The following is a 98064-nucleotide window of genomic DNA, read 5'->3' on the forward strand; positions in this document are numbered from 1 at the left end:
GCGCGCGTCCAAGACCGGGGTGGCCGCGCCGCCCGCCTTCCACGAAGCCCCCGGCCGCCATGGGCGACCAGAGCCTCCACCTCCGTGAAAAGCCGGCGACGCGCCCCGACGGGTCAGCCCATCTTGCAGCCGGTGGCGGGGTCGGCCAACGCCTTCTCCGCCACGCCCAGCACCACCTCCTGCCCGCCCTTGACCTGGCGCAGGTAGACGTCCTGCACCGGATTGTGGGCCTTGGACAGGGTGAAGGTACCGCGCGGGCTCTTGATCACCGCCTTTTCCATGGCGGCGATCAGGTCGGCCTTGGCCGCTGTATCGCCCTTGACGGTGCCCATGCCCTGGAACAGCAGTTGGGCGGCGTCGTAGCCCTGCACCGCGTAGACATCGGCCTCCTTGGAGAACGCCTTGCGGTAGGCGGCGCGGAACGTCTTGTTCTCGGGGGTGTCCAGCGCGTCGGCATAGTGCAGCGTGGTCAGCACGCCCTCGGCCGCCTCGCCCTGCTCCTTCAGCACGCCGTCGGTCAGGAAGCCCGGCCCCATCAGCGGAATGGATTTCAGCCCGGCGGCCGCGTAGTCCTTGACGAACTTCAGGGCGCCCGAACCGGCGAAGAACACGAAGACGCCGTCCGGCTTCAGCGCGGCGATCTCGGTCAGGTTGGCCTGGAACTCCTCCTGCGGGAAGGGAACCAGAATTTGCTTGGCGATCTTGCCGCCCGCCTTGACGAATCCCTGCTCGAAGCCGTTCACCGCCTCTTCGCCCGCCGCGTATTTCCACGACATGGTGACCACGTTCTTGAGGCCGCGCTCCATGGCGACCTTGGCCATGGGATAAGCGGTCTGCCAGTTGGTGAACGAGGTGCGGAAGATGTTCGGCGCGCACAAGGGGCCGGTGGCGGCACCGGCGCCGGCATTGGCGATCACCGTGATGGTGCCGGTTTCCCGCACCACCTTGACCATGCCCATGGCCACGCCCGAGTGGACCGGGCCGACCACGAAGTCGACGTTCTCGCCGGTGACCAGCTTGTTGGTATTCTCGGGGCCCTTGGCGGGATTGGACTCGTCGTCCACGGCGATGAACTGGATATCGCGGCCGCCCAGCTTGCCGCCGCGCTCCTCGAGCGCCAGCTTGAAACCGTTGGTGATGGCCTCGCCCAGCCCGGCATAGGTGCCGGAATAGGGCAGCAGGAAGCCGACCCTGACCTTGGCGGTGTTGCCGATGGCGAAGCGCGTCGGCACGAAGCCGCCGGCGCCCGCGGCCACCAGCGCACCGGTCCGCAGCATAGCGCGGCGGGAAATACCCTTCATATCCTTCATGACAATCCTCCCAGGCTTTCAGGCATGGTCCGTTCCGTCGTCTTGTTCAGGGTTTACGGCTGTCCCCGGCCGGAAGCCCCACTTTCGCCCTTTCCGCTCCACCGGAACGGGCGACATCGCATCGGATACGGATCCACTTAAATCGGCATCCTAATGCGCATTTCGTCCGAATGCAATCTTGCCCCCGGAGCGGAGTTGATCTTGGCCGGCGACCGGTCCACCATTCGCCCGACATCTGGTCAGACCAAGGAGCCCGCGCCGTGACCGCTCATCTCTTCGAGCTTGCCCTTCCCACCGTCGCCGTCAAGGGGGAAGCGGCGCTTTACCCGGTCCGCCGCGTCTTTTGCGTCGGCCGCAACTATGCCGGCCACGCCCGCGAGATGGGCAGCGACCCGAATCGCGAGCCGCCGTTCTATTTCACCAAGCCGGCCGACGCGCTGGTTCCGGGTGGCGGCGACATCCCCTACCCGCCCGGCACCGCCAACCTCCACCACGAGGTGGAACTGGTGGTGGCGCTGTCGCGCCCCGTCTACAAGTGCACGGCCGAGGATGCCAAGTCGGCGGTGTTCGGCCACGCCATCGGCCTGGACATGACCCGGCGCGACCTGCAATTCGCCGCCCGCGACAAGGGGCGTCCGTGGTGCCTGGGCAAGGCGTTCGAATTCTCGGCCCCCATCTCCGCCCTGGTCCGCGCCGACGCGCCCAAGCTCAGGGGCCGCATCGCCCTGGAGGTCAACGGCCAGGTGCGCCAGAGCGGCGATATCGACGAGATGATCTGGTCGGTGCCGGAAGTGATCGCCCATCTGTCCCAGTACTACCATCTGGGGCCGGGCGATCTGATCTTCACCGGCACGCCCGAGGGCGTCGGCCCGGTGGTGGCCGGCGACCGTCTGCGCGGAACCATCGACGGACTGGGCGAACTCGAGGTCCGCATCACTCCAGAAGGCTGAGCGGCGCGCCTCAAATATGAGGCGGGCCGCTCCAGCGCCCGTTGAGGGCGCGGCCAAGGGCGCGGAGGCGCCCGCCCGGCGAGGGAAAATGATAAGGCCTATAGCGTGATGCACATTTTGGGCATCACGCTATAGAACCTAGGCCTCGGCCGACGAGTGCAGGGTGAAGTTGAAGGTCGTGCCCTTCTTGGGCTCGGACTCCACCCAGATGGTGCCGCCGAACCTGTGGACGATGCGCCGGCACAGCGCCAGGCCGATGCCGGTCCCGCCGGGGAAGCGGTTGGGCTCCAGGCGCTGGAAGATGATGAAGATCTTCTCGAAATAGGCCGGCTCGATGCCGATGCCGTTGTCGTGCACCGCGATACGCCACAGTCCCTTGGGCTCCAGCGTGGCGGTGATCTCGATCTGCGGCGGGGCATCGGGCTGGCGATAGATCAGGGCGTTTTCCATCAGGTTCTGGAACAGGCTTTCCGCCTGTCGCGCCTCGGCCAGAACCACGGGCAGCGTGTCCATCTTGATGGTGGCGCCCGACGCCTGGATATCCGGCCCCAGATTCGCCAGCACGGCCTCCACCACCGCGTTCAAATCCACCGGCACGAATTCCGGCGGCGAGCGCGACACGCGGGCATAGTCCAGCAGGTCGGGAATCATCGACGACATATGCTTGGCGCCGCCGACGATATAGCCGATGAATTCGTCGGCATCCTTGTCCAGGCGTCCCTCGTAGCGCCGCGCCAGCAATTGCGCGTAGCTGGCGATATTGCGCAGCGGCGTCTGCAGGTCATGGGACGCCACATAGGCGAACTGCTCGAGATCGGCGTTGGAGCGCGCCAGTTCCTCGGTCCGCCGTTCCAGCGCCCGCCAGGTGCGCAGCATGCCGATGCCGCCCAGGGAGGTGACGATGATGAAGGCGCCGGCCAGGACGATCACCTTGATGCCTTCCTTGCGCCACTCGCCCAGATAATCCTCGGTCGCCATGCCCACCAGGGTGATCAGCGGGTAGTTGGCGATGGGCTGGTACGAGAAGGTGCGCCGGATGTTGTCGGCACCGGCCACCGCCTCGTAGGTGCCGCCCTGGGGATGGGCGGTGATCCGGGCGGTGAAGGTCGGCGAGACCGTCGTCTGCCCCACATAGCCGGCGTGGGGAAAGCGGGCGAGCAGGTCGAAGTTGCGCGAGGCGTCGCCGCGCATCACCACGGTGCCCTGGGGTCCGACCTCCAGGTTGTTGAACTTTTGCTCGAACCACGCGATGGTCACCGGGGCGAAGACGATACCGCCGAAGCTGCCGTCGGACAGGGTCAGCCGGCGGGCGAAGATCAGCACCCACTTGTTGCTGATGCGCCCCAGAATCGGCGGCGAGATCACCAGCCCCAGCTTGGGATCGTCGCGCAGGCTGCTGAAGTATTCGCGGTCCGCCGTATTGATTCCGACCTGCGGCTCTTCCGAACCGGCGATCACATCGCCCGCCACGTTGGCCAGACGCAGGCTGTCGGTCATCTTCAGGCGGCCTTGCAGATGCTCCAGAAAGGCCTTCATCTCCGACCCGGCGAGAGCTCCGCCGGTGCGTTGAATCCGCGCCGCCTCGTCGGCAACGGAAAGCAGGGCGAGGTCGATCTGGTCGATATCGCCGGCGATGCTTTGGGAAACCAGGCGGTTGGTGTTGCGCGTCGTGACGGCCGCCCGGTCCTGGTACTGGCGGTAGCTGGCGTCCAGGGACATCCAGGCAAGGCCGAGAACCGAGGCGTTGACGAACAGCAGCAATGCCACCAGCCGCCAGCGCGACGCCTTGAATTTATTGAAATCGGCCTTTACCGCCGCCACTCCCGGCCCTCCTCCCCAGAAGGACAATAGCGTAGGGGAATCACCTTACCTTAAGCCAATAGGGCTTGCCCAGATATTCCAATACGCTCGCAACGTTAAATTCATGGCTGACAGCAACCCGGAATTCTTCCCTGAGGATAGTTGGCTCTAATATATAAGTAATCACCCGATCCCATCTTGCCCATCTTGGTTCAATTGCAAAAATCATTTGATGCCGCGAGACCTCGACGATAATGATGGCGGGGGCGAGGGACTAGCAAACGGGCAGCGGGTTATCATTCGATGGCATCACCGATCAGAGACGATCTTGAGGCGGCGCCGGAAGCTCTGCTGGAAGGCGCCTACTGCGCCAAGCTCGAGGATTTCTACTCCCCCGGGTCGCGCGATCTCATCGGCCGCTTCCTGACCAATTTCACGGAATCCCTGGTCATCACGCCGACGGAACTGGTGTTCTCGGCCAAGTACCAGAAGCGTCTCAGCGATACCGGCCGTATCATGATGAACGCCGTCGACAAGATCGCCACCCTGCAGGCCAAGACCAGGGGCGAGAGCGCGGCCCAGCGGCTGCGCGACCTCAACGCCCTGATCAGCGCCGGCATGAAGAAGGCGTGGGACGACGACAAGGACAAGCCGCCACCCGCCGTCACGCCGGAAAGCTTCTCCGCCTACTGTGCCGGCCTGAAGGGAAGTCCGGCGGAGAACAATTACGCGGCCAACCGTGCCCTGACCGAGATTCTGTTCTCCCATAAGGTATGGAAGGACAAGATCGCCGTCCTGGTGAAGATGTTCGCGCTGACCAAAGGCAAGGACGAGAACCGCCATGTCGAGCAGGTTCTGTCCGAATGCCTGAAGAGCGATCCGGCGCTGGACCAGATGCTGGGCCTGTGCGAGACGCTGGAGGAGCGCTGCAACGACCTCGCCGATCTTTGGAAGGGCGAGTGGAAGCAGCGCGATACCGCCCATCCGGTGGTCGAGACCATCGCCGCCATGATTTCCGACGGCTCGGCTCCCAATTGCAAGGCCTCGGTGGAATATTCCCTGCTGCGCACCCTGGCCAGCAAGATGCCGCTGCGCTCGGCCGAGCCCGAGATCGAGATTTTCGCCCTGTTCGACCTGTTCAAGCGCATGTGGATCGGGACCACCCTGATCGGCGGCGGCAAGGCGCTGATCTCGCTGGAACGCCGCCAGGCCCGCCACCTCAACAAGGAAGGCGTCACCGACCTGCTGCGCGAGCGCAAGGTGGTGGCCGACCGTTACGCCTTCCTGATGCAGTTGAGCACGGTGGCGGTGGGCCAGGGCAACCGGGCCATGCTGAAGACCTTCATCGAGCACTATTTCGGCGACAAGGATTTCATACCGCGCGTGGTGGCGGGCCAGGAGCCCCCGGTGCCCAAACTGCAGACCTTGACCGGCATCCACCGGACGATCAAGGCCTCGTGGCTGCCCGACGGCGACAAGGTGGCGTTCGCGGCCCAGGTGGAGGCGGCGCAAACCCAGTTGCTGAAGAATTCCCGCCTGTTCGAGCAGATCGACAAGAAGGGCGGCGGTCCGGCCCAGAAAGTCCTGACCCTGCTGGACCTCTCCCGCAAGGGAACCTTCATCGACGGCGGCAACATGGATGCGGTCCGCCAGATCCTGAACGGCTATCTGCGCGACGGCGGCTTCCTGACCGACTACCTGGGCACCGCCTCGGGAGAGGAACGGGACCGCAAGATGCTCCTGCTGACCAAGACCCTGGCCAGCATCGGCATCATGGTCTGAAGTCCCCTCACCCTCCCTTGGTCGCCTTGACCAGGGCCTTGAAGGGCAGCAGGACGCAGGCGTGGCGGCTCTTGTGCGGCCGTACCGGCAAAAAGACCGCCAGGGCGGGAAAGGCCGGATCGGCCCCCGTCTTCAGCATGCCCGAGACCTGATCGAGCAGTCGGGCGGCGTCATCGGCCTCCAGGCCGACCGCCCTTTCCTCCGCCAGCGCGGCGGCGGCCTTGCACAGCAGGCAGCCCTTGACCCGGTGGCCCGACGCCGTCACCCGGCCGCCCTCCAGCGCGACATCCAAACTGACCCGGTCGCCGCACAGGGGATTGTCGAGGGTAACGCTGGCATCGGCGCCGTCCAGCACCGCCGGTTCCCTGGCGGCCAGTTCCTTGATGGCCGCACCGTACAGATCATCACTCATCGCAGCACCTTCACCGCCTCGGCCAATCCCCGCAGCAGGGCGTCCACGTCATCCCGGTTGGTGTAAGGAGCCAGCGAGGCGCGCAAGGTCCCCTCCTCCAGCCCCAGCACGCTCATCAGCGGCCGGGCGCAATGGGCGCCGCCGCGCACCGCCACGCCGCGCTCGGCCAGCAGATGCGACAGGTCGTGGGGATGGCAGCCCTCCGCCGTGAAGGACACCACCGGCACGCGGGCCTCGAGGCCCAGCGGCCCGACGATCCTCACCCCCGCCATGGAACGCAGCCCATCCAACAGGTGCCAGGTCAGGGCCGCTTCCTGCTGATGCACCGCCTGCCAATCCAGGCCGCTCATCCAGTCCAGGGCGGCGGCCAGCCCCACCGCCTGGGCCACCGGCGGAGTACCCGCCTCGAAGCGGTGGGGCGGCTCGCCCCAGGTGAAATCATCGTCGCCCACCGTACCGACCATGCCGCCACCCACCACCAGCGGCGCCATGCCGTCGAGAATTTCCGCCCGCCCCCACAGCACCCCGATACCCGTGGGGCCATAGGCCTTGTGCCCGGCGAAGGCGTAAAGATCGGCTCCCAGGGCGCGGGGATCGACGCGGCCGTGCGGCACCATCTGGGCACCGTCCACCACCAGCCGGGCGCCCACTCCATGGGCCGCCTCGGCCAGCCGGGGCAGATCGCTGACCGCGCCGCTGACATTGGAGGCATGGGTCGCCACCACCACCTTGCAGCGCGGCGTGACCACGGCGCCGAGACCGGAGAGGTCCAGCCGCCCGTCCGGGGTGACCGGCAGCCAGCGCAGGCCGAAGCCCCGCTCCTTGGCCAGGGCCATCCACGGCAGGCAGGAGGAATGGTGTTCCAGCCGGCTGACCACCACCTCGTCGCCCGGCCCCAGAGTCCGCCCCAGCCCCCAGGCCGCCATGTTGAGCGCCAGGGTGCAGCCGGCGGTGAACACCACCTCCTCGGCCGGAGCGTTGAGGAAACGGCCCACCGCGGCACGGGCGCCGTCATAGGCGGCATCGGCGCGCTGGGCCATCTCGTGCAGGCCGCGCCGCACATTGGAACGGGCGGTGCGGTTGTGGTGGGTCACCGCCTCGGAGACCAGGCCCGGAATCTGCGCCATGGCGGCGCTGTCCAGGTAGTGGAAGCCCGGCCGGGCCAAGGCGGGAAAGGCTTCGCGAATGGTCTGGCTCATGTGTCTCCCCCCAATGCCCGCAAGGCCTCGGGCGTATCCACGTCGATCAGGATTCCGTCGTCGGCCACCACGACCTCGGCAACCGCCTCGGCATGCTCGGCGATCAGGCCCCTGGCGCCCTTGTCGCCGGTCAAGCCTTGGATTTCCGCAAAGTAGCGCCGCGCCAGCAGCACGGGATTGCCCCGCCGTCCCTGGAACACCGGGACGCAGATGCCATCCGGCCGGAACGCCGCCGCCAGGGCGGCCACGTGCCCGGCCGTTACCCTGGGCATATCGGCCAGCAGCACCATCACGCCCTCGGCCCCGGCGGGCAAGGCCGCCACTCCGGCCGCCAGGGACGAGGCCATCCCCCGCGAGGGATCGGGATTGACCACCCGGATCACCCCGGCCGGCAGATGGGGCTGCGCCTCCGGTCCGGTGACCACCAAAACCGGCGACAGGCCGCCGGCCAGGGCCGCCTCGATTGCGCGGTCGAGCATGGAGCGCCCTTCCACCCGCATCAGGCGCTTGTCGCCGCCCATGCGGCTGGCCCGTCCCGCCGCCAGCACCAACCCGGCCAGACTCATTCTTCGCCCTCCTGACCGAGGGCGCGGCGCGCCAGGACGGGGATCAGCGCGGCACGGTATTCGGCACTGGCATGCAGGTCGCGGCTGAGTTCGTCGGCGGGAACGCTCAGCCCCTCCAGGGCGGTCGGTGAATAATCCTGGGCCAAAGCCGTCTCGAAGTCCGTCAGGCGGAACGCATACGATGCCGCCCCGGTCACCGCCACCCGCACCCCCTCGTCCGTCTCGGCGACGAACACCCCGGCCACCGGATAGCCCGAGGCGGGATTGCGCACCTTGGCATAGCCGGCGCGGCGCGGCCGGGGATAGCTGACCGACACGATCAGTTCGCCGGGTTCCAGCGCCGTCTCGAACATGCCGAGGAAGAAATCGTCGGCGGCGATGATCCGCCGGTCGGTATGGATGTCCGCCCCCAGCCCCAGCACCCCCGCCGCGTGGTCGCTGGCCGGGTCGGCATTGGCCAGCGCCCCGCCCAGGGTTCCCATGTTACGGACCTGCAGATCGCCGATGGAGCCGGCCAGCCGGGCCAGGGCGGCAATCTCGCGGCACTCCGCCAAGGCCGCATGGGTGGTCGCCGCCCCCACCACCAGCCGGCCCGGCTCGATGTCGATTCCCGACAATTCCGGCAGGCGGGCCACGTCGATCAGGGCGGTGGGCTGGGCGAGGCGCAGCTTCAGGGCCGCCAGCAGGCTCTGGCCGCCGGCCAGATAGCGCCGCTCCAGGCCGTCATGGGCCGCCACGGCCTCGGCGAGACTTTGCGGACGGAGATAGTCGAAGGGAAACATCAGCCCTTCTCCCGGATAGTCTGGGCGATGGCCTCGACGATGGGGCGATAGCCGGTGCAGCGGCACAGATTGCCATCCAGGCCGTGACGGATGGCCGCCTCGTCGGGGCTGTCCAGGTGGGCGACCAGATCCAGGCCGCTCATCACCATGCCCGGCGTGCAGAAGCCGCATTGCAGGGCGTGGCGGTCGCGGAAGGCGGCCTGCAGCGGGTGCAGATTTTCGCCCCCATCCGCCCCCTCGGTGGCCACGCCCTCGATGGTCAGAACCCGGCGCCCGTCGGCCTGGGCCGCCAGGATCAGACAGGATTTGGCGGCGCGGCCGTCCAGATGGATGGTGCAGGCGCCGCACTGGCCGGTATCGCAGCCCACATGGGTGCCGGTCAGCCCGAAGCTTTCGCGCAGCAGCGTGACCAGCAGGGTGCGGGGCTCGATCTCCGCCTCCACCTTCCGGCCGTTCAGCATGAACGCGACGCGCATGGGCTCGCTCCTTTGATTTGCGCACCCGACGACGCTATCATCGGCATCGCTTCAAGGAAACCGGTCCCGATGCCCATTGCCGTTAAATCCTCTCTCGACGTGGTGTTCTGGATCTCCGATCAGGCGCTGAACGATCGCGAGTACATCCAGCCGCAGAAGCTGCACCGCCTGCTCTATCTGTCGCAGGCCTATTTCGCCGTGGCCTATCACGGCCGCAAGCTGATGCCCGCCACCTTCGTCACCGACGCCTTCGGGCCGGTGGAGCCGACGGTGTTCCACGCCCTGGCCTTCGGACGGCCGCACATGATCGAGGGCAACGCGCTCAGCGATCAGGTGCGCCATTTCCTCGACGGCATCTGGCGGCGCTACGGCCCCTACACCGCCGACCAGCTGACCAAGAAGATCGCCGAGCACGCCCCCGTCGCCCTGGCCATGGCCAAGGGCCAGAACGAGGAAATCCCCTTCGCCGACATGGTGAAGTACTATTCCGACGAGGCCGCCGCCCGCAACAAGCCGGCCTCGGCGGTGGATTCCATCGATCAGGTGCTCAAACCCCGCATGATGCGCTCCCAGAACGGCAAGCCGGTCACCGTCTCGGCCTGGAAGCCCAAGGCCGCTCCCGTGAAGAAAGACGAATGATCACGCGGCGCGCCCTGCTGTCCTCCGGCCTCGCCCTGGGGCTGGCCGCCTGCGCCGGCGAGCCGGCCCGCATGGCCCGTCCGCCCCGCCCCAAGGCCACCCCCGGCATGGTGGACGAGCCGGCCCTGGTCGGGCTCAACGCCATTATCGACCTGCACCACGCCAACGGGGTAAAGAGCTTCGCCGCCGCCCGCGAGGCCAGCGGCGTGCTGGCGGTGATCCACAAGGCCAGCGAAGGCGACTGGCAGGACCCCCGCTACGAGGAGCGCCGCGCCGAAGCCATGGGTGCCGGCCTGCTGTGGGGCGCCTACCATTTCGGCACCGGACAGCATCCCGGCCGCGCCCAGGCCCGGATGTTCCTGGCCGCCGCCCGGCCCGATCCCGCCACCCTGCTGGTTCTGGACCTGGAGCTGAATGAACGCGCCCCCGGCAACACCATGCGTCTCGATGCGGCCGAGGAGTTCGTGCGCGAAATCGCCGAAACCACCGGCCGCCTGCCGCTGCTCTATACCCATCCCGCCTGGGCCGACGGCGAGATCCTGCCCGGCCCCAGGGGAAGCGCCTCCCTGGGCGGGCCGATCCTTCCCGGCACGGCGCTGGCCGCCTGCGATCTGTGGCTGGCCGATTATCGCTACGAGCCGGAACTGCCCCGATCCTGGGAAACACGGGGTTGGCGCCTGTGGCAATATGCCGGCGACGACGCCAATACCGGCGGCCCCTTCCGCGACCGCGCCCGCGAGGTCAGAGGCGTCGACCGCTGCGACCGCTCGGTCTTCGCCGGCAGCCGGGAAGACCTTTACCGCTACTGGACCGCCATCGGCCGGGCGGGAGTCTAATCCCGCTTCCTGGCCGGGTTGTCGGTCTGGAACTGCCCGACGGTGACGAAACGGCAGCCCCTGGAGCCCAGATCGTCCAGCACGCCTCCCATGGCGGCGATGGTGCTGTCGTGGATGTCGTGGAACAGGAAGATGCCGTGCGCCCCTTGGCCCACCGGTAGGATGTTCCCCTCGATAGCGCTGACCGTGTGATAGCGCCAATCCTCGCTGTCGCGCGACCACAGCACCACTTCCAGCCCATCCTGGTGAGCGAGACTGACCAGGGCCGGATCATAGGCCCCGTAGGGCGGGCGGAAGTAACGGGGAGTGGCGCCCAGGCTCTTCAACTCGGCCAGGGTATCCTCGATCTCCTTGTGCCGGGCCGCCTCGTCCAGCTTGCGCATGTCGGGGTGGTCCCAGGAATGGTTCTCCACCTCGTGGCCCTCGGCCACCATGCGCCGGATCAGGTCGGGATAGCGGCGGGCATGCTGGCCCAGCACGAAAAAGGTCGCCTTGACCTTGTGGACCGCCAGCAGGTCGAGCAGGGATTCCGTATGCGGCCCCGGCCCGTCGTCGAAGGTGATGGCGCAATCCCCGGCCTTGGCCTTATCGCTGAAATCGAGAGCCGGCGGCCTGGCCGGAAGAGCGGCGACCTTGGGCTCGCTTCCGAAACTCAGCCATTTCGGCCAGGCGAGGGCCGCCTGGGGAACCAGCAGAATGCAAAAGGCAACGGCAAGTCGGCGCATGATCATCCCCGGAACTCCTCTTCCGGGAAACCTGATCATTTTCAAGCCTGTTGTCCAGCCCCGGCCCGGGTCGGCACCACCAGTTGGGTCTCCAGGGTCTGCACCGGCTCACCCGCCGCATCCAGGGTCTCGACCCGGAAACGGGCCAGCCCCAGGCCGGGCTTGGAGCGCATCTCGCGGGTCTCCACCACCTCGATGCGGGCGGTCAGCACGTCGCCGGGACGCACCGGCCGGTGCCATTTCAGGTAGTCCAGCCCGCTGCCGATGATGCCCAGCGGCAATCGCAACTCGCTGGTCACCATCAGGCGCATGGTGGCCGCCGCCGTATGCCAGCCCGAGGCCGCCAGTCCGGCAAAGAACGAGTCCCGGGCGGAATCCTCGTCCAGATGGAAATGCTGCGGGTCCCAGTCGGCGGCGAAGCCCTTGATGTCGGCCACCGTCACCTCGTAGGCCGGCGAGGAGAACACCCGTCCGGGTGTCAGGTCCTCGAGATAATGGGTCATGCCGCCGCTCCTTCCGCCACCGGCTGCGGCCCCAGCTTGCGCCCGATCATCAGCGACATGGCTGCCGCTACCAGACAGGCCAGGCCCGACAGCACGAAGGCCAGCCAGTAATCGCCGAGATCGGTGCGGATCATTCCGGCGGCGAAGGCGGCGGTGGCCGCCCCCAACTGGTGGGCGGCGAAAATCCAGCCGAACATCACGCCGGCCTTTTCCCGCCCGAAGGCCTGGGTGGTCAGCTTGACGGTGGGCGGCACGGTGGCGATCCAGTCCAGGCCGTAGAACACTGCGAACAGCCACAGCCCGAACACGTCCGGCCCGAAGGCGAGATCGAGGAAGATCAGCGACAGGCCGCGCAGGCCGTAATACCAGAACAGCAGCTTGCGCGAATCCCAGCGGTCCGACAGCCAGCCCGAAGCGGTGGTGCCGACGATGTCGAAGACTCCCATGGCGGCCAGCAACCCGGCGGCCTTGACCTCGGGAATGCCGTGATCGAAACAGGCCGAGATCAGGTGGGTGCCGATCAGGCCGTTGGTGGACAGGCCGCAGACGAAGAAGGTTCCCGCCAACAGCCAGAAATCCCGCGAGCGCATGCCTTCCCTCAGCGCCATGATCGCCGCCACCGCCGGATTGCCGGCCCGGATGGCCGGCGGCGGAGCGCTGGTGGCGCCCACCGGCCACAGCCCCAGGTCGGCGGGGCGGTCGCGCATGAACACCCAGATCACCGGAGCGAAGACGGCGGCGGCGGCGGCGATCAGCAGCACCGCCTCGCGCCAGCCCCAACGCTCGACCAGCATGGCCATCTGGGGCAGGAAGATCAGCTGGCCGGTGGCGGTGGCCGCCGACAGCAGCCCCATCACCGTGCCGCGATAGGCATCGAACCAGCGGGTCACCACCGTGGCACCCAGCACCAGGGCGATGGTGCCGGAACCGCCGCCCACCACCACGCCCCACAGCAGCACCATGTGCCAGGGCGTCCGCATCAAGGTGGTGGCCGCCACGCCGAGCGCCAGCACGCCCAGGGCCAGCGCCATGGTGCGGCGGATGCCGATACGGTCCATCACCGCCGCCGCGAACGGCGCCATCAGGCCGTAGAGCACCAGATTGACCGACACCGCGAAGGAAATGGTGGCGCGGCTCCAGCCGAATTCGGCCTCCACCGGCACCATCATCACGCCGGGCGCCGAGCGGATGCCCGCCGCCACCAGCAAGGTGACGAAGGTCAAACCGGCGGCGATCCAGCCGTAGTGCAGACGGGTGGGGCGGGCGGTCTCGGACATGGGCTTGCTCCGAAAATGAGGTAGACAAGTCTGTATCATTTGACTAATACAGACAGGTCTGTATCATGTCAACCGCAACAACCCACTGACCTCCGCCATAAGATGACCGAACCCGCCGATAAGCCCTGCGCCCGCGACCGCATCCTGGCCGCCGCCAACGACCTGTTCTACCGCGAAGGCATCCGCGCCATCGGTATCGACACGGTGATCGAGCGGGCCGGCGTCGCCAAGATGAGCCTGTACCGCGCCTTCCCCTCCAAGGACGACCTGATCGCCGCCTTCCTGGAGATGCGCGACAAGATGTACTGGGACTGGTGGGACTCGGTAATGGCCCGCCATCCCGACGAGCCGCGCCGTCAGTTGCGCGCCCTGTTCGAGGCGGTTGCCAAGCGCACCTCGGGCACCCAGTACCGCGGCTGCCCCTTCGTCAACATGTCGGTGGAGTTCCCCGACCACGCCCATCCCGGCCGCCACGTGGTGGCCCGCCACATGGAGGAGCTGCGAGGCCGCCTCTCGGCCCTGGTGGAGGGGCTGGGACTGGCTCAGCCCAAGCCGTTGACCGACCAGTTGATGCTGCTGCTGGAAGGCGCCTATTCCGCCGGCAACACCATGGGGGCCGACGGCCCCTCCGCCTCGGTGGCCGCGTGCGCCGAGATCATCATCCAAGCCCACCTCTCCCCTAGCCTTCAGAGGCCCGCATGACCCAGCCCCATCTCTTCCGGCCGCTTTCACTGCGCGGCCTCACCGTCCCCAACCGCGTGGCCGTCGCTCCCATGTGCCAGTACTCGGCCGTGAACGGCGTGCCCCAGGACTGGCACCTGATGCATTACGGCAGCCTGGCCGCCTCGGGCCCCGGCATGGTGGTGATCGAGGCCACCGGCGTGACGCCGGAAGGCCGTATCTCGCCCAACTGCCTCGGCCTTTATGACGACGCCACCGAGGCCGGGTTCACCCGGCTGGTCGCCGCCCTGAAAAGCTTCGGCGGCGGCGGCGCCATCGGCGTGCAATTGGCCCATGCCGGCCGCAAGGGCGGCTCCGCCCCGCCGTGGGAAGGCGGCAAGTTCTCGCCCGACGGCTGGCCGACCATTTCCGCCTCCGCCCTGCCCTTCGACGAGGGCTGGCCGGCCCCCAAGGCGGCGACCCGCGACGACCTTGATCACCTGAAGCAGGCCTTCGTCGATGCCGCCCGGCGCGCCTTGCGCGTCGGCTTCGACCTCATCGAGCTGCACTCGGCCCATGGCTATCTGCTGCACCAGTTCCTGTCGCCGCTGTCCAACCGGCGCGACGACGAATACGGCGGCAGCCTGGAAAACCGCATGCGCTTCCCCCTGGAGGTCATCCGGGCGGTCCGCGCCGTCTGGCCCGCCGACAAGCCGCTGGGCCTGCGCATCAGCGCCACCGACTGGGTCGAGGGCGGCTGGGACGCCGATCAGGCGGTGGTCTACGCCAAGGCCTTCAAGGAAGCCGGCATCGACTATGTCTGCGTCTCGTCGGGCGGGCTGGTGTCCTATGCCAAAATTCCCATCGGCCCCGGCTACCAGATCGATCTGGCGGCGCGCATCCGCCGCGAGGCGGGAGTTCCCACCCGCGCCGTCGGCCTGATCGCCACGCCGCAACAGGCCGAGGCCGCAATGGCCGACGGATCGGCCGACCTGATCGCCATCGGGCGCGGCTTCCTCGACAATCCCCGCTGGGTCTGGCATGCCGCCCAGGTGCTGGGGGCCGAGATGAGCTATCCGCCGCAATACCGGGCCGCCGGAGCGCGGGCCTGGCCGGGTCTCGCCCTGGCCCGTCCCACCCTGGCCGCCGAATAGGTAGAAACACGTCTTTTTACATATGCATTTTAGACGCGATCATTGATATTCCCTTCAAGAGGGATATTCTCCGCCCCGGACTTCTCCGGGACAGAGAGAATATTCTCTTGGAGTGGAATAGCGATTACGAGATGGGGCATCCCCGGTTGGATGCCGAACATCGGACCCTGTTCGAGGTGCTTGCCACCCTGTCGCGGGGATATTGCGACCACGATCTGGTCGATACCCAGATCAAGATCCTCGAGCATCACGTCGCGGCCCATTTCGCCCTGGAAGAGCGGATGATGGCGGAAACCAGCCATCCCCGCCTCGACCGGCACCGGGGCCTGCACGCGGAATTCCGCGATACCGTCGCCCGCCTTCGCGCCCATTGGCAGAAGGACGACGCTCCCAGCGTCCGGCAGGAAATCATCGTGGAACTGTCGGACTGGCTGGCCCGGCACATCATCGGCGCCGACCATGCCGACCTTCTGACGGAATCGGGCCCGTCCAGCGTCGGCTGAACGGGCCCGTTTCGGTCCTGGGGAAAGGGGGGACGACCTAACCCAGGACTTCCCTCATCTTGTCGTGGTCCAGTTCCTTTTCCCACTTGGAGACCACCACGGCGGCGACGCCGTTGCCGACGAAATTGGTCAGCGCCCGAGCCTCGGACATGAAGCGGTCGATACCCAGGATCAGCGCCAGACCGGCCACCGGCACCGAGGGAACCACCGCCAGGGTGGCGGCCAGGGTGATGAAGCCGGCACCGGTGACGCCCGACGCGCCCTTGGAGGTCAGCATGGCCACGCCGAGCAGGGTGATCTGCTGGGTGAAGGTCAGTTCGATGTCCAGGGCCTGGGCGACGAACAGGGCCGCCATGGTCAGGTAGATGTTGGTGCCGTCCAGATTGAAGGAATAGCCCGACGGAACCACCAGACCGACCACCGACTTGGAACAGCCCATGGCCTCCAGCTTCTTCATCAGCGGCACCAGGGCCGATTCCGAGGACGAGGTGCCGAGCACGGTCAGCAGCTCCTCCTTGATGTAGATGATGAACTTGAAGATGTTGAAGCCGACCAGCATGGCGACGATGCCCAGCACCACGGCCACGAACAGGAAACAGGTCAGGTAGAAGCTGCCCATCAGCGCCGCCAGCGGCTTCAGCGCGGCCACGCCGTACTTGCCGATGGTGAAGGCCATGGCGCCGCCGGCGCCCAGGGGGGCGACCTTCATGATGGTATTCATCATGGCGAAGAAGATGTGCGAGCATTCCTCGATGAACATGTGCACGCCCTGGCCGGCCCGCCCCATGCGGGTCATGGCATAGCCGAACAGGATCGCCACCAGCAGCACCTGCAGCAGGTCGCCGCCGCCGGTAAAGGCGTCCACCAGGGTCTTGGGGATGATGTGCAAGATGAAGTCGACGGTGCTCTGCTCGGTGGCGGCCTTGGCGTACTTGGCCACCGCCTTGGCGTCCAGGGCGGCCGGGTCGGCGTGGAAGCCGTCACCGGGCCGCAGGACGGTCATGACGATCAGACCGATGACCAGGGCGAAGGTGGATACCACCTCGAAGTACAGCAGCGCCTTGCCGCCGACCCGGCCGACCTTCTTCATGTCGCCGGCCCCGGCGATGCCCAGCACCACGGTACAGAAGATCACCGGGCTGATCAGCATCTTGACCAGCGAGATGAAACCGTCACCCAGGGGCTTCAGGCTGACGCCGGCATCCGGATAAAAATAGCCGAGGGTACCGCCGGCGAAGATGGCGAGCAGAACCCAGAAATACAGGTGACCGGTCAGGCGCTTCATCGGCTTGGTCCTCGATGGGGTGCGGTAACTACGGGGTTCCTACCCGTCCGGGGGTGTGACTGTCGATTGCGGATATCCGATGGTCAGTGGAGAAACCGCATAGTGCCTTGCAAAATTTTTCAGTTGCTCCCTCCCCCGGCTGCGGTTTTCCATGGGGAATTCCGCTGACCCAAGGATCCAAGCATTGCCCTCGTCCGCCCCGCCTGCCGCGTCCGCCATGTTGGGGCGAGTGGTCCTGCCCTTTGCGGCAGGGTATTTCCTGTCATACCTGTACCGGACGGTGAACGCGGTGCTGGCCCCCGAGATCGGCCGCGCCATCCATCTGGACGGCTCCGACATCGGCCTGATGACCGGCATCTACTTCATGACCTTCGCCGCCGCGCAATTGCCGCTGGGCATCCTGCTCGACCGCTTCGGCCCCCGCCGGGTGGAAAGCATCCTGCTGTGCTTCGCCGCCGCCGGCGCCTTCGTCTTCTCCCTGGCGGACTCGGTACCGGCCCTGGTGCTGGGCCGCGCCCTGGTCGGATTCGGCGTGTCGTCCTGCCTGATGGCGGCGCTGAAGGCCAACGTCCAGTTCTTTCCCCCGCCGCGCATTCCCCTGATGAACGGCACCATCCTGGGGGCCGGCGGACTGGGGGCCATCGCCGCCACCGCCCCGGTCCAGGCCGCACTGCACATGACCGACTGGCGCGGCGTCTATGCCGGCGTGGCGGTCCTGACCCTCGGCGCCGCCAGCTTCCTGTGGCTGACCGTCCCCGACCGTCCCCAGCCGGCCGGAGCCGGGGGATTGCGGGTCCAGATCGCCGAGGTGGCGGAAATCTACCGTGACCCCGGCTTCTGGCGGGTAGCGCCGGCCACCATGCTGTCCATGGGGGGCTTCATGTCCATTCAGGGGCTGTGGGCCGGGCCCTGGCTGCGCGACGTCGCCGGCTTCACCCCCGACCAAACCGCGACCGGCCTGACGGTGATGGCCGCTGCCATGGCTCTCGGCTATCTGTCGGTGGGCGCCATGGCGGAAAAGCTGGAAAAGGCGGGCATTCCCCCCGTCACCCAGGGCGCCATCGGTATGGGCCTGCATGTGGCCGCCCTGGGCGCCATGGCCATGGGCTGGAGCGCGGCTCCCCTGGCCCTGGCGGCGTTCTACGGCCTGACCGGCACGGCGTGCTCCATCAATTACGCCGTGCTGACCCGGCGCTTTCCCCTGCGGCTGGCCGGACGGGTCAACACCAGCCTCAACCTGACCATCTTCGTGGCCGCCTTCACCATCCAGTGGGGTCTGGGCGCCCTGATCGGCCTATGGGACAAGGTGGATGGACGCTGGCCGCCCGTCGCCTGGGCGGTGGGGCTGGGCGTGCCGACCCTCTTGACCCTGCTCGCCCTGATCTGGCAAATCCCCGCCTGCCGAGCGGAAAAGCCCTGATGCATTCCCAGACCATGAACCGGCGGGAGATAGCCGCCCTTGCCCTGTCGGCCCTGTTGCACCTGCTGGTCACCCTGGCCCTGCAGATAAGCGATCTGTCGGCCCTGCTGCCCCAGCGGGAGGAACGGACCATGGAGGTCGAGGTGGTGGCCGAGCCGCCCAAGCGCCCCCCCGTACCCCAGCCCCCGCCGCCGCCGCCGCCGCCACCGCCGGAGCCGCCGCCGCCGCCAAAGATCCAGCCGGCCCCCCAACCGCCCCTGCCGGTGCAGCGGCCGCAATTGCAATCCGCCCCCCTGGCGGAGAAGTCGACGGCGCCCCGCCCCTCCGCCCGGCCCGAGCCGGCCATGCCGACGCCGGGCCTGTCGTCGGATACCGGCCCGTTCTCGCATGCCGCCCCGGCGGCCGGCGACCTCGCTCAAAGCGCCCAGGACAAGGTTCTGGCCCAGGTACTGCGCATGTGGCACTTCAACGCTGCGTCGCTGCGGGGAAGCAACATCGTCTTGTCGGCGACCCTGGTCGTCAATCGCGACGGCACCCTGTCCGGCCCCATGCACAAGGACGCGCCGTGGAATCCCGATGCGGTGATCAAGGGCTATTCCACCCTGCCCGACGGCACCAACCGGCGGATGCTGGAAACCTTCCTGCTGGCGCTGCGCATGGCCCAGCCGCTGCAATTGCCGCCCGACGACGGCAAGCCCTGGCCCCGGCGCATGCTGCTGCGGTTCAAGCCGGGCGATCTTTGAGGGCGAATTCCATCCGCACCACCAACCCCGGCTGATTGTCGTCCAGCGACAGGCGGGCGCCGTGCAGCCGCGCCACCGCCTGGACCAGCGACAGTCCCAGACCGTTGCCCGGCGTCGAGCGGGTGGCGTCCAGGCGGACGAAACGTTCCAGCACGCTGTCGCGCGCCTCTTCCGGGATGCCGGGACCGCTGTCGGCCACCGACACCGTCACCGAGGCGGCGGCTCCCACCACGGAAACCGAGACCTCGCCGCCGGAAGGCGTGTACTTGACCGCGTTGTCGACCAGATTGGCCAGCGCCTGGAACAGCAGATGGCGGTCGACCGTCAAGGTCAGGCCGGTATCCGCCACGCAATGGAGACGGATGCCCTTCTCCTCGGCCAGGGGCTCGTAGAGTTCCACCACGTCGGCGGCCAGGGTGGCGGGGTCGATGCTCTCGAAGCGGTCGAGACGAGCCGCCGATTCGGCGTGGGAGATGGTCAGGATGGCGTTGAAGGTGGCCAGCAGATGGTCGGCCTCGGCCAGGGTTTCCTCCAGCGTGCGGCGGTAGCCGTCGCAATCGGGGGAGCCCAGCAGCGTCAGGTCGATGCGCGAGCGCAGGCGGTTGAGCGGCGTGCGCAGGTCGTGGGCGATGTTGTCCGAGACGGTGCGGATGCCCTCCAGCAGGCGCTCCAGTTCGTCCATCATCTCGTTGAAGCTCTCGGCCAGGGAATCGAACTCGTCGTCGGTCCCGGAAAGCTGCATGCGCTGGCTCATGTCGCCGCCGAAAATGCGCCGCGCCGTGCGGCTCATCTCCTCGACCCGCTGCAGCAGGTGGCGGCTGGTGAAGTAGCCGCCCACCACGCCCAGCAGGATGGTCAGCGCCAGACCCCAGCCCAGCGCCCGGTTGATGGCCGACTTCACCCGCTTGGCGTCGGCCAGCGAGCGCCCGACCAGCAGACGGTAGCCGTCGGCCAGTTCGTAGACATGGGCCAGCACCTCCACCCCCTGCCCCACGCTGCCCAGCGGCAGCAGGCGGAAGCGCACCCAGCCCAACTGGCTGGACACCTCGGCCGGCCAGGATTTGATGTTGCCGGCCAGGAGATGGCCCGAATGGCCCATCAGCAGGTAGGTGTTGCGGCCCTCGATGTCCTGGCGCATGCGGCTACCGATGATCTCGGCCAGACCGCCCAGCTCGCGCGAGTGATAGACCTCGGACAGGCCGGTGGCCTCGGCCTCCACCGTTTCCTGCACCTGCCACTCGATGAACATGGTGGTGCTCCACGACACCAGCGCCAGCAGCGCGATGGCGGAGACCGTGAAGATACCGAGATAGCTCAGCGCCAACCGGAACGTGGTGGTGCGGAGAAGGCTAGCGGGCCGCACGAAGGGTATATCCGGCGCCGCGAACCGTATGGATCAGCGGCAGATCGAAATCCTTGTCCACCTTCTGGCGCAACCGGCTGATGTGCACGTCGATCAGGTTGGTCTGGGGATCGAAATGATACTCCCAGACGTTTTCCAGCAGCATGGTGCGGGTCACCACCTGGCCGGCATGGCGCATGAGGTATTCCAGCAGCCGGAACTCGCGCGGCTGCAGGTCGATTTCCTGTCCGCCGCGCACCACCGTGCGGGCCAGCAGGTCCATCTCCAGATCCTCGACCTTGAGGCGGGTTTCCGGCTGGGCGGTGGACACCCGGCGCGACAGCGCCTCGATACGGGCCAACAATTCGGCGAAGGCGTAGGGCTTGACCAGATAGTCGTCGCCGCCGGCCTTGAGCCCCCTCACCCGGTCGTCCACCTTGCCCAGCGCCGACAGCACCAGGACCGGCGTGGTGTTGCCGGCGGCACGCAGCGCCTGGATGATGGCCAGACCGTCCAGGCCGGGCAGCATGCGGTCGATGATCATGGCGTCCCAGCGTTCGGAGGTGGCCAGGAACAGACCGTCGGTGCCGGTGGCGGCGTGGTCGACCACGTGGCCGGCCTCACGCAGGCCCTTGGCCATGTAGGCCGCCGCTTCGCTGTCGTCCTCGATCAGAAGGATGCGCATGTGTCCAATAACCTTGTTGTGCGGGGACCATACAATCAACGCCCCTCACGGAAAAGCCCCCGCGCCAGGGGGGAGGACGCGGGGGCCTTTTTCCGGTGTCCGGCAACGGGGGGACGCTGCCGGTCGTTTGACGGTGCCACTCGGGGGGACAAAGCGGCACGCCAGAGTCGGCGGGGAGTTCGAATTCCGCCGGGTTCGAGAGGCTTTGGCGAGGAGCGCAAACTTGCCGCCGACCACCGTCTCCAACCTGATGAAGCGGATCATGGCAGGCCCGAGGTTACCGCAGCATTTCGCCGCGATTAACCTTTGGTAACAATCGTCGAACCCATTCACCGCGCTCATGGCCGATATACCCAATCGACTGATTTGAATGAATAAAGCCACATTGACGAAGGGGAATTCCACCTTACATTCATTACTGGGGAAAGGCGTTCGAACGAAGCCTTCCCTGCGCGTGCCGCAAAGCGGGCGCGGGTGTATGCCGACCCCTTTCCAGGGCCACGGCGTCGAGCCGGCCATCGGCAGCCTTTCACCCGTCCCAGGCAAGGCGGCATGCGGACGCGCAACCTTCCGATGGAGGACTGCCATGAACCGCACGATGATTCCCAAGAGCCACATGCCGGTGGCCCCGCGTGAGGGGCGCATGGACCCGTTCTTCGCGCTTCAGCGCGGTATCAACCGCATGTTCGACGACCTCTGGCACGGCTTCGATGCGCCGACCGTTTTCGCCGGTCACCGCTTCCCCAGCCTGGAAGTGCGTGACGAGGAGAAGGCGGTGCGCGTCATCGCCGAACTGCCCGGCCTGGGCGCCGAGGATGTGGAATTGAGCCTGCATGACGGTATCCTCACCCTCAAGGGCGAGAAGAAGACCGAAACCGAGGAAAAGACCGACCACGGCGTGGTGTCCGAACGCTGGTTCGGCCACTTCGAACGCGCGGTGGCCGTGGGCGACGTGGACGAGACCGCCACCGAGGCCAAGTACGAGAACGGCGTGCTCACCGTCACCCTGCCCAAGGTCGAACGGCCGAAGGAAACGGGACGCAAGATCCCCATCGCCACCAAGTAGCGTCATCACGCGGGGCGCATTCCATCCGGGATGCGCCCCGCTTCCATGGGCCATCGCCATGCTGGACCGTCGATCATTACAAGACCAGTTGCGGCGCAACCGCCGCGACACAGGTCTCATCCTGATGGCGATGGCCCTGCTGATGTCCCTTGCCGGCTGGCTGCTGGCCGGCGGATCAGGCGTTGTCGCCGCCCTGGCGGCGGCCGGTCTGGCCCTGGCTGTCAACCCGCACAACTCCGTGGCCATGCTGCGGGCCCTGTACCGGGCGGTACCGTTGCCGGTAGCGGCGGCCCCCGGCCTGTGGCGGGGGCATGCGGAATTGTGCCGCCGGGCAGGATTGGCGGCGGTCCCCCCCCTTCTCATCATCCCGTCTCGCGCCATCCTCGCCCTGTCGACCGGCTGGGGCCGCCACTGCGCCGTCGCCCTGTCGGAGGGTGCGCTCGCCCTCCTTCCGCCAGACGAAGTGGTGGCAATCCTCGCCCACGAAATCGCCCATATCCGGGCAGGTGACCTCAAGCTGTTGCGGCTGGCCGACGCCGCCGGCCATCTCACCCATACCCTGGTAGCCGCCACCCTGATCCTGCTTGTCTTCTTCTGGCCTGATATGATGGCGGCGAATGCCTTGCCCGACCTTTGGGTGGTAGGTGCCCTGGTCCTGGCCCCCGTCGGCTGCGATCTGCTGCGCCTCAGTCTGTCGCGCACCCGCGAATTCGCCGCCGATGCCGGAGCGGCCGAGCTTTGCGGCTCTCCCGAAGCCCTAATTTCGGCCCTAACCCGCCTTAGCCGGGATCACGGCACCCTGTCGCCGCTCGGTTGGCTGCGGCTGGTCCGCACCCATCCTACCACCGAGGAGCGCATCGTCCGCCTGCGTAACCTGGCACCGCCGTCGTTCCGGCTGCCCGAGATCGTCGTCCTCGGCGGCCTGCCGTGGCTTCACCGGTAAGGTACGCAGACCGGCCACGCCCGGGTCGCACGCCCCTTTTCGGGCAATCTGTGGTAGTCTGTTTGCTTATCCGGTCCCGGAGCAAGGGGAGGTCTGCCATGTTGAGCCTGGAAGACTGTATCGCCTTCAGCGGATTGACGGCCGAGCAACTGGACGCCGTCGCCTGTCACGAGCATCTGCCTCTGATCATCGTCGCCGAGTGGGCGGAAACCGTCCTCGAGGCCGAGGAGGGCTGCATCAAGGTCGCCGCCATCCTGGCCGAGGAGGTGGAAGCCGCCGCCATCCATCACAAGGATCGCCGCGGCGAGTGGGCGCATGGGCTCGAGCAGTTCCGGCGCGAACACGCCATGATCTGATCGCCGTCAGCCGAACAGGTCGCCCTGGGCGGAGGGCTTGCCGGGCTCGGCGGTGATGGTGAACGGCCCGGCATGGGGCCGCAGCAGCGGCGCGACCGCGTCGAACGGCCGGGCACCGTCGATCCAGGCGGCCTCCGCCTCCGGGGGCAGCACCACCGGCATGCGGTCGTGCACCGCTGCCAGATCGTCGGCCGGCGCGCAGGTGACGATCACCACCCGCCGCCCGTCGCTCAGGCCCGCCAGGGCGAACAGGGGCTCGCCCGCCAGGGCCAGCCGGGTCTTCAGCCGGCCCCGCCCCGCCACCTGCCACTCCCACCACGCCGAGGCCGGGATCAGCACCCGCCCGCCGGCCAGCAGCGGCCGGAAGGTCGGCTTGACGGCCAGGGTCTCGGCCCGCGCATTGATCAGCAAAGCCGCCTGCCACTCCACCGTCAGCCCCCATGGCAGCAGGTCGCCGCCGTCTTTGCCGATCACCAGGACGGGATCGGTGGGGCGCCGCTCCGCCCCTAACGGCCAAGGCGGCGGAACGGTCAGGCCGAAGCGCCGCATCAGGGCGGCGGGATCGGCCTTCAGTTCGAAGCGGGAGCACATGGAGCGCCCTCGAACCGTCCGACGATGAGGAATTCCTTGTTGCCCTCGGGCCCCAGGATGGGACTTTCGGTGATGCCCTCCACCCGCCAGCCGGGCAAGCCGCCCAACCAGGCATGGATGCGCTCGCACACCTCGGCGTGCAGTTCGGGCTCGCGCACCACGCCGCCCTTGCCCACCCGCCCCTTGCCCACCTCGAATTGCGGCTTGATCAGCGCCGCCAGCCAGGCACCGGGGCGCACCAGGGCCAGGGCGGCGGGCAGCACCGTCTCCAGCCCGATGAAGCTGGCGTCGCACACCACCATGTCCACCGGCTCGGGAATCTGCTCCGCCGTCAGGTGGCGGGCATTGGTGCGCTCCAGCACCACCACGCGGGAATCGCTGCGCAGCTTCCAGGCCAATTGCCCGTGGCCGACATCCACGGCATAGACCCTGGCGGCCCCATGGGTCAGCAGCACGTCGGTGAAGCCGCCGGTCGAGGCGCCCACGTCGATGGCCACCTTACCCGCCGGATCGAGGGCGAAGGCCTCCAGCGCCTTGGCCAGCTTCAGGCCGCCGCGCGATACCCAGGGATGGTCCTGGCCCTTGAGCTCCAGGGCGCAATCCTCGGGCAACGCGGTACCCGGCTTGTCCACCCGCCGGTCGCCGCTATAGACCAGTCCGGCCATGACCAGGGCCTGCGCCCTGGCACGGCTCTCCACCAATCCCCGATCCACCAGTAATTGATCGACCCGCTTTTTTGCGCTCATACGCCGCCGTCCCATGCAAAAATCAGGGATGGAAATTGCCCCCCCTTTCCCCGAGAATACAGAAAATTTATATAAACTCGGGACGTCCTAGCCAGAATGACAACGTTGCTGTTCACGCACCCCGTCTGTCTGCAGCATGACACGGGCGATTATCACCCCGAATGCGCCGATCGCATCAAGGCCGTCCTCGCCGCCTTGGAGAGCGAGGAGTTCATGATGCTGCTGCGCGACGAGGCGCCGCACGCCACCATGGAACAACTGATGCGGGCTCATCCGCTCAGCCATATCGACTACGTGCTGGACTCGGTGCCCGACAACGACGGCCACCATCATCTGGACCCCGACACCATCCTGTCCCGCTATTCGGGCGAGGCGGCGTTGCGCTCCGCCGGGGCCGGCGTCGCGGCGGTGGACGCCGTGGCCAAGGGCGAGGTGCGCAACTGCTTCTGCGCCACCCGGCCGCCGGGCCACCATGCCGAGCGCGACAACGCCATGGGCTTCTGCTTCTTCAACAACGCCGCCATCGCGGCGCTGCACGCCCGCGAGGTTCACGGCTTCAAGCGGGTGGCCATCGTCGACATCGACGTGCATCACGGCAACGGCACCCAGCATATCCTGTGGGACGAACCGGGCATGCTCTATGCCTCCACCCATCAGGAACACGCCTATCCCAATACCGGTCTGGCCGACGAGACCGGCGGCAAGGGCATCATGGTCAACGTGCCGCTGCCGGCCGGCACCGGCTCCGACGACTACCGCATGGCGTTCTCCGACGTGCTGATGCCGCGCCTGCGCGAATACGCCCCCGATTTCCTGATCATCTCGGCCGGCTTCGACGCCCATGCCGCCGACCCCCTGGCCCATCTGCGGCTCACCACCGCCGATTTCGGCTGGGTGACCCGGCAGTTGCTGCAGGTGGCGGAGGAGACCGCCGGCAACCGGGTGGTTTCGCTGCTGGAAGGCGGCTACGACCTGCGTGCCCTGGCCGCCAGCGCCCGCGAGCACGTCCGCGCCCTGATGGGGCTGTAACCCCCATGGCCGCCATCCGTTACGTCACCGGCGTCGATTCGAACTATTTCCATATCCTGTTCCCGCTGTTCGCCTCGCTGGCCATCACCGATCCCGGCCTTAGACTCCATGTCTGCGATTACGGCCTGACCGAGCCGCAACGAGCGTTCCTGCGCCGCAAGGAGTTGTTGCTGGAGACGCCCTCCGACATGGTGGGCGTTCATCCCTGGCGCGCCAAGACCGCTCTCGGACGCTATGTGGCCGCCCTCGACTGGGATGTGATCGTCTGGATGGATGCGGACATGGTCGCCCTGGCGCCTATCGCCGGCGCGATGGAGGTCCAGGCGAAGGCCTTGCTGGACAGCGGCAAGCCGCTGGCGGCCTGCCTCGACCCCGCGACCGTCACCCAGATGCTGGCCATGATCCCGGCACCGCATTTCGAGGCCATGGCCCCGGCACATAACATCTTCCCCGGCACCCATTACCTCAATTCCGGCTTCTTCGCCTGCGCATCGCGGGAGTTTCTGGACGCCTGGGAGCGGCTGAGCCGCGGAATGCCCGATGAAGGCCTGTTCGACCAGAACGCCCTCAACCTGATGGCCCACTCGGCCGGATTTCAGTTGCTGACCAAGTCGGAATGGAACCTGTGCGCCGCCGACATCGCCGACGCCCGGATCGAGGCCGGAGACGGCCGCCCCCGCGTCAGCCATGCCGGATTTACCGCACGCATCCTGCACGCCACCTCGTTCCGCTCCGAGGACGTGACCAAGCGGACCGTCACCGTGACCGCCGGGGGCCGGGTATTCGAGGCGCTCATCAAGCTGGCCTGCCATTCCGAACTGATCAACTGGCAACTGGAGATGCTGCGCCGGGGGCTCGAGGCCGATGCCGCCCTGCTGGCCGAATGCGGCCTGGGAAGCCCCGACACGGGAGCGGCGGGCGACGCCGACGCCGAGGCCAAGGCGCATTTCCAGAAGGGCGGCGAACTGTTCCTGACGCGCCGCTTCGAAGCGGCGGCGGAGCAGTTCCGCGAAGTGCTGCGCCTCAAGCCCGATCATCCGCGCAGCCTTTACAATCTTGCCATGACCCTGATCGAGCTTAACCGCCGGACGGATGCCCTGCCCCTGCTGCGCCGGGCCGTCGGTATCGATCCTGACTACCGCGAGGCCTATTGCAACCTCGCCCTGCTGCTGAGGGAAACCGGTGCCCCGGAAGAGGCCGGACGGCTGGTGGCGGCCATGGCGGGCAGATGGCCCGACGACCCCGCCGTGGCTCGGATCGTGGATGGCTTTCAATCCGAAATGCAGACACGGAAGGAACTGGCCCTGCGCAGTCGATTGACCTCCGCCCTGGTCGATGACCTGGGAATGGAGGTGCGCGGCGGACCGTTTCGCGGCCAGCACCTGCGGCCGTCTTCGTGGTGGGGACACGACGGCGACCTGATCGCCAAGCTGCTCGGCAGCTATGAGGAGGAACTGCATCCGGCGGTGGAACGAGCCCTCGCCCGCCACCCCGACGTGGTGGTCAACGTGGGATGCGCCGAAGGCTACTACGCCGTGGGGCTGGCCCTTCGCCTGCCGGCGGCGACGGTCTTCGCCCACGATATTTCCGAGGAGGCCCTGGGGCTGTGCCGGGAGGCGGCGGACCTCAACGGCGTCGGATCTCGGCTCATCACCGCCGGTGCCTGCACCCACGCCATACTGCGCAGCCACCTTTCGGCCTCGGCTCAGGCGTTGGCGGTCATCGACTGCGAAGGCGCCGAACTGCAGTTGATCGACCCGGACGCCGTTCCCGAACTGCTTCGATGCGATCTGCTCATCGAATGTCACGACTTCGTCGATCGAAACATCACCCCCACCCTGATCCGCCGGTTGTCGCCCACCCACGAGGTGGAGATGATCCGGGAAACCCCGCGAAATCCGGAGAAGTACCGCGAGCTTGCGCGGCTGTCGCCGCACGAGGGAAGGCTCTTGCTGGACGAGGGGCGAGGGGTGGCCATGCATTGGCTGGCCTGCTGGGCCAAGACGGGAACCTGAGGGCCTCGGACCCAGGGTTCAAAAATTTCACGCCTGCCTTGCGGTATTTTCAAAACGTTCGCAGTGGCGCTTGCGTTCAGGAACACACGCCCGTAAACTTCCGCGCTTCGTTGGAAGACCCGATACAGGTTGTTAAATCACGAGTTCCCATGGCAGACATCCCGACCGACATCGCCGCCATGAGTTTCGAAGAGGCCCTGGCCGAATTGGACCTCATAGTGCGCCGCCTGGAGGAAGGCAAAGGCCGCCTTGATGATTCCATTGTCGCCTACGAGCGCGGCGCGCTGCTGAAGAAGCATTGCGAGGCCAAGTTGGAAGAGGCGCGAACCAAGGTCGAGCGGATCGTATCGGGTCCCGACGGCAGCGTGGCCCTTCAGGCCGCAGATAATGTGTGATCCTTGAAAATCGAGTGAACCATTGACTGATTCTCCCATGTCTCCGCGCCTCACCGAGGCTCTGACCATCGTCAGCCAGGCCGTCAATTCCGAGCTGGATCGTTTATTGCCGGTTTCCGAATCGCCGGATTCCAGGGTTCACGAGGCCATGCGCTACGCCACCCTGGACGGCGGCAAGCGGCTGCGCCCCTTCCTGGTGATGCAGTCGGCCAGCCTGTTCAACGTCGCCGAGAGCGCCGCCATCCGGGTGGCCTCGGCCATCGAGATGATCCACTGCTATTCGCTGGTCCACGACGACCTGCCCTGCATGGACGACGACGACCTGCGCCGCGGCCGCCCCACCTGCCACAAGGCCTTCGACGAGGCCACCGCCCTGCTGGCCGGCGACGCCCTGCTGACCAAGGCGTTCGAGGTTCTGGTCAACCCCGCCACCCACGCCGACCCGGCGGTGCGCTGCGAACTGGTGGCCGATCTGGCCCACGCCTCGGGCGGCCAGGGCATGGTCGGCGGCCAGATGATCGACCTGCAGGCCCATACCCTGGACCTGGATGTGGCCGGCATCACCCGCCTGCAGCAGCTGAAGACCGGCCGCCTGTTCTCGTTCTCGTGCGAGGCCGGCGCCGTCCTGGGCAAGGCCCATGGCGAGCTGCGGCTGGCGCTGCGCAATTACGCCCATGATTTGGGTCTGGCCTTCCAGATCGCCGACGACATCCTCGATGTCGAGGGTGACGTGGCCGAGGTGGGCAAGCGTCTCAACAAGGACGCCGATGCCGGCAAGGCGACCTTCGTGTCGCTGCTGGGCCTCGAACGCGCCAAATCCCAGGCGGACATGCTGGCCGAACAGGCCTGTCGCCATCTCGATCCCTTCGGCGACAAGGCCGATCTGATGCGGGACGTTGCCCGCTTCGTCGTTCGCCGCCGTTCGTGAGGTCCTAAGGAATGACTCCTCCCCCCGTCACCGGAAAGCCCAAGTCGTCCCTGCTCGACCGCGTGTCGAGTCCGGCCGACATCCGCGACTTCACCATCGAGGAGCTGGAACAGCTGACCTACGAGGTCCGCCAGGAAATGATCCAGTCGGTATCGTTCACCGGCGGCCATCTGGGGGCCGGCCTGGGCGTCGCCGAACTGACCGTGGCGCTGCACCACATCTTCGACACGCCGCGCGACCGGCTGATCTGGGACGTGGGCCATCAGGCCTATCCCCACAAGATCCTCACCGGGCGCCGTAGCCGCATGCGCACCATGCGCCAGGGCGGCGGCCTGTCGGGCTTCACCCGCCGGTCGGAGAGCGAATACGACCCCTTCGGCGCCGGCCACTCCTCCACCTCCATCTCGGCGGCGCTGGGCATGGCGGTGGCGCGCGATCTCAAGGGCGCCACCAACAACGTCATCGCGGTGATCGGCGACGGCGCCATGAGCGCCGGGCAGGCCTACGAGGCCATGAACAACGCCGGGGCGGCGGGCTCGCGCCTGATCGTCATCCTCAACGACAACGATATGTCCATTGCCCCGCCGGTCGGCGCGCTCTCCGCCCACCTGTCGCGCCTGCTGTCGTCGCCGTCCTACCATTCGCTCCGCCATCTGGTGAAGGATCTGGCCCACCTGCTGCCGCCTCCCCTCGAGCGGGCCATGGGCCGCGCCGAGGAATACGCCCGCGGCATGGTCTCCGGCGGCGGCACGCTGTTCGAGGAGCTGGGCTTCTATTACATCGGCCCCATCGACGGCCATAATTTCGAGCACCTGCTGCCGGTACTGAAGAACGTCCGCGATTCCGACGAGACCCGTCCGGTGCTGCTGCACGTGGTGACCAAGAAGGGCCGCGGCTATCCGCCGGCCGAGGCCGCCGCCGACAAGTATCACGGCGTCGGCCGCTTCGACGTGCTGACCGGCCAGTTGGAGAAGCCCAAGGCCAACGCGCCGTCCTATACCTCGGTGTTCTCCAAGGCGCTGATCGCCGAAGCCGAGGTGGACGACCGCGTCGTCGCCATCACCGCCGCCATGCCGGCGGGAACCGGCCTCGACAAGTTCGGTGACCGCTTCCCGGCGCGCACCTTCGACGTGGGCATCGCCGAACAGCATGCGGTGACCTTCGCCGGCGGTCTGGCCACCGAGGGCTTCAAGCCGTTCTGCGCCATCTATTCGTCGTTCCTGCAGCGCGCCTACGACCAGGTACAGCACGACGTGGTGCTGCAGCGTCTCCCCGTGCGCTTCGCCATCGACCGGGCCGGTCTGGTGGGCGCCGACGGCGCCACCCATGCCGGCTCCTACGACATGGCCTTCCTGGGCTGCCTGCCCGACATCGTCATCATGTGTCCGTCCGACGAGGCCGAACTGATGCACGCCGTCGCCACCGCCGTATCCATCGACGACCGCCCCTCGGCCTTCCGCTATCCGCGCGGCGAGGGTGTCGGCATCGAACTGCCCGAGCGCGGCTCGGTGATGCCCATCGGCAAGGGCCGCGTGATGCGCGAAGGCAACCGGGTCGCCATCCTGTCGCTGGGCACCCGTCTGGCCGAGGTTCTCAAGGCCGCCGACGAGCTGACGGCTCGCGGCCTCGCCCCCACCGTGGTGGATGCCCGCTTCATGAAGCCGCTGGACGAGGAACTGATTCTCCGTCTGGCGCGCGAGCATGAAGTGCTGATCACCGTCGAGGAGGGCTCGGTCGGCGGCTTCGGCAGCCATGTGCTGCACCTGCTGGCCTCCAAGGGTGCCCTGGATCGCGGCCTCAAGGTTCGCCCCCTGGCCTTGCCCGACGTCTTCGTCGAGCACGATGCCCCCCTGGTCCAGTACGAGAAGATCGGCCTCAACGCCTCGGGCATCGTGGCGACCGTGCTGACCGCCCTGGGCGAGACCCGCGCCGCGGTCAGCGCCTGACAATACACACAGTAAATTATGTGGTACGGCGGCGCCGCTCATTCTTGAGCGGCGCCGTTTTGTATATGGATTGAATTATCGTGAATCAGTGATATCATATATGAAATATTCGAGTTCTGAGGAATGTGTCATGGAATTGGAAAAGCTTCAGGAAAGCGCCCGCCGGGCCAGCGCATTGCTGAAGGCCATGAGCAACGAGCACCGTCTGATGATCCTCTGTCAGCTGCTTCCCGGTGAAAAATCGGTGGGCGAGCTGGAACGCATCATCGGCCTCAGCCAGTCGGCGCTGTCCCAGCATCTGGCCCGCCTGCGCCGCGACTCCCTGGTCACCACCAGACGGCAGGCCCAGACCATCTTCTATTCCCTGGCCGGTATCGAGGCCCGCGCGGTGATCGACACCCTGTACGGGCTTTATTGCAAGCCGGAAGGGGTGGCCTGCGCCGGCTGATATCGGGGGCTTTCTAGGCCCGCCGATACCGCCACACCCCGTCTTCCTCCAGAATCCGCACCACGGAGCCCAGCTTCATCAGATGATGGAGGTGGGCCAGGGTCTCGCCGGTGGCGAAGCCCAGTTGATGGGCGTCCAGCGGACGGGTGAACAGCACCCTCAGCACCTGCACCGCCGTTGACGGCTGGGCACAGGCCTCCAGGGTCTTGTCCAGGCGCCCGGCGTGATGGGCCTTGAGCTCGTCGATGCGGGTGTGCAGCCCCTGGAACGGCAGGCCGTGGGAGGGCAGCACCAGGGTCTCCTCGGGGAGCTGGCGCAGACGGTCCAGGGCATCGAGAAACAGGGACAGCGGCTCGGATTCCGGCTGCTGCGGCCAGACGCCGACGATGGGCGAGATGCGCGGCAGGACCTGATCGCCGGAGATCAGCAACCCGGCCTCCTCGCAATACAGGCAGGCATGCTCGGGGGAATGACCGCCGCCCTCGATCACCCGCCAGGCGCGCCCGCCGATGGATAAGGTATCGCCGTGACGGATGCCGATGACCCGCACCGGAATAATATCGATACGCGAGCGATAGGTGTTGCGCCGTTCCTTCACCCCTTCCAACTGCTCGGCATCCAGGCCGATGCGGGTGTAGTAATGCAGTTGGTTGGCAACGAAATCGGCACTGTCCTCCAGCCACAGCATGCGAGCGAACAGCCATTCGCGCATCATGGCGGTAAGGTCGACCCCCAGCCTCCCGCTCAGCCAGCCGGCGAGCCCCATGTGGTCGGGATGGAAGTGGGTGGCGATCAGCCGGTTGACCTTTACGCCCTTCAGCGGCCCGGCGAAAATCTCCTCCCACAGGGCCTTTGTAGCGTCGTTGCCCAGACCGGTATCGACCAGCACCACCCCGTCGCCATCGTCCAGAACCCACAGATTGATATGATCAAGGGCAAAGGGCAGCGGCATGCGAATCCACCGCACCCCCGGCGCCACCTCCAGCAATTGCGCGGTCGCCGGCGGTTCGGAAAAGGGATGGATCAGGGTCGAACGGCTCACGGCAAAGCTCTCCGGATTAATTCGGTAAGTCTTTGCATATTTGGTGCAATGCGGCAAGTTTCAAGCGGCTTTGTCGGTTATCACTATGGATGGCGGTGAAGCGATCCGGCTACCCGCTAATCCTCTGCCATGATCACCGGCAGGTTCATGGCTTTGACCAGCCGCTCCAGCCGGGCAAGGACGGCATCGGCATCGGGGTAGGTTCGGGACAGAACCAGATAGACGGGAATTCGGCCGATAACCCTAGATTCCAGGCCGTCGATCGGGCGGGCGGCCAGGACGGTGCGGGCATTGATCTCGTAGGACAGCAGGTAATCGGCCCGCTCCGCCGCCAGCATCCGAAAGGCGGCATCCAGCGTCTCGGCTTTTTCCAGGGTCACCCGATTGGCGGGGTTATTGAAATGATTGATCATGCCGCCATAGGTGAAACCATTGACGACGATCAGCGAATGCCCGGCCAGGTCTTCCTTGCTGGAAACCGGTGTCTTGCCGGCCAGGAAATAGACTCTCGGCTCCTGGATGACCACCGGCTCCGAACTGAACAGGCAGCACTCGTCCAGGGCCGGCATGCGGACCAGCATGGAAAAGTTGAAGCTGCCATCCTGCAGCCCCTTGAGAAGCCTCAGGGTCGGATAGGCCATGCCCTGCCAGGGTATGCCGGCCGCTGCGAACAATGAGCGCGCCACCCGGAACAGCGCCCCGTCGAGCCGGCCCTTGGCATTGGTATAGGCCATGGGCGGCGCTTCATTGAAAGCGGCAATAATTACGTTCGGATTGGCGGGGTCAGTCGGCTCGGCGGCTCCGGCGGGCGGCGCCCGGAGCGCCATCGCCAGAAGGAGCACCGCAAGCAGCATGGATGGACGCGGCATACCAACCATTTCAAAAAGGCCAACCCGCCAATTCATGAGTTATGTAGAAATACTATAATGTTAACCATGGTCTGTCGACGCCTGGTTAACCGCCGCCCCCTGCGGAAATACCCTTGTCTCCTGTCACGAAGCGGCATCTTCCCGTCAAGTTGACTTACAATTCATTCACAACTGAGTCTCGTATCCGAGACGCCTGATTTGCCATTGTAGCCATGGATGGAAGATCCATCCGCTCAAGCGGAGGCGATATCCATGTCCAGATCGGTCTATGACACCATACTGTCCGCCGTTTCCGCCGCCCGCCGGGCCGGGCTGGACAGTGCCGACCAGAGGATGGCGGCGCGGGTCGTCCTGTTGGCCAACGATACCGACCTGTCACCGGGCATCGCCCAATTGCTGGTCGATCAAATCTATCTCGATATCTGCCCGCCGGACGGTTCGGCCGCCCGGGTTCTGCCGTAGGGCCGCCATCCGCGAAAATGAGAACGGCCGGGCAGTTCCCTGCCCGGCCGCTCATTTCTCGCAATGGCCGAGGCCTTAGCGCCGCATGATGGCCGTGCCGGCATAGCGGGCGGCCGAGCCCAGCAACTCCTCGATGCGGATCAACTGGTTGTACTTGGCGATACGGTCGGAACGCGACAGCGAGCCGGTCTTGATCTGGCCGCAATTGGTGGCGACGGCCAGATCGGCGATGGTCGAGTCCTCGGTCTCGCCCGAACGATGGCTCATGACGGCGGTGTAGCCGGCCTTGTGGGCCATGTCGACGGCTTCCAGGGTCTCGGACAGGGTGCCGATCTGGTTGACCTTCACCAGGATGGAATTGGCCAGGCCCTTGTCGATGCCCATGGACAGGCGCTCGGGGTTGGTGACGAACAGATCGTCGCCCACCAGCTGCACCTTGGCGCCCAGGGCGTCGGTCAGCAGTTCCCAGCCCTCCAGATCGTCCTCGGCACAGCCATCCTCGATGGAGATGATCGGATAGGAGCCGACCAGCTTGGCGTAGAACTTGACCAGGCCCTTCTGGTCATAGGTCTTCTTGGCGCCCGCCATGACGTACTTGCCCTCCTTGAAGAATTCGGAGGAGGCACAGTCGAGCGCCAGCATGATGTCCTCGCCCGGCTTGTAACCGGCGCTCTCGATGGACTTCATGATGAAGTCGAGAGCCATCTCGGCGCTCTTCAGGTTGGGAGCGAAGCCGCCTTCGTCACCCACATTGGTGTTGTGGCCGGCGTCCTTCAGGGTCTTCTTGAGCGCGTGGAACACCTCGGCGCCCATGCGGATGGCCTCGGAGCACGACGAGGCGCCCACCGGCATGATCATGAATTCCTGGATGTCGATGGGGTTGTCGGCGTGCGCCCCGCCGTTGATGATGTTCATCATGGGCACCGGCAAGGTGGAGGCGAAGGCGCCGCCCACATAGCGGTAGAGCGGCAGGCCGGATTCCTCGGCGGCGGCCTTGGCGGCGGCCAGCGAGACGCCCAGGATGGCGTTGGCGCCCAGGCGGGCCTTGTTGGGGGTGCCGTCCAGATCGATCATGGTCTTGTCGAGCAGGATCTGGTCCTCGACATCCATGCCCGACAGGGCGTCGTAGATCTCGCCATTGACCGAATCACAGGCCTTCTGCACGCCCTTGCCGAGATAGCGCGTCTTGTCGCCATCGCGCAGCTCGCACGCCTCGTGAACGCCGGTGGAAGCACCCGACGGAACGGCCGCGCGGCCGATCACGCCGGTCTCCAGCACCACGTCGACCTCGACGGTGGGATTGCCACGCGAGTCGAGAATCTCGCGGCCATGGATATCGATAATGGCGGTCATCGGTACTCTCCCCTGGAACGACTGGGATCAGTCAATGGAAACGGGATGGCACTTGGCGGTGGCGTCGAGCTTCATCAACACCTCGATCAGCGCCGGCATATCCTTCATGGCGATCATGTTGGGGCCGTCGGACGGCGCATGATCGGGATCGGGATGGCATTCCACGAACACGCCGGCAACGCCGATGGCGACGGCGGCCCGCGCCAGGACGGGGGCGAAGCGGCGGTCGCCGCCCGACGAATTGCCCTGTCCGCCCGGCGCCTGCACGGCGTGGGTGGCGTCCATGATCACCGGCCAGCCGGTCCGCGCCATGATGGGCAGGCCGCGCATGTCGGTGACCAGGGTGTTGTAGCCGAAACTGGCGCCGCGCTCGGTCAGCAGGATGCGCGAGTTGCCGGTGCTTTCGATCTTGGCGGCCACGTTGGCCATGTCCCAGGGCGCCAGGAACTGGCCCTTCTTGACGTTGATGACCGCCCCCGAGCGTCCGGCGGCGACCAGCAGGTCGGTCTGGCGGCAGAGGAAGGCGGGAATCTGCAGCACGTCGGCCACCTTGGCGGCGATGGTGCACTGTTCCTCGGTATGGACGTCGGTCAGCACCGGCAGGCCCAGCTTGGCCTTGATCTCGGCGAAGATGGGAATGGCCTTGTCCAGCCCGACGCCTCGCTGGCCGGCCAGCGAGGTACGGTTGGCCTTGTCGAACGACGATTTGTAGATCAGCGAGACGCCCGCCTCGGCGGCGATGATCTTCAGCGCCTCGGCGCATTCCAGGGCATGCTCCCGGCTCTCCATCTGGCAAGGCCCGGCGATCAACACCAAAGGCAGGTCGTTGCCGAGAATGACATCGTCATTGACGGCAACGTGATGGAGCGCATTGGTCATGGCTGCAGCCTTTATACCAGGCGAGATTGGCGAACCGCCGCCGCGATAAAGCTGGTGAACAGCGGATGCGGATCGAAGGGCTTGGACTTCAGCTCGGGATGGAACTGGACGCCGACGAACCAGGGATGGTCGGGAATCTCGACGATCTCGGGCAGGACGCCGTCGGGCGACAGGCCGGAGAACGACAGGCCGGTCTTCTCCAGCGCGTCCTTGTAGTCCAGATTGACCTCGTAGCGATGGCGATGACGCTCGCTGATGCGCTCGGCGCCATAGATCTCGCGCACGCGCGATTCCGCCTTCAGGTGGCATTCATAGGCGCCGAGCCGCATGGAGCCGCCCAGGTCGCCGCCCACCTCACGCTTCTCGGTGGAGTTGCCGCGCACCCATTCGGTCATCAGGCCGACCACCGGGGCCTCGCACGGACCGAATTCGGTGGAGCTGGCCTGGGAGATGCCGGCCAGATTGCGGGCCGCCTCGATCACCGCCATCTGCATGCCGAAGCAGATGCCGAAATAGGGAACCTTGCGCTCGCGGGCGAAGCGCACCGCCTCGACCTTGCCGAAGGCGCCGCGCTCGCCGAAGCCGCCGGGCACCAGGATGCCGTCGCAGGGCTCCAGATGCTGGACCACGTCGCCCTGCTCGAAGATCTGGCTGTCGATCCAGTTGAGGTTGACCTTGACGTTGTTGGCGATGCCGCCGTGATGCAGCGCCTCGGCCAGGGACTTGTAGCTGTCCAGCAGGCTGATGTACTTGCCGACGATGGCGATGGTGACCTCGCCCTCGGGCTGGCGGATGCGATCGACGATGGTCGACCAGCGCTTGAGGTCCGGCATCGGCGCGTTCAGGCCGAAATGGCGGCAGACCACGGCGTCCATGCCCTGCTCGTGGTAGGAAATGGGCACCTGATAGATGGTGTCCACGTCCAGCGCCGGAATGACCGCATCGGGCGCCACGTTGCAGAACAGCGCGATCTTGCGGCGGTCGCCTTCGGGGATTTCGCGGTCGCAGCGGCACATCAGCATATCGGGCTGGATGCCCACCGACAGCAGTTCCTTGACCGAGTGCTGGGTCGGCTTGGTCTTCAGTTCGCCGGCCGACGGAATGTACGGCACCAGGGTCAGGTGCACGAACATGGTGCGCTCGCGCCCCAGCTCGTTGCCCAGCTGGCGGATGGCCTCCAGGAACGGCAGGCTTTCGATGTCGCCCACCGTGCCGCCGATCTCGCACAGACAGAAATCCTCGTCCGTCAGATCGCTTTTGACGAATTCCTTGATGGCGTCGGTGACGTGGGGAATCACCTGGACGGTGGCGCCCAGATAGTCGCCGCGCCGTTCCTTGGCGATCACGTTGGAATAGATGCGCCCGGTGGTGATGTTGTCGCTCTTGCGCGACGGCACGCCGGTGAAGCGCTCGTAATGCCCCAGGTCCAGGTCGGTCTCGGCACCGTCGTCGGTGACATAGACCTCGCCGTGCTGGTACGGGCTCATGGTGCCCGGGTCCACGTTCAGGTACGGGTCCAGCTTGCGCAGGCGGACCTTGAATCCGCGCGCCTGGAGCAGCGCCCCCAGCGCCGCCGAGGCCAGGCCCTTGCCAAGCGAGGAAACCACACCGCCGGTGATGAAGATGAAACGGGTCATCGGACTTTCGCCCTCGCTTTTCGTTTCCCCAAACGCCGTCCCCGCCCCTTGGCCGGGCGGCAACGCCCCCTTCAAATTTCGGTCTGCAGCGACCCTAGCGCGACAACGGCGCGCTAGGAGCGGCAGGCTCGGCCGGTACCGCCGGAGCGGCGGGAACGGCCGTGGTATTGTTCAGCTTGTCGAACGGTGAGCCGCCGCCGGTGCGCGAATTGGCCAGCAAGGCCAGCGCCAGGCTGGTCACGAAGAACGAGGTCGCCAGAATGGCGGTGGTCCGCGTCAGCAGATTGCCGGCCGCCCGGCCGGTCATCAGCCCGCCACCACCGCCGCCCCCGATACCAAGGGCCCCGCCCTCGCTCCGCTGCAGCAGGATGGCTCCCACCAGCGCCACGGCGAGGATCAGGTGAATAACGAGGATGATCGGAAAGACGTCCATGGAAGACCCACCGGAAAATTGGCCGCCCGCGACCGGGTCCCATACGGAACCGGCCTCGGGCGCGAAGGATTTGTTGCAGGCGTTTTTAGCCCCGGCGGCGGCGGAAGGCTAGTGCAAAGTTCCTAATGCCGCCGGTTATCCCCAGGCTGTTGTCAGCAGCTCTCGGCGATGGCCCAGAAATCCGCGACCTTGAGGGCCGCGCCGCCGATCAGGCCGCCGTCCACATCGGGCAGGGCCAGCAATTCCCTGGCGTTGTCAGGCTTCATGGAGCCGCCGTAGAGGATGCGCATCTTGCCGGCCTGCTCCGACCCGACCAGCTTGACCAGCTCGGCGCGGATGGCGGCATGCACTTCCTGCGCCTGGGCGGGAGTGGCGACGCGGCCGGTGCCGATGGCCCACACCGGCTCGTAGGCGATGACGGTGTTGGCGGCATTGGCGCCTTCGGGCAGCGAACCGTTCAACTGCGAGCGGTTGACCTCGATGGTCTGGCCGGCATCGCGCTGGGCCAGGGTCTCGCCGATACAGACGATGGCCACCAGCCCGGCGGCCTGGGCGGCGACCGCCTTGGCCTTGACCACCGCGTCGGTCTCGGCGTGGTCGGTGCGGCGCTCGGAATGGCCGACGATGGCGTACTTGCAGCCCAGATCGGCCAGCATGGCCGGCGAAGTGTCGCCGGTATGGGCGCCCGAGGTCTTGGCATGGCAATCCTGGCCGCCCACCGCCAGCTTGGAGCCGGCCAGCGCATCGGCGACGGGAGCGATCAGGGTGAAGGGCGGACAGACCAGCATGTCGCAATCGGGCGAGGCGGAAGCCAGCTTGTCGGCGAGCCCCTTGGCCAGGGCCAGACCGTCGGCCTTGAGGCCGTTCATCTTCCAGTTACCGGCGATCAGCTTGCGTCGAGTGGTCATGGCGGCGTCTCCCCTTGCCTGACGGAAATTGCTGCGGGCCATATACCACCAGAAAGGCTAGGGCTACAGGCCAAAAAACAGGGCGGAGCCGTTTCCGGCCCCGCCCCATGAATGTCGCCTCGGCCGCAGGCTCAGACCTGCGGGCTTTTGGCCAGATAGACGGCGCGTTTCTTGAGCGAGCACGAGAAGGACAGCATGAAGCGCAGCGCCTCCTGTGTTTCCCTCTGGGACAGCATGCGCATGGTGCCGAGCAGGCCGCCGCCGCCGCCGGGAATATTGCAGGAATCGATGGCGTCCTCCATGGCGCCCTTGGCCTCGTGGGCCAGGGTGGCGAGGTCCTCGGTTCCCAGATTGTTGGCCATGTGCTCGATGAAGGAGAAGGCGCGGTCCACCATGGAATCGGTGGCCGCCGAGCGCATGGCGTGCAGCATGAACAAAGCGTCGATCACCGTCTGCAGCGCGCCGGTGCGCTGCAGGGTGCCGACGGCGTCGAGCAGGCTGAGCAGGCCGTCCTTGACGTCGGGCTCGTTGAGCTTGTCCACCACCTCCAGCGCGTTGCCGGCCGTGCCGGTCAGGCGCTCGACCATGGAATCGGACAGGGCGTCGCGCACGCCTTGGACCAGACGGGCCATTTCGTTGGTGGAGGCGTCGACCTCGATCTTCGGGATCTCGTTCATGGCGCCCCTCCTAGAGCAGGCCGCGGGCCGACAGCCAGTACAGCCGGTTATAGGCCAGCTTGAACCAGTGGATCATCTGCGACGGCGGCCCGGGATTGGGCGGCGTGGTGTAGTTGAACCACACATAGGTGCCGCTGCCCAGTCCGGTCTCGACGAAGCAGAACACCTTGCCGTCGTATTCGCGGGCGAAGGTATTCTCCTGGCACAGCGACACCAGGTTGTCGATGGTGACGTCGGCCTCGAAATGGGCGGTGGACCCGGCCTTGGAGATCGGAATGTTGGTGGTGTCGCCGACCACGAAGACGTTGGCCGAGCCCTCGCGGTGCAGGGTCTTGGTGTTGGTCGGCACCCAGCCGCCCTTGCCCAGACCGGAATCGTCGATCACCTGGGCGCCCTGGTGGGGCGGTATGGTGATCAGCAGGTCGTAGGGAAGCTCGGAGCCTTCCATGGAGGTGATGGTCTTCTTCCCCGGATCGACGCTCTCGGTGTTGAAGAAGGTCTCGTACTTGATGCCCAGCTTCTCGAATTCCGGCTTGGCCCAATGGGCGACGGGCTCGAGGGCGTGCAGGCGGCCGATGGGATAGGTGTAGGTCAGCTCGGTCTTGTCCCACAGGCCCTTGGCCTTGAGGTAGTCATGCAGCATGAACGCCACCTCCAGCGGTGCCACCGGGCACTTGTGGGGAGCGTTGACGTTGATGACGATCTTGCCGCCCTTGAACTCGCTCAGCGCGGTGCGCAGCTTGCGGGCGCCGTCCAGGTCGTAGAACCAGTGGCCGCCCTCCTGCATGCCGGGGATGGTCTGCGGCATGATGCGCGAGCCGGTGGCCAGCACCAGATAGTCGTACTTGAAGGTGCGGCCGGCCTCGGTGGTGACCTGGTTCTTCTCGACGTCGATATTCTTGGCCGGATCGACGAAGAAGTTGACGCGCTTGTCCAGCACCTTGCGCTGGTCGCGGAACAGCTCGGCCTCGCGCATGCGGCCGAAGGGGATATACAGCAGACCCGGCTGGTACATATGGGTCTCGCTGGTGCCCAGCATGGTGATGTTGAGCGCGCCGGAACGCAGCTCGGTCCCCATCTGGCGACAGATACCATTGGCGACGATGGTGCCCGCAAGCCCCCCGCCGACGATCAGAATCGTCTTCGACATGAACTCCCTCCCTACGAGAGTATTGGTGTATCTATAGTTCACCTATGCCGTCTTTGCGGCACTTATCACGCCATCTTGGCGTTGATTTGGTGGGTAGTGTACGCCTATTTGGCCTTGCGCACCACGACGCTCCAATACCCGTCATGTTCCGAGGTTTCGACCACGGCGTGGCCGACCTTGGCGCACCAGGCGGGGATGTCCGAGGCCGACCCCTTGTCGGACGACCACACATCCACCTCGTCGCCGATGGACGCCAGCTTGAGAGCGGCGATCAGTTCCATCAGCGGACCCGGGCAAAAGGCGCCGCGGGCGTCGATCTTCTGGCGTTCGGCCATGGTGTTCTTCCTTTTTTAAAGATGTCAGCCAAATTGGAGCGCTAAATGGTGATGAGTTCGCCGCCCTCGGCATCGGCCAGGAACTTGGCAAGGCCCATGGGACCGTCGAACAGCCCCTCGGTCAGATGCGTCTCGCACTCCCAGTGCTTGAGATCGAGCACCAGGGAACAGGCCCACATCTTCATCTCGCCCAGCATCTTGCCCTGCTCGAACAACTCGATGGCGTCGGGGACCTTCTGGGTCATGAACATCTCATGGAAGTGGCCGCCGTGATAGCGTTCGGCCGGGCTCTTGCCCCGCTCGAAAGCCAGGACGGCGTTCATGGTGACGAACACCTCGACCGGCCGGTCGGAGACGGCGGCCACCGAGGCCACCATGGCGGCCAGCTGAATTTTCTCGTGCTCCCCAGAGCACAGCATCACGTAGAGCGGCTTGGACGACATGGGCTCCCCTGCGTTCTTATGGTTGGTGCCGGCTTATAAGAACCAGCTTACCTTCGATTTTTATTATATACACAGATTCCAGGGTTTTTCCGCAACAACATTTCGCCCCATTTACGGTCGATATGCCTTTCGGCGACGGCTGCCGAGAGGGGAAAAGCGGCAACCGGGGGGCCACTTCCATGTTGCGGCCCCCCGGCCCCCTCCTTATTATGCGCCCTGCCCAGGACGGCCGGTATCCGGCGCGTCCCAACATCTTTTTCGGACTCAGGCGCCTCCATGCTCGACGTATTCCGTACTGCTTCGAAGACCTGGGTCGTCAGGTTGCTGTTCGCCTTGCTGGCTCTGAGCTTCGTGGCCTGGGGCGCCGGCGACGTGGTGCGCGGCGGCGTGGGCCGCAGTCCGGCCATCGAGATCGGCCGCACCTCCATATCGGCCGCCGAGGTCATGGCCGAGTTCAAGCGCGAGGTCGAGCGCCTGCAGCCGCTGTTCGGCGGCAAGCTGACCGCCGAGGACGCCCGCAAGATGGGCATGCTCGACCGCACCATCGATTCGCTGATCGCCCGGACCCTGATCGACGAGGCGGCGCGCTCCCTGGGGCTGGCCGCCACCGACGAGACCATCCTGCGCCGCGTGGCCTCCAACCCGGCCTTCAAGGGACCGACCGGGCAGTTCGACCGCGACCTGTTCCGCTCGCGTCTCGCCCGGCTGGGTTATACCGAGGACAGCTTCATGAAGACCGAGCGCACCAACATGGTGCGCAACCAGATGGTGGAGACCGTCGCCGCCGGCATCGGCGCGCCCCAGGCGCTGACCGATCCGCTGCTGGCCTGGCGCGAGGAGCGCCGGGTGGCCGAGACCTTCGTGATCAAGGACGATTCCACCCCGCTGCCGCCCGCCCCCGAGGCGGCCCAGCTCGAGACCTATTACAAGGACAATGTCAGCCGCTTCATGGCGCCGGAATTCCGGGCGCTGACCGTGCTGCTGCTGCGTCCCTCCGACGTGACGGGCGGCGCCGACATCGACGAGGCCATGGTGCGCGAGGCCTATCAGCAGCGCATCGAGGAATTCTCCACGCCCGAGCGCCGCACCGTGTCGCAGATCGTCTTCGACGAACAGTCGTCGGCGGCCAAGGCCACCGACATGGTGACCGAGGGCAAGGATCTGGCGGCCGTCGCCAAGGCGCTCGGCGCCGAGATCATCGAGCTGGGCACCGTCGAAAAGGGTGACCTGCCCGAGGGGCTGGCCGAGGCGGTGTTCAAGCTGTCGGCCGGCGCCACCGGCCAGCCGGTCAAGACCGCGCTGGGCTGGCATGTGGTCAAGGTGACCCAGATTCAGGCCGGCCGCGTCCGACCCTTCGCCGAGGCCAAGGCTCAGCTGGAGCAGGACCTGCGCAAGGAAAAGGCCCTGGACGGCCTGTCCGAACTGGCCAACAAGGTGGAAGACGCCCTGGGGGGCGGCGCCTCCCTGGAAGAGGCGGCCAAGCGCCATAACCTCAAGACCGTGAAGATCGCGGCGGTGGATGCCCAGGGACGCGGCGCCAACGGCAAGCCGGTGGCCGACCTGCCCAAATCGGATCAGTTCCTCGACGTGGCCTTCCACACCGACCAGAACACCGAAAGCCCGCTGACCGAGGTGCCCAACAACGGCTACTTCCTGCTGCGCGTCGACGGTGTCACCCCGCCGGCCCCCAAGCCGCTGGCCGACATCAAGGCCGAAGTGGTCGCCACCTGGCAGGCCGAACGCCGCCAGGAACAGGCCCGCGACAAGGCCCAGAAGCTGGCCGAGCGCATCACGGCCGGTGAAAGCGCCGCCCAGGTGGCCCAGGCGGCCGGCGCCAAGCTGGAAACCGCCAAGCCCTTCACCCGCGAGCCGGCCGAGGGCTCTCCCCTGCCCGCCACCATCGTCGCCGAACTGTTCAAGGCGCAGCCGGGCGGCGTCGCCATCGCTCCGGTCCAGGGCGGCACCCTGGTGGCCCGCCTGACCAGCGTGGTGGCCTTCGACCTCGCCGCCAACCCGGCCGTGACCCAGGCGGCCCGCCAGCGCGTGTCGCAGGCCGTCGCCACCGACATCGCCGACCAGTACATCGCCGCCCTCAACGCCTCCATCGGCGTCAAGGTCGACCGTCCCCAGCTGACCCGCGAAGAGTAACAGCCTCATCATGACTCACCAGCCCGACTTCTCCGCCTTTGCCGAAGCTTACGACAGCGGCAAGCCCCAGGTGGTCTGGCGGGTTTTGGTGGCCGATCTGGAGACACCGGTCTCCGCCTTCCTGAAGCTGGCCAACGGCCAGCCCAACGCCTTCCTGCTGGAATCGGTGGAAGGCGGCGCGGTGCGCGGCCGCTACTCCATCCTGGGGATGAAGCCCGATCTCTTGTGGAAGTGCGTCGGCAACGAGGCATGGATCAACCGCAACGCCCGGTCCAAGACCGGCTCGTTCCAGCCCTGTCCGGTAGCGGCCGAATCGGGGGCCCTGGACAGCCTGCGCGCCCTGGTGGCGGAAAGCCGTATCGAGACGCCCGCCCACCTGCCCCCCATGTCGGCCGGCCTGATCGGCTATATGAGCTACGACATGGTGCGGCTGGCGGAAAAGCTGCCCGACGACAATCCCGATCCCATCAAGGTGCCGGACGGCATCTTCATGCGCCCGACCATCATGGCGGTGTTCGACAACGTCAATGGCACCCTGACCGCCGTGGCGCCGGTCTGGCCGCGGGCCGGCATGGATGCCCAGGCCGCCTGGGATTTGGCCTGGGAGCGCCTGGAACACATCGTGGAATCCCTGGAAAGCCCCCTGCCCCACACCTATGTGGGCTTTCCCCGCGACGAGCATCAGCCCATCCCGGTGCCCAGCGTCTCGCCCGAGCATTACTGCCGCATGGTGGAAAAGGCGCAGGAATACATCGCCGCCGGCGACATCTTCCAGGTGGTGCTGTCCCAGCGCCTGGCGGTGCCGTTCCGGCTGCCGCCCTTCTCGCTGTACCGCTCGCTGCGCCGGCTGAACCCCAGCCCGTTCCTGTTCTTCCTCGACCTGGGCGAGTTCCAGCTGGTGGGCTCCAGCCCGGAAATCCTGGTGCGCCTGCGTGACGACAAGGTCACCATCCGCCCCATCGCCGGCACGCGCCGCCGGGGCAAGACCGCCCTCGAGGACGAGGAGCTGGCCGCCGACCTGCTGGCCGATCCCAAGGAACTGGCCGAGCACCTGATGCTGCTGGATCTGGGCCGCAACGACGTGGGCCGGGTGGCCTCCATCGGCTCGGTCGAGGTCACCAAGAAGATGGCGGTGGAGTACTATTCCCACGTCATGCACATCGTCTCCAACGTCGAGGGCCGCATCCGCGAGGGCTGCGACGCCATGGACGCCCTGATGGCCGGTTTCCCGGCGGGCACCACCTCGGGCGCTCCCAAGATCAGGGCCATGGAGATCATCGACGAGCTGGAGACCGAGCGGCGCTCGTTCTATGCCGGCGCCATCGGCTATTTCGACGGCAACGGCAACATGGACACCTGCATCGCGCTTCGGACCACCCTGGTCAAGGACGGCACCATGTACGTCCAGGCCGGCGCCGGCATCGTCGCCGATTCGGTGCCGCTGTCCGAGCACGAGGAGTGCATGAACAAGGCCCGCGCCCTGGTCCGCGCCGCCGAGGACGCCATCGACTACACCTTGGTCAAGCAATAGAAAAGGCCGGGGCATTTACCCCGGCCCTTCTTTCGGCTTTTAAAGCCGGGTGCTTCAGCGCGCCCGCATGGGTTTGCCGCGCCGGGCCGCGATGAGTTCGGCCAGGACCGAGACGGCGATCTCGGCCGGGGTACGGGCACCGATATCGAAGCCCACCGGAGCGGCCATGCGCGAAAGCGCCGGCCCCAGGTCTTCCAGGCGCTGGCAGCGCTTGGCATGGGTCCGGGTGCTGCCCAGGGCGCCGATATAGAAAGCCTCCGAGCCCAGCGCCGCCCTCAGCGCCGCATCGTCGAGGCGCGGCACGTGGGTCAGGCTGACCACGGCGGTGCGGCGGTCCATGGTGATGCCGGCCAGCACCTCGTCGGGCTCGCCGCAGATCAGGGTGATGCCGGGAAAGCGCGCCTCGTCGGCGAAGGCCCGGCGGGGATCGACCACGGTGACGGCGAAACCCGCCTGCCGCGCCATGCCGGCCAGCACCTGGCTGATATGGACCGCCCCACCGATGATCAGGGTCCACGGCGCCTCGTGGGTCCGCACGAAAACGTCGTCCGCCACCACGCCGCAGGTTCCCTGCCGCAGATGGATCTGGGCGGCCACCAGCCGTGTCTCGTCCAGGGCGAGTGAACCGTCCACCCTCTCTTCGCCGAGCAGCGCCTGGGCGCCGGTGGCGAGGTCGAGGACCAGGGCGGTCGGCTGGCGCGAGGCCTGTTGCTTGACCGCCTCCTCCAGCAGATCGCGTTCGGGATTGAACACCGCCACCCGGATGTTGCCGCCGCAGGGCAGGCCCACCTGCCACGCCGTCTCGTCCTCGACACCGAAGGCCAGTTGCCGGGGCGCCTCGCCCGGTTCCAGCTCGCGGGCCTCGGAGATGACGGCGGATTCGACGCAGCCGCCCGACACCGAACCGGCGAAGGTACCGTCCGCGTCCACCGCCATGTAGGAGCCGATGGAGCGCGGCGCCGAGCCCCAGGTGGCCATGACCACGGCCATGACCACCCGGCGGCCTTCGTCCATCCATTTGAGCGCGGTGGCCAGCACCTCGCAATCATCGGCGGCCATGTCGGCGGGGTCGCACTTGATGGCGTCGAGGCACATGGCGTTTCTCCCTACTTGCCGCCCCAGAGGTCGTCCATCTGCTTGCGGGCGACCGCCAGCAGGACACGACGGCGGTATTTGACGCCCGCCACCGTGGTCTTCAGGACATTGGAGACCTTGCGCACCGCCTGGGTCAGGGCCTCGGCGGTCTCGTCGTTCCACGGGCGGCCCCACAGGGCGTCGGTGGGAACCATCAGCGGCGCCGAATTGGTGCCGGTGATGGCGACGCGCAGGCCGGCGATGGCGTTGCCGTCACGCTTGCACGCCACCGCCACTCCGGCCAGGGGGAAGTCGATGGCGTCGCGCACGCGGACCTTGGAATAGGCCGCCACCCAACCGGTGGCGGGCGGCACCACCACGGCGGCCAGGACCTCGCCCTGCTCCAGGGTCAGGTGCTCGGCCCCGCTCTCGCGGAACAGGTCGGCGATGGCGATCTGGCGCACGCCCTTGGCCCCGGCGATCTCGACCGAAGCGTTCAGCACCATCAGGGCCGGAGCCACGTCGCCGTGATAAGTGGCGTAGCAGCGGTCGGACTTGACCACCACGTGGCACTTGTCGCCCTCGTATTTGAGGCAGAAGCCGTTGCCGGACCGCCACCACTCGGACTGGTTATAGAATACGCAGCGCGTGTCCTGGCACAGATTGCCGCCCAGTGTCGCGGCGGCGCGGTGGCTGGGCCCCGCCACCAGGGAGGCGGCATGAGCCACCGCCGGCCAGGAGGCAAGGATGCGGGCATCCTCGGCAATGGCCTCGAGGGTGGCACCGGCGCCGATGCGCAACGTGCCGTCGGTTCCCACCGAGATGGCGGCAAAGCCGTTGATGCCGGTGAGATCCACCAGGGTCTCGGGCTTGCCCAGGCCACGGCGCAGGTTGGGCAGCAGGTCGGTACCGCCGGCCAGGGGCTCGCCCCCGGTGGCCAGGGCGGCCACCGCATCGTTCAGGGACGCGGGGCGAAGGGTGCGGAAATCGGGAAGGATGTTCATTCTGCGGCTTCCTTCGCGTCAAGCAGTTCGGTGATGGTCTCTGGGCTCAAGGGGAATTTGGTGGCGCGCACGCCCACCGCCTCGTAGACCGCCTCGTGCACCGCCGGCAGGAAGCCGGCCAGCATGCCCTCGGAGGCCTCCTTGGCGCCGAACGGCCCGTTGGGATCGATGCTTTCGACGATCATCACCTCGATATCCGGGCTCTCCGCCATGGTCGGCACCCGATAGTCCAGGATGTTGCCGTGCATCATCTTGCCGTCGTCCCAGCGGGTTTCCTCGGACAGGGCCTGGCCCATGCCCATCCACACGCCGCCCTGGGTCTGTCCTTCGACGGCCAGCGGGTTGAGCGCCTTGCCCACGTCCACGGCCACCCACACCTTGTGGGCGGTGACGCGGCCGGTAATCTCGTCGACGCTGGCCTCGACCACCTGGGCGGCATAGCAAAAGCCCATGGTGGCGCCGATGGCGCTGCCGCGGATCTTCTTGTCGCCCTGGAACTCGGTCGGGCAGGTATAGGTGCCCTTGACCGTGATGGTGCCGGTGTCGATCAGGGCGGCCTTGACCACGTCCTGGAAGGTCAGGCCGGGGTCCTGGCTGCCGGCCACCATGAACACCTCGTCGATGACCTCGATGTCCTCCTCGCGGGCGTCCAGCTTCTTGGCCGCCGCCTTGACCAGGACGGCCTTCAACTCCTCGGCCGCCGAGATGGAGGCGTTGCCCACCATGAAGGTGACGCGCGACGAGTAAGAGCCGTTGTCCTTGGGCGTCAGCGCGCTGTCGGCCGAGATCACCCGGATACGGTTTAATCGCACGCCCAGAACCTCGGCCGCCACCTGGGAGGCCATGGTGTTGGAGCCCTGGCCGATATCGGCGGCGCCGGTCAGCAGGGTGATGCCGCCGTCGAAGTCGAGCTTCAGGTTGACGGTGGCATGGGGCTCGCCGGTCCAGTGCTTGGGCGTCGAGGTGCCCGACACGAAGTGCGACAGCGCGATGCCCAGGCCGCGGCCCTTGGGCATCTTGCCCTTGCGCTCGGCCCAGCCGGAGGCGGCCTTGACCTTCTCCAGGCATTCCGGGACGCCGTAGCTCATGACCTTCTGGGCATAAAGCGTGGTGTAGGGAATCTTCTCGATCATATTGATCTGGCGAATCTTGAGCGAATCGATGCCCAGTTCCTCGGCCATCTCGGTCAACAGCGCCTCGAAGGCGGCGCGGGTATCGACCGTGCCGTGGCCGCGCATGGCGCCGCAGGGCGGCGTGTTGGTGTAGACGCGCCAGGCGTCGTGCTTGATGGCCGGGATGTGATACATGCCGTGCATCAGCGCGCCGGTATAAAGGATGGTGATGATGCCGTAGCCGGCATAGGCACCACCCGCCTGGGTGGCTTCCAGGGCCAGGGCGGCGATCTTGCCGTCCTTCTTCAGGCCAATCTTCATCTTCACTTCCGTCCACGGACGGCCGCGATGGGCGATGAAGGTCTCCTCGCGGGTCTGGATCAGGCGAACCGTGCCCTTGGACTTGCGGGCCAGCAGGCCGGCGATGATCTCGAAGTGCAGGGCCTCGGTGCGCGCCCCGAACCCGCCGCCCAGGAAGGGCTTGATCACCCGGATGCGGGCCGAGTCCATCTGCAGGCAGGCCGCCACCTTCAGATGCACGTAGTACGGCACCTGGGTGGTGGTGTTGAGCGTCAGCATGTCGCGGACCGGATCGTATTCGGCCAGCGTCGCGTTCAGCTCCATGTGGACGTGGTTGACCTCGGCGAAGGTGTAGACCTTCTCGCGGATCAGGTCGGCCTCGGCAAAGGCGGCCTCCACGTCGCCGAACTCGGCATGGACCTCGCGCAGGATGTTGTTGGGCTTGTCGTCGTGGAGCGCGACGGCGCCTTCCTTCATGGCCGCCTTGGGCGTCATGTAGGCGGGCAGCACCTCGTACTCGACCTTGATCAGGCCCAGCGCCTTTTCCGCGGTCAGTTCATCGACGGCCGCGACGGCGGCCACAGGATCGCCGCGATAGCGGACCTTGTCGCGGGCCAGCGGGTATTCGTTTTCGGCGATGGGGAGCACGCCGTAGGGGACCGGAGTTTCGGCCCCCGTGCAGACAGCGAACACGCCGTCCAGCGCCTCGGCCGCCGAGGTGTCGATGGAGACGATGCGCGCATGGGCCACGGGGCTCCTCAAGATGCGCCCCACCAGGGCGCCGGGGGCGGCGATGTCGGCGGTGTACTTGGCCTTGCCGGTCACCTTCTCGACGCCGTCGATCAGGGGGGTACGGGCGCCGACCGTGCCGTTCTTCGGGAATTTCGGGCTCATTCCGCCGCCTCCTGACAGGCGCAGCGCGCCTTGGCGGCCACTTCCACCGATTCGATGATCTTCACATAGCCGGTGCAGCGGCACAGATTGCCGGCCAGGGCGTCCTTGATCTGATCGCGGCTCGGATCGGGATTCTTGCGCAGCAGCGCCTCGGACGCCATCAGCATGCCCGGCGTACAGAAGCCGCACTGGGTGCCCAGCTTCTCGTGGAAGGCGGCCTGCAGCTTGGAGATGGTGCCCTGGGTCGCCAGGCTTTCCACCGTCTCCACCTTCTTGCCGGCCACCTGATGGGCCAGCGTCGAACAGGCAAGGCGCGGCCGGTCGTCCACCAGAACGGTACAGGCACCGCACTCGCCGCCGTCGCAGCCCTGCTTGGTGCCGGTGAGATTGCTCACCTCGCGCAGGTAGTCGAGCAGCAGCATGTTTTCGGGTACCAGATCCTCGCGGGCACGGCCGTTAAGGGTCAATCGCAGGATGCTTTTCAAGGTCTTCCTCCCTCGGAAGCTTTGGGTCTTGTTGTTAGTACAGACGCTTGAGCAGGCTGATCAGAAGGCGCCGGGCGTCCTCGGACAACCCGGCGGAAAAGTCGCGGTCCTGGCGGGCCACCGCCTCCTCGATGCGGTGGAGCGCCAGCTTGCCCTCGGCGGTCATGCGCAGATGGTAGGAGCGGCGGTCGTTGGGGGCGGCGTCGCGGCGGATCAGCCCCTTGTCCTCCAGGGCGTTGACCACCTTGACGATGGACGAGCGGTCCACCTCCATCACCTCGGCCAGGGCGCTCTGGGTCAGGCCGGAATTGTTGGCGATCACCTGCAGCATGCCGTAAAGGCCGGGCGTGATGCCCTCGGTGGCGGTGACGGTATGGGCGAAATGCTTGAAGGCCGCCACCTGGGCGCGGCGCAGGTGGAAACCCAGCTCGTCGGTCATGGGACCGAACGAGGTTCCCGTTCCCTCTTCCGTCTCGGCGATGTCGACCTGGCTGCCCGGCATGGCGATACCCTCATTCCATTTCCGGGCATTGTTGACCAGGTCAACGACTTTGGCAACAAGATTGTTTACCTAGCAAACAATCTTGTTGCCAAAGGCCGGCAGGCTCAAGGCACATGCCCGAGGACCGAGGGGCTTGGAAAAATCAGTTCACCCAGCCGCGCAGTTCCCCGATGCGCCGGCGGTGAGCATAGACGGTGCAGCGGTCGCCGCGCAGGAAGCCGCACAGCGTGATGCCCCGGCGCTCGGCCACCTCGACGGCCAGGGAGGTGGGGGCCGACACCGCCGCCACCAGTTGGAAGCGGGCCCGCGCCGCCTTGGTCACCATCTCCAGGCTGAGACGCGACGACAGCAGCACGCCGCAGGCCGAGGTATCGATGCCGTCCAGCAGGCAGCGGCCGATGACCTTGTCCAGGGCGTTGTGACGTCCCAGATCCTCGGCGCTGGCGACGATACGGCCCGCCCCGTCGAACACCGCCGCCGCATGGGCGCCGCCGGTGGCGGCGAACACCGTCTGGCGCCGGCCCATCTCGGCCATCAGGCGATGCAGGGTGGCGGTATCGACCACCATGCCCTCGCCCGCCTGCGGCAGGCCGGCGATCAGGTCCTCGATCCGCCCGCCCTCGCCGCACACTCCGCACGAGCTGTTCATGATCACGTCGCGGCGGCGGGTGCGCGGGCTGGCGGTTTCGGCCAGATAGGCGGTCACCACCTTGGCGTCGTCGGGGCAGAAGGCCACGGCGCGCAGGTCCGCCACCGTCTCGATGATGCCCTCGGTGAACAGGAAGCCCACCGCCATGGCCAGGGGCTCGGCGACGCCGGCCTCGCCCAGGATGCCGTCGGCCGGGGTATAGGCCATGGCCCGGGCGCCGCCGCCGGTGGGGGTCCACATCAGGGTATAGGTGCCCACCCCCTCGACGTTGATGGTCAGGGTGTCCTCGGTGATCACCGAGCACATTTCCTCGTCCACCACCGAACGGTCCAGGCGCACCGCCGCCACATGCGAGGTACCGTCGATGTGCTTGCTCATGACCGCCCTCCCAACGCCATGGGCAGACCGCGTCCGCGCACCGGGGCATGGGGGACCGAGGCCCCCCGGGTAAAAGCCGCGCGGGTGATCAGCAGCGCCTTGATCGCCCAGCCCGATACCGCCGCCAGCAGGCCGGCCAGCGGAGCGACCGGCAGACCGGCCAGGGCCGCGACCCACAGGGCCAGGGCCAGCCACTGCGCCCACCGCGCCGCCTGGGCCGGGGGCGAGGCGAAGATACCGAGCGCCCCCGAGGCGGCACCCGAGGCCACGAGGCCGCGCCGGTACAGCACCCAGGCCGCTTCCCGCGCCAGCCCGGCCGCCAGGGCCCAGGCCAGGACCACCGGAGTGGGCTCGGCGAGCAGGGCCAGCAGCCCCGCCCCCTCGGCCAGCCCGGTGGCGATGATCAGCGGGACGATCTCCGCCTGCTTCCAGGCGGGAATGCCGCGCGAGGCCTTGAGGATGCGCGACTGGCAGTACAGGAACCCGGCGGCCAGCCCCGCCGCCGGCAGCAGCAGGAGCGGATGGCCGAACAGCCAGTAGGCTCCGCCGGCCGCCATCAGCGGTCCGGCGACGATACCCTCGCGGGTCATCCACGAGGTCTGGGGGTGGAAGAACACGTTGAGCGCCCGCCAGGGCTTGCCGATCTCCAGCCACACCATGGCGAGGCCCAGCCCGATCAGGACCAGCCCGGCCAGTAGGATGAGGCGCAGATCGGCCCCGGTGGAAAGCGTCGCCACGGTGGCGGCCAGCACCAGACCGGTGCCGGCGCCGCCGCCGATGAAGTTGCCGGCGGCGCGCAGGTCCCAGCTCCGCTGCAGCCGGGCGGTGATCATCTGCCTCATGGCCGTCCTCCGTCCCACAGGTAATAGAATCCCGGTCCCGTGCCCTCGTCCTCGTGCTGGCGGAACCATTTGTTTTCGGCGATCAGCCGCGACACCGCGCTGTCCGGATCATCCTTGTCGCCGAAGCGCAGCGCCCCCGACAGGCAGGAATTGACGCAGGCCGGGGTGGCCTCGGGGTGAACGCCCGGCACCTTGCCCGCCGCGACCCCCGCGTCGATACGGTCGACGCAGAAAGTACATTTGGTAACGACGCCGATCTTCTGCTGGGCCAGACGGGCCTTTTCCTGGGAGATAGGGCCATCGCCATAGACGTATTCGGCGGAATCCACCTTGTAGCGGGCCTCGTAGGGGCACGAGACGGCGCAGTAGGAACAGCCGATGCAGATGTCGTAATCGATGGTGACGATGCCGTCGGCCCGCTTCTTGGTCGCGGTCGAGGGGCAGACCTCCATGCAGGGCGGCTCGTCGCAATGCTGGCAGCCGGTGGGCAGGAAGATGCGCCGCACGTCGGGATATTGCCCGGCCTCGATGTCGAGAACCTTGCGCCACTGCACGCCGGGCGGCGTGCCGTTGGTTTCCTTGCAGGCCGCCGTACAGGTCTGGCAGCCGACGCAGCGCCGAAGGTCGGCGACCATGACGTAGCGGGTCATGCCGCCTCTCCTTCCGACAGAGGACCGTCGACACGGCGCAGCGCCACCCGCACCACGTCGGCGCCCGAGCCGGTGGCGTCGGTCAGTTCCAGCGACATCTGGGTGATGGTGTTGAGCGACGGGAAGTTGAGGTCCTTGGCATAGGGCGTCTTCCAGTGCTGGAACTGGCCGGGAATGACCACCGTGTCGGGGCGGCAGCCCTGGACCAGGGCGGCGCGGCCGCGCGTATGGCCCACCACCGAGCTGACCTCCACCCAATCGCCGTGCTTGATGTCCAGCTTGGCCGCCGAGGTGGCATTGATGATCACCGAGCCGTGGCCGCGCAGATTGCCCGCCACCTCGTTCATCAGCGGGATGCCGGCGTTGTTGCCGGTGGTATAGGGCATGGTCTTGGTGGTGATGCCCCAGAACGGGAAGTCCTCGGCCGTGGCCCCCGCCCTCTCCACCGCCTTGACCCAGCGGCCGGGCACGTCGTGCCAGTGGGGGATTCCTTGGTATTCCTCCAACTGCTCGTCCCACCATTGGATTCCGGCCTCGTGCAGGCGGCGGCGCAGTTCCTCGCCCACCCGCATCAGGCGCTCCTGATAGGGCAACTCGTAGCGCAGGCCCTTTTCCACCATGGTGGCGTGCAGATACCAGTCCTCGCGGGCGAAGGGCTGCATGAAGAAGCCGTTCTCCTTCATCCAGTCCAGGCCATGCACCTCGGCTCCGCCGGTGGCGCCGGCGGTGGCCGCCTTGCACACCGCGTCCCAGATGGTGTCCACGTCGTGGACCTGATCCTCGGCCAGGGTGAAGTCGTAGTTCTCGCCCTTCAGCGGCACCAGGGCGAAGCCCTTGTTGAGGCCCCGGTTGTAGCTTTCCAGCAAGCCGACACGGCGCGACAGTTCGGTGGTGATCCAGGTGAAGTCACGGGATTCGCCGCGCGGCGCCACCGCCGGCTGGCGCAGGACGAAGCCCTGGTGCTCCCAGTGCTGTTCCACGAACTTGGAGCCGCCCGCCCGGATCAGCTGGGTGCTTTCCAGGTCGGTGGCCTCGGGCAGCAGAACGTCGGCCATGTGGTTGGTTTCGTCCATGGTGTAGGCGAAGCACACCACGAACGGCATCTTGGCCATGTTGCCGCTCAGTTGGACCGTGTCCCAGAACGACACGGCCGGATTGGTGCGATAGGCGATCCACACGTCGGGCGGCTCGGGCGGCTCCCAGCCCTCGGGGGCCTCCTTCAGGAACATCCAGGCCAGATGGGTCGGCCCCAGCGCCTGGGCCCAGCTGGAATCGCCGACGATGGGAATCAGGGTGGTGTGGGCGTTGCGGCCCTTGGGCTTCTCGGCCCAGCCGCCCTTCCTGGTCGAGTTCATCTGGGCGTTCATGAAGCCGTCCTCGCCGGGCTTCACGCTCTTCAGCCGGTTCTCGTAGGGGCGGTTGAGGCGCACCGTGGTGCCCAGCGTGCCGCCCGGCACCTCCAGCGCGCCCACCAGGGTGGCCAGCACGGTACGCGCCCAGCAGCACTCATAGGCGCCCCAGCCGTTGTTGACCGTCTTGCCCAGCGTCACCGCCACCGGGCGATAGGGCAGAACCTTGCCGTCCACCTCGGTGGTCTGGCCGACGCAGGCGTTGTCCAGGTATTCCAGCGCCACCTTGCGCACCACCCGGGCGGGGACGTCGCAAATGGTCTCGGCCCATTCCGGGGTATAGCCGCGCATGCCCTCGACCAGCATGGTGAAGGCCGGCCGGGCGGCAGCGTTCTCGCGCCGCGCCATCTCGCCGTCGGGCAGCTTGGCCACCGCGACGGGAACGGTGAAGGTCCCCTCCAGGGCGGGAACCGCGCCGGGATGGTCGTGGGGCACCGGTCCACCGGTCACGGTGTCCCACATCAGCGGCTCGCCCGTCGCCTCGTCGCGCAGGTACCAGCCCTCGTCATCCACCAGATAGGGAGACGCGGTGCGGTCGCGCAGGAAAGGCAGGTCCAGGGCGGTCCTCGGCGCCTCGTGCAGCATGACGTGCAGCATGGCGAACATGAAGGCCGGGTCGGTCTTGGGGCGGATGGGCACCCATTCGGCCGAACAGGCGCCGGTGGGCGACAGATGGGGTTCGACCTGCACCCGCTTGATGCCCCGGATGCGGGCATCAGCGTGGCGGCGCACGCCGCAGGGGCCGCCCGACACTTCCACGTTGGTGCCGAACGACACGATGAAATTGGCGTTGGGCGTGTCGGCCGCCACCGTGAAGGCGCGGTGCCAGTACTCGCCGTACAGGTGCTCGGAGTGGACGCATTTGACGCCCTGGCCCGAGCCGAAGCTGAAATCGATGGGTCCCCAGGCGGCCAGGAAGGCCGGGAAGGTTCCCATGTAATTGGCCGGCGTGCCGCCATGACCGAAGGTGGCGGCCAGACGCGGCATGCCCTGCTCGTTGAGCAACCCCTTCTCGCGCACGCCCCGCAGCTTCTCGGCCACGATGTCCAGGGCCTCGTTCCAGGTGACGGGGACGAAGCCCGGGTCCTCGTCGCGGCCCTTCTTGGGATTGGTCCGCTTCATGGGGGTGAGCACCCGGTGGGGATTGTAGGTCTTCTGCACCAGGCCGTAGGCCTTGACGCAGGGACGCCCGTCGGCGGGGTGGATGCCCTTGCCGGCGTGGTTGGGCTCCACCGCCACGGCGACGCCATCCTCAACCGTGACACACATCAGGTCGGGACCGGCGACGCAGTTGTAGCAGTAAGTCGGGACAGATTTGGTCTCGACGGACATGACGTTTCTCCTGATCCGACGCCGCAATCGCGGCGATGCTCCCCGGTCGCGCCCCCTCGACCTCCACGGCCGGCGAACTGCGTTTTTTAACGTCGTAATGCATTTTTTGACAGAAAGTCAAATTTTTTGCGTAACTTTGCACATCTAGACATAGGCGCCCTATGCCATCCGGATCGGCGATCAGGCGCAAAAACGCCATACGCACCGGCATGGCGGCCGGTGCGTATGGCGGTCAATCAGGACGGAAAAGAGGTCAGTCGGCCGATTGCAGCCCGCCGAAGCGGGTGTAATAGGCGGGATGGGCCTCGGGCACCGGGCCCTCGGCGGTTTCCAGCATGCCCATGACATGGGTCTCGGCCGCCGACTGGACCAGACGGTAGAGGTTGCGGCACAGCACCCGGGCCGAGGTTCCCGGCCAGTGGGCGGGCAGCAACTCGTCGGGCAGCATGGGGTCGCGCAGCAGGGCGCGGCGATAGCCGTGCATCAGCAGGGTGCGGACCACGAAGCACATCTGGGGGTCCAGTTCACCATTGCCGGACAGCGCCTGCCACAGGGGACGGAAGGTGTCGAGAAACTCGTTGTAGTCGGCGGCGAGGCGGTCCAGGTCCCAGCAGGTATGGATCAAATCGCGCAGCGCCTCGGGGGTCACCCAGTCCTCGGCGGCGGCGGTCATCATCACGGCGCGGTCCTGCACCCCGGCCTCGGCCAGGGCCTGACGGACCGCGCTCCGGTCGGGATCGGGATGGACCAGCACGCCGCTGGCCAACTGGCCGAAACCCAGCCAGCCCAGGTCGCGGCGCAGCGAATCGCGGCGCTCGGCGTCCATGCCGTCGATATTGGTCACCGCCAGGGTCCAGCGTCCGTCCCAGGGCTTGCCGTTGTAATGGTAGATACGGTTGTGGGCGGCCTCGAAGCGGCGGCGGCCCATCTCGGTCAGGCGGTAATAGCTGCGCCGGCCGATCTGCATGGAGGACAGCCACGCCTCCTTGGACAGGCGGAACACCGAGGTGCGCACGATCCGCTCGTTCAGCCCCAGGGGCTCGACCAGATTGATGACGCTGCCCAGCCAGGCGCTGCCGCCATGGTGGGAAATGGCGTCACCATAGACGGTAATGATCAGCGACTTCGCCTTGGGACGAAGACGCGCCAGAACCTGCCCTACGATTTCACCGATCCGTCGGTTCATGCCGCCTGCTTGAATGAAGAATAAGCCGCCCTTCCACGCGGCACATCCTAATGAAGCCGCGTTTTCGGGCAACCACGATTTTTCCGGCTCGGCAGGAAATTTCGGATAAGGACCGTCTTGGCCCGGAATTACATGTTGTCGCCCACGAAGATTCGGGCCTTGCGCAGAAAGACCGACACCTCGAGACCACGCCGCAGACCAAGCTTTTCCTTGGCATCGCGCGACAGTTCCGCCTCGACGGTGATGCCGCCGGCCAGTTCCAGCTCGGCCCGCACCACAGGGCCCAGCACGATCACCTGACTGACCCTGGCCTGGGGAAGATCGGGTGACAGTTCCAGAACCTCGACGTCATGGGGGCGGATGAAGGCGGTCCCAGGGCCGTCGGCCCGGCCCTCGCCGATATGCAGGCCGCCCACCTGGGCCTGACCGCCGGCCACCCGGCACGGCAGGGCGTTGACGTTGCCCAGGAAGCGATAGACGAAGGGCGTGGCCGGGCTGTCGTAGATTTCCGCGGGAGTGCCGATCTGTTCGATGCGGCCCTTGTTCATCACCACCACCTCGTCGGCCACTTCCAGGGCTTCCTCCTGGTCATGGGTGACGAACACGCCGGTCAGCCCCATCTCGTCGTGCAGATGACGCAGCCAGCGGCGCAGATCCTTGCGCACCTGGGCATCGAGGGCGCCGAACGGCTCGTCCAGCAGCAGCAGGCGCGGCTCCACCGCCAAGGCGCGGGCCAGGGCGACGCGCTGGCGCTGGCCGCCCGACAACTGGCTGGGATAACGCCCGGCCAGCCCCTCCAGTTGCACCAGTTCCAGCAGGGTATGGACCTTCTCGTTGATGGCCGCCACCGGGGGGCGGTCGGCGCCCTTCCGGACCTTCAGGCCGAAGGCGATGTTCTCGGCCACCGTCATGTGACGGAACAGGGCGTAATGCTGGAAGACGAAGCCCACCTTGCGGTCCCGCGTCCCCAGCCCGGTGGCATCGACGCCGCCCAGGCGGACACGCCCGTCGTCGGGCTGTTCCAGCCCGGCCAGGATACGCAGCAGCGTGGTCTTGCCCGAGCCCGACGGCCCCAGCAAGGCCACCAGCTTGCCCTGGGCCACCCGGAGCGACACCTGATCCAGCGCCGCGAACGAGCCGAAGCGCTTGGAGATATTCTCGACCTCGATCATGTCCGATCCTTCAATGCCCGCCCCTTCAATGTCCGATCGCGGCAAGTTCGTCGCGATGCCACCATTCGAGCGCCGATTTGACCGCCAAAGTGACAAGGGCCAGAACGGCGAGGAGAGAGGCGACCGCGAAAGCGCCGACGAAATCATATTCATTGTAGAGGATCTCCACATGCAGCGGCATGGTATTGGTGAGGCCCCGGATATGACCCGAAACCACGGAAACGGCGCCGAACTCGCCCATGGCCCGCGCGTTGCACAGCAAGACGCCGTACAGCAGGCCCCAGCGGACATTGGGCAGGGTCACCAGCCAGAAGGCGGCGAAGCCCGAGGCGCCCAGCGTCAGCGCCGCCTCCTCCTCCTCGCGCCCCTGCTCCTCCATCAGCGGAATCAGCTCGCGGGCCACGAAGGGGAAGGTGACGAAGATGGTGGCGAGCACGATGCCCGGCACCGCGAAGATGACCTTGAGATCGTGCTCGAGCAGCCAGGGGCCGAGCAGCCCCTGCAGACCGAACAGCAGCACGTAGACCAGCCCCGAGATCACCGGCGAGACCGAGAACGGCAACTCGATCAGCGAGACCAGCAGGCTCTTGCCGGAAAAGTCGAACTTGGCGATGGCCCAACTGGCCGCCAGGCCGAACACCACGTTGAGCGGCACGGCGATGGCGGCGACGATCAGCGTCAGACGGATGGACGACCAGGTATCGTCCCCCGCCAGGGCGCGGACATAGGCGCCCCAACCCTTGGCGAAGGCCTCGGCCAGCACGGCGACCAGGGGGGCCACCAGGAACAGGGCCAGGAAGGCCAGGGCCGCCAGGGTCAGCCCCCACCGCACCAAAGCCGGTTCACGGATCGCATTGGCGTTCATTGTTTCCGCCCCTCAATCGCCGGGCGCAAGCCTCCGGCCCGCTTGGCTTTCCTCTGCTTTCCCCCTCCGCTCCGCTCCGGGGTCGCTCCGGGCCGCTCAACGCGGCCGCGCTTCGGCTTCGCCTCGCTCATGCTCCCCCCATGCGCGCGCGGCGCCACTTCTGCAACAGATTGACCGCCAGCAGCAGGGAGAAGGAAATCCCCAGCATCACCGTGGCGATGGCGGTAGCGCCCACGTAATCGTACTGCTCCAGCTTGGTGACGATCAGCAGGGGCGCGATCTCGGATACGCCGGGCAGATTGCCGGCGATGAAGATCACCGAGCCATACTCGCCCACCGCTCGGGCCAGGGCCAGGGAAAAGCCGGTCAGCAGCGAGGGCAGGATGGACGGCAGGATCACCCGCAGGAAGGTTTGCACCCGGCCAGCCCCCAGCGAGGCGGCGGCCTCCTCCAGTTCCAGGTCCACGTCGTGCAGCACCGGCTCGACGGTACGCACCACGAAGGGCAGGCCGATGAACACCATGGCCACCACCACGCCCAGCGGCGTGAACGCCACCTTGACGCCGAGCGGCTCCAGCACCCGGCCCAGCCAGCCGTTGGGGGCGTAAAGGGCGGTCAGCGCGATGCCCGCCACGGCGGTGGGCAGGGCGAAGGGCAGATCGATGACCGCATCCACCAGCCGGCGGCCGGGAAAGGGATAACGCACCAAAACCCAGGCCACCAGCAGGCCGAACACCGTGTTGATCAGCGCGGCGGCCAGGGCGCCGCCGAACGACAGGCCGAGCGCCGACAGCACCCGGGAATCGGACAGGATGGCGCCCCACTGGACCCAGGTGGTACCCGCCGCCTTGATCACCAGGGCCGCCAGGGGCAACAGCACGACCAGCGACAGATAGGCCAGGGTGAGGCCCATGGTCGGGCCGAAGCCCGGAATGACGCTGGACACCCGGCACGGCAGGGAAAGTTTGAGGGCAAGAGGGTGAATCGGGACGGCCATTCCCCCGCCCCTACTTCTTCGCGGTGATGCGGTCGAACACGCCGCCGTCCGAGAAATGCTCGGTCTGGGCCTTGGTCCAGCCGCCGAACACGTCGTCGATGGTGAACAGCTTGACCGGGGCGAAAGCGCCGGCGGTCTTCTTCACCACCTCGGGGTCGCGGGGGCGATAGAAGTTGCGGGCAATGATCTCCTGGGCCTCGGGGGTATAGAGGAACTCGAGATAGGCCTGGGCCACGGCGCGGGTGCCGCGCTTGTCCACCACCTTGTCGACCACGGCCACCGGCGGCTCGGCCAGGATGGACAGCGAGGGAGTGACGATCTCGAAGCCCGAGCCGAACTCCTTCAGCGCCAGATGGGCCTCGTTCTCCCAGGCCAGCAGCACATCGCCCAGGCCGCGCTGGGCGAAGGTGACGGTGGAGCCGCGCGCCCCCGAATCCAGCACCGGAACGTTCCTGAACAGCGCCGCGACGAATTCCTGGGCCTTGGCCGCGTCGCCGTTGTTGCGGTCGAGCGCATAGCCCCAGGCGGCCAGATAGTTCCAGCGAGCCCCGCCCGAGGTCTTGGGATTGGGGGTGATCACCGAAACGCCCGGCTTGACCAGATCGCCCCAATCCTTGATCTGCTTGGGGTTGCCCTTCCTAACCAGGAACACGATGGTCGAGGTGTAGGGAGCGGAATTGTAGGACAGGCGCTTTTGCCAGCCGGCATCCAGCAGCTTGGCCTTATCGGCGATGGCGTCGATGTCGTAGGCCAGCGCCAGGGTGACCACGTCGGCTTCCAGGCCGTCGATCACCGAGCGGGCCTGCTTGCCCGAGCCGCCATGGGACTGGTTGATCTTCAGATCCTCGCCGCTTTTGGCCTTCCACTGGCGCACGAAGGTTTCGTTGAGCGCCTGGTACAGCTCGCGGGTCGGGTCATAGGACACGTTGAGCAGGGTCCGGCTCTCGGCCGCCTGAGCCCCCGGCATCAGGGCGGCCAGCCCCAGGGCCAGCATCACCGCGAACAGGGCCGCCAGCAGCAGACGCCGCGCTTCATCCTCATGAAAACCGATCATCGCACCCTCCAGCTCCACACAAAGGCAACGTGCTTCTTCCTTTAGTCCACTAATCTGTAGACTACTGGGATTATGGAGTCAAGCAGCCGAACGGGCGCCGGCGTTTCGATCACCGGGGGGATGCGGTCTTGGGTGCAATATCTGATCGGTGGCGGCCGGGCGGCTAAACCCCGGTATCCGCTCCCAGTTCAAGCAGAGCCTGCTGCTCGAACCGTCGGCAGACATCCTTCAACTCGGCGGAAGAGAGAAAGATGCCGAAGCCCATCAGGTCGTTGCGGATCTTCAGCATCAGGAATCCCTCGGTGGCCGAGGTGGAAACCCTGGCGAAATCGGCGTCGAGCAACAGCCGGAGGTAGTTCTGGCTGTCTTCGTCCGTCAGGTCGCAGGCCCATCCCGCCAGCAGGCGATTACGACGCGCCCTGATCCAGAACGCGGCCTCGTCCCGGTTCCGGTAGGCCGCCTGACTGGTCAGCCCCTTGGCGTAAAAGGTATCGAGAATTGCCACGTCGCCCCCTCGCCTATTCCGGCCGTTCCGACCGCAGTTTCTTGGTCTCGGACCGCTTGCCCTTACTCTCCAGACGGCGCTCCTTGGAGCCCTTGGTCGGTTTGGTCGGGCGGCGCTTAGGCGGCGGCTTGGCGGCTTCGCGGATCATCTCCACCAGCTTGGCCAGCGCCTCGGCCCGGTTGCGCTCCTGGCTGCGGTGGGTCTGGGCGGTGATGATGATCACACCGTCCTGGGTCAGACGGCCGCCCGCCAGCTTCTGCAGCCGCACGCTGACATCATCGGGCAGCGACGGCGAGCGCCGCGCGTCGAAGCGCAACTGGACCGCGCTGGAAACCTTGTTGACGTTCTGCCCACCGGGGCCGGAGGCCCGGACGAAGGTTTCCTCGATCTCGGATTCGTCGAGGCTGATGCGATTGGTGACGGGGATCATGGCCCCATATTGCGCCAGCCCCCGCCCACCGTCCAGGCCACGAAAAGCCGTACGGCAGCAACGGGATTGCCCGAACGAGCGCCACCCCCCAAAGACGGGCTGGATGGATAATGTTCCGCCCAGCCAGCGCACCACCGAAAAGAACAATAAATAATCATTGAGCTATATGTGCCCGTAATTTAGGCAATCGGCAAATTTCTATCAGAAGCAGTCTCAATTTTGCTCACATATCGCACATAAAAACCCCAACACGACACAATCACTCAACGGAAAAGTGATCACACACCTATCCACCACAGCAATCTCACCTGAGACACCCTTGTCATGTTATTCCATTACATCTTGCGTATAACGATTCAGGATAAATAAACATTTACATTCGACCACCCCATAATCAAGGTATGAGCAGCCAAGGATAGGACATCATGCCTCTGATCGAATGGAACTCTTCCCTCAGCATCGGCGTCGCCGCGCTGGATGCGGATCACCGCAAGCTGGCGGAACTGATCAACCATCTCCACGAGGAGCACGAAGCCAATCGCGGAGCCCAGGTGATCCGTGGGGTAATGGAGGGTTTCCGCCACCATCTGGCCACCCATCTCGAGCGCGAGGAAGCGCTGATGGCCAAGGCCGGCGCGGCCGATCTCGATGAACACCGCCAGAGCCACGACATGGCCCGTGCCCGCTTTGAAGAGTTGGCGGCAGGTCTGCGCGAGGACGAAGACTTCGCCGGCGAGGTGCTGGAATACATGAAGGCTTGGCTGATCAACCACATCGTCTGCCAGGACCTGAAGCTGCGGGAGGTGTTCCAGGCCAAGGGGCTGTGCGACGTCAAACTGGAGGACATGCCCGATTCCGGGGCATGGCAACGCTTGGCTGCCCGGCTGGACCGCTTCCGGGTCGGCACCCGCATCACCCTGCTGGCGCTGATTCCTGTGGCGCTGCTGGCCATGCAGATCATCAACCTGCTGAACACCGGCCTGGCCGACATCCGGGCCAAGGACAACCTGATCGCCACCGTCAATATCGGCGTGCGGGCCAGTTCACTGGTGCATGAACTGCAGAAGGAACGCGGCGGCTCGGCCCTGTTCCTGGGCAGCAAGGGGACCCAGTTCTCGGCCGAACTGGCCAGCCAGCGCACCGCCACCGATGCCGCCAGCGCCGGCTTCCGCCAATCCCTGGCAGGCAATCCGTCATCGCAGTTGCGTGACACCCTGAAGGCGTCCGAGACCGCCCTGGCCGGACTGGCCGACCTGCGCCGCGCCGTCGACGGCCAGACGTCGCCCCCGGCTCAGATGGTGGGAAACTACACCGCGATGGTCGACACCCTGATCGGACAGATCGAGGTCGTGACCCGTGCCGCCACCGAGGCCGACGTCACCCGCGATCTCGGGGCCTATGTCAACTTCATCAAGAGCAAGGAGCGCGCCGGGCGAGAGCGCGCCGTGGGCGCCGCCGGTTTCGCCGCCGGCCAATTTAGCCCCGAGCTGTACCAGAATTTCGTCGGCCTGATCGCCGAGCAACGGGCGTTCGACGACGCCTTCGCCGCCGGAATCGATCCCTCCTTCGCCAAGACGGTCCGCGACAAGGTTCGTGGCGAGGCGGTCGACAAGGTTGCCGAAATGCGCAAGGCCGCCCTGTCGAGCATCGGCAGCGGCTCCACCGCCGGCATCCGGGCACCGGACTGGTTCTCGGCCCAGACCGCCCGCATCGATCTGCTGAAGAGCGCCGAGGACGAGATGGCGGCCAAGATGACCCGCCAGGTGGCCGCCGAGCGCGAAGCCAATGCCGGCACCTTGGTCAATCTGGTGGTGATCTCGGTCGTCGCCATCATCACCATCGCCCTGTTCGCCATCGCCCTCAAATCATCGCTGGCGCCGCCACTGCTGCGCCTTACCCAGGTCATGCGCACCCTGGCCGAGGGCAACCGCACCATGAGCGTGCCCTCCACCGCCGCCCGCGACGAGATTGGCGAAATCGCCCGCGCCGTCCAATTCTTCAAGGAAAAGCTGATCGCCGCCGAATATCTGGGCAAGGACGGCTGGACCGAAAACAAGGCCCGCATCGCCGCCTTCGTGCGCAAGCAGCGGGCCATCGAGCAGTTCAATGGTCGCGTGCATGGCTTCCTCACCAGCCTGGCCGCCGCCTCCAATGAACTGCTGGCCTCGTCCGAGACCATGTCGGTCACCGCCACCCAGACCATCCAGCGCAGCGGCGAGGTCAATCAGGCGTCCGACCTGACCCGCGACCGGGTGCAGACCGCCGCCGCCGCCACCGAGGAGTTGTCGGCTTCCATCAACGAGATCGCCAGCCAGGTTTCCCGCACCGCCGAGGCCAGCAAGGCGGCGGCCGACGATGCCAACCGTACCAACGCAATGGTCTCCAGCCTGGCTGACGCCGCCCAGCGAATCGGCGAGGTGGTGAACCTGATCACCGACATCGCGTCGCAGACCAATCTGCTGGCCCTGAACGCCACCATCGAAGCGGCCAGGGCCGGCGAGGCCGGCAAGGGCTTCGCCGTGGTGGCGGGCGAGGTCAAGAATCTCGCCAACCAGACGGCGCGGGCCACGGACGAAATCACCCGCCAGATCTCCGCGATCCAGTCCGAGGCCAACACCTCGGCCAACGCCATGTCGGCCATCGTCCAGCGCATCGACGAGATCGACAGCATTGCCGCCATGGTGGCGGCGGCTGTGGAGGAGCAATCCGCCGCAACCGCCGAAATCAGCCGCAGCATGCAGGAGGTCTCCTCGGCCACCATCGAGGTGGGTCAGTCCATCAACGAGGTCAGCCAGGCCGCCGGCCAGACCGGCGACGCCGCCGTGGCGGTGAAGGACGCCTCGTCCGAACTGTCCAGCCAGGCCGAAAGCCTGAAGCAGGAGGTCAGTTCGTTCCTGGACGAGATGAGCGACCGCAAGGCGGGCTGACGCCCGATCCCAACGAGGCATCCTGGGCGCCGTCCGCCGTCCAGGATGCCGGAGCTGTCTCGCTATGACCTCTTGAACGTGCTGACGTTCTGACCGCCGGGGCCGGAGGAACGCACGAAGGTTTCCTCGATTTCTGCCTCGTCGAGGCTGATGCGGGAGGTGACGGGAATCATGCGGCCTTATACTGACAATTGCGACAACTCGTCCGCCGGGGCAGCGGAGATAGCGCCTAGCGGTGCTTCCGGGTGCGCTTGACCTCGTACATCCGCTCATCGGCGATGGCCATCAACGTCTCGAGTTCGGTGCCGTCCTCGGGGAAAGCGGCCACCCCGTAGGAGCAATCGAGGGGTAATGACCGCCCCTGGAAGTCGAAAGGAGTGCGCACCGTCTCGACCATGCGATCGACATAACTGGCGATGCCGTCGCGGCCGCAGATGCTGGTCAGGATCGCCGCGAACTCGTCGCCTCCCAGGCGGGCGACGGTGTCCGTCTCACGTGCGGCGGTGCGGATACGCCGCGCCGTCTCGCAGATGGCGGCATCCCCCGCACCGTGACCATACTGGTCGTTGATCGGCTTCAGCCCGTCCATGTCGAAATTGACGATGCCGAAACATCCCTGCTGCCGCCGCCGCGCCTCGGCCAAACGCTGACGCAGGCGATCATAGAACAGGGCACGGTTCGCCAGCCCGGTAAGGGCATCCTGGGTCGCCAGACGGTAAAGCTCTTCCTTTTCCATACGCGCCGAATGAAACATCTGAGCGGCCACCATCCCGGAAATCAGTTCCAGGACGCGATTATGCTGGGCGGAAAAGGCATGGGGCGTCGGCGAGGCAATTTTCAGAACGCCGATTGTCGTTCCCTCGTGGGAGAGCGGCGCCACCACCATGGAGCGCACTCCAACCCGACGACAGGCGTTGAGATCGACGCGAGGGTCGATCTCGACATCGTCGCATTGCAATATGCCCCCGGTCGCGATGCACAGCCCCGACAGGCTGGTGCCGGCATTCAGGCGCAGCCCCAATTGCGACTGGGCAATTCCCGCTGCGGCCCGGTAGACCATCTCGTCACCCTCGGCCAACTCGACGATCGCCCCCTTGGCTCCGGTCAGGTCCTGCAGCCGGTCGGCGACCAGGGTCATGACAGCGCCGAAATCCACCCCAAGACGGGAAATGTCGGTCTGGACCTTGATAATCTCCAAGAGGGTGTGCGACGGAAGCTCCGCCATCTGGTCCTTATCCGCCATTGCTTTCTCCGTACCCGCCATGTCAGCCACAGCATGACGGTGCCGCAATATATGGCAGCGGATCGGAGAATGGTTGGTCTTTTTCTCAGGCGCCCACATCCAGCCATGACGTCATGAATATGTTGACGTCCTGCCCACCGGGGCCGGAGGCGCGCACGAACGTCTCCTCGATTTCGCACCCGTCGAGACTGATGGAAGCGGTGACAACGATCATGGCCGGCAGTTTATCCCAGGGGAGCGCTCCCAGTAAGGTTTCGTCACCATATGCCATGATGCCGCGCATCCGTACATTTGCTATGGTTCTCGTCGGCTGATCGGAGCGGTACCGTACGGGGGTAGGATTTGAGCGCTACGCAGCCGGATTCCGACACGGTCACCTCCCTTGCCGAGGTCAAGGCCCGGGTCATACGCTACACCGCCGCGGGGCTGCTGACCTGGAGCCTTCTGCTTGGGGGATCGCTGGCCTGGAATATCGCCAAGCAGCGCGAGATCACCCTGGAACTGGCCACCAACACCGCCCTGGCCAATTTCAACAAGGACGTGGCCTACCGCCTTTGGGCCTCGTCCCACGGCGGCGTCTATGTGGAACCCACCGAGAAGACGCCCCCCAGCCCCTGGATGGCCCACCTGCCCGACCGCGACCTCGTCGCCAATGACGGGCGGCGCCTGACCCTGATGAATCCCGCCTACATGCTGCGCGAGATGATGCAGGACCATGCCGAGCTTTACGGCATCAAGGGGCGCATCGTCGGCATCGTCGCCCTCAATCCGGCCAATCTCGCCGATCCGTGGGAAGCCGAGGGCATCCGCCAGTTCGCCAACGGCAGCAAGGATCAGCTGATGGAGGTCTCCGACATCGACGGAGCCCCCTATATGCGCCTGTTCAAGCCGTTCCGCATGGAGGCCAGTTGCCAGAAATGCCACGGCCATCTCGGCTTCAAGGACGGCGAGGTGCGGGGCGGCATCGGCGTGTCGGTGCCGCTGGCCCCCTATCTGGCCGGCGAGGCCGGCGTGGTGCGGACCATGGAGACCACCCATGGCGCCCTATGGGTAATGGGGACGCTGGCCATCGGCTGGATCGCCCGGCGCGGCCATTCCCGGTCGGCTGCCAACACCAGGATGACCCTGGCCATCCGCGACAGCGAAAAGCACTACCGCGCCATCGTGGAAACCTCGTCGGACGGCTTCTGGATGACCGACCGCCGGGGCCGCATCATCGAGGTCAACAACGCCTATGCCGCCCGCTCGGGATACAGCCGCCGCCAATTGCTGGGTATGAGCATTCCCGATCTGGAGGCGGCCCAGAGCGGCGGAGAGATCGCCACCCATATCGCCAACGTCATCGCCGGCAGAGCCCGCCGTTTCGAGACCCGCCACCGCACACGTGACGGCGAGATCTGGGACGTGGAGGTCAGCACCTCGTACTTTCCCGGCGGCGAGGGGCGGCTGTTCGTCTTTCTGCGCGACATCTCCGAGCGCAAGCAGGCCGAGCGGGTTCTGGCGGAAAGCGAACGGCGCTTCCGCGAAATGGCCGAGACCATCGATCAGGTATTCTTCATCGCCGAGCTGGATTACAGCCGCTTTCATTATATCAGCCCGGCCTTCCGCCGCCTGTGGGGCCGCGATACCGAGGTATTGATGGCCGATCCCGGCGCGTGGGTCGATTGGCTCCACCCCGAGGACCGCGACACGGTGATGGCCTTCGTGGCGGAGCACGTGGGGGCGGGCGAGTACGAATCGGAATTCCGGGTGATCCGCCCCGACGGGTCCGAGGCCTGGCTGCACGCCAAGTCCTTCGAGGTCGCCAGTCCTCCCGGCGGCACCCCCTACGTCCTGGGCTTCCACACCGACATCACCCAGGCCAAGGCGGTCGAGGCCCAATTGCGCGACAAGAACCAGGCCCTCGAGCGTTCAAACGCCGACCTGGAAGCCTATGCCTATGTCGCCTCCCACGATTTGCGCGAACCGCTGCGCAACGTCACCTCGTTCTCCACGCTGCTGAACCGGCGGCTGGAAGGCCGGCTGAACGACGAGGAACAGGAATTCGTCAAGATCATCACCGATGCCGCCAACCGCATGGATTGCCTGGTGCGCGACCTGCTGGAGGTCAGCCGGGTCGGGCGCGGCGAACACGACATGCGCCCGGTTTCCCTGTCCGAGCTGGCCATGTCGGCGCGCGGCGGCCTGCGCAGCCAGATGGAAGCCGCCAAGGCCACCATCGAGATCGTCTCACCCATGCCCGTGGTCATGGGCAATGACGAGGAACTCTATCGCGTCCTGCTCAACCTGTTCGGCAACGCCCTCAAGTATCACGGTGCCGATCCGGTACGCATCACCGTGGATTGCCGGGCCGACGGACCCGAGCTGTGGCGGATCACCGTGGCCGACAACGGCATCGGCCTCGAATTGGGGAAGGGCTACGAGGAACGGATATTCGGGCTGTTCCAGCGCCTGCACCAGCGCGACGCATACGGCGGCGGCACCGGAATCGGCCTGCCCATCTGCCGCAAGATCGTCCTGCGCCATGGCGGCCGCATCTGGGCGGAATCCGACGGGCCGGGCAAGGGCACCCGCATCGTCTTCACCCTGCCGAAGCTGCCGGATTAACGCCCTCGGCTGAGTTCCAGTTCGGCCCGCGCCAGGGTGGCGTCCAGTTGGGCGCGCAGACCGCCCTTTTCCGCCGCCGGCGCCTGTCGGAAGCGGCGCAACAGGTCGTCGGCCTCCATCAGGGTCGAGGTGGCGCTGATGGAGGGATTGGCCGAAGCCCTGACCTTCAGGGTCTCGATCTGTGCCGAGGTGGCGGCGGCATAGGCATTGTCGGACGGCGAACCGGGCTTGTCGGCCGCCACGGCTCCGCCGATCCACAACGAGAGGACCAACGCCGGAATCAGGCTGCGAAATGCGGTCATGATGTACCTCCGATCAGGATTCTATACTCCCCATTCCCGGATGACCACCGTGGCGACGGCGCGGAACAGGCGTTGCGTCAGGGAGCGCCCCTCCCCGTCCAGATGAACCTCGCCGCGCAGCATCACTCCTTCCGACGCGGCCCCCGGCACGGCGAGACGCACGCGGTAAAGCGCCGCGTCGGGCACCAGGGCCTTGTCCACGAAGCGGGCCGGTATTGCCCCGCCATAGGCGGTGGCCAGGGCCGGATCGGCCAGCCCCCGTACCGCCGTGCGGTCGATCTCGACGATGGTGGCGGCCAGCGCCGCCCGGCTTCCCTCGGCCAGGAACGAGGCGGTCCCGCCGGGACGGATGCGCGGCAGGTCGTCCTCCGCCACATAGGCCTCGATGGTGGCGCCGGGTCCGCGCACCGCCATCAGGGCCTCGCGCACGCTGAGCCATTGGCCGGTCAGCAGCAGCGGCGAGACGTCGGTCACCCAGCCGGCGATGGGAGCCCTGAGAGTCAGGCGGGCCTTGTCGCGCAACGCGGCGGCGTGTTCGGCCTCCGCCGCCTCCAGTTCGCGGGCGATGGCCTGGGAGCGGTCGCGGAAGCTGGCCTCGAAGCCCACCGAGGACAATTCGTATTTCAGCACGCCGATCCGCCGGGCCGCCTGGGCCAGACGATAATCGACCTCGGGATTCTCCAGGACGGCAAGCACGCCGCCCGCCTCCACCCAGCCGGCCTCCCGCGCCTCGAGGGATTTGAGCAGCGCCGGGCCGGGGGGATACAGCACCATGTGTCCGCCGGCCTTGAGCATGGCCGGCGCCGAGACCCGGCCGTTCCACGGCACCAGGGCGACCAGCAGCGCCAGCCCGGCCAGCCCCAGGGTCCAGCGCGAACGCCGGCTGGCGCCGATGGCCGGCAGGCGCTCGCGCCATTCCTTGATCTCGGCGGCGACCGGCTTGATCACGAACCAGCCGATTTCCACACAGAACAGCAGGATTCCCACCACCTTGATGAAGAAGTGGTAGACCAGCACGGCGATGCCCAGAAACAGACTGAGACGGTAGATCCACACCGCCCAGGCGAACACCACCAGCAGGCTTTGGCGTCCCGGCGCCACGTGTTCCGGCACCGTTTCGCCCAAGCCGAACAACACCTCGCGCAGTCGCCAGCGGGCCAGGGCGAAGGCCCGGTTGTGCAGATTGGGCATGTCCAGCGCGTCGGCCATCAGGAAGTAGCCGTCGAAGCGCATGAACGGGCTGAGATTGATCAGCAGCGAGCTGATCCAGGTGGTGGCGGCCAGGGTAAAGGCCATCTGCCGCCCGGTGCCGTCGGGCAGCAACGCCCAGGCCAGCGTCGCCCAGACGGCCAGGGTCAGTTCGGAAAGTATCCCGGCGCCGCCGATCAGCAGGCGCCGGCGGCGGTCGGGCAGCTTCCACGCCTCGTTGACGTCGGTGTAGAGCACCGGCATCAGCACCAGAAAAGCCACCCCCATGGTCGGCACCCTGAGGCCGAAGGATTTGGCGGTCAGGGCATGGCCCAGTTCGTGGATCAGCTTGGCCAGCCCCAGCGCCACCCCGAAGGCCGCCAGCCCGGTGATGGAGAACTGGTCCACCAGGGTGGTGGCGAAGACGCTCCACTGCCGTCCCACCAGCAGCAACCCCGCCGCCAGGGCGACCAGGGTCGCCAGACGGAAGGCCGCGCCGCCCAGCCATCGCGTCCACGGCAACAGGGCATCCAGCACCCGGTCGGGACGAACCAGCGGCACGCGGAAGAACAGGTAATGGTGCAGCAGCCACTCGGCCCACGAGGTACGCGACGCCCGCGCGACGGCCAGCAGGTGACGGGTGTAGTCCGGCCCGGTGGGCTGCAGCAATTGCCCCCGGGCGAGGAATTCCACCATGTCGGCCACGTCCTCGGCCTCCACCTCCAGGGTGGTTTCGTGCCGGATGGTTGCCGCCACCGCCTCGGGCTCGCCCAGGGACCAGCGCGACAGCATTTCGAAGGCCGGCCAGGACAGCCGGAAGAACTGGTTGCGAAGCGGATCGTGCAGCGTCCAACTGGGCGCCCCGTCCGCCCCGCGCGGCCCCGGATGCACGGTGAGTTCCTGGCGCAGCGGCGGCAGGATGGCGGCGGCATTCATGGTCAAAAACCCACGAACTGGCGTACGGCGACCAGCGGCTTTCTGAACAGCCACCAGATCAGCGGCACGGTATCGCCGTCGATACGCGCCGTCCCCTTGAGGCCCAGATGCGGCTTGTCCTGCCCCTCCGCCAGAACGGCGCGCACCCGGTGGGCCAGGGTGGCGTCGGGTCGGGCCGAAGGCTCGTAGGCCACGTTGAGCACCACGGCGCGGACCGGCGACAGCGGCCGGGAATTGAGGAACAGGGTCAGGCGCGCGCCGGGCCGCGCCTCGCCGGCATCGGCCACCGACAGCCAGGCCTCCACCTCGGTATCGGTCTCGTCGGCCACCAGCATCACCTTTTCGCCCACCACCACCGGACGGCCGATCCAGTCGGAGGGATCATCCAGCACGGCGATGCCGGAACCGGGCGACTTGACCCGGATACGGTCCAACTGGCTTTCCAGCCACTTGACCTCGGCGGCCCTCTCCTCGGCGCGGCCGGCAAGAATCGCCACCTGGGCCTTGGCCTTGGGGTCGAACACCTGGGCCTGGGCCGCCTGACGGTATTCCGCCTCGGCGGTGGCGTATTGCTGGCGGGCGACGTCGAGGCGTCCGGTCAACTGGGTCGCATCCAGATCGAACAGCGGCTTGCCCTCGGCCACCTGCTCGTTGGGCCGGACATGGATGCGGTCCACCACGCCGTCCAGGGGCGAGCGCACCACCAGGGGATGGGCGGGAACCATATCGGCCGGCGCCAGCACCGAGCCGGTCACCGGAAACAGCGACAGGACCAGCAGGCCCAAGGCCACCGCCTGACGCTTGCGGCTGGTCTTCAGCCGGGCCAGCCCGGCGGCGAGACGCGACGGGCGTTGAAAGCGGCCCCGGGACGCGGTGACCGCCTCGCCCAGCCGGGCCAGCAGGGCGACGTCGCCCTCGTGCCATTCCGCCTCGGCGGCGTAGAACAGCGCGGCCTCCGCCCCCAAGGGCAGCCACAGGGCATGGGGCGGCAGCCACTCCCCCCACTGCCCGGCCAGTTCGGCGGGCAGGCCGGCGGCGGACAGCACCGCCGGCTTGGCCAGCGACGAAAGATGGCGGCATACCGCCTCCATCCACAACAGGAAGGGAGCATTGCGATCGGGCAAGGCCAGGCCGGATACCGTCTCGACGCCCCCGGCCCGGCTCCACAGCACCGACTGGCGGTAGGGAACCAGGGCATGGGCGTCGTTGACCGCCACGAAACCGATCTCGGCCATATCCTCCGCCCGCAGGATACGCCCCTCCACGTCGAGCAGGGTCGCCAGGCGCAGGGCGGTGCCGGTCTCGACCTGCATCATGCCCCCGGCCCCATCATGGCGGGGGTACCAGCAGCACCTTGCCCGACATGCCCGCCGACAGTTCGGTGAAATGACCGCCGATGGCCCCCGCCACCCGCACCGTCTGGCTGACCGGGTCGATACGGGCACCGACGCGGGTCAGCTTGACCGGATAGCTCTTGCCCGTCTCGTCGATGGCCACCTGGAAGGCATGGCCGGGCTTCAACCACACCAGCCATTTGGACGGCACCACGAAGTCCAGTTCCAGCACCGAATCGTCCAGGATGTCGAGCAGCGCCTGACCGGGCTGGACGTATTGCTGGCCCCTGACCTTCTGCTCCACCACCCGGCCGTCGAAGGGGGCGGTGACGGCGCATTTGGACACCATGGCGCTCATGGCGGCGACCTTGGCGCGGGCCTTTTCCGCCTCGGCCACCGAGACGTCGGTCTCCAGTTTGCCCACCGTCTGCAGTTCCAGCAGCCGCCGGTTGACCGCCAGGGTCTTGTCGGCCGCCGACTGGGTAGCGCGGGCCTCGTCCAACTGCGCCCGATTGACCGAGCAATCGAAGGCGATCAGCACCTGTCCCCGGGTGAAGCGTTCACCCTCGCGCGCGCCGATCTTCTCCACCTTGGCGCCGATCTCGGCGGCCAGGGTGGTGAAGTCGCGGGGAGAAAGCTGAGCCCGCAATTCCTGGCCCCAGGCGGGAGCGGCGCACAACACCGCCACCCCCCCGGCCAGGACGGCACACCTCATTGGCCGGACACCTGGGCGATGGCCTGGGCATCCCCCCTGATCCATCTGGTATTCTCGCTGGTCAACGGCTCGGGGGCCTTGGGCGCCTCGACCACCACCGGCGCGGGCGTCGCGGCCGGCGCCGACGGGCCGGCGTCACGCCCCCAGGCCTCCAACCCGGCGGCCACCGCCTTGGACAGCGTCTTGAGATCGCCGTTCTCGACCTTGTCGATGGTCAGGTCGTGGCCCAGCGTCGCCTGGATCTTGGCATAGGCCTGCTCCACCTGGGCATAGGACTGGAAGCGGCGCAATTGCGAGGCGATGGCCGAGGCCCGCCCCGCCACCCGCTCCAGGATGCCCTGGGCGTCGTTGGCGGTCCGCGCCTCGGACAGCTCGAACAGCCGTTTGTCCACCTGCCACAGCTCGTCCGATTGCTGGTACTGGCTGACCGCGTTGCGGAACTGGCGCTCGCCCACATACACCTGGGCCAGCACCGCCATGCGCAGCGCCTTGCGCCGGGCGTCGGCCACCTGCTCGTTGGTCTCGGCATAGTCCAACTGCGACTTGCCCGAGAACACGTTCATGACGTTCCACGACAGCTTGGCGCCGGCTTCGTACCAGTGGTTGTCCATCAGGAACGAATTGCCGTCCCAATTGCGCCCGCCACTGAAGGTGATGCCGGGCAGCAGCTTGATGATGGCCTTCTTGGTGTCGTCCACCGCGATGCGCGACAGGTAGCCCTGTTCCCGCAGGTCGGGGTTCTGGGCGAAGGCCAGTTCCTCCATGCGCTCCAGCGGCGTGGTCCAGTCGGGCACCGCCATCTCGGCCGGCACCGACAGGATCAGCCTGGTGCCCGGCGGCACATTGATCAGCGCCGCCAGCTCGATCTGGGCCGTCGACAATTCCTGCTGAACGGCGGTCAACTGGCGCAGCGTCTCCAGCAGCGATTTCTGGTAGCGCAAGGACTCGGCCGGAGCCCGGAGGTTTTCCTTCTCCACCTGCCGGGCCTTGCCCAGGGCGTCCTTGGCCTCGGAGACCGCGCGGTCCACCTCGGAATTCAGCACCTGATAGGCGGCGGCGCGCCAGAAGGCGAAGCGGACCTCGGTCACCAGATTGTGCACCGCCTTGCGCCGCCGCTCGGTGGCGACCAGGGCACGGTCGGCGTTGGCCTTGGCGGTGTAGTAGGTGACGCCGAAATCCAGCAGGTTCCACGACATGGTCAGATCGGTGGTCTTGGTGCGCTGGTCGGCGGAAACGCTGTAGGCGCCGTCCCGCTGGCCGGTCTGCACATTCTGCGACACCGTGGCGTTGGGCTCCGAGCGGTAGGAATACCCGGCGTTGGCGGTCAGCTTGGGCAGCATGTCCCAGCGGTCCACGTCGGTCTGCCCCAGGGCCAGCGCCTCCTCCATCATCTTGGAGCGCTTGTCCAGGTTGTACTTCAGTGCCCGCGCGATGGCCTCGGACACGGTCAGCGGGCCGGAGAGCGGCTCGCCGCCCTTGAACATGGCCTCGCGGTCCTGCGCCGCCTGGGTGCTCAGTTCCTCCGCCGTGAACGGCTCCGGCGTCACCGCGCAGGCCGAAAGCAGGGCAATCAACGAGGCGGAGGCCAACAGGCGGCCGGCACGCTTCACATCAACCATCATCACCATCCCCCGGTTCATCATCCTCATGCCGCGCGCCCCTTGCCCTGCAGCAGGGCGATCAGCGCCGTGCCGTCGGCCTTGTGGCCGTCGCGGCTCAAATTCCGCAATTGCTCGGTCAGGCTGGGCCGTCCGACCGCATGGGCCAGCTTGCCCGGCAGGCCGAGGTCGCCGCTGCGCTGGCCGCCCTGGCCCTGGCCTTGCCCGCCTTCACCCGGAGCGACGCCACCCGGCCCGGCCTCGCCGACCCGGATCTTGAAAGTCTGCACCGCCTCGCGGCCCTGGTTGTCGCGGGCGACGACCTTCACCGTCACTTCGCCACGGAAGCCGGGCGGCGGCGTACCCTTGAAGGTTCCGGTCTTGGCGTCGAACACCATCCACGACGGCAGCGCCGCCCCGCTGACCTGGCTGGCGGCCAGGGTAACGGTGGCATCCGCCCTGGTATGGGCGAAGGCTTCCGCCGGAATGGTCACACTGAGGCTGGAGCCGATGGCGACGGCCATGTCCCGCATGGGGGCGTTGACCACCAGGGCGTCACCGCCCCCCGGCGGCCTGGCCGCCACGGCGACCTGGAAGGCGCCGGCCGTGGGAGCGGTCAGAACGGCGGGAATGATGGCGACCCGGCCACCATCACCGGTGGTCGGGGAGCCGCCGGTGGCCCCAATTCCCAGGCCAGTGCCAGCGCCAAGTCCAGCGCCGGCCCCCAGCCCAAAGCCCGTGCCCGTACCAGCCCCGGTATCACGTATGATCGTCCTCAGCCCCGACGATCCACTTTCACCACCGCCAGAATCGCCACCGGTCACAACTGTTGTTGCGGTTATTACCGTCGTTACCGTCGTATTATTGGTTGTTGGCAGGGTAACGACCACCTCAGTTTCCGATGAAACTTCGCTGACATTACCGACGGCATCCACGGCCTTCGCGGTCAACTTGTTGCTACCGGCGACCAGCGTCGCGTTATACTTCCAGACGCCGGATTCATTGGCGGTCGTCTCACCCAGCAAGATGGCGCCGTCATAAACCTTGACCGTCGAATTGGCCTCGGCGGTCCCGTTGACGGTCACGGAAGTGCTGCTCGCGGCGGTGGCCGGCACCGTCAGGGTGGGAGCATCTGGAGCCTTGCCATCCACCTGTACGGCGGTGGTAGACGCCACGCCGTTCAGGGTCAGAGTGGCGTTGTTGCCCGCCGCGTCCTTGATGGTGCCACCATTCAGCCCCAGGGCGCCGACGGTGACGCCGTCATTGTCGTCATTGTCGCGTTGGGGCAGAAGGCGGAACACCAGGGCCGAGCTTCCCGAACCGCTGACATAATCGGCATAGACCGTGCCGCCGATATTCAGCGTTACGGCGATGCGCGGCGTGCCGCCGGTGGTATCGACCGTCACCGCCTCGTCGAAATTGACGGTGAAATCCATGTTCTGGCCGATGCCGTAGGTCTTGTCGGCCGGCACCGAAACCGAGGTCACCGTGGCGGCGGTGGTATCGATGACGATGGCCTTGGCGTTCCCCAGGGAATTGGCCGCGCCGGGCGAGGTCAGGGTCAGGGTGGCGTCGTTGCCCACCGCATCCTTGATGCTGCCGCCGTTGAGCACCAGGGCCCCGGTGGAAACGTAGTCCAGATCGGCGGTGGTATCGCCCGCCTGCACCGTATAGGTGAAGGTCAGCGAGTTGGTCCCCGAGCCGCTGGTGTAGTCGACGGTGCGGTCGGTGGTACCGGTCTCCAGGGTCAGTTGCGGCGTGCCGGTCACCGTCACGCTCTCGCTGAAATTGACCTGCACCGAGATCGTGTCGCCCACCTTGTAGCTGCCATTGGCGGTGGAGGACGTCACGCCCGACACCGTGGGCGCCACGCCGTCGACGACGATGGCCTTGGCGTTGCCCAGGGAATTGGCCGCGCCGGGCGAGGCCAGGGTCAGGGTGGCGTCGTTGCCCACCGCGTCCTTGATGCTGCCGCCGTTGAGTACCAGGGCGGACGTCGAGATGTAGTCCAGGTCGGCGGTGGTATCGCCCGCCTGTACCGTATAGGTGAAGGTCAGCGAACTGCTCCCCGAGCCGCTGGCGTAGTTGATGGTGCGGTCGGTGGTGCCGGTCTCCAGGGTCAGTTGCGGCGTGCCGGTCACCGTCACGTTCTCGCTGAAATTGACCTGCACCGAGATGGTGTCGCCCACCTTGTAGCTGCCATTGGCGGTGGAGGACGTCACCGCCGAGACGGTCGGTACCACGCCGTCGACGACGATGGCCTTGGCGTTCCCCAGGGAATTGGCCGCGCCGGGCGAGGCCAGGGTCAGGGTGGCGTCGTTGCCCACCGCATCCTTGATGGTGCCGCCGTTGAGCGCCAGTGCCCCGGTGGAGATGTAGTCGAGATCGGCGGTGGTATCGCCCGCCTGCACCGTATAGGTGAAGGTCAGCGAACTGGTCCCCGAGCCGCTGGCGTAATTGACGGTACGGTCGGTGGTGCCGGTCTCCAGGGTCAGTTGCGGCGTGCCGGTCACCGTCACGCTCTCGCTGAAATTGACCTGCACCGAGATGGTGTCGCCCACCTTGTAGCTGCCATTGGCGGTGGAGGACGTCACGCCCGACACCGTGGGCGCCACGCCGTCGACGACGATGGCCTTGGCGTTCCCCAGGGAATTGGCCACGCCGGGCGACGCCAGGGTCAAGGTAGCGTCGTTGCCCGCCGCATCCTTGATGGTGCCGCCGTTGAGCGCCAGCGCCCCGGTGGAGATGTAGTCGAGATCGGCGGTGGTGTCGCCCGCCTGCACCGTATAGGTGAAGGTCAGCGAACTGGTCCCCGAGCCGCTGGCGTAATTGACGGTACGGTCGGTGGTGCCGGTCTCCAGGGTCAACTGCGGCGTGCCGGTCACCGTCACGTTCTCGCTGAAATCGACCTGCACCGAGATGGTATCGCCCACCTTGTAGCTGCCGTCGGCGGTGGAGGACGTCACGCCCGACACCGTGGGCGCCACGCCGTCGACGACGATGGCCTTGGCGTTGCCCAGGGAATTGGCCGCGCCGGGCGAGGCCAGGGTCAGGGTGGCGTCGTTGCCCACCGCGTCCTTGATGCTGCCGCCGTTGAGCACCAGGGCGGACGTCGAGATGTAGTCCAGGTCGGCGGTGGTATCGCCCGCCTGTACCGTATAGGTGAAGGTCAGCGAATTGGTCCCCGAGCCGCTGGCGTAGTCGATGGTGCGGTCGGTGGTGCCGGTCTCCAGGGTCAGCTGCGGCGTGCCGGTCACCGTCACGCTCTCGCTGAAATTGACCTGCACCGAGATGGTGTCGCCCACCTTGTAGCTGCCGTTGGCGGTGGAAGACGTCACGCCCGACACCGTAGCGGCGGTGTTGTCCAGGGTATAGTTCTGGCCCGAGGCGTAGCCGCCGCCGATGGCGGCCCCGCCGGTGCTGGCGGTGATGCCGGTCCCCGAGGCGTTGAGATCGAGGCGCACGGTGCCGTCCCCCGACAGCCCCGCCACATGGACGGTATAGGTGCTGCTGCCATTGGCCCCGGCAGTGACGCTGATCACCGCCGTGCCGGTCACCCCCGCCCCCTTGGTGACGGTGAAATCGCCAGCGTCGACATTGTCGACGGTCTTGCTGAAGGTGACGGTGTAGTCCAGGCCACCGCTGCCCCTGGTATCCTGGGCCGAGACCCGGTTGATGGAACTGACCGCGGGCAGATCGGCGGCCGTGATGGTGAAGGCCTTGTCGAAGGTGTTGCCGGCCTTGTCGGTCACCCGGACGGTGACGCTGTAGGTCTGGCCGTCGGTCAGGGTCTGACCGGTGCCGACCTGGAGCGACGTGCCGGAAATGGAGAACACCCCATTGTCGCCCACGCCACCCGGCAGCGAATAAGTGAAGGTATCGCCGCTGGTGGCGTCGGTGGCCGACAGAGTGCCCGCCACACTGCCGGCGGTCAGCGCCACAATGCTGTTGCTCAGCCCGACATCGGTCGGCGCCGCGGTATCGATGGTCACGGCCAGGCCCGACGACAAGGACGAAGAATTGCCGGCGGCATCGGTGGCCTTGGCCTTGAGGGTATGATCCCCCGCCGACAGCGCCGACGACGTGATGGACCAGTTGCCCGACCCGTCGGCGGTGGTGGTGCCCAGCACCGTGGTGCCATCGGTGTCGTACAGCGTCACGGTGGCATTGGCTTCGACGCCGGTACCGTTGATGACCGGCGTGGTCAGATTGGTGGTGCCGTCGCTGTTGGAGGAGCCATGGTCGCTCGCCGTGGCCATGGTCGGGGTGGCAGGGGTGCCGGGCGCGGTGGTATCGATAACGATAGCCTTGGCGTTGCCCAGGGAATTGGCCGCGCCGGGCGAGGCCAGGGTCAGGGTGGCGTCGTTGCCCACCGCGTCCTTGATGCTGCCGCCGTTGAGTACCAGGGCGGACGTCGAGATGTAGTCCAGGTCGGCGGTGGTATCGCCCGCCTGCACCGTATAGGTGAAGGTCAGCGAACTGCTCCCCGAGCCGCTGGTGTAGTCGACGGTGCGGTCGGTGGTGCCGGTCTCCAGGGTCAGTTGCGGCGTGCCGGTCACCGTCACGCTCTCGCTGAAATTGACCTGCACCGAGATCGTGTCGCCCACCTTGTAGCTGCCATTGGCGGTGGAAGACGTCACACCCGACACGGTCGGTACCACGCCGTCGATAACGATGGCCTTGGCGTTGCCCAGGGAATTGGCCGCGCCGGGCGAGGCCAGGGTCAGGGTGGCGTCGTTGCCCGCCGCATCCTTGATGGTCCCGCCGTTGAGCGCCAGCGCCCCGGTGGAGATGTAGTCGAGATCGGCGGTGGTGTCGCCCGCCTGCACCGTATAGGTGAAGGTCAGCGAACTGGTCCCCGAGCCGCTGGCGTAGTTGATGGTGCGGTCGGTGGTGCCGGTCTCCAGGGTCAGTTGCGGCGTGCCGGTCACCGTCACGTTCTCGCTGAAATCGACCTGCACCGAGATGGTATCGCCCACCTTGTAGCTGCCGTCGGCGGTCGAGGACGTCACCGCCGAGACGGTCGGTACCACGCCGTCGACGACGATGGCCTTGGCGTTGCCCAGGGAATTGGCCGCGCCGGGCGAGGCCAGGGTCAGGGTGGCGTCGTTGCCCGCCGCATCCTTGATGGTGCCGCCGTTGAGCGCCAGCGCCCCGGTGGAGATGTAGTCGAGATCGGCGGTGGTGTCGCCCGCCTGCACCGTATAGGTGAAGGTCAGCGAGTTGGTCCCCGAGCCGCTGGCATAGTCGACGGTACGGTCGGTGGTGCCGGTCTCCAGGGTCAGTTGCGGCGTGCCGGTCACCGTCACGCTCTCGCTGAAATTGACCTGCACCGAGATGGTATCGCCCACCTTGTAGCTGCCGTCGGCGGTCGAGGACGTCACGCCCGACACCGTGGGCGCCACGCCGTCGATGACGATGGCCTTGGCGTTGCCCAGGGAATTGGCCACGCCGGGCGAGGCCAGGGTCAGGGTGGCGTTGTTGCCCGCCGCATCCTTGATGGTGCCGCCGTTGAGCGCCAGGGCGGCGGTCGAGATGTAGTCCAGGTCGGCGGTGGTATCGCCCGCCTGCACCGTATAGGTGAAGGTCAGCGAACTGGTCCCCGAGCCGCTGGTGTAGTCGACGGTGCGGTCGGTGGTGCCGGTCTCCAGGGTCAGCTGCGGCGTGCCGGTCACCGTCACGCTCTCGCTGAAATTGACCTGCACCGAGATGACGTCGCCCACCTTGTAGCTGCCGTTGGCGGTGGAAGACGTCACCCCCGAGACGGTCGGCGCGGTGGTGTCGATGGTCACCGACACGGTCGCGGCGGCCGATGTGCTGACGCCATCGGTCTGGGTGACCTTCAGGGTATGCGTCCCCTCGGACAGGGTCGACGACGCGATGGACCAATTTCCCGATCCGTCGACCGTGGCGGAGCCCAACAGCGTGGTTCCGTCCGTGTCGTAGAGCTTGACGGTATCGCCGCTGATGCCCGTTCCGATAACGGTGGGCGCTGTGCTGCTGGTGATTTTGTCGGCTTGGGACGAACCGGTGTCCGTCCCACTGGTCAGGCCGGTAATGACGGGCTTGGCCAAGGTGGCATGAACATCGGAAACGATGAGGTCGTCCACATCGTACCACGAGCCCATCCCGGCATCATGACCTTGACCACCGTTACTACCGATTTCCTTCAGAGTAATGACAATACTTGTGACCGCGGAAAAATTAAGGGTTGCGGTTCCCGTGCCATTGTCGGCAACAAGGCTTATTTCCACTGCGGTTCCGACTTGGTCCGTCCCATTATACCCGGTTATGATATACGTTCTGTTTCCGCTGACGTCGACACGAGTGTAGTTCTGAATCCAAAGCGACGTTATGTCGAAGGTTTCATCGTTGGAGAACTTGATCGTCGCCGTGGTGGTATAGAGATCCAAAGCCGCGGCGCTGCCGAAGGTAAGCAAATTGCCGCTAATGAGGGTCCCCCCCGCATCGGACGTCGCCACCAATGAATATCCGCCGACGCTGTAGGCGGCGGAATTGACCGAACCATCGTAATTGATATCGCCGTCACTGGTGATGGAACCACCGTCGGCATTGCCAAAATCGATGGTTCCCGAATAGGGCGCCGTCAGCAGTTCGCCATAGGCATCGACGGCGATTCTCGACACGTCGATGGTTCCCGAAGTCTTTTCCAGGACCCAATCGCCGCCATGGGCCGCATCGCCGGTGTTGTCGGTGGACGCCGCGATATCGGCGCCGGTGGCGGACGCAAGCCCCGACACCAACGCCGCGCCCGCATCACCCTGGGCCACATCGCAGCCATACAGCAGAACATCGCCGCCGGCCTTCAGCGCATGCCCGATCTCGGCCAATTCAGCCTGAGTCGCGGCATCGGACAAGGAGGCTGAATTCAGGGTGGCCGAGCCCAGAATCACCGTGCCTTGGGTCCCGTGACTGAAGACATGAATGGCATCATAACCGCTGTTGGCCTCGGCCCAGGCGGCCATCTGAGCCAGACCGTCGGCACCACCGCCGATCTCGACGATGGCGATGCCGACCTTGATACCGGCCTCGAGGGTTTTGTAATCGGCCACCGAGGTATCGACGAAGGCCACCTCCTTCTTGCCGCTATCCTTGGACGGATCGGCCTCGCGCACCACCACGGGAGCGGCGACGACGGGGATCAGCGCCTTGGCGCCGGCATCGGCGGCGGCATGGGCCGCGTCGGTCACCGCGGCACCATCGAACATCAGCCGAGGTTCAAGCGGCAGAAGCAGGGCACCCAGACGACTGCCACGTCCACCGGCCCGTCGGCCCATGGAAGCCATGTTGATGGACTTGGTCATGATCACCCTCTCTCCACCGACAAGTCACTCCCGCCCGAATCGAGACGGCTCGCCGCCCACATGCCACCCGCGCATTTCCCCCCAACGTCACATCGCACGGTTAGCGCAACCGATACTAATAAAGATTGAAGGAGGCCGCAAATACAATGCATCGTCGAAATGCGACTTTCAAATAGCATTCGACGCTTCAAATTCCACACACCATGACCGTTATGATCAACAAGCAAGGAAGACGCAGACCAAGGTCAGATGCAAAAAAACGACTCCATACATCCTTTAGCCACAACATCCGAGCCCACCCGGAATCTCCAGGAGCGAACAGGGAAGAGACCAGGCAACCGGCCATCAAACAGGTTAAAACATCTTTCACGAGTTACGCACACATGCACACCCATACAGGGTGATATTTTGCCACACAAAACTCGTTAGGCTTGCGGTCCGTACAAATATGTGGATTCCTATTTGCGGATATTCGACACGTAATGGCGCGCTTTGATTGTGGTTGGGCGGAAATTGCGCCGCCCCATCAGTGCCGGAGTGTCGGGTCCGGCCGTCCTCGGACCATGGTGCGGGGATCGGCGCAGTGGGACGACCCATACAGCCCTGACTACAGCGCAAGGGGGGCAAGGCTGGGCCGCGGAACAAACGGCGGCGAGGGGGCCGGGAAGAGAGTCCGACCGCGCAGCCAAACCGGAGGATGGATTCATGGATAGTTATATTTGCCTGATTTTTCCCTTTGCCGGCACTTACGCGCCGCAGGGCTTCAATCTGGCCTTGGGACAGATTTTGAACGTCACTCAATACCAGGCCGTCTTTTCCATCATCAGTTCCATATATGGCGGCAACGGCACGTCGACCTTCGCCCTGCCCAACCTCCAGGGCCGCACCCCGATCGGAACCGGCATACTGGAGAGCCATTCCTTCAATGTCAGCCAGAATGGCGGTTCGTTCACCACCGGTCCGGTGGTGGGCAGCGTCACCCTGACCGCCGCCAACACCCCGGTGGGATCGCACACCCACGGGGCGACCTTCAGTGCCGCCACCGGCCCTCAGACGGTCACCATTCCGGCGGTTCCCGCCGATCCCGGCACGCCGCCGTCCCTGGGCACGGTGGCGTTGCAGGCCAATCCGGGGATTACCGGCAATTCCTATGCCATCGGCGGCTCCAATACCTTCCTGGCGTCGACCCCGAGCGGCGCCACCGGCGCCCAGATGTGGGCGAGTTCGGCCGGGGCCTCGCCGGCCAACGTGGGCGGCCTGAACGTCACCCTCAATCCCGGCACCCAGGGCCGTTCGGCCATCCCCGCCCAGACCGTGACGGTCAATACCGTCACCGGCGGTAGCGTGGTGGTCGCCCCGACCGGCAGTCCCGGTGGATCGACGATCTCGGTGATCGGCACTCCGTCGGTGATGCAGCCCTGGCTGGCTCTCAATTTCATCTTCTGCATGGAAGGCCTTTACCCCATGCGGCCGTAGTGATCGCGCGTCCCTCCCCCGCTCCGGCGCGGGAGGGACGGTGCCGTTACCGCTTCCATCAGAGACTGCTCGAGGGGTCCCTTTCCACCATGACCGACATCCGCACCCTGTCCTGCGACGTCTTCACGCCGCATGTGGGATCCACCGTCACCCTGATCACCGGGGACGGCCAGTCCCTCGAGACCACCTTGCGCATCGCCAGGATCAATCCCAACGGAACGTTCAGCAACGCCCCGCGCGAGGCGTTCAGCCTGCTCCTCTACGCCCCCGAGCCCTGCGCCTGGAACAGCTGCGACGCCACGCTGAACCATCCCCAATTGGGCAGCATCGGGCCGCTCCATATGGTGCGCATCGTCTCGGATGAGCCGGGAATCAGCGCCGTCTTCCAGGCCTCGTTTAATTGACGGCCGTCGGGCCAGGCCTCAGCCGTATTGCGGCACCGCCGCCGGAACCGGCTGGGGCCAGGGGCGGCCCGGCGGGTACCAGGCCAGTTCCACATGGGGCGGGCGCGAGGCGATCACCCGAAAGCCCTGGCGCATCCAGAACTCCAAGGCCCCCGGCGGATAGCTGAGGGCCGCGCCGGTCAACGCCATCTTCGAGCCGGCGGCGCCGCGTTGCAGGCTGCGCACCACGTCGGCGCCGTTGCCCTTGCGCCGGGCCTCGGGGTGTATCTCCATGATGCTGATGCGCCAGTCGGAATAGCCGAAATCCAGGGTCAGGCGGCCGATGGACTGGCCGGTCCGCTGGATGACGAAATCCATGTGCTCGGGATAGAGATGGCCCACCCCGAGGCGGGCGATGCGGTATTGGTCCTCGAACAGAAATCTGACGAAATCCGGATCGTCCGAGGTCTCGGCCAACCAGGGACGGGCCGCCATGAACATGGCGAGCAGGAATTGATTATCCTCCGGCCTGGTTTGCCGTAGGGACAAGCCGCCTATTAGCTGCAATTTTCCAGCGATCATGCGACAATACGCCCGATGAAGATTTACGTCAGCCGACATAGAACACCATTGGACATGACATTTCAATGATCAGAATACTTTTACGAGATGAATCCCACCGGCCGATATCGAGTTCCGCCAGCATTCGGATGCCATCGTGTCGGTGCTCTGGTAGAATCGACACCCGTCTCCAGATTTTCTTCTAAGGACTTCCCGCATTGAAAGTTGCCTGGCGCATCACCGGCATCTATGCCGCCGTTGGACTGATCTGGATATTCCTGTCGTCCATGGCCGTGTGGATCGGTGTCGGCGAACCTCCCGGGGTGGCGTCCCTGCTGGAACTGGCCAAGGGCTGTGCCTTCATCCTGGTCACCGCTCTGTTGCTGCTGGTGCTGCTGGGACGCTGGGAGAAGGAGTTGAACCGGCGCGGCGCCGCCCTGGTCGAGAGCAACCGCGAACTGACCGACGTCAACACCCGGCTGTCGGGCATCCTGCGCGGGTCCCAGGACCTGATCGCCGCCTGGGACGGCAACAAGCGCCTTACCGCCTTCAATCCCCGCTACCAGGCGGTGTGCTGGGACTTTTTCCAACGCGATGCCAAGATCGGCATGTCCATCGAGGACCTGTTCGGCCATGTTCCCGACCGCTATCGTCTTTTCTCGGAATGCTGGGACCGCACCCTGGCCGGCGAATCCTTCGTCCAGTTGCAGTCGCTGGCCATCGATGGCGACACGGCGTGGTTCGAGACCAGCTACGGCTCGCTGCCCGGCCCGGACGGCCGGCCCTCGGGGGGCTTTCACATCGTGCGCGACGTCACCGACCGCGTCCGCGCCGAGGAGGATCGCCGCTCCCATGCGGAAAAGCTGGCCAAGGCGGTGGAAACGCTGACCGAGGCCAATTCCGAACTGGAGCGTTTCGCCTATGTAGCCTCCCACGATCTGCAGGAGCCCCTGCGCACCGTCGCCTGCTTCGCCCAACTGATCGAGCGGGATTACGGCACGGTCCTGGACGAGCGCGGCCAGCAATACCTGGATCTGGTGACCAGCGGCGCCATCCGCATGCATCACCTGATCAACGACCTGCTGGCTTATTCACGGACCACCCGGAGCGAAGGGCGGATCGAGCTGGTCTCGACCGAGGCCGCCTGCCACAGCGCCCTCAACAATCTGCACGAGGCCATTGAATCCGGCGGGGCCGAGATCGCCATCGCCCCCCTACCCGAGGTCGCCGCCGACTCGGTCATGCTGATCCAGGTGTTCCAGAACCTGATCGGCAATGCCATCAAATACCGCAAGGACGGCATCGCCCCCCGCGTACAGATCACGGCCGAACGCCAGGACCGCCAGTGGGTGTTCTCCGTCAGCGACAACGGTATCGGCTTCGACCCGTCGGAACAGGATGTGTTCGAACTGTTCCGCCGCCTCCATCCCCATTCCGGCTATGCCGGCACCGGGGTGGGCCTGACCATCTGCAAGCGTATCGTCAACCGCCTGGGCGGTCACATCTGGGCGGAATCCACCCCCGGAAAGGGAAGCACCTTCCGCTTCACCCTGCCCCTTGCCGACCCGCCTCAGCCAGCCGCCGCGCCTCTTTAAGCGCCGACTCGAAATCCGGCTGCACCGCCAAAGGACCGGCGGCGTACATCAGGTTCTCCACCAGACCGAAATTCTCGACCACCATGCCGTGCTGGCGGCAGAACAACCGGCCGTCCTCGTCCCGGTCGTGGGGAACCCGCTCGCTGTAGGGACGCATGTCCTCGGACCAGACGATCACCGGCTTGCCCAGGGCCTCGGCATAGCCCATCTCCCAGGTGGTTCCGGGACAGGCGCCGGGACCGCGGAACGGCGAGACGCAGGCGATCACCACGTCGCATTCCCCGATCCGCTCCATGTTGCCGCGCCGGATCAGCGCCGCCAGTTCGGCGGGAGGCAAGGCCAGTTGCGCGGCCTCGGGCTCGAACGGCGCCACTCCCTCCAGACCGTGCTGGCCGCACATCTCGGCCAGATAGTCGAGCAGAGCCTTGGCGGCCGGATGGAACACCGCCGGACCGGCAAGATAGGCCTTGGGCTTATGGGACATGAATGGGATTTCCGGCTGGGGGGGATCAGGCCAGGGTATCCAGGCCTTCCTTCTCCGTCCTGGCGATGCTGGAGAAGGTTCGGGCGGCCAGGATATAGGCCTGCTTGGCCTGATCGAGATCGACCACCTCGCGCACCAGATCCACCTCGCCCTCGGGCGGCAGCGGCACATAGGCCGCCCCGGCCGGGCTGGTGGAGACCACCTGGCCCCGTTGGGCCTGATAGTCGGGCGTGGTGGCGTTGGCGATATTGTCGGCGGCGGTCTGGGCAACCCGCGACTGGGTGGCGAGGCCACTGAGCAGTGTCGTCGAGGCTATGGAGGAAATCATCTTGGTCCGACCACCTGGTTAAGCCTCCATCATGCGCCCTCGGCCACCCTCAAGGCAAGCCGATCGCCGCGAAGCGGGCCGGCGGGTCCCCCCTCCCCCGCCGCTTGAGCGGCCTGGGCATCGCACGCGTCGGGGCCGATCCCATGGACAAGGGACAGGGGGGCGCCCGTCGGCAGCCTGTTCCAAGCCGACCATCGGCGCGAGATGTAGGGATAGCCTCGAAGCACGGGGCGCCGCCGAAGCCGTTACCGGCTCGTCCATTCCCCTCACCCATAAAAAAGGTCCGCCCGCCGTGGACAGGCGGACGGACCCGATAAAACGCTCACCCCATCCCTAGAACTTGACGTGCTCGATGTTGGTGAACTCGATGGTCTGGTCACCCTCGTGGCTATGGACCGTGATGGTGCCGGCCTTGTCCTGACCGAGATTGATGGTGCCGGTCGCGGCATGGTCGCCATCCGAAGCCACCGTCCAGTCATGGCCGCCGCTCGAGATGGTGATCGACGCCCCTTCATGCATGTTGGTGGACAGGTCGATGGTATCGGTCCAGTTGGCCCCGGCGCCGCCATTGACGGTGTCGTGGCCGGTTCCGAAGTCGAACAGGAAGGTGTCGTTGCCGTCCTCGCCCATCAGATTGTCGCTGCCGGCGCCCGCCACGATGGTGTCGTTGCCGGCACCGCCATGGATGGTGTTGCCGCCATTGCCGGCCACCAGCAGGTCGTCGCCGCTGGCCGACCAGATCACGTCATGACCCGTGCCGCCGGCCACCGTCAGGTTGCCGTAGTCGTAGTTGGTGGTGGTCATGTCGAGCACGACATTATCGCCGTCGCCCAACTGGATATGGTCGTAGCCGCTGATGTGCTGCCTGCCGTCGGCGCCTTGCAACGACATGTAGTCGTTGCCGCCGGCCCCGATCAGTGTATCGCCGCTATGGCCGTTGTAGAACTCGTTGTGGCGGTTATCGCTGGAGATATCGATGGAATCACCGGTTCCCGCGTGACCGCCGTTGCCCACGTCCACGCCGCGCCAGCCGCTGCCCCAGTTAGTGCCGTCATCCGTGGCCTGGGTGACGTGACCGGAGTGGCTGCCGTCCACTTCCCACGAACCGTTGGCGCCCCAGCTCTCGTCGCGGCCGCCGCCATTGCCCCAGCCGACGGCATGACCAACGTCGCTGCTGCCGCCCGAGGAGCCGCCGGTAACCTGGACCGAGATGGTCTGGGTCGCGTGGCCGCCATTGCCGTCATCCACCTGAACGGTGAAGGAGTCGGTGCCGCTCCACTTGGTGTCGTCGGCATCGTAGAAGAACGCGCCGCTGTTCGAATCGACGAACAGGCTGCCGTGATGGCTGCCGCCGTCGAGCACCGAGTAGGTCAGCGTGTCGCCATCCACATCGGTGGCGCTTACCTGACCGATATTGGAGGTGTTGGCATGGGCATTGTCCACGCTCAACGTCGCGGTGGTATGGGCCGCGTCGATCACCGGCGCATGGTTCGGGTCTTGGACAAAGACCGACACGGTGGCGGTATCGGTGCCGCCGTGGCCGTCGCTGACCGTGTAGTCGAAGGTGGTGGTGCCGTTGAAGCCGCTGTCGGCGGTGAAGGTGACGTGGCCGGCATTGTCGATGCTGACCGTGCCGTGATGGGCATTACCCACCGAGACGATGCTGAGGGTATCGCCATCGGCATCGGTGTCGTTGGCCAACAGGTCCGAGGCGTTGATGGTCACCTTGTGATCGGTGCCGGTGGCGATGCGATCATCGACCACCGTCTCGCCAGCGTTGCTGCCGGCCCCCACCAGGGTGGTAACCGACACGTCGCCGCCATGGGATTCGGTGGAGGACACCGTGGTGGTGAGGTTCAGGCTGCTGGCCGTCACCGGGGTATCGGTGACCAGGGTCACCGTCATCGGCGAACCCGACGACACGTTCAGGGTATAGCTGCCGTCGGCATTGGGGGTCAGAGCCTGGCCGTTCAGTTCCAGATGGCCGCCGGCCGGGACGTTGCCGATGGTCACCGGCGACAGCGTCTCGCTGCCGTCGCGATCATTCAGCGTCGCCCGAACGGTGATCGGCGTCTCGTAGGTGTGGGTGGTGGTGGTCGTCGTCACCGTGGTGGTGCCCTGGAAGGCGGTGGCGTCACCGATCACCTGACCATCGGAGAACTTGATGTTCTCGAAATCCTTGACGTAGTTCTTGATGCCGTTGGTGTTGGCATCCCACTGCGCCTTGGTCACGCCGGTCAGTTCGATGGAATCGGTGCCCGAACCGCCGCTCACCGTCACCCACAGGTTCTGGCCGGTGATGGTCACATGGTCGTCGCCCGCTCCCATGTTCACATTGGAGGTGATGGCACCGCCGATCTTGACGGTATCGTTGCCGGAGCCAGCGTCGATGGACGCCCAGTCATTGCCCTTGACCTCCAGATAGTCGTCGCCGGCCCCCAGGTCGACCTTGGCGCTCAGGTCACGGGCCACCAGCACCCGGTCATTGCCGGAGCCGGCATCGATGCTGCCATTGGCGTAGCCGCCGATCTGCAGGTCGTCATCGCCCGATCCCAGGCCGATATTGCTGTTGAGGCTGCCGACGATCTTGACGTCGTCGTTGCCCGAGCCGGCGGAGATCGACCCGTTGGCGTCGCCGCCCAGCTGCAGACGGTTGTCGCCGTTGCCCAGGTCGATATTGCTGTTGAGGTTGCCGCCCACCCGGACGGTATCGTTGCCCGAACCGCCGGACACCGAGGCGTTGACGTCGGAGCCCACGTCCAGGGCATTGGTGCCGTTGCCCAGGTCGATCTTGCCGCTGCTGCCGCTGCTGCCGCTGTTGACGCTGTGGCCGATGGTCACCTGGTCGTCACCGCTGCCGGTGCTGATACTGGCGTTGTTGTCGCGGCCGACGCTGATCACGTTGGCATTGTTGCTGCCGTTAATGGCGGTATTGAGGTCGCCGCTGATCGTGGTGGTCGGGGTGGCGGTGGTCGGATCGGACATGGAGTCCAGACCGTTCCAGCTCACGGTATTGCCGGTCACGACGGTCGTCGTGGTCGTGGTGGTATGAACGTCATCCACCGTCGCGCCCACGGACACCGACAGGGCCGGCCCCTGAGCCACGTTGTCGACGCGGCTGTCATCGCCGGCCACCGGCCCGTGGTTGAGGCGACCCACGTTGACGGAAACCGTCTCGGTGGTGGCGCCGCCGTGGCCGTCGTCGATCTGGACCTTGAAGGTATCGGTGCCGTTGTAGGTGCCGGTCGGTGTGTAGGTGAAGGTACCGTCCGGGTTAAGGACCACCGAGCCATGCTGCGGCCCGTTGTTTCCGGTACCCAACGAGAAGTGGAGATGGTCACCGTCGATGTCGGTGGCCACCACCTGACCGCTGACCGCGGTGCTGGTGGTGGTGGTGACGCTGGCCGCATCCCCCGCATCCGGTCCGTGGTTGCTGAGATCGTCATGGACCGTGGCCGAAGCCGAAGACGAGGCCACGCTGGTGCCGTCGACGCTGACCGCCGTGACATTGACGTTGAGATCGCCCGAGAACCCGGCCGGTGTCTTCACCGACAGGCCGGTGAGCTGGCTGGGGTTGATGGAGTAGGAGCCGTCGGCTCCGGCCACCAGCGCCACGCCGTTCTGATAAAGGGTCGAGCCGGACGGCAGACCCGAAATCTTCACGCTGTGGCTTTCCGAGCCATCCATGTCGGGGAAATTGGCCGAAACATTGATGGCATGCATGGCGGTGGGTGCGGCGGTGCCCCAGGTCACTGACATGTTGACGTCGTTGTAGTCGCGATCGCCGCCGCCCGCGAGGTCTTCCCAGTTCTGGTTACCGGAAACGGTGCTGGCGTCCTCGTTGTGGACCAGATGGTCGCTGTTGAGCGAGCTCTTGTCGAACAGCACCTTGGCACCGGTGCCGCTCAGCACATGGCCGCTGCTGTCGCTGGCCTGCCAGTTGCCCGACGAGTCCTTCGAGAAGGTCAGCGCCGTCCCATTGTGCAGGGTGGAATTCTGGCTGCCGCCATCGGGGATTACGAAGAAGCCGACCCGATCGGGATCGACACCGCTGATGGTCACCGAGGCGTTGGGCGAGGCATGCACGTCGGACCAGATCACGCCGCCCGAGGTCGGGTTGCCGTTATCGTCCATGACGTAGTAGCCGTAGGTATTGTGGTAACCCGCCGATGCCGTCGTATCCAGGTTGGTGACGGTGAAGCTGCCATTGGGGGTTTCCACCGGCGCGCCGATGGAGACCGACACCGAGGCCTTGTCGGCCACCGCGTCCACGTCGAGGGCGGCGGAACCGGTCGCGGTGCCGCCGTGACCGTCGCTGACGGTGTAGTTGACATCCACATGACCGCTGTAATTGTCGGTGGGCGTGAAGGTGTAGGTGCCGTTGCCGTTGTCGACGATCGAGCCATGGGTCGAACTGAGGCTGGTCACCGACAGGGTGTCATGGGCATCCGTGTCATGGGCGTTGGCCAGCAACTGCGCCTTGGTGAAGGTGACGGAATTGTCCTCGGCGGTGTGGCCGAGGCTGACCGCGCCGCTCACCGTCGGACTGTCGTTGGCACCGTTGATGGTGACCGTCACGTTCTGGGTGGCGGTGCCGTCGGCCGAGGCCACGGCGAAGGTCTTGGTCATGCTCTCGTTGGCGCCCAGCGCCTGGACGTCGGCATTGGCCGAGTTGACCTGGAAGGTCCACTGGCCGTTCTCGCCGATCGAGAAGGTGCCCTGATCGGTCTGCACCGTCTGGGCGGTCACATGGGCCTGACCGTGATCCACGTCGGCGACGTTGAGCGTGCCGGTGGCGGTGCCGTTGCCGTCCTCGCCCACCCGGCCGGTGGTGGTGCCGCTGATGGTGGCGCTGTCGTTGGCGCCGGTGATGGTGACCGTCACGTTCTGGGTGGCGGTGCCGTCGGCCGAGGCCACGGCGAAGGTCTTGGTCATGCTCTCGTTGGCGCCCAGCGCCTGCACGTCGGCATTGGCCGAGTTGACCTGGAAGGTCCACTGGCCGTTCTCGCCGATCGAGAAGGTGCCCTGATCGGTCTGCACCGTCTGGGCCGTCACATGGGCCTGACCGTGATCCACGTCGGCGACGTTGAGCGTGCCGGTGGCGGTGCCGTTGCCGTCCTCGCCCACCCGGCCGGTGGTGGTGCCGCTGATGGTGGCGCTGTCGTTGGCGCCGGTGATGGTGACCGTCACGTTCTGAGTGGCGGTGCCATCGGCCGAGGCCACGGCGAAGGTCTTGGTCATGCTCTCGTTGGCGCCCAGCGCCTGGACGTCGGCATTGGCCGAGTTGACCTGGAAGGTCCACTGGCCGTTCTCGCCGATCGAGAAGGTACCCTGGTCGGTCTGCACCGTCTGGGCCGTCACATGGGCCTGACCGTGATCCACGTCGGCGACGTTGAGCGTGCCGGTAACCGAGTGGCTACCGTCCTCGCCCACGCTGCCGGTGGTGGTGCCGGTAATCACCGCGCCGTCATTGCTGCCGGTGATGGTGACGCCCACGGTAGTGGGGGCGCTCGACATGGTGCCGTCGGTGGCGACCACCTTGAAGCTGTCGGTCTGCACATCGCCGGCCCGCAGGCTCTGCGCGTCGGCATTGGGGGTGAAGGTGTATTCGCCGGTGGTCGAGTTGATGGTCACCGTCCCGTGGGCGGTATTCAGGCTGTCCACCTGGTTGCCGCTGGCATCCATCAGGTGATAGCGGACCGAGTCGCCCACATCCTGGTCGGTGCCGCTGACGCGGCCGGCGCCCGAGTGATCTTCCTCGGTGGACACGGCGGTGGTGCTGGTCACCGTGGGAGCGTTCTCCAGCGAGATATCCTTGCCGTCCACCGTTATCTTCAGGCTTTCCCAGTTCTTCGCGTCAACCCCCAGGGTGTTGAAGTGGAAGCTCTGACCGGCATGGGCCGGGTCGGCGATAAAGGACTGGAACTGCTGCAGTTCGGCGCGCACCGCGGCGGTGTACTGCGAACCGGAGAGGTCGACACGCAGGGTATCGGTGCCGCTGCCGCCGTCATAGACGTCACCCGCCGACTGGCCACCCTTGATGATGCCGAGATCGTTGCCGGCACCGCCGTCGATGGTGTCGGAACCCCAGCCACCGTCCAGCGTGTCGGCACCGTCGCCGCCGCGCAGGGTGTCGTTGCCCGAGGCGCCGTACAGCACATCGTTGCCGGTACCGCCGTCGATGACGTCATTGCCCTGATTGCCCATGAGCACGTCGTTGCCGGCGCCGCCGTCGATGGTCACATCGCCATAGCTGTAGCGGTTGGAGGTCAGATCGACCACGTCGTTGCCGTCGCCGGCGACGATGCTCTCGATCCCCTCGAGGCGCGGACCGCCGCCGGTCGGCGAGGCGCTGTAGCCGTCGTCCAGGAACACCGCATCGTTGCCCGAGCCCATGACCAGGGTATCGGTGCCGGCGCCGCCGCGGAACACGTCCTGGCTGACGTTGTCACCGGTGATGGTATAGGTCTCGTTGGTGCCGCCATGGATGGTGTCGCCAACGTTCTGCGACACGTAGCCGCCGCTCCAGGTGCCGTCGGCGGAGAAATTCAGGACGTCGTTGCCGTCACCGCCTTCCAACAGGTCGGAACCGGTACCGCCCGACAAGGTGTCGTTGCCGGCACCGCCGAACAGGGTATCGTTGCCGGCGCCGCCGTCCAGCACGTCGTTGCCGGCCGCGCTGCCGGTGAAGTGCACATCGAACGAGGTGGTGCTGGAAGCCGTCGAACCGTTGGACGCCTCGGTGGAGGTCGCCGTCACGCTGAGGTGCAGATCGGTGCCTTCGGTGGTGGTCAGGCTGAGGCCATTCAACTGAGCCGGAGTCAGAGTCCAGGTGCCGTCGGCGTTATGGGTGCCGGCCGACAGGCTGGCGCCGTCTGGCACACCGCCGATGGTCACACTGCCCAGGCTCTCCGAACCGTCGGTATCACTGAGGCGGTCGGAGATGTTCAGCGCCACGGTCACCTTGCCGGCACCGTCGCCGTACAGTACGTCGTCACCGGCACCGCCGCTGACCACGTCGTTGCCCGAACCGCCGACCAGGGTGTCGTTACCGCCGGTGCCGCTCAGAGTCTGGGCCTGACCGGCGTTGAGGTCGACCGTGACGTTGGACGCCGACAGGTTGGGCGAATCCGCCACCGCGTTAACGTCAAAGTGGGCAGTACCAGCCGTGGTGGCGCCATGGCTGTCGGAAACGGTGTAATTCAGCTCAACATTGCCACTGAAATCGTGGCCCGGGGTGAAGGTATAGGTACCGTCGTGGTTGTCGGTGATGGTGCCGTTATTGGCCGACAGGTTGGAGACCGAAAGGGTGTCGCCGTCCACGTCGCTGGCATGGGACAACAGATCGCTGGCCTTGATGGTCAACGAMCGCCGAGTGGTCGTCGCCGGTGGTGACGTCATGGACGCTCACCGTCGGGCCGTCATTGCTGCCGGTGATGGTGACGTTGACGGTGCTGGCCTCCGAGGCCGCGCCGTGGTTGTCGATGGACACCACCTTGAAGCTGTCGCCCAGGCTCTGGCCGACGCCCAGGCCGGCATCGCCCGACGGCGTGAAGGTGTATTCGCCGGTGGCGGCGTCGATGCTCACCGTGCCGTGGTCGGTGGTCAGGCTGCTCACGTGGTTGCCGTCGCCGTCGACCAGGGCGTAGCTCAGCGTGTCGCCGCTGTCCACGTCGTGGCCGGCCGCGCTGCCCGACACCGCCGAGTGGTCGTCGCCGGTGGTGACGTCATGGACGCTCACCGTCGGGCCGTCATTGCTGCCGGTGATGGTGACGTTGACGGTGCTGGCCTCCGAGGCCGCGCCGTGGTTGTCGATGGACACCACCTTGAAGCTGTCGCCCAGGCTCTGGCCGACGCCCAGGCCGGCATCGCCCGACGGCGTGAAGGTGTATTCGCCGGTGGCGGCGTCGATGCTCACCGTGCCGTGGTCGGTGGCATGCGTGGTGATCGGGCTGCCGTCGTCATTGGAGCCGAAAGAATAGGTCAGGGTCTGGTTGAGGTCGATGTCCGAGGCCGCCACATGGCCGCCGGTCAGGCCGGTATGGTCGTTGGCGGTGGCGTCGGTGCTGCTGGAAATATCGACCACCGGATCGTGATTGGTGGTGCCGGTGACCTTGACGTCGACGTCGATGGTCTGGCTGGCCGAGCCGCCCTGACCATCGGAGACGATGACACTGAAATGATCAGTCTGGGACGAGCCCTCGGGCAGGGCCTTGGCCGCATCGTTGGGAACGAACTTGTAGTCACCGGAGGCCGCATCGATGGTCGCCGTACCATGGGGAGTTTCGACCGACAGGATCGGCGTGCCATCGGCGTGGGTGCCGAACGAATACGTCAGGGTGTCGGCGGCGCCGACGGTGACCCCGTCCACCACGCCGGTATCGGCATCGGTGGCGACCACATGCCCCTCGCCGCCGAGCTTGTCGGTGACGCTAATGCTGGTGTCGGTATGCTTGAGATCGATAACCGGTGCGTCGTTGCTGCCGGTGATGGAGACCTCGACATTGCCCACGCTGGAGGCAACGTTATTGTTGTCGATCGCCACGACCTTGAACGAATCGCCCAAAGTCTGGCCGACACCCAAGCCGGAATCATCCTTCGGCGTATAGGTGTATTCACCCGTCGCCGTGTCGATGCTGACCGTGCCGTGAGCGGTGGTCAGGCTGCTCACGTGCTCGCCATTGGCGTCCACCAGGGCGTAATGCAGCGTATCGCCGCTGGCCGGAGTGGCTCCCGCCACGTCGCCGGTATCGATGTCGGCGCCCACCGCGCTGCCCTTGATGGCGCTGTGGTCGTCAGCGGTGGTGAGGTCGTGAACGGTCACCGTCGGCGCGTTGTCGCTGCCGGTGATGGTGACCTTGACCGAGGCCGGCTCGCTGGCCAGACCACCGTTATCGATGGACACCACCTTGAAGCTGTCATCCACCGTCTGGTCCTTGACCAGATGAGCAGCATCGGCATTGGGCGTGAAGGTGTATTCGCCGGTATCGGCGTTGATGCTCACCGTGCCGTGATCGGTGGTCAGGCTGCTCACATGGTTGCCGTCGCCGTCCACCAGGGCGTAGTGCAGCTTGTCGGCAATGGCCGGAGTGGCTCCCGACACGTCGCCGGTATCGATGTCGGCGCCCACCGCGCTGCCCTTGATGGCGCTGTGATCATCGGCAATGGTGAGGTCGTGAACGGTCACCGTCGGCGCGTCGTCGCTGCCGGTGATGGTGACCTTGACCGTGGCCGGCTCGCTGACCAACGCCTTGTTGTCGCTGGCCGCGTCGCTGTTATCGATGGACACCACCTTGAAGCTGTCACCCACCGTCTGGCCCTTGACCAGATGAGCGGCATCGGCATTGGGTGTGAAGGTGTATTCGCCGGTATCGGCGTTGATGCTCACCGTGCCGTGGGTGGTGGTCAGACTGCTCACATGGTTGCCGTCGCCGTCCACCAGGGCGTAGTGCAGCTTGTCGGCAATGGCCGGAGTGGCTCCCGCCACGTCGCCGGTATCGACATCGGCACCCACCGCGCTGCCCTTGATGGCGCTATGATCATCGGCGGTGACGAGGTCGTGAACGGTCACCGTCGGCGCGTCGTCGCTGCCGGTGATGGTGACCTTGACCGTGGCCGGCTCGCTGACCAACGCCTTGTTGTCGCTGGCCGCGTCGCTGTTATCGATGGACACCACCTTGAAGCTGTCACCCACCGTCTGGCCCTTGACCAGATGAGCGGCATCGGCATTGGGTGTGAAGGTGTATTCGCCGGTATCGGCGTTGATGCTCACCGTGCCGTGGGTGGTGGTCAGACTGCTCACATGGTTGCCGTCGCCGTCCACCAGGGCGTAGTGCAGCTTGTCGGCAATGGCCGGAGTGGCTCCCGCCACGTCGCCGGTATCGATGTCGGCGCCCACCGCGCTGCCCTTGATGGCGCTGTGATCATCGGCAATGGTGAGGTCGTGAACGGTCACCGTCGGCGCGTCGTCGCTGCCGGTGATGGTGACCTTGACCGTGGCCGGCTCGCTGACCAACGCCTTGTTGTCGCTGGCCGCGTCGCTGTTATCGATGGACACCACCTTGAAGCTGTCACCCACCGTCTGGCCCTTGACCAGATGAGCGGCATCGGCATTGGGTGTGAAGGTGTATTCGCCGGTATCGGCGTTGATGCTCACCGTGCCGTGGGTGGTGGTCAGACTGCTCACATGGTTGCCGTCGCCGTCCACCAGGGCGTAGTGCAGCTTGTCGGCAATGGCCGGAGTGGCTCCCGCCACGTCGCCGGTATCGACATCGGCACCCACCGCGCTGCCCTTGATGGCGCTATGATCATCGGCGGTGACGAGGTCGTGAACGGTCACCGTCGGCGCGTCGTCGCTGCCGGTGATGGTGACCTTGACCGTAGCCGGGTCACTGGCCAGACCACCGTTACTCGACTGGACACCACCTTGAAGCTGTCATCCACCGTCTGGTCCTTGACCAGATGAGCGGCATCGGCATTGGGTGTGAAGGTGTATTCGCCGGTATCGGCGTTGATGCTCACCGTGCCGTGGGTGGTGGTCAGACTGCTCACATGGTTGCCGTCGCCGTCCACCAGGGCGTAGTGCAGCTTGTCGGCAATGGCCGGAGTGGCTCCCGCCACGTCGCCGGTATCGACATCGGCACCCACCGCGCTGCCCTTGATGGCGCTATGATCATCGGCGGTGACGAGGTCGTGAACGGTCACCGTCGGCGCGTCGTCGCTGCCGGTGATGGTGACCTTGACCGAAGCCGGGTCACTGGCCAGACCACCGTTACTCGACTGGACACCACCTTGAACGCCTGTCATCCACCGTCTGGTCCTTGACCAGATGAGCAGCATCGGC

At 66.4% G+C, this 98064-nt stretch carries 82 protein-coding genes; 26 read left to right on the forward strand and 56 right to left on the reverse strand.

All coding sequences use genetic code 11. The features are described 5' to 3' along the window. Positions 1-113 precede the first annotated feature (113 nt). Entirely contained in the window at positions 114-1310 is a 1197-nt protein-coding gene (locus CP958_RS12555; RefSeq protein WP_096702283.1) for an ABC transporter substrate-binding protein, read from the reverse strand. 260 nt (positions 1311-1570) lie between these two features. Here CP958_RS12555 and CP958_RS12560 point away from each other — a divergent pair, with 260 nt between their 5' ends. Next, positions 1571-2260, forward strand: a complete 690-nt coding sequence (locus CP958_RS12560) for a fumarylacetoacetate hydrolase family protein (protein ID WP_096702284.1) — start codon at positions 1571-1573, stop codon at positions 2258-2260. A 138-nt stretch (positions 2261-2398) separates the two neighbouring features. Here CP958_RS12560 and CP958_RS12565 read toward each other — a convergent pair whose 3' ends face one another. Then, positions 2399-4081: an ATP-binding protein gene (locus tag CP958_RS12565; RefSeq protein WP_096702285.1), complete on the reverse strand. Its 1683-nt coding sequence runs from the start codon at positions 4079-4081 to the stop codon at positions 2399-2401. Between the two features lie 282 nt (positions 4082-4363). On the opposite strand from CP958_RS12565, the gene CP958_RS12570 reads away from it, so the two are divergent. Beyond that, positions 4364-5842: a hypothetical protein gene (locus CP958_RS12570; RefSeq protein WP_096702286.1), complete on the forward strand. Its 1479-nt coding sequence runs from the start codon at positions 4364-4366 to the stop codon at positions 5840-5842. Positions 5843-5849: 7 nt separating this feature from the next. On the opposite strand, the gene CP958_RS12575 is transcribed toward CP958_RS12570, so the two are convergent. From CP958_RS12575 to CP958_RS12595, 5 genes are read right to left on the reverse strand one after another with little or no spacing between them, the layout of a single operon-like run. Next, entirely contained in the window at positions 5850-6254 is a 405-nt protein-coding gene (locus CP958_RS12575) for an iron-sulfur cluster assembly scaffold protein (protein WP_096702287.1), read from the reverse strand. Beyond that, entirely contained in the window at positions 6251-7453 is a 1203-nt protein-coding gene (locus CP958_RS12580) for a cysteine desulfurase (protein WP_096702288.1), read from the reverse strand. Before CP958_RS12580 ends, CP958_RS12575 begins: the two co-directional genes overlap by 4 nt. Next, positions 7450-8019 (reverse strand): nucleotidyltransferase family protein, encoded by a 570-nt coding sequence (locus tag CP958_RS12585; RefSeq protein WP_096702289.1) that lies wholly within the window; start codon positions 8017-8019, stop codon positions 7450-7452. Before CP958_RS12585 ends, CP958_RS12580 begins: the two co-directional genes overlap by 4 nt. Then, positions 8016-8801: an FAD binding domain-containing protein gene (locus CP958_RS12590; protein WP_096702290.1), complete on the reverse strand. Its 786-nt coding sequence runs from the start codon at positions 8799-8801 to the stop codon at positions 8016-8018. The genes CP958_RS12585 and CP958_RS12590 overlap by 4 nt, the downstream gene beginning before the upstream one ends. After that, positions 8801-9277, reverse strand: a complete 477-nt coding sequence (locus CP958_RS12595) for a (2Fe-2S)-binding protein (protein ID WP_096702291.1) — start codon at positions 9275-9277, stop codon at positions 8801-8803. The genes CP958_RS12590 and CP958_RS12595 overlap by 1 nt, the downstream gene beginning before the upstream one ends. A 69-nt stretch (positions 9278-9346) precedes the next feature. On the opposite strand from CP958_RS12595, the gene CP958_RS12600 reads away from it, so the two are divergent. Both CP958_RS12600 and CP958_RS12605 read left to right on the forward strand, forming a co-directional pair. Further along, positions 9347-9916, forward strand: a complete 570-nt coding sequence (locus CP958_RS12600; RefSeq protein ID WP_096702292.1) for a type II toxin-antitoxin system antitoxin SocA domain-containing protein — start codon at positions 9347-9349, stop codon at positions 9914-9916. Then, complete coding sequence (locus CP958_RS12605; RefSeq protein WP_242442875.1) at positions 9913-10752, forward strand: glycoside hydrolase family 25 protein; 840 nt, start codon at positions 9913-9915, stop codon at positions 10750-10752. Before CP958_RS12600 ends, CP958_RS12605 begins: the two co-directional genes overlap by 4 nt. On the opposite strand, the gene CP958_RS12610 is transcribed toward CP958_RS12605, so the two are convergent. The 3 genes from CP958_RS12610 to CP958_RS12620 are packed head-to-tail and all read right to left on the reverse strand — an operon-like array spanning position 10749 to position 13257. Further along, on the reverse strand, positions 10749-11483 hold the full coding sequence (locus tag CP958_RS12610; RefSeq protein ID WP_170958956.1) for a polysaccharide deacetylase family protein: 735 nt from the start codon (positions 11481-11483) through the stop codon (positions 10749-10751). The genes CP958_RS12605 and CP958_RS12610 overlap by 4 nt on opposite strands. Before the next feature lie 35 nt (positions 11484-11518). Then, the gene (locus tag CP958_RS12615; RefSeq protein WP_096702294.1) at positions 11519-11980 is read right to left on the reverse strand and encodes a MaoC family dehydratase; all 462 of its coding nucleotides are present in this window, start codon (positions 11978-11980) and stop codon (positions 11519-11521) included. Further along, positions 11977-13257, reverse strand: a complete 1281-nt coding sequence (locus CP958_RS12620) for an MFS transporter (protein ID WP_096702295.1) — start codon at positions 13255-13257, stop codon at positions 11977-11979. Before CP958_RS12620 ends, CP958_RS12615 begins: the two co-directional genes overlap by 4 nt. A 102-nt stretch (positions 13258-13359) precedes the next feature. Between CP958_RS12620 and CP958_RS12625 the strand changes: the two genes are divergently transcribed. From CP958_RS12625 to CP958_RS12635, 3 genes are all read left to right on the forward strand, one after another. Further along, entirely contained in the window at positions 13360-13959 is a 600-nt protein-coding gene (locus tag CP958_RS12625; protein ID WP_096702296.1) for a TetR/AcrR family transcriptional regulator, read from the forward strand. After that, positions 13956-15071, forward strand: a complete 1116-nt coding sequence (locus tag CP958_RS12630; RefSeq protein WP_096702297.1) for an NADH:flavin oxidoreductase/NADH oxidase — start codon at positions 13956-13958, stop codon at positions 15069-15071. The genes CP958_RS12625 and CP958_RS12630 overlap by 4 nt, the downstream gene beginning before the upstream one ends. A 107-nt stretch (positions 15072-15178) precedes the next feature. Next, a complete protein-coding gene (locus CP958_RS12635; RefSeq protein ID WP_141400503.1) occupies positions 15179-15574 on the forward strand; it encodes a hemerythrin domain-containing protein in 396 nt (131 codons plus the stop codon). A gap of 37 nt (positions 15575-15611) precedes the next feature. Here CP958_RS12635 and CP958_RS12640 read toward each other — a convergent pair whose 3' ends face one another. Further along, on the reverse strand, positions 15612-16859 hold the full coding sequence (locus CP958_RS12640) for a dicarboxylate/amino acid:cation symporter (protein WP_096702299.1): 1248 nt from the start codon (positions 16857-16859) through the stop codon (positions 15612-15614). A 229-nt stretch (positions 16860-17088) separates the two neighbouring features. Here CP958_RS12640 and CP958_RS12645 point away from each other — a divergent pair, with 229 nt between their 5' ends. Beyond that, on the forward strand, positions 17089-18279 hold the full coding sequence (locus tag CP958_RS12645) for an MFS transporter (RefSeq protein ID WP_242442876.1): 1191 nt from the start codon (positions 17089-17091) through the stop codon (positions 18277-18279). Next, positions 18279-19022, forward strand: coding sequence for an energy transducer TonB (locus tag CP958_RS12650; protein WP_096702301.1), 744 nt, complete (start codon positions 18279-18281; stop codon positions 19020-19022). Before CP958_RS12645 ends, CP958_RS12650 begins: the two co-directional genes overlap by 1 nt. Here the strand turns inward: CP958_RS12650 and CP958_RS12655 are convergent. Together CP958_RS12655 and CP958_RS12660 are read right to left on the reverse strand one after the other, a co-directional pair. Beyond that, positions 19003-20385 carry an ATP-binding protein gene (locus CP958_RS12655; protein ID WP_096702302.1) on the reverse strand — a complete coding sequence of 461 codons (1383 nt, stop codon included), beginning with the start codon at positions 20383-20385 and terminating at the stop codon, positions 19003-19005. The two genes, CP958_RS12650 and CP958_RS12655, sit on opposite strands and share 20 nt — an antisense overlap. Further along, positions 20372-21049 (reverse strand): response regulator transcription factor, encoded by a 678-nt coding sequence (locus tag CP958_RS12660; RefSeq protein WP_096702303.1) that lies wholly within the window; start codon positions 21047-21049, stop codon positions 20372-20374. Before CP958_RS12660 ends, CP958_RS12655 begins: the two co-directional genes overlap by 14 nt. Before the next feature lie 586 nt (positions 21050-21635). Here CP958_RS12660 and CP958_RS12670 point away from each other — a divergent pair. The 3 genes from CP958_RS12670 (at position 21636) to CP958_RS12680 (ending at position 23414) form a co-directional block, all read left to right on the forward strand. Then, the gene (locus tag CP958_RS12670; RefSeq protein WP_170958957.1) at positions 21636-22115 is read left to right on the forward strand and encodes an Hsp20/alpha crystallin family protein; all 480 of its coding nucleotides are present in this window, start codon (positions 21636-21638) and stop codon (positions 22113-22115) included. Positions 22116-22173: 58 nt separating this feature from the next. Next, positions 22174-23058, forward strand: coding sequence for a M48 family metalloprotease (locus CP958_RS12675; protein WP_141400504.1), 885 nt, complete (start codon positions 22174-22176; stop codon positions 23056-23058). Positions 23059-23156: 98 nt separating this feature from the next. Then, positions 23157-23414, forward strand: a complete 258-nt coding sequence (locus CP958_RS12680) for a hypothetical protein (protein WP_096702307.1) — start codon at positions 23157-23159, stop codon at positions 23412-23414. A 6-nt stretch (positions 23415-23420) separates the two neighbouring features. On the opposite strand, the gene CP958_RS12685 is transcribed toward CP958_RS12680, so the two are convergent. Both CP958_RS12685 and CP958_RS12690 read right to left on the reverse strand, forming a co-directional pair. Next, positions 23421-24005, reverse strand: coding sequence for an SOS response-associated peptidase (locus tag CP958_RS12685; RefSeq protein ID WP_096702308.1), 585 nt, complete (start codon positions 24003-24005; stop codon positions 23421-23423). Next, a complete protein-coding gene (locus CP958_RS12690) occupies positions 23984-24751 on the reverse strand; it encodes a TlyA family RNA methyltransferase (RefSeq protein ID WP_096702309.1) in 768 nt (255 codons plus the stop codon). Before CP958_RS12690 ends, CP958_RS12685 begins: the two co-directional genes overlap by 22 nt. Before the next feature lie 96 nt (positions 24752-24847). Here CP958_RS12690 and CP958_RS12695 point away from each other — a divergent pair, with 96 nt between their 5' ends. The 6 genes from CP958_RS12695 to CP958_RS12720 all read left to right on the forward strand — a co-directional run bounded on the left by CP958_RS12695 (position 24848) and on the right by CP958_RS12720 (position 31512). Continuing rightward, complete coding sequence (locus CP958_RS12695; protein ID WP_096702310.1) at positions 24848-25780, forward strand: histone deacetylase family protein; 933 nt, start codon at positions 24848-24850, stop codon at positions 25778-25780. Positions 25781-25785: 5 nt separating this feature from the next. Continuing rightward, on the forward strand, positions 25786-27795 hold the full coding sequence (locus tag CP958_RS12700) for a tetratricopeptide repeat protein (protein WP_096702311.1): 2010 nt from the start codon (positions 25786-25788) through the stop codon (positions 27793-27795). 149 nt (positions 27796-27944) lie between these two features. Further along, the gene (locus CP958_RS12705; RefSeq protein ID WP_096702312.1) at positions 27945-28190 is read left to right on the forward strand and encodes an exodeoxyribonuclease VII small subunit; all 246 of its coding nucleotides are present in this window, start codon (positions 27945-27947) and stop codon (positions 28188-28190) included. Between the two features lie 37 nt (positions 28191-28227). Further along, positions 28228-29118, forward strand: a complete 891-nt coding sequence (locus CP958_RS12710; protein ID WP_096702313.1) for a polyprenyl synthetase family protein — start codon at positions 28228-28230, stop codon at positions 29116-29118. A gap of 11 nt (positions 29119-29129) precedes the next feature. Next, entirely contained in the window at positions 29130-31064 is a 1935-nt protein-coding gene (gene dxs, locus CP958_RS12715) for a 1-deoxy-D-xylulose-5-phosphate synthase (protein ID WP_096702314.1), read from the forward strand. Positions 31065-31194: 130 nt separating this feature from the next. Next, positions 31195-31512 carry a metalloregulator ArsR/SmtB family transcription factor gene (locus CP958_RS12720; protein ID WP_008615650.1) on the forward strand — a complete coding sequence of 106 codons (318 nt, stop codon included), beginning with the start codon at positions 31195-31197 and terminating at the stop codon, positions 31510-31512. Positions 31513-31525: 13 nt separating this feature from the next. On the opposite strand, the gene CP958_RS12725 is transcribed toward CP958_RS12720, so the two are convergent. Together CP958_RS12725 and CP958_RS12730 are read right to left on the reverse strand one after the other, a co-directional pair. Continuing rightward, positions 31526-32554: an MBL fold metallo-hydrolase gene (locus tag CP958_RS12725; RefSeq protein WP_096702315.1), complete on the reverse strand. Its 1029-nt coding sequence runs from the start codon at positions 32552-32554 to the stop codon at positions 31526-31528. Between the two features lie 116 nt (positions 32555-32670). Further along, on the reverse strand, positions 32671-33459 hold the full coding sequence (locus CP958_RS12730) for a transporter substrate-binding domain-containing protein (protein WP_096702316.1): 789 nt from the start codon (positions 33457-33459) through the stop codon (positions 32671-32673). A gap of 216 nt (positions 33460-33675) precedes the next feature. Here CP958_RS12730 and CP958_RS12735 point away from each other — a divergent pair, with 216 nt between their 5' ends. Beyond that, positions 33676-33885 (forward strand): hypothetical protein, encoded by a 210-nt coding sequence (locus CP958_RS12735; RefSeq protein WP_096702317.1) that lies wholly within the window; start codon positions 33676-33678, stop codon positions 33883-33885. 75 nt (positions 33886-33960) lie between these two features. Here CP958_RS12735 and eno read toward each other — a convergent pair whose 3' ends face one another. From eno to CP958_RS12780, 9 genes are all read right to left on the reverse strand, one after another. Continuing rightward, a complete protein-coding gene (gene eno, locus CP958_RS12740) occupies positions 33961-35238 on the reverse strand; it encodes a phosphopyruvate hydratase (protein ID WP_096702318.1) in 1278 nt (425 codons plus the stop codon). 27 nt (positions 35239-35265) lie between these two features. Then, a complete protein-coding gene (gene kdsA / locus CP958_RS12745; RefSeq protein WP_096702319.1) occupies positions 35266-36117 on the reverse strand; it encodes a 3-deoxy-8-phosphooctulonate synthase in 852 nt (283 codons plus the stop codon). 11 nt (positions 36118-36128) lie between these two features. Beyond that, complete coding sequence (locus CP958_RS12750) at positions 36129-37754, reverse strand: CTP synthase (RefSeq protein WP_096702320.1); 1626 nt, start codon at positions 37752-37754, stop codon at positions 36129-36131. Between the two features lie 94 nt (positions 37755-37848). Next, entirely contained in the window at positions 37849-38187 is a 339-nt protein-coding gene (gene secG, locus CP958_RS12755; RefSeq protein WP_096702321.1) for a preprotein translocase subunit SecG, read from the reverse strand. 152 nt (positions 38188-38339) lie between these two features. Then, the gene (tpiA, locus tag CP958_RS12760; protein ID WP_096702383.1) at positions 38340-39095 is read right to left on the reverse strand and encodes a triose-phosphate isomerase; all 756 of its coding nucleotides are present in this window, start codon (positions 39093-39095) and stop codon (positions 38340-38342) included. Positions 39096-39226: 131 nt separating this feature from the next. After that, a complete protein-coding gene (locus tag CP958_RS12765; protein ID WP_096702322.1) occupies positions 39227-39772 on the reverse strand; it encodes a hypothetical protein in 546 nt (181 codons plus the stop codon). A 10-nt stretch (positions 39773-39782) separates the two neighbouring features. Then, the gene (locus CP958_RS12770; RefSeq protein ID WP_096702323.1) at positions 39783-40922 is read right to left on the reverse strand and encodes an FAD/NAD(P)-binding oxidoreductase; all 1140 of its coding nucleotides are present in this window, start codon (positions 40920-40922) and stop codon (positions 39783-39785) included. A gap of 104 nt (positions 40923-41026) precedes the next feature. Further along, positions 41027-41257: a sulfurtransferase TusA family protein gene (locus tag CP958_RS12775; protein ID WP_011384221.1), complete on the reverse strand. Its 231-nt coding sequence runs from the start codon at positions 41255-41257 to the stop codon at positions 41027-41029. Positions 41258-41298: 41 nt separating this feature from the next. Continuing rightward, entirely contained in the window at positions 41299-41700 is a 402-nt protein-coding gene (locus CP958_RS12780; RefSeq protein ID WP_096702324.1) for a hypothetical protein, read from the reverse strand. Between the two features lie 276 nt (positions 41701-41976). Here CP958_RS12780 and CP958_RS12785 point away from each other — a divergent pair, with 276 nt between their 5' ends. Further along, positions 41977-43848, forward strand: a complete 1872-nt coding sequence (locus CP958_RS12785) for a peptidyl-prolyl cis-trans isomerase (RefSeq protein WP_096702325.1) — start codon at positions 41977-41979, stop codon at positions 43846-43848. 10 nt (positions 43849-43858) lie between these two features. Then, positions 43859-45379: an anthranilate synthase component I gene (gene trpE / locus CP958_RS12790; protein WP_096702326.1), complete on the forward strand. Its 1521-nt coding sequence runs from the start codon at positions 43859-43861 to the stop codon at positions 45377-45379. A gap of 54 nt (positions 45380-45433) precedes the next feature. On the opposite strand, the gene CP958_RS12795 is transcribed toward trpE, so the two are convergent. The 16 genes from CP958_RS12795 to arfB all read right to left on the reverse strand — a co-directional run bounded on the left by CP958_RS12795 (position 45434) and on the right by arfB (position 62219). Further along, on the reverse strand, positions 45434-46474 hold the full coding sequence (locus CP958_RS12795) for an XdhC/CoxI family protein (protein ID WP_096702327.1): 1041 nt from the start codon (positions 46472-46474) through the stop codon (positions 45434-45436). An 11-nt stretch (positions 46475-46485) separates the two neighbouring features. Further along, positions 46486-47457, reverse strand: coding sequence for a 4-hydroxybenzoyl-CoA reductase subunit beta (hcrB, locus tag CP958_RS12800; RefSeq protein WP_096702328.1), 972 nt, complete (start codon positions 47455-47457; stop codon positions 46486-46488). Continuing rightward, positions 47454-49763 (reverse strand): 4-hydroxybenzoyl-CoA reductase subunit alpha, encoded by a 2310-nt coding sequence (hcrA, locus tag CP958_RS12805; protein ID WP_096702329.1) that lies wholly within the window; start codon positions 49761-49763, stop codon positions 47454-47456. Before hcrA ends, hcrB begins: the two co-directional genes overlap by 4 nt. Further along, the gene (gene hcrC, locus CP958_RS12810; protein ID WP_096702330.1) at positions 49760-50248 is read right to left on the reverse strand and encodes a 4-hydroxybenzoyl-CoA reductase subunit gamma; all 489 of its coding nucleotides are present in this window, start codon (positions 50246-50248) and stop codon (positions 49760-49762) included. The genes hcrA and hcrC overlap by 4 nt, the downstream gene beginning before the upstream one ends. Positions 50249-50282: 34 nt before the next feature. After that, positions 50283-50750, reverse strand: coding sequence for a MarR family transcriptional regulator (locus tag CP958_RS12815; protein ID WP_096702331.1), 468 nt, complete (start codon positions 50748-50750; stop codon positions 50283-50285). A gap of 142 nt (positions 50751-50892) precedes the next feature. Next, entirely contained in the window at positions 50893-51777 is an 885-nt protein-coding gene (fdhD, locus tag CP958_RS12820; RefSeq protein ID WP_096702332.1) for a formate dehydrogenase accessory sulfurtransferase FdhD, read from the reverse strand. Continuing rightward, positions 51774-52619, reverse strand: a complete 846-nt coding sequence (locus CP958_RS12825) for a dimethyl sulfoxide reductase anchor subunit (RefSeq protein ID WP_096702333.1) — start codon at positions 52617-52619, stop codon at positions 51774-51776. Before CP958_RS12825 ends, fdhD begins: the two co-directional genes overlap by 4 nt. Further along, positions 52616-53269, reverse strand: coding sequence for a 4Fe-4S dicluster domain-containing protein (locus CP958_RS12830; RefSeq protein ID WP_096702334.1), 654 nt, complete (start codon positions 53267-53269; stop codon positions 52616-52618). The genes CP958_RS12825 and CP958_RS12830 overlap by 4 nt, the downstream gene beginning before the upstream one ends. Further along, a complete protein-coding gene (locus CP958_RS12835; RefSeq protein WP_096702335.1) occupies positions 53266-56010 on the reverse strand; it encodes a molybdopterin-dependent oxidoreductase in 2745 nt (914 codons plus the stop codon). Before CP958_RS12835 ends, CP958_RS12830 begins: the two co-directional genes overlap by 4 nt. 253 nt (positions 56011-56263) lie before the next feature. Beyond that, the gene (paaX, locus tag CP958_RS12840) at positions 56264-57196 is read right to left on the reverse strand and encodes a phenylacetic acid degradation operon negative regulatory protein PaaX (RefSeq protein WP_096702336.1); all 933 of its coding nucleotides are present in this window, start codon (positions 57194-57196) and stop codon (positions 56264-56266) included. A 128-nt stretch (positions 57197-57324) separates the two neighbouring features. Then, on the reverse strand, positions 57325-58368 hold the full coding sequence (locus CP958_RS12845) for a sulfate/molybdate ABC transporter ATP-binding protein (RefSeq protein ID WP_096702337.1): 1044 nt from the start codon (positions 58366-58368) through the stop codon (positions 57325-57327). 25 nt (positions 58369-58393) lie between these two features. Next, positions 58394-59233: a sulfate ABC transporter permease subunit CysW gene (cysW, locus tag CP958_RS12850; protein ID WP_096702338.1), complete on the reverse strand. Its 840-nt coding sequence runs from the start codon at positions 59231-59233 to the stop codon at positions 58394-58396. A gap of 127 nt (positions 59234-59360) precedes the next feature. Further along, on the reverse strand, positions 59361-60230 hold the full coding sequence (gene cysT / locus CP958_RS12855) for a sulfate ABC transporter permease subunit CysT (RefSeq protein ID WP_096702339.1): 870 nt from the start codon (positions 60228-60230) through the stop codon (positions 59361-59363). 10 nt (positions 60231-60240) lie between these two features. Further along, positions 60241-61284, reverse strand: a complete 1044-nt coding sequence (locus CP958_RS12860; RefSeq protein ID WP_096702340.1) for a sulfate ABC transporter substrate-binding protein — start codon at positions 61282-61284, stop codon at positions 60241-60243. Between the two features lie 163 nt (positions 61285-61447). After that, on the reverse strand, positions 61448-61789 hold the full coding sequence (locus CP958_RS12865; protein WP_096702341.1) for an ATPase inhibitor subunit zeta: 342 nt from the start codon (positions 61787-61789) through the stop codon (positions 61448-61450). 13 nt (positions 61790-61802) lie between these two features. Next, positions 61803-62219: an alternative ribosome rescue aminoacyl-tRNA hydrolase ArfB gene (gene arfB, locus CP958_RS12870; protein WP_096702342.1), complete on the reverse strand. Its 417-nt coding sequence runs from the start codon at positions 62217-62219 to the stop codon at positions 61803-61805. A gap of 425 nt (positions 62220-62644) precedes the next feature. Between arfB and CP958_RS12875 the strand changes: the two genes are divergently transcribed. Next, positions 62645-65146: a bacteriohemerythrin gene (locus tag CP958_RS12875; RefSeq protein WP_096702343.1), complete on the forward strand. Its 2502-nt coding sequence runs from the start codon at positions 62645-62647 to the stop codon at positions 65144-65146. 229 nt (positions 65147-65375) lie between these two features. On the opposite strand, the gene CP958_RS12885 is transcribed toward CP958_RS12875, so the two are convergent. Then, on the reverse strand, positions 65376-66389 hold the full coding sequence (locus CP958_RS12885; protein WP_096702344.1) for a sensor domain-containing diguanylate cyclase: 1014 nt from the start codon (positions 66387-66389) through the stop codon (positions 65376-65378). A gap of 85 nt (positions 66390-66474) precedes the next feature. Continuing rightward, entirely contained in the window at positions 66475-66672 is a 198-nt protein-coding gene (locus CP958_RS27475; RefSeq protein WP_096702345.1) for a hypothetical protein, read from the reverse strand. A gap of 59 nt (positions 66673-66731) precedes the next feature. Here CP958_RS27475 and CP958_RS12895 point away from each other — a divergent pair, with 59 nt between their 5' ends. Continuing rightward, positions 66732-68996, forward strand: a complete 2265-nt coding sequence (locus tag CP958_RS12895) for a PAS domain S-box protein (RefSeq protein ID WP_096702346.1) — start codon at positions 66732-66734, stop codon at positions 68994-68996. On the opposite strand, the gene CP958_RS12900 is transcribed toward CP958_RS12895, so the two are convergent. Genes CP958_RS12900 through CP958_RS12925 form a run of 6 tightly spaced genes read right to left on the reverse strand, consistent with a single transcriptional unit; the run spans position 68993 to position 82394 of the window. Continuing rightward, positions 68993-69298 carry a hypothetical protein gene (locus CP958_RS12900; RefSeq protein ID WP_096702347.1) on the reverse strand — a complete coding sequence of 102 codons (306 nt, stop codon included), beginning with the start codon at positions 69296-69298 and terminating at the stop codon, positions 68993-68995. The genes CP958_RS12895 and CP958_RS12900 overlap by 4 nt on opposite strands. 21 nt (positions 69299-69319) lie before the next feature. Further along, on the reverse strand, positions 69320-71422 hold the full coding sequence (locus tag CP958_RS12905) for an HlyD family efflux transporter periplasmic adaptor subunit (protein WP_096702348.1): 2103 nt from the start codon (positions 71420-71422) through the stop codon (positions 69320-69322). Positions 71423-71424: 2 nt separating this feature from the next. Then, positions 71425-72738 carry an HlyD family efflux transporter periplasmic adaptor subunit gene (locus CP958_RS12910; RefSeq protein ID WP_242442877.1) on the reverse strand — a complete coding sequence of 438 codons (1314 nt, stop codon included), beginning with the start codon at positions 72736-72738 and terminating at the stop codon, positions 71425-71427. Positions 72739-72751: 13 nt separating this feature from the next. Further along, on the reverse strand, positions 72752-73471 hold the full coding sequence (locus CP958_RS12915; RefSeq protein ID WP_096702349.1) for an efflux RND transporter periplasmic adaptor subunit: 720 nt from the start codon (positions 73469-73471) through the stop codon (positions 72752-72754). After that, a complete protein-coding gene (locus CP958_RS12920; RefSeq protein WP_242442878.1) occupies positions 73468-75093 on the reverse strand; it encodes a TolC family protein in 1626 nt (541 codons plus the stop codon). Before CP958_RS12920 ends, CP958_RS12915 begins: the two co-directional genes overlap by 4 nt. 23 nt (positions 75094-75116) lie before the next feature. Further along, positions 75117-82394 (reverse strand): DUF4347 domain-containing protein, encoded by a 7278-nt coding sequence (locus CP958_RS12925; protein ID WP_141400505.1) that lies wholly within the window; start codon positions 82392-82394, stop codon positions 75117-75119. Positions 82395-83099: 705 nt separating this feature from the next. Between CP958_RS12925 and CP958_RS12930 the strand changes: the two genes are divergently transcribed. Beyond that, complete coding sequence (locus tag CP958_RS12930; protein ID WP_096702351.1) at positions 83100-83870, forward strand: tail fiber protein; 771 nt, start codon at positions 83100-83102, stop codon at positions 83868-83870. An 89-nt stretch (positions 83871-83959) separates the two neighbouring features. Further along, positions 83960-84274, forward strand: coding sequence for a hypothetical protein (locus CP958_RS12935; RefSeq protein WP_096702352.1), 315 nt, complete (start codon positions 83960-83962; stop codon positions 84272-84274). An 18-nt stretch (positions 84275-84292) separates the two neighbouring features. Here the strand turns inward: CP958_RS12935 and CP958_RS12940 are convergent, their stop codons facing one another. Then, positions 84293-84748: a GNAT family N-acetyltransferase gene (locus CP958_RS12940; protein WP_141400506.1), complete on the reverse strand. Its 456-nt coding sequence runs from the start codon at positions 84746-84748 to the stop codon at positions 84293-84295. Between the two features lie 284 nt (positions 84749-85032). Between CP958_RS12940 and CP958_RS12945 the strand changes: the two genes are divergently transcribed. After that, positions 85033-86409 carry an ATP-binding protein gene (locus CP958_RS12945; RefSeq protein ID WP_096702354.1) on the forward strand — a complete coding sequence of 459 codons (1377 nt, stop codon included), beginning with the start codon at positions 85033-85035 and terminating at the stop codon, positions 86407-86409. Here CP958_RS12945 and CP958_RS12950 read toward each other — a convergent pair. From CP958_RS12950 to CP958_RS12995, 5 genes are all read right to left on the reverse strand, one after another. Continuing rightward, the gene (locus tag CP958_RS12950) at positions 86360-86893 is read right to left on the reverse strand and encodes a nucleoside 2-deoxyribosyltransferase (protein ID WP_096702355.1); all 534 of its coding nucleotides are present in this window, start codon (positions 86891-86893) and stop codon (positions 86360-86362) included. The two genes, CP958_RS12945 and CP958_RS12950, sit on opposite strands and share 50 nt — an antisense overlap. A gap of 25 nt (positions 86894-86918) precedes the next feature. Further along, positions 86919-87221: a hypothetical protein gene (locus CP958_RS12955; protein WP_096702356.1), complete on the reverse strand. Its 303-nt coding sequence runs from the start codon at positions 87219-87221 to the stop codon at positions 86919-86921. Positions 87222-87554: 333 nt separating this feature from the next. Continuing rightward, complete coding sequence (locus CP958_RS26985) at positions 87555-94586, reverse strand: cadherin-like domain-containing protein (RefSeq protein ID WP_242442883.1); 7032 nt, start codon at positions 94584-94586, stop codon at positions 87555-87557. Further along, entirely contained in the window at positions 94501-97560 is a 3060-nt protein-coding gene (locus CP958_RS12990; RefSeq protein ID WP_096702357.1) for a VCBS domain-containing protein, read from the reverse strand. Before CP958_RS12990 ends, CP958_RS26985 begins: the two co-directional genes overlap by 86 nt. Next, positions 97557-98027: an Ig-like domain-containing protein gene (locus tag CP958_RS12995; RefSeq protein WP_096702358.1), complete on the reverse strand. Its 471-nt coding sequence runs from the start codon at positions 98025-98027 to the stop codon at positions 97557-97559. The genes CP958_RS12990 and CP958_RS12995 overlap by 4 nt, the downstream gene beginning before the upstream one ends. Positions 98028-98064: the final 37 nt, after the last annotated feature.

This window comes from Magnetospirillum sp. 15-1 (genome assembly GCF_900184795.1).
Taxonomy (GTDB): Bacteria; Pseudomonadota; Alphaproteobacteria; order Rhodospirillales; family Magnetospirillaceae; genus Phaeospirillum.

Bases quoted from the DNA above. Each gene is read 5' to 3' on its own strand.
- CP958_RS12555 (WP_096702283.1), bottom strand. From the start codon at position 1,310: ATGAAGGATATGAAGGGTATTTCCCGCCGCGCTATGCTGCGGACCGGT.
- CP958_RS12570 (WP_096702286.1), top strand. From the start codon at position 4,364: ATGGCATCACCGATCAGAGACGATCTTGAGGCGGCGCCGGAAGCTCTG.
- CP958_RS12575 (WP_096702287.1), bottom strand. From the start codon at position 6,254: ATGAGTGATGATCTGTACGGTGCGGCCATCAAGGAACTGGCCGCCAGG.
- CP958_RS12580 (WP_096702288.1), bottom strand. From the start codon at position 7,453: ATGAGCCAGACCATTCGCGAAGCCTTTCCCGCCTTGGCCCGGCCGGGC.
- CP958_RS12585 (WP_096702289.1), bottom strand. From the start codon at position 8,019: ATGAGTCTGGCCGGGTTGGTGCTGGCGGCGGGACGGGCCAGCCGCATG.
- CP958_RS12590 (WP_096702290.1), bottom strand. From the start codon at position 8,801: ATGTTTCCCTTCGACTATCTCCGTCCGCAAAGTCTCGCCGAGGCCGTG.
- CP958_RS12595 (WP_096702291.1), bottom strand. From the start codon at position 9,277: ATGCGCGTCGCGTTCATGCTGAACGGCCGGAAGGTGGAGGCGGAGATC.
- CP958_RS12600 (WP_096702292.1), top strand. From the start codon at position 9,347: ATGCCCATTGCCGTTAAATCCTCTCTCGACGTGGTGTTCTGGATCTCC.
- CP958_RS12605 (WP_242442875.1), top strand. From the start codon at position 9,913: ATGATCACGCGGCGCGCCCTGCTGTCCTCCGGCCTCGCCCTGGGGCTG.
- CP958_RS12610 (WP_170958956.1), bottom strand. From the start codon at position 11,483: ATGATCATGCGCCGACTTGCCGTTGCCTTTTGCATTCTGCTGGTTCCC.
- CP958_RS12615 (WP_096702294.1), bottom strand. From the start codon at position 11,980: ATGACCCATTATCTCGAGGACCTGACACCCGGACGGGTGTTCTCCTCG.
- CP958_RS12620 (WP_096702295.1), bottom strand. From the start codon at position 13,257: ATGTCCGAGACCGCCCGCCCCACCCGTCTGCACTACGGCTGGATCGCC.
- CP958_RS12625 (WP_096702296.1), top strand. From the start codon at position 13,360: ATGACCGAACCCGCCGATAAGCCCTGCGCCCGCGACCGCATCCTGGCC.
- CP958_RS12630 (WP_096702297.1), top strand. From the start codon at position 13,956: ATGACCCAGCCCCATCTCTTCCGGCCGCTTTCACTGCGCGGCCTCACC.
- CP958_RS12640 (WP_096702299.1), bottom strand. From the start codon at position 16,859: ATGAAGCGCCTGACCGGTCACCTGTATTTCTGGGTTCTGCTCGCCATC.
- CP958_RS12650 (WP_096702301.1), top strand. From the start codon at position 18,279: ATGCATTCCCAGACCATGAACCGGCGGGAGATAGCCGCCCTTGCCCTG.
- CP958_RS12660 (WP_096702303.1), bottom strand. From the start codon at position 21,049: ATGCGCATCCTTCTGATCGAGGACGACAGCGAAGCGGCGGCCTACATG.
- CP958_RS12670 (WP_170958957.1), top strand. From the start codon at position 21,636: ATGAACCGCACGATGATTCCCAAGAGCCACATGCCGGTGGCCCCGCGT.
- CP958_RS12675 (WP_141400504.1), top strand. From the start codon at position 22,174: ATGCTGGACCGTCGATCATTACAAGACCAGTTGCGGCGCAACCGCCGC.
- CP958_RS12680 (WP_096702307.1), top strand. From the start codon at position 23,157: ATGTTGAGCCTGGAAGACTGTATCGCCTTCAGCGGATTGACGGCCGAG.
- CP958_RS12685 (WP_096702308.1), bottom strand. From the start codon at position 24,005: ATGTGCTCCCGCTTCGAACTGAAGGCCGATCCCGCCGCCCTGATGCGG.
- CP958_RS12690 (WP_096702309.1), bottom strand. From the start codon at position 24,751: ATGAGCGCAAAAAAGCGGGTCGATCAATTACTGGTGGATCGGGGATTG.
- CP958_RS12695 (WP_096702310.1), top strand. From the start codon at position 24,848: ATGACAACGTTGCTGTTCACGCACCCCGTCTGTCTGCAGCATGACACG.
- CP958_RS12700 (WP_096702311.1), top strand. From the start codon at position 25,786: ATGGCCGCCATCCGTTACGTCACCGGCGTCGATTCGAACTATTTCCAT.
- CP958_RS12705 (WP_096702312.1), top strand. From the start codon at position 27,945: ATGGCAGACATCCCGACCGACATCGCCGCCATGAGTTTCGAAGAGGCC.
- CP958_RS12710 (WP_096702313.1), top strand. From the start codon at position 28,228: ATGTCTCCGCGCCTCACCGAGGCTCTGACCATCGTCAGCCAGGCCGTC.
- dxs (WP_096702314.1), top strand. From the start codon at position 29,130: ATGACTCCTCCCCCCGTCACCGGAAAGCCCAAGTCGTCCCTGCTCGAC.
- CP958_RS12720 (WP_008615650.1), top strand. From the start codon at position 31,195: ATGGAATTGGAAAAGCTTCAGGAAAGCGCCCGCCGGGCCAGCGCATTG.
- CP958_RS12730 (WP_096702316.1), bottom strand. From the start codon at position 33,459: ATGAATTGGCGGGTTGGCCTTTTTGAAATGGTTGGTATGCCGCGTCCA.
- CP958_RS12735 (WP_096702317.1), top strand. From the start codon at position 33,676: ATGTCCAGATCGGTCTATGACACCATACTGTCCGCCGTTTCCGCCGCC.
- eno (WP_096702318.1), bottom strand. From the start codon at position 35,238: ATGACCGCCATTATCGATATCCATGGCCGCGAGATTCTCGACTCGCGT.
- kdsA (WP_096702319.1), bottom strand. From the start codon at position 36,117: ATGACCAATGCGCTCCATCACGTTGCCGTCAATGACGATGTCATTCTC.
- CP958_RS12750 (WP_096702320.1), bottom strand. From the start codon at position 37,754: ATGACCCGTTTCATCTTCATCACCGGCGGTGTGGTTTCCTCGCTTGGC.
- secG (WP_096702321.1), bottom strand. From the start codon at position 38,187: ATGGACGTCTTTCCGATCATCCTCGTTATTCACCTGATCCTCGCCGTG.
- tpiA (WP_096702383.1), bottom strand. From the start codon at position 39,095: ATGACCACTCGACGCAAGCTGATCGCCGGTAACTGGAAGATGAACGGC.
- CP958_RS12765 (WP_096702322.1), bottom strand. From the start codon at position 39,772: ATGAACGAGATCCCGAAGATCGAGGTCGACGCCTCCACCAACGAAATG.
- CP958_RS12770 (WP_096702323.1), bottom strand. From the start codon at position 40,922: ATGTCGAAGACGATTCTGATCGTCGGCGGGGGGCTTGCGGGCACCATC.
- CP958_RS12775 (WP_011384221.1), bottom strand. From the start codon at position 41,257: ATGGCCGAACGCCAGAAGATCGACGCCCGCGGCGCCTTTTGCCCGGGT.
- CP958_RS12780 (WP_096702324.1), bottom strand. From the start codon at position 41,700: ATGTCGTCCAAGCCGCTCTACGTGATGCTGTGCTCTGGGGAGCACGAG.
- CP958_RS12785 (WP_096702325.1), top strand. From the start codon at position 41,977: ATGCTCGACGTATTCCGTACTGCTTCGAAGACCTGGGTCGTCAGGTTG.
- trpE (WP_096702326.1), top strand. From the start codon at position 43,859: ATGACTCACCAGCCCGACTTCTCCGCCTTTGCCGAAGCTTACGACAGC.
- CP958_RS12795 (WP_096702327.1), bottom strand. From the start codon at position 46,474: ATGTGCCTCGACGCCATCAAGTGCGACCCCGCCGACATGGCCGCCGAT.
- hcrB (WP_096702328.1), bottom strand. From the start codon at position 47,457: ATGAACATCCTTCCCGATTTCCGCACCCTTCGCCCCGCGTCCCTGAAC.
- hcrA (WP_096702329.1), bottom strand. From the start codon at position 49,763: ATGAGCCCGAAATTCCCGAAGAACGGCACGGTCGGCGCCCGTACCCCC.
- CP958_RS12815 (WP_096702331.1), bottom strand. From the start codon at position 50,750: ATGCCGGGCAGCCAGGTCGACATCGCCGAGACGGAAGAGGGAACGGGA.
- fdhD (WP_096702332.1), bottom strand. From the start codon at position 51,777: ATGAGCAAGCACATCGACGGTACCTCGCATGTGGCGGCGGTGCGCCTG.
- CP958_RS12825 (WP_096702333.1), bottom strand. From the start codon at position 52,619: ATGAGGCAGATGATCACCGCCCGGCTGCAGCGGAGCTGGGACCTGCGC.
- CP958_RS12830 (WP_096702334.1), bottom strand. From the start codon at position 53,269: ATGACCCGCTACGTCATGGTCGCCGACCTTCGGCGCTGCGTCGGCTGC.
- CP958_RS12835 (WP_096702335.1), bottom strand. From the start codon at position 56,010: ATGTCCGTCGAGACCAAATCTGTCCCGACTTACTGCTACAACTGCGTC.
- paaX (WP_096702336.1), bottom strand. From the start codon at position 57,196: ATGAACCGACGGATCGGTGAAATCGTAGGGCAGGTTCTGGCGCGTCTT.
- CP958_RS12845 (WP_096702337.1), bottom strand. From the start codon at position 58,368: ATGATCGAGGTCGAGAATATCTCCAAGCGCTTCGGCTCGTTCGCGGCG.
- cysW (WP_096702338.1), bottom strand. From the start codon at position 59,233: ATGAACGCCAATGCGATCCGTGAACCGGCTTTGGTGCGGTGGGGGCTG.
- cysT (WP_096702339.1), bottom strand. From the start codon at position 60,230: ATGGCCGTCCCGATTCACCCTCTTGCCCTCAAACTTTCCCTGCCGTGC.
- CP958_RS12860 (WP_096702340.1), bottom strand. From the start codon at position 61,284: ATGATCGGTTTTCATGAGGATGAAGCGCGGCGTCTGCTGCTGGCGGCC.
- arfB (WP_096702342.1), bottom strand. From the start codon at position 62,219: ATGATCCCCGTCACCAATCGCATCAGCCTCGACGAATCCGAGATCGAG.
- CP958_RS12875 (WP_096702343.1), top strand. From the start codon at position 62,645: ATGCCTCTGATCGAATGGAACTCTTCCCTCAGCATCGGCGTCGCCGCG.
- CP958_RS12885 (WP_096702344.1), bottom strand. From the start codon at position 66,389: ATGGCGGATAAGGACCAGATGGCGGAGCTTCCGTCGCACACCCTCTTG.
- CP958_RS27475 (WP_096702345.1), bottom strand. From the start codon at position 66,672: ATGCGCGGCATCATGGCATATGGTGACGAAACCTTACTGGGAGCGCTC.
- CP958_RS12900 (WP_096702347.1), bottom strand. From the start codon at position 69,298: ATGACCGCATTTCGCAGCCTGATTCCGGCGTTGGTCCTCTCGTTGTGG.
- CP958_RS12905 (WP_096702348.1), bottom strand. From the start codon at position 71,422: ATGAATGCCGCCGCCATCCTGCCGCCGCTGCGCCAGGAACTCACCGTG.
- CP958_RS12910 (WP_242442877.1), bottom strand. From the start codon at position 72,738: ATGATGCAGGTCGAGACCGGCACCGCCCTGCGCCTGGCGACCCTGCTC.
- CP958_RS12915 (WP_096702349.1), bottom strand. From the start codon at position 73,471: ATGAGGTGTGCCGTCCTGGCCGGGGGGGTGGCGGTGTTGTGCGCCGCT.
- CP958_RS12920 (WP_242442878.1), bottom strand. From the start codon at position 75,093: ATGATGGTTGATGTGAAGCGTGCCGGCCGCCTGTTGGCCTCCGCCTCG.
- CP958_RS12925 (WP_141400505.1), bottom strand. From the start codon at position 82,394: ATGACCAAGTCCATCAACATGGCTTCCATGGGCCGACGGGCCGGTGGA.
- CP958_RS12930 (WP_096702351.1), top strand. From the start codon at position 83,100: ATGGATAGTTATATTTGCCTGATTTTTCCCTTTGCCGGCACTTACGCG.
- CP958_RS12935 (WP_096702352.1), top strand. From the start codon at position 83,960: ATGACCGACATCCGCACCCTGTCCTGCGACGTCTTCACGCCGCATGTG.
- CP958_RS12940 (WP_141400506.1), bottom strand. From the start codon at position 84,748: ATGGCGGCCCGTCCCTGGTTGGCCGAGACCTCGGACGATCCGGATTTC.
- CP958_RS12950 (WP_096702355.1), bottom strand. From the start codon at position 86,893: ATGTCCCATAAGCCCAAGGCCTATCTTGCCGGTCCGGCGGTGTTCCAT.
- CP958_RS12955 (WP_096702356.1), bottom strand. From the start codon at position 87,221: ATGATTTCCTCCATAGCCTCGACGACACTGCTCAGTGGCCTCGCCACC.
- CP958_RS12995 (WP_096702358.1), bottom strand. From the start codon at position 98,027: ATGACAGGCGTTCAAGGTGGTGTCCAGTCGAGTAACGGTGGTCTGGCC.